This window comes from Legionella sp. 39-23 (genome assembly GCF_001897665.1).
Lineage (GTDB): Bacteria > Pseudomonadota > Gammaproteobacteria > Legionellales > Legionellaceae > Legionella > Legionella steelei.
The window spans coordinates 57,672-173,014 of the sequence record NZ_MKTO01000006.1; the positions used below are offsets into that span (position 1 = coordinate 57,672).

The following is a 115,343-nucleotide window of genomic DNA, read 5'->3' on the forward strand; positions in this document are numbered from 1 at the left end:
CCATAGACTATCCAAGAATGACCGTATAATTGCGCGACAATACCAATAGCGACCATTGTAAACACCGTGCCCGCATGTGTCAGTGATTCATTAACTGTCACTCGTATAGGAAAATACTCTCTCCCAACCAAACCAAGTGTCACCGCTGTGATTGCAGGAGGAATTAAGCTTGCAGCGATGCCAACCAACGATTGAGCCGCAATGATAGAATAAAATGAAGTTTGCTTTAAAATCACATAGCAACTCATAATAATACAAGCACATGCAAGCCCTATGAGTGTTCGTTTAAAGGGAATTGCATCGACTAAGATGCCACTAGGCATTTGAAAAATGGCACCAGCAAAACCTGCTGCTGCAAGCGCGATACCCACTTGACTTGTACTCCATCCCAAATGAGAACGTAAATAAATAGCAAGAATTGGCCCTATACCGCCTTGAATATCTGAGATAAAAAAAATCATGAAGCTTAACGCTAAGATACTTTGATAAGAGGGTTTATTTTTCATGATTCACCTGCAAAGAAAATAGATATAAATTAAAATATTCATTAAGGTTGGCAAGCAAGCGTAGATTGGGCTACAGCTGGAGCAGCTTGAGGAGTCGTAGCTCTAACTTCAGGAGTAAATACCGGCGATAGGGTATGCTTTAATAAATCACTCATTGAAGATACCGGTACAGCTCTTCGTTCTTTATCATGAACCTCAGACAAATACTTTTGCCGCTCTTCAAAAACGCGATTCCTTATTCGACGAGCTAGATTGATTTCCATCAAAATCGGTAAAAATAAAAAGTTTGGTTTTGGGCACAAAAATTTTCCTTAAAACTTAAAAAAAATCAATATCTTGCCACAGAACTCAATATAACTGAACGATCTTAATCTAATGAAATAACAGAAAAACCCCATCGAAAGATGAAATTATTGCTAAGGAGAGTAAGCGCAGTCTAGTTACTACAGAACCATTAACTCTTTAGGAACGCAGCGAAATTTTTAAGTTAACCCGGACGATTTTCTTGATCGGCAGAAGTGGAAGCCGCAGCACTTTTTGTGCCCTGGGGCTCAGCCTTAAACATACTCGATGCTCGAAGAGTTGAAACAGTCTTTGCACTATCAGCTGTTGCTGACTCTGCCTCATCTTTGCTTATCTTTGGTGGTGTTAACATTTCATCCTCAAATCGAGCTAATGCTTCAGGAAGTTTATTCTTATCAAACTCAGGGCTTAAAATTTCTTTTAAAAATAAATCTATTTTGGCTCTTATTTTGGAAGCTGCTGCCTTTTTCAGCTCCTCTGATATAGGGGGGCTAGGAAACTCTTTAGTCCACATTTTTTGTGTAATAGTTAACAATTTGACGATGGGTTGTAGTTTACTTTTTAATTCCTGAATCTCTTCATTGCCAACAATAACTGTTGCGCCTCGGCGATCCTCGACCACATAAGATTTATTTCTATCTCGTTCAGAATCTCGCTCCTTAGGTAAACCGCACATATTCATTATTTTTATTATTGTTGGCATTGGCATGAACGCTGAGGCAACAGAAAAAGCGGGGGGAACGGGGAGGCTATCGTAAATACATGAAACCGTAGTTTTACAAAATTGGCTTGGGTTGGTAAATTCCGGTGGAACTGCTTTGAGAATAGCATCTTTTGTTTCACGTTTTGCCATTATTGGATTTATTCTTTCTTCAGTGAATTTTTTTAGAAGTTCTGGAATTTCTTTTATTTTTTTATTTTTTGATGCTTCATCGCCACTGCTTGCGGTGAGAAAAATGGAACACACAGTGCTGTATAAATTAGTCTGTCCTGTAATATATAATTTTTCACAAATATCAAGAAAATCACAAATTATTTTATATTTAAACTGTATATTTTCACGTGACTCAGAACCGATACTAATACGTAAGAAATTTCCGATATTACAACACACGCTATTTGAGAAGCCATAACCATCTCTAAGAGGTATGCCTAAAGCAGGTAATACTATACTGAGCATATCTCTTTTAACAGTAGGCCCATAGGTCAAGCTGCCTCCTGGTTTAGGAGTAAAATCTATATAAAGAAATCCCCAAATGTCCTGAATATTATGGCTGGTCTCTCGAGTAAATGGAGAATAAATCCTACCAATATGAGATATATTGGGAACTAAATTTTTATGAATGTAATAAGAATTTTGATGTGCGCGGTCAAAGTGTAAATGCATACAGGGGTACGCCTTTTCTAATTGATGACACGTCATTGCGGGTGTTGGATCCGTAGGTTGGAAACTTACATGAGATGATGCGAATGTTGTTTTAAGGCCAGGAAAATGATCTTTATTATAAATTGCACTGGCAACGCCACATGATAGCCTGTCTAACCCCATTCCTGCATGTTTATTAAAACTATGCGCCGTTAAAATAGCGAGCTTTCCAGAATTAATTTCTTCTTGAAATTGATGAAGTAACAATGGCATATGAATATGTTTCAATGCGGTCATTGTGGTGTCAAGAACAACGGTGAGTGGCTCTTCTTTATATTCTCGTGGTTTGAAGCCTTCCTTTGTTGTGATTTCAAAAACTGCATCTTTTTGCTCTTGAGTAAGTATTGCGTCGCCACTAAGTGCTGCTTCTGCAAGCTGAGACCGAATGCTTGTATCAATACCTTTTTTCAAAGAGTCTAATGATATTGTTTTGAGTTCGCTCTCTTGCCTTACATAGCAAACCAATTTTCCTTCTTTTATCGCCAGATATAATTTTCTTTTATCCATTGTAAGAACATTCGGTTTTTCATCGGGCATCAGACCTGAGAAATCCAGAGTATATCCTTCCCTCTCTGCTTTGCCTTTCAGTTCTTTTCTGATTTCCATTTGTTTTTGAATGGATGCAATGATGTCTGTTCCGGCATAATGAGTAGGGGCTGTTTGGCTATCTGCTGACACATTCTGGCCAAAACCATCAATAATTACATTAACCTTTTCTTTAAAATCAGTAGCCTGTTTTGTTATCGCCGTAATGATTTCCATTTCATCGCGCGATAATGTTTTTGCAACCCCTTTGGGATCCATGAGACTATCAATTTTTGTCATGTCATCACAGCGAATTTCCTCACATTTTTTGTCAGTTTTATTAATATAAAAAAGTTTATCACCCGTACGTACGTATGCTTCATTAGAGTGAGTAGGTAATGCTTGGAGTGTCTCCACCGTAGGTGGTGTCTCCCTTCTCATGAGGTCACAACCCACTGGTGATACTTTCAGTGTTCCATTTTCTAATGTGAGAACAACACTTTCATAGTCTTTGATATTCAAACCTTCCGGACGAATAACAGGAAATAAGTTTCTAATAAAAATATCGAGCTCAAAATAAACTCTTCGATTTAAATAAATTTTTTCATGTTCTTTCATTTGTTTTATTGATGTCATTATCATCTGCGTTAGAGCCCCCATTCCTGAGGTTGATAAAAAAACATCTTCGAGAGGTACCTGAGCAGTTGGAAATGCAGGTCTTACCGCCCCCTCTTTTACTCGCTCAGCAATACAAAAAATATCTTTTAAATAGTCAGATAAATGATGCTTAATTGATGCTTCATCATAAGTTTTAGTTAAAGAAAGAATTAAATTAACTTCTTCATATGCAGATTCTATCGCTACATGAAAATCATCTCGAAATGGATCAGCAACATCTTTGCCTTTTATTCGGCTCACAGATGTATTCAATGCATAGGCCAATCGCATCCATGTTGTTCTTAATAACTCATTTTCAAGCGGTGATCTGCGGGCATCGTCCTCTAATCTCAGATCGCGTATACCTGTCATAGTAACCACAGTGTGCAATTCTTTTTGAGATAAAAGTTTTGGAATAGTTGACGGATGTAGATACGCATCAAACTGTTTTAATAGTTCGCCTTTTACCTCTAATTCCTGACATTTTTTTTCTAATTTATTTACATAATAAAGTTTGCCACCATATCTAATAAAACCGGCATTAGCTTTAATGGGTAATTCATTTAGATTTTCTCGGTTAGGTTCTAATAATGAAGCGCTTACTTCATATGAAGAATCGAATACGAGCAGGGAGTTAATAATTTTATATTGAAATGCTGCGCTTTCATCACCTTGTGCTGTAAGCTTTTTTTCCATTTTATCTAAAAGAGAATAGACATAATCTTTAACTTCACTCAACGTGCTCCGATCACGTTCATCTATTGCAGATACTTTTGGTGCGCCCGTTGATGGCCTAGCATCCGATAAAACAGAAAAACGCGCATCCTTTCCAGCATAGATTCCTCCCGTAAATAATAACTGATCTAACCTATATGAGATCAGCTCTTGGAGTAGACCAGTAGACTTTATTCTTTGATGGAGTTTGTCATCTAAACGCGCTCCTTCAATGCGGTTGATACGCTCAAATTGAATTGAACTTTTTTCGGGCCAATGAAGATCTTCGGTTAAACTACTATCAATTTCAGCATATGAAAATGATGTATTCAGAGGAGAACAAAGGTATATTTTATCATTTTTTTTAATTAAAAATGGCTCTGTTGCACGACCATTATTGAATGCAAAAACAGCCAATTTATTTTTGAAATTGGCATCATTGATGTCCACATCATTATCTATGGTTAACAAGTTGAACGTATGAAAATTATAATAATCATCCAAAACAATAAAGTTCCTGCCGTCTAAGCCTTCTACTATTTTTACTTTACTTGCTAAGACGTCTTTTTTTCCTGTTTCCCCTTCGAGCGATCTCAGTATTTCAAAAGGTATTTTGGCCATTTCTAGAGCCATAGTTAATACCTTAAGATTATCCGTCACCGGAAGCACTTTTTTTCCATACTTGCTACTTATGTGCAACCTCACCTCTTCAATGACAGAACCTGTTCTGCCTTCTCTTTCATAAACAAATCTTTTTGAGCGTGGGGAGTTGGAAAATCCTGTCAGTGACTTTGAAAGCTGATATTGTTTTAGTACATAGTGATTTCTTTCATTTTCTTCTTTTTGGGCTTTAAGTTTAGCTATGGTTTCTTCCATATTCTGGCTGCGTAATGCAAATAAAGAACTGATGGGGGCGTCTTCGGGTAAAAAACCAATGTCCAGAGACAAATCAGCAGATAACTCACTCGATTTTGCTGTAGATCCAGATGAAGGTACTGGGACTGATTCAGGTATTGGTGAAGGGGTAGACATATAATCATTCCAACATGTTCATATTGTTTTATATATTATAGGCCATAGCTGCCCTTCTATTGCTCATCAAGAACCTATAAACCACTTATTGACTCACCATTGCCCAATAATGCACTGGACTGCTAGTACTTCTCTTAATTTGGTGAAGGCAAAGCCGTAACCCGGGTTGTAGATCTTTGAGAATTGTATCCAAACGATGAAGACAGCCGTGCTATTGGTAATTTAAAACTCACGGCTCTGCTCATTTTCCTCTTTACACTATATTAAATATGAATAGCAACCGGGCTTAGGAAAAACGTTGATTGTTCGGAACTATAAAACAAGCGTAGCCAGGTTACTCGCAACCATGATTTCAACCATCAACTCTACTCACCAAAATTACAATCCACGAATAAATCCCCACTCCAATTTTGGGAGCACGAGTTTATTAATGAACATACTGAGCCCGCCAACCCTTACCTCCAACCCATTTTCAACGGCTAATAAACCCCAACCGCCATTTGCTGTCCGTTTATAGTTGATTTAATTATTTCTTAATACATGACAATAAGCAGGTAATAAATGATTATATTGGTACATTTTAACCATCTTCACTATCTTTTTCGAATGACTTAATTTTTTAAACAGTTCGTCTGCAATTTTAATAAAAATCAGTTGTTGTCTAGGCTTCACATTGTAGGCTAATGCCAGATAGATTCCATTACATGGGCTATAGGCATACAAGGATTCATAACCCAGTGTGCCGCCGGAATGAACCCAGGTCATCCCGTTACTTTTAAAATAGATAAGGCCAATACCAGCGCCTATACCTATTTCAGTGAATGGTTTAGACTCTTCAAAATATTTTGGTGTACCAATGGTTTCGATATTAACCGTTTTGGTATTCACTGTAGAAATAAGAGAGGTCATATTTTCTAATGACTTCTTAGACAAGATGTTATTTGTAAAAAGTTGATTCAGCCACAATAGTAAATCATGCGGGGTTGAAACCAATGCACCAGCAGATTGTGCAAAGGATGGGGTAATGTTTGTAACATCCGAATTAAACTTAAATGTTCCATCTCGATTATATCCATGAGCAAGCCTAGTCTTAATCGATTCTGAGTAAGGTGAAACTGAATAAAAAGTATTAGGTAAATTATAGCGCTTAAAATATTCATCAAATACTACGTGTATGGGTTTGTGAGTGACCTTTTCAATGATGAGCCCCAATAAAACATAGTCTGTATTGGTATAATGGTATTTTTTCCCAGGGATAGATACATCATGATGTTGATAAGCCATATCAGCCAGCTCTTTAAGGGACCAATATTTTTGGGGATTTTTCCTTAGTAACTTGTCGAACGAGCTTCCGCTGGTGTAATTATAAACACCACTGGTATGGCGTAACAAATCACCCAGGGTTATTTTTTTCCACCTAGGGTATTGGGTCAGCCATTTTCCTACCTTGTCATTAATATTTAGTTTATTTACTTCCACCAGCTTATAAATAATGGTTGCAGTAAATGTCTTTGTGATGCTTCCCATCTGAAACAAAGTATCGTTAGTCATTTCTTTATTTTTTAATAAAGTCTCATAACCACTAACATAATCACCTATTTTATTATTCGGAAACTGAATACTTAAAGATATGCCAGGTAAACCGTATTTTTTTCTGTTTTTATCCAGAATTTGTTGTATGTCATTTCTTAAAGAAGTATTACTGGCTGCGTCGAAGGCATAGACACAAGAAATACAACCCAAAAAGAGTATGAATAACCTATATAAACGCATTATTTCTACTTTAATGAAAAATTGCAGCATAAATTAATTTGCCCGCTAACTCTAGAGCACGGCAAACAATAAGCCGCGCTTGCTAATTTCTCCAATACCAAGCTCACTTTCAGTATCGAACTCACTGGCCACCAAGCTCTTGATTTTTTTTATGAGCCATCCCTAATTATTAATCTTTACTAAATGTTCTTATGGTTAAAAAAAGTTAATGAATTAAGTGCAACAGTCAATAATAAAACCAGGGGACGGACCCCTGCAGGAAGTGTACAGATTGTTTAAATTATTTTGACAATTTAATTATGATTTTTAATTTAAAGAGAGTTAACAGGGAGTCGGACCATCTCCAATTGTAGTTCAGTGTCCCAATAAACATGTCGTCGTACAGCAAAGTATGTTGGCCTCAACCCAGCGATAAAAAAAGTTGATGACCGCTAATTCATTTGTTTTCACTTTCATCTTCTGCTGCGAGTTGTAAGAGCATGTCTTTGCTTTTTGCATACCGTTCCAAATGGGTATCAACAAGAGTAACATGGCCTACCTTGCGAGCTATCCGAGGTTTTTTTCCATAGGCGTGATAATGAACCCCTGGAATAGACAAACACGACTCCAGTGGAAGCAGATTGCCAATGCAATTTAATAACAAACAAGAACCGGTTACTTCCGTACTTCCCAAAGGCAAATCAAAAAGTGCACGCAAATGATTTTCAAATTGGCTGGTATAAGCACCCTCAATAGTCCAGTGACCAGAATTGTGAACACGTGGCGCTATCTCGTTAGCAATTAATTGATTCCCTCGGTAAAAAAACTCAATTGTAAGTACTCCTACATAGTCTAGAGCTTCTAAAATTTTGAGTGCATAAGTTTGTGCCTCTTGTTGTAAATCGCTATGATGTACTGGCGCTTCAGAGAAATGTAATATGCCTTTTTTATGATGATTTTTAATCAGTGGGTAGAAGTTTGTTTCACATTTTTTATTTCGAACAGCAATTAATGAAAATTCGTTTTCAAAAGAGATTAACTCTTCAAGGATAAGGGGTTGATTGCCTAACATGTTCCAGCTTTTTGAAATATCGGATTGGCCTCGTAAGACATATTGGCCTTTGCCATCATAGCCAAATTGTCTTGTTTTTAACACGGCGGGCATTCCTATGTCTGAGAGCGACTGTACCAAATCATGTTCTGACTCAACCGGTAAAAATCTTGGGGTTGGAATGTTTAAAGATCTAAAAAAGTTTTTTTCATATAATCTGTCTTGAGTAATTTTCAATGCTTGAGTCGAGGGATAGAAAGGCCGCATTGTGGCAACCAATTCGGCACAAGAAAGCGGTATATTTTCTGTTTCAATCGTAACGCAATCCACTTCTGCCAAAAATTGTTTTAAAGCCAACTCATCATTAAACTCAGCGACTATCAGTTTAGTAAGATCACCAGCACAGGCATCAGGACTGGGATCCAAGCACACAGTGTCAATTCCTAATGGATAAGCCGCTAATGCCAACATTCTTGCAAGTTGTCCACCACCTAAAATACCAAGTTTCATGTTAACTCCTTTGGGGGGGTTGGATTATCGAGCACTTTTTGTGTTTGTTGTTCTCGATAGAGTTTTAGGGCAGTGCGAATGTCAGGATATTTATTTGCAAGCATTGCGGCAGCTAACAGAGCGGCGTTGATGGCACCTGCTTTGCCTATCGATAAAGTGCCTACAGGTATGCCGGCGGGCATTTGTACAATAGATAATAAGGAATCAATGCCATTTAAAGTTTGCGAGGTGACCGGAACCCCTAAAACAGGCAATGATGTTTTGGCTGCTACCATCCCAGGGAGATGGGCTGCTCCTCCTGCACCCGCAATAATTACTTCCAAACCTCGCATCTCGGCCTGTTCTGCATACTGGAAAAGTTTATCTGGCGTTCTATGAGCAGAGACAATTTCCGCCTCATAAGTAATGTTCAAAGTATCCAGTGTTTGAGCGGCGTGAGTCAATGTTTGCCAATCACTTTGAGAGCCCATAATAAGGCCTATTAATATGGTTTTCACAGAGCGACTCCTTTGTTTGTATGTTTGCAACGCTTCATTGAATTTGATTCTCTCAAACGGTTATATAAGTTATTTTCCATCCTTCAGCAGAAAGACTCACTCGAATCACAGCATTCTTGACACCATAGTCAAGTAGAGAACTCATCGAGCATGCCCAGGTATAAAGTTAAGTATGGGTTACAACACTATGTTTCAAATCAGGTCACTATTAAAACCAAATTTAGCATCTTGATAAAAGATCACTTCACCTGTTGAGATATCATGATGTCCCCCAATAATGCCACACTCACCTGTTTCAATAAGTTCTTTCAAAATGGGACTGCGCTCCATAACAGCATAGACTGTTTTTCGTACATTAATCGTTGTAACCTTTTCTACAAATTCCTCGTTACTTGAGGTTCGATTTTCAACTATGGTATTTTCGGCACGAACAGCAGATTGTATTTTACTTAATAAGGCAGTCAAACTGCCCATTTCTACATTATCACATGCACCTTTTATTGCACCACATTTTGAATGACCCAAAACCACTATTATCTTTGCTCCTGCTATTTTACAAGCAAATTCCATACTGCCTAAAATATCTTCATTAATAATGGTTCCGGCAATGCGCACGCTAAATACATCGCCTAAACCCTGGTCAAAAATCAACTCGACTGAGGTGCGTGAATCAATACAACTTAAGATAATTGCAAAAGGGTGTTGTCCATCAGAGGTTTCATTGGCTTGCTGTAACAGGTTACGATTAATTTTTAAGTTGTTTATAAATCGTTTGTTACCTTCTTGCAATAAGTGCAACGCTATTGTAGGCGTAATCGCCGCTTGCATTTCTTTAGTCAAAGTTTTCATTTTATGCTCCTATACAAGCTCTAAGCATCAGGTAGACTCGATAAGATCTACCATTTTAACAGTAATATTTTTCAGTTTGCATCTATATTACAATTACGAACACATTAGCAACCTTTTTCTCATTTTTATTTATCTTCATAATATGCCCCTGCCAATTTAAGAAAACTTCAGACTGAACTCAAATAAACAATTTATAAATCATTAAAAAACGGCAGAACCATGGCCTTGACGAAAAAAGCTCGGGCTGCCGGTTCATCCCGTTTTTCCGACAGCATGAAATCAACTGTAGTACCTTCCTTATCCACTGCCCTTTCAATTTGATATACGATACGCCATGAGACACCACAGTGTCGTTTGTGACGCTTTCGAAAGACTCCAGAAAAATCCGATAAATCGACCTGATCATGAAAATTTTTGCGACACAACCGAATTTATCCATTACTAAAACAGCCTATGCATGGATGTGAAAACAGCTCGTAGGCTGGGTGATTTTCACCCAACCATAGTTGATAAATTGAAAATCCAATGTTGGGTCAAAACGACTTAACCCATTCAGACTACTTCTTATTTAATATGACAGAAATAAAATTATTATTATCTTTCATTTTATTGTTTACCTCGCTAACAGCCTTATTACGATCCTTTTTATTAATCTGACTTGTATTTGCCAAGGTTATGTGAGGAGCAAAGTATTTTGGAAGTAGATCGGTATCCATTTTGTACTTTGTTCCATGCTCTTCATTATATCGATCCAGTGCTTCATTCAACTCCCAGTTAATCATTCTTAGTGTTTCCAGAGAGTCCTTTGCAGGAAATAGTACTACAGCATTACGGTTGCACTTTATATTTAGAGGATTTTTGGGATTGGAAGGTTCAGGGCAGTTAGGAGCGACATGCAGGAGACCTGCTGGATCGAAATAAAAAATGAATTGTTCCTTATTTTTTAACTCCTTTTTCATAAAATTTCTTAGTTCTTTCGCTTTGCCAACCTGTCTTATCCATCCTACAGTAACATGATAATTTCTGGGTTTATTATTTGTTTTTCGTGCAACAATAGTATTTTCTACAAACTTGGTATAAATTTGATTTTTATCCTTTTCTGAAACCCTGTAGATTAAAACCAGATCATTAGCATCTGATGCAAAAACTTGACAGGAAAATAAAACAAGAAAGCAAATACTTATAAGTTTTTTCATACTGAACCTCTATCTCAAAATTATTAGACTCTCCCATTTTAAAAGATTGAGAGCCCAATTTGTAAATAATTTGCTCTGGATGAGTAAAGATAGTGTTAATAAAGCATAATTTGAGGATAGCGATTGTACAAAACAGGAGCAACTCGTAGGTTGGGTCGTTTTGACCTGTAATGCTCTAATTAATAATCCAAACAATTTTACCCTTGAAAATAGAGAATAAATCATCAGATAGGCATAATGAAATCGATATTTATTTTAACATTTTATTTTTTACGATCGCTCACTCCGTTGATTAGATCTAATGGAGCAAAAAAGGCAGTAGCTGAAAATCTAATGTCATTTATATCATGAGATAGTTTTTTTATCAGAGATATGAATTTTTCATCGCCAGAAAATTTTCTAATATCTACATAAAAGGATTCTTTTTTTATGATCAAATCCATATTTATGCTCACTTCTAATGGGAATCTCAATAAACCATAAAAATAATTTTGAAATAATCCTTTAACGATAATCCACTTTTTTCCTCTATTGATTTTATTAGGACTGCTAGCTAACCTTGCTGCTCTTAAGAAGAGCAGGGGTTGTTTAAGATTTTTTTTAACTTCTCTTCCGAGAAACTACCAGGAAACATAGCATAATGATGTGGGTGGATATTATTCTTGAGATTAGAATATGCCGCCCCTTAAAGATTGGGCCCTTATCTATCTTAAACTAAAGCTCGTTGATTCCATATGAAGCTTATGGCTATTATGTGTATAAAAATCGGATCTTTTTATGTCTTCGAAAATGTTTCTTAGAACGCTTTTCTCTTCAAGTGCATTGATTTGGTTATGAGTCAGCATTATCTCACCACCCTTTATCCATTTGAGTAAGCTATTTGCCGCTTCTTTTCGCGTGCTATTGGTTGCAACACAGCTTTTGTCAGCTTCCCATTCAAATGCGAGATAATCATCTAGCGCATAAGTTAAATCTTTATGCGATTTTGGCGTTAAATTCTTGGATAGCACTTCCCAATTTTGAGGAGCATGGTTTTGCACGACTCTGTTCTCTGGTCTACAAAACAGGGTTTGCGATAAAAGCGGTGATTTGGCTGTTTTGGGTAATAAAGGAGGTTGGGTAGTAATGTCCTTTCTTTTAATTTTCAAAGCAAATGGCTCAATGTGGCTGCGCTGCTCTTCTAAAGCACTGTGTAATCTCTTAGCAGCGGACAAAGCACCAATTGGATTGTTATCGAAATCGGCGAAAAACTCTCGATCCTTAGTAGCTGCTGGAGGGTTACGTAATATTGATATTTCAGGGCAGTTACTTTTTATTGCGTGAAGCTCTTTTGCATACACAGCATCAAGATAATTTCGTAATACAAAGCTATCTTTTGTATTCCAATAACCGCCACCGACTGCATAGGAAAAGAGTAGTGATTCTATATTTCCAAAGCGACGCGCAAAAGCTTGTAATTTTTTCTCTATCATGTGCACTTCATTGGTGCATTCTATTTGATTTCTTTCGACTAATGGAAAGCTGACTTGTTTACTTAGAAACATATTACGAATGAATACTGAAAAATTCTCTGGGAATGATGTATGTGCAGGTTTTATGATCCAGCCTTCTTGGATTCCATAACAAGGAAACCATGTTCCTTTGCTTGCTGAGTTTGTACCTGAAGAGCAATAAAAATAGGGGGCTTTCTCTAAAGATACTGCAGAGAGATTTCTTTCGACTTTTTCGTTTCCTTCAATACTTACATATGAAAAAACGTTACCTTTTTCTACTGCTTTAGCTTGCATAATTGTTAACCTCTAACCTTGCTTACTTCAATTTAACCAAACATTAATCTGATAGTATTATATTTGAACCATTATTATTGTCTTGTTAATTCATCTACGTAAATTATGCAATAGTGATACGAGTTATTTGATTTCAAAAGAATTTGTTTCATCTTGATTTTCGCTATAAATAGACCAATAGCGTATTAATCATCTAGTATAAAAATTTCGGGTTTTGTCGCAAATCATAGAGGGTCAAGCCTTGCTTCGTGCTTACTCCCTACTTATCAAACTTGTGTTTATTTGATAATTTCTGCTTTAAGCACAAAGCAAGGCTTGACCCTCTATGCCGTGCCCCCTGCGAGAGCTCATGAACCTCCCCATCATTTAAAGGCGCCATTCCTGGCCATTTTTCTCAATACTGGAGTATTGCTAATGATCGGATTGAATTAATTTTTTTGGGCAGATATTGGGTATCTTTGAGGCATATTATACTTAATCAAGCCACATGGCTATTTCACTATAGGTGTTACCTATATTGCTCAATGTCTATGTATTGGTTATATGATTTTGTTTCACATTAAAGGGAGACTACATACTACGTTAGAAAAATTCGGGCTATCCCAATCAAGAATTAAACAAGCTTTATATCGACTTTGTTGGGGTCTGTCCAAATATCATTTAATCCCCAATAACATTCTTTATTCGGATGCAATTCTCCCCGATTTCTACCAAAATTAGAAAAAACAGTTTGTTCTGCTAATTTCAATCTAGCTTCTTCTTCAGTATTAGCCCAAGTATCCTGGCCATTTTCAAGAAGATTTTCATATCCCCCAATATCCTTAATTATTTTTATTGTTTCCTTATCTATTACTCTTAATCTGTAATGATTCATTTTTAGCTCCAGAAAATTAATTTATTCTCCTCTTGTTTTATATTAGCTTATTTTTAAATAGACCAACGATTAATGAACACTAGAGTCGAAACAAATTGACAAAGTTGAGCATATAAAATCTGCATAATTACTTGTACAGAACGTTTCCCAAATTAGGGAACCGACAATCAATCTATTTTCACACATTCATTTGATAAAGAATCTATGTGGAGACGCGACATAAGTAACCGAGAAATTAGATAATTAAAAATTTATTCAGAATAATTATGTAAAATAGATTTAGCAAAATATTTGTAAATTATAAATGCAAAAAGGCCAACTAAACCACAAAAAATACTTGCCAGTAGTATACCCAAACGTGCTGCGATAATAAGGTTTTGATTAAAGGATAAATTCGCAATAAAAATTGCCATTGTAAACCCAATTCCTGTCAAGATGCTGGCACACCCTAATAATCCCCAGGTAAGGTCTTTAGGCCGTTTCGCCAACCTTAAAAATTCAGCCATAAAACTAAAACAAAAAACACCTATAGGCTTGCCCAGAATAAATCCTAAAAATATAGAAATAGTTACTTCATGAGTTAAATCTAAGGAAAATAATGGTATTCCTGCGTTCGCTAAGGCAAATAATGGTAGGATTAAATAACCTATCCAAGGGTGTAAAAGAATTTCCAAACGCTCAACTGGCGAAATTGCTTCACGCGCCGCGATTCCACCCATGAGCAATGCTCTACGATCTTCCGTATCACCGCTCCAGTGCTCTCCCGGAGGATATGAAACCACATTTTCTAAAATTTTATGTAGTTGCTTATCATTTATCCAGGTCTTTGTAGGGGCCATTAAGCCAAGAATGACTCCTGTAATAGTAGGATGGATACCGGATTGATCTATTGCAAGCCACAGAAGTATTCCAATGAAAAAAAAGAAAGCGATACTGCGAACTCCCAACCATTGCATAACATACACCAACATAACCCCTAGTGCTGATATAATAAGTGCTATCCAATTAATACCCGGACTATATCCAATTGCAACCACTAGGATTGCTCCAATATCATCAATAATAGCCAACGACAACATGAATATACGCAAGCTGTGAGGAATGAAGTTACCAAAAATTGCCAAGCAACCGATAACAAAAGCGGTATCAGTAGCCATCACAGTACCCCAGCCATTCTGCCCTGGTTCTCCGGCTTGGAGTAAGAGGTACAATAGCGCCGGTACAAGCATCCCACCAAAAGCTGCAATAACAGGAAGCGCAGACATTTTAGGATTTCTTAACTCCCCAAACACCAATTCTCTTTTTAATTCTAAAGAGACAAAAAAGAAAAAGAAGGTCATTAACCCTTCATTAATCCAAGCATGTATTGGACGGGAGAATTCCAAATTGCCTGCATAAATGCCCAAGGGAACTTCCCAAATGGATAAAAAAGATTTTGACCAAGGAGAGTTGGCTAATATTAACGAAATAATAGCGAATAACAAAAGTATAAGAGCTGAACTAGTTTCAATATGAATAAATCGTGATAAAGGTTCAGATAGTGTATGTATCGGTTCTTTCGGTAGTCTTGGTTTTGATGTCATTATTTGACTCGTGTTCCAAAGAAGTTAGCTCCTATACCTACCACATAATGTAGCTAACAAAATTAATATAGTACCGCTGACAATACCCTAGTTCAACGTGAAACATCAGAATTGTGATCATAATCCAAAACAATAACCCAATAGGCATTGCGAAATTTAAATATTGTATTTAAGTTAATGGAGTGAATACCGCAAATTAATAATTCTTTAACTCATATATACATGTAGTTCAAGGAGAGCAATCATGATCTTGCCTTGAATTGATGGACACCTAGTTAAGAGAGTAAAATCTTAACCAGAGGTGAATAATGCACAATAATAATCCAGAACAAAAATCAAACAGAAAGAAATACAGTCCTCATTTCAAAGATCAGGCGCTAGAACGAGCAAAAAAGGATGGTATAGCTCAAGTAGCGAAAGATCTTGGCCTAACACCAGCATTATTATATTCGTGGCAAGCGAAGAAAAAGCAAGGTGGAGACAGTCTTGAAAATCAAAAGCTTCAGGAAGCAGAAATGGCCCGCTTAAAGCGCGAATGCGCCCGTCTTGCAGAAGAGAATGCATTTCTAAAAAAGGCGGCTGCGTACTTCGCCAAGGATTCGGAGTGAGGTACGCCATGATCAAGGAATGGTCGGAGCATTTTCCCATTCGGCTAATGTGTCGTCTCTTGGGATTATCCGTAAGTGGGTATTATGCATGGCTCACTCGCGGTCCCTCAAAACGCTCAGCACGAGATCATGATTTGGCTGTCCAAATAAAGCTTATCTTTGATGAAGAACGCTCGCGTGCAGGTGCTCCTCGAATTACCCGACGATTAAACCAAGAGGGAGAGCCTGTTGGCAAGCAGCGTGTTGCTCGGATCATGCGTGAGCAAGGTTGGCGAGCAAAAGCTGCGAAGAAATTCAAGGCAACAACCAATAGCAATCATCAGTTACCTGTTGCTCCAAACCTACTACAGCAAGATTTTAATGCATTAAAACCCAATGAAGAATGGGTTAGTGACATAACCTATTGTTGGACAGAGGAAGGCTGGCTTTACTTGGCTGTAGTTCTTGATTTGTATTCCCGAAAAGTGGTGGGATGGGCGCTGTCAGAACGTATGACCAAACAACTGGTGAGCGATGCATTACAAATGGCAATCTGGAGAAGAAAGCCTCCACGTGGATTGATTATTCATTCTGATCGGGGCAGCCAGTATTGCTCCTATGATTACCAAGAGCTTTTAACAACTCATGGCCTTATTTGCACGTGGTGATTGTTACGACAATGCTGCAATGGAGAGCTGGAATCATAGCTTTAAGGTTGAAGCCATTCATGGAGAGAAATTAATTTCGCGCGCTGAAGCGAAACGTCATATATTCGAGTACATTGAAATCTATTATAATAGGAAACGACTTCATTCTCGATTGGGGTACCAATCACCCGAGTTATATGAGGTCAAACAAGTTGCTTAGCTTGGCGTCCATTTTTTTCAGGCAAGATCAGTTACTATTTTGTTGTCTTTTGTTGTCCTTAATTGTAAGCAAATAAAACCCGCAATAAACCCTTTGATATTCTAATTCAATGTTGGGTTTTACCGCATATCCAGCCCATACTATTAGTTTGGGCTGGATATGCGGTAAAACCCATTATATTGAAAAAGCAATTCAAGAGGTTTTTAGTAAGAAACAAGAAGAATTATTTACACTATGATCTATAAAAATTTTTAAATTGTTAAAGTAACAAGATTTTTTTTAATTAACTTATTTTAAATAGGATAAATTGATGAAACTAAGATTTATTGACGAAAATGGAAGGAAAATCTTATTGGATATTGAGCCTTCAACTAATATTCTGGATATAAGGCTCTAACGATACGGCCACTTAAATGAGTAAGTACGGTTTTATGAGGAAATGCAAAACTCATCACAACCAGAAAATTTCGCAATGATTCAAATTCCTGCTCAATAGCCGTAGCTATATACAAAGGTTCATCAGTATCTTCCAATGTATAAACATTGGTTGCCACCCAATCCGCATGCAAAGAGAGAGAGCCAATACGTCCAATTTATCCAACGGTAGACATGTATTCCTAGTGTTCATTTTTGGAACGTGCTCGATCAAAATGCAAATGGATTAGTACGGCAATATTTCAATAACTAATAACACCCAGTTGTGATTATGAATAAATTTAATGAAAGACCCTAGAAAAACATTAGGCTGTAAAGCGCCTGGCATGTTATTTTTATCGCAAAAAATTAGTTAAAGTGTGATTGCATTAGATGGTTGAATCCACAACTCTATGGCTTACTTAGGTCTGTCTATCAAAGTAATCATCAGATCTAATGGATTTGAATTTTGAATAACGAATGGAAGTGTAAAAAGATGTTAGAAAAAAAAGAGATTAGTACCCCTGAGCAAGAAAATAGTATGATGGCTCCACTCCCCGTTGAACTCTTGGTTCATTTATTTAGTTTTTTCAATAATAATGAAAAAAGAGTAGCTAAAGGTGTTTCTCACTTATGTAAGGATGTAATTGATAAATTTTTTACCCATAAAAATATACCACTTACTTATAATGCACATAAGGATGGCTATGTTTCCTCCTTTATTTTACTACCTGGTCACCGTATTGTTTTTTCTGTTGTCCTAGAGAAAACGACATCCTTATCAAGGGCAGGCCTTATTTTTTTTAATTGCAAAGAAAATCAGATTAAAGAAGTTCTTTTGATTGAAGAGTACGAAAAGAATGGAAAACTTGATCATCTTCATGCTTTACCCAATGGTGATTTGGTTGCCTTGTTATATAACACAAACGATGCCCCTCCTTATATCCTGCTTTTAAATGGGAAAACAGGCGAAGAGAAAAATAGAATTCTATTAGCGAAGAAACATGGCAAAGAATCTCCCTGCCTAAAAGAGCTACAAGTATTATCTTCAAACCAATGTATTGCTGTATGTGATTCGGGAGACTTTTATTTGATAGATGTAGAAAATCCTGTTGCTAAAAAAATATCACTCGCCGATGCTAAAAAGCTGAGTAAAAAGAAATATAGCTTATTCGAAGGCCGACCTTCGCAGGCATTAAATATTTATAGCTTACCCGATGGCAATAAGTTATCAATTAACCACAGGTTACCTCATGATACATTAGGTAGTGGAGGGCATTTATCTATTCTCTACACTGAAAGTACAAAAAACCAATTTTCAAATGAAGAGGATTTTAAAGATGTTCTTTACAAAAAATAAACACATTGTTGCGATTATAAATAGAAACACATAGAGGGTCAAGCCTTGCTTCGTGCTTACTCCCTACTTATCAAACTTGTGTTTATTTGATAATTTCTGCTTTAAGCACAAAGCAAGGCTTGACCCTCTATGCCCCATTGCTTGTGATAGCAATGTTTTAATACTTAAGAATTGTAACGGCCTTTTAACTTTGGACACCTTGTTTTAATTATGCTCGTTTAGGATGGGATTTTCATCAAATAATTAAAAAAAATACACTATAATTTTAGCAAGTAGTGAGGTAACTTTGATGAAAACAATTACAATTGCTATGTGGGATCCCGGTTTTAGCATGGAGGATAAAAAACTGGAAGAAAGGATTGACGTGCTTGAAGAAAAATTTAAAGCGGCCTATGCACAGGCTATGTCATCAGATTCTGGGGACTCAGAGGTGACGTTTATTTTTATGTGTCCTGAATATACTCTGTTAAATAAGGATGACGCGATACTGGGGAAATTCAACTCCAAGACAGCGTTGTTAGACGCTGAGAAGCGTTTACAAAAGCTGGCTAAAGATTATCCTCAGGCTATTATTATTCCCGGTACTACGAATGATGAGTGACAAAACCAGCACTTTAACTTTTCGCATATCTCCAGAGCTCAAGGAAGCATTGAGGATTGCTGCTGAACGAGAACATCGCTCTGTAACAAACATGATTGAGGTATTAATTAGAAACTACTGTGTCCATCAAGGAATACCTCTTCTTTCTTTTGAACATTCAAGAGATAAGAAAGACTAATGAACAGAAACTTAAGGTAACTAATAGCATGGCAATAAAAAAATCAGAATTATACTCATCACTTTGGGCAAGTTGTGATGAGCTTAGAGGTGGGATGGATGCTAGCCAATATAAAGATTATGTATTGGTATTATTGTTTATTAAGTACATAAGCGATAAGTATGCTGGTAAGCCCTATGCTCCAATTATCATTCCCGAAGGGGCAAGCTTTCAGAATATGGTTGAGTTAAAGGGCAAGCCGACTATTGGGGATGATATCAATAAAAAAATCATTGCTCCCCTTGAGAATGCCAATAAATTAACGGGTATGCCTAATTTCAATGACCCTGAAAAATTAGGCAGTGGTAAGGAAATGGTAGAAAAGCTTACAAATCTGATAGCCATTTTTGAAAAGCCAGAGCTTAATTTCAGTAAAAACCGTGCTGATGGAGATGATATTCTTGGTGATGCTTATGAGTATCTCATGCGCCATTTTGCAACTGAAAGTGGAAAAAGTAAGGGACAATTCTATACACCTTCTGAAGTTAGTCGTGTAATGGCTAAAATCATAGGTATTGATAAAGATCAAACTTCTGCTGCAACTACTGTCTATGACCCAACTTGTGGTTCTGGCTCTTTGTTATTGAAAGTAGCTGATCATGCACCCACAAAAGTATCTCTTTATGGTCAGGAAAAAGATGCCACTACGGCAGGTTTGGCGCGCATGAACATGATACTTCATGATAACCCTACTGCAGAAATCAAGCGTGAAAATACTTTGGCTAATCCCTTATTTAAAGATGGCGATGGATTAAAAACCTTTGATTATGTGGTTGCCAATCCACCATTCAGTGATAAGCGTTGGAGCAGTGGGGTCGATACATATAACGATCCTTACAAGCGATTTGATGATGGGGTTCCACCAGCAAAAAATGGAGACTATGCTTATCTTTTACATATTATCCGCTCTTTAAAAAGTCGAGGTAAAGGCGCATGTATTTTACCTCACGGTGTTTTATTTCGTGGTAATGCTGAGGCTGATATAAGAGAGGCTTTGGTTCGTAAAGGTTTAATTAAAGGTATCGTAGGTCTTCCAGCTAACTTGTTCTATGGTACAGGTATTCCTGCATGCATCATTATTATTGATAAAGAGAGCTCGGTTGATCGTAAAAACATTTTTATGATAGATGCGGGCAAAGGATTTATTAAAGACGGAAATAAAAATCGCCTGAGAGAAATGGATATTCATAAAATTGTGGATGCATTTACCAAACAGTTAGAAATTGATGGTTACAGCCGATTGGTAGCAGTTGAAGAAATTGAAAAGAATGACTTTAATCTCAATATCCCCCGCTATATCGACAGTAGTGAGCCTGAAGACTTACAAGATATAGAAGCTCATTTATTAGGTGATATACCAAAAGCGGATATTGATGCTTTAGAAGACTATTGGCAAATCTTCCCTAACTTAAAAAACACTCTATTCAGGAAGGCTACGCGAAGCGATAAATACTATACGATCAATGTTGATAAGGCAGAGATTAAAGACACTATCTATCATCATAGTGAATTTACTCAATATATGGATGAGATGGATAATGTGTTTGATGGCTGGAAGAAAAAAACAACTGAGATTTTGAGTGCTCTAGAAAAAGATTTTCATCCAAAAGAGCTTATCTATCAAATCAGCGAATCATTGTTAAATACCTATATTGGTAAACCTCTTATCAACCAATACAACGTGTATCAACATTTGATGAACTACTGGTATGAAGTCATGCAAGATGATTGCTATCTAATAGCTGCTGATGGCTGGAAAGCGTCTACTTATCGAATTATAGAAAAAAACAATAAAGGGAAGAAAGTTGATAAAGGATGGACTTGTGATTTAGTGCCTAAAAATTTGGTTATTGAGCGCTATTTTCAAAAGCAGCAACAAGTGATTAATGAGCTAAATGCTAAATTAGAAAGAGTACAGGCCCAAAAAACAGAAATGGAAGAAGAGCATAATGTTGATGATGGAGTTTTTTCAGATTTAGACAAAATTAATAAAAGTACTGTTACAGCCAAACTGAAAGAATTGAAATCTGAAACTAATACTTTCGAAGAGCAAAATATCTTAAACCAATATCTGGAACTTTTAGCACAAGAATCAAGTTTAAAAAAATCCATTAAAGAAGCTGATGCAGAGTTGGATGCGTTGTTATCAGATTTTTATCCTAACTTGTCTGAAGCGCAAATTAAGGAATTGGTTATTGCAGATAAATGGTTATCAACTATCGAAAAAGATATCCATTCTGAAATGGATCGTATTAGCCAGTTACTAACACAAAGGATCAGAGAGTTAACCGAGCGTTATGAATTGACATTGCCAAACTTAAATAGGCAAATTAATGAATTAGAGCAAGCCGTGAATCAACATCTTGAAAAGATGGGGTTTGTATGGAATTGAAAGAAGATTACAAAATTACCGAGTTAGGTTTATTGCCTAAGGATTGGGACATTGATTATGTTAAAAATCACTGTTCCATAACTACTGGAGATAAAAATACTCAGAACCGAATAGATAATGGTAATTTCCCTTTTTTTGTTCGTTCCCAAACTATTGAGAGAATAAATAGTTACTCATTTGATGGTGAAGCAGTTCTAACGGCAGGTGATGGGGTTGGTACTGGTAAAATTTATCATTATATTAATGGTAAATTTGATTTTCATCAGCGCGTTTATAAAATGAGTAATTTTTCTAACTCATTAGATGGTTATTATTTTTTCCTTTATTTTAGTAATAATTTTTATAATAGAATTTCACAAATGACTGCTAAGTCTTCAGTCGATTCTGTACGTAGAGACATGATTGCAGATATGCAAATTCCAGTCCCTAAATCAATTAATGAACAAAAAGCCATAGCCAAAGCCTTAAGCGATGCGGATGCATGGATACAATCCCTTACCCAACTAATCGCCAAAAAGCGCCAAATCAAACAAGGTGCTATGCAGACTCTGCTTAATCCTTATGAAAATGGGAAGTTGAAAGATGGATGGAAAATTGAAAATTTAGGCAATTGTACGGAAATTGATCCTGAAAATCTGTCTTCAAATACTGATGCAAATTATGCATTTCATTATATTTCACTAGAAGATGTTAATAATGGTTTATTAAAGTCCTATTCAATGCAAATATTTTCAAGTGCTCCCTCTAGAGCTCGAAGGGTAGTAAAATCCGGTGATGTTTTAATTGGAACTGTACGTCCAAATTTGAAGTCTCATTGTATTATCTATGATCGAAACCAAAATTGGGTTTGTTCAACTGGATTTGCAGTTATTAGATGTGTGAAAAAATATATAAATGAGTATTTTTTGTTCTCATCTTTTTATTGTGAATTTATTGATAAGCAGATCAATACATTAATCTCAGGCTCTAATTACCCTGCAATAAGTAGCTCAGATGTTAAAGAGTTAAATTTTTCCTATCCTTCCATTGATGAGCAAAATAGAATTGCAGAAATTCTAAAAGATATGGATTCAAATATTAATTTTTTTGAATCAAAATTAAAAAAGGCTAAGCAAATCAAACAAGGCATGATGCAAAAACTATTAACCGGAAGGATACGATTGATATGAGTCAAACGGTAAACAAGCCAGAACGTGCAACTCAACAACGAGTCGTAAACTTATTCAGGGACAAACTAGGATATACCTATCTAGGCAATTTGATTGATAAAGCTGACAACAGCAATATCGAAGTGCCTTTACTAACTCGCTATTTAACACAAAAAGGCTATAGCACCGATCATATTAATAAAGCGCTTGATAAATTACAGTCAACTGCAAATAGCCATGCTCACAATTTATATCACAATAATAAAAATGTTTATGAGTTATTGCGTTATGGCGTACCTGTCAAAATTGAGGCTGGTTTACCAACAGATACCGTTCACCTAATCGACTGGTTGCATCCTGAAAACAATGATTTCTATGTTGCTGAAGAAGTCACGGTATTTGGTAATAAAGAAAAGCGCCCTGATGTTGTTTTATATGTTAACGGTATTGCGCTTGCAATACTTGAACTCAAAAATAGCCGAGTTTCGATTGGAGATGGTATTCGTCAATCTTTAGTGAATCAAAAATCTGAATTTATCGGCAATTTCTTCTCAACCGTTCAATTTATCTTTGCAGGTAATGATTCAGAGGGTTTGAAATATGGAACCATTGGGACTAGAGATAAATATTTTCTCGAGTGGAAAGAAGACGAAGCTGACAACAAGGGTTATAAGTTAGATAAGTATTTAAGTAAAATCTGCAATAAAAAGCGTTTTATAGAAATTATTTATGACTTTGTACTGTTTGATGGCGGGGTAAAAAAATTACCTAGAGTGCATCAATATTTTGGAATAAAAGCAGCTCAAGATCATATACGCCGAAAAGAGGGTGGAATCATCTGGCATACTCAAGGTAGTGGTAAGAGTATTGTTATGGTGTTTTTGGCTAAATGGATATTAGAAAATAATCCTCATGCTCGAGTTACTATCATCACTGATCGTGATGAATTAGATAAACAAATTGAAACTGTTTTTACTGATGCTAATGAAAAAATCTATCGCACCAGCAGTGGTCGAGATTTGATGGAGCATTTGGGACAAGCAACCCCTCGTTTGTTATGTTCATTAATTCATAAGTTTGGTAAGCGTGATGTTGATAATTTTGAAAAGTTTATTAAAGAATTAGAGACTCAACCTAGCCATGCTGTTGGTGAGTTATTTGTTTTTGTGGATGAATGTCATCGAACACAAAGCGGTAAACTACATCGCGTCATGAAAGCAATGATGCTTGATGCTGTATTTATCGGTTTTACCGGAACACCCTTATTGAAAAAAGATAAAGCCACTTCACTAGAGGTATTTGGAAAATATATTCATACTTATAAGTTTAATGAAGCGGTTGAAGATGGTGTTGTTCTAGATCTCATCTATGAAGCGCGAGATATCGATCAACATTTGAGTTCTCAACAACGGGTTGATGATTGGTTTAGAGTCAAAACAAAAGGATTAAATGAGTTTCAACAGGCCGCCCTTAAAAAGAAATGGAGCACGATGCAAAATGTATTAAGTAGTCGTCCTCGTATGGAAAAGGTTGTTGCTGATATCGTCTTTGATTTTAGTGTAAAGCGTCGTTTGAATTCTGAGCGAGGCAATGCCATTCTAGTTGCATCCAGTATCTATGAAGCCTGTCGATATTATGAAATGTTTCAAAACCCCAATACTGGATTGAGAGGAAAATGTGCTGTAGTGACCTCTTATAATCCCCAAAGCAAAGACATCACCACTGAAGAAACTGGTGCAAATACAGAAAGTGATAAACAGTACATTTTCAATACTTATGAAAAGTTGCTTGAAAGCGTTAAACCAAGAGCTGGTAAAAGTAAAACTGAAACTTATGAAGATGCTGTAAAGAAGTTATTTAAAGATGAACCTGCCAATATGAAATTATTGATTGTTGTCGATAAACTTTTGACAGGCTTTGATGCCCCAAGTTGTACTTATCTTTATATTGACAAATCGATGCAAGACCATGGTTTATTTCAAGCTATATGCCGAGTCAATCGATTAGATGGTAGTGATAAGGATTATGGTTACGTTGTTGATTACAAAGATTTATTTCCAAAAGTGGAAAATGCAATCTCAGTATATACTTCTGAACTGGAATACGATGGGTTTGAGTCAGAAGACTGTGATATTTTATTAAAAGAGCGATTAAAAGTTGGTAGAGAGAAACTTGATATCTCTTTAGAAACTTTAGAAATGCTTTGTGAAGATGTTAAACCACCCAAAAGTGATCTGGAATATATCCATTATTTTTGTGGGAATACAGAAATTCCTGAAGATTTAAAATCTCGTGAACCGCTCCGATCCGCTTTATATAAGGCAACGGTCTCATTTATTAGAGCTTATGCCAATATTGCTAATCAGTTAGAGGAAGCTGGTTATAGTGAAAATGAAATCCAACATATAAAACAGCGCATCGATTTTTATGTCAAGCTACGTGAGGTGATTCGTAGAGCAAGTAATGAAACATTAGATTTAAAATCTTATGAAGCTGATATGCGTCATCTTTTAGATTGTTATATCCAAGCTGAAGATTCAGTTGTGATCTCGCCTTTTGGCAATACACCATTAATTGATATAATTGTTAAAGCAGGTATTGATGAAGCGGTTGATTCTATTCCTGAAGGACTTAAGGGAAATAAAGAGGCTGTTGCAGAAGTCATCGAGAATAACGTACGTAGTATAATTACAAGGGAACATCTGCTCGATCCTGCCTATTTTGAACGGATGTCAAAACTACTTAATGAGTTAATAAGGCTAAGACGTGAAAAGGCCATTGCTTATAAAAAATATTTAGAAGAAATAGCAGAACTAGCAAGAAAAGTAGCAACAGGTCAGGCAGATAATACTCCTTCAAGCATGGATACACCCGCTAAAAGAGGTTTATACAACAACCTTAATAACGATGAATCACTTGCTCTGCAAATTGATGCTGCTGTTAGAATAAGTAAAAGTGATGGTTGGCGTGGTAATATTGCAAAAGAAAACGAAATAAAAAAAGCCATTTGGAAATTAATACAGGATGAAGATGAAGTTGAAAGAATATTCAATATCGTCACTCAACAGGAAGAGTACTAAATGCCGGATTTTAAGTTAGATGACATGGATGTTGCGGTAGTACAGAAGAATATTAAAAATGTTCATTTAAGTGTATATCCACCTGTTGGACATGTAAGAGTATCTGCCCCTGAACAGATGTCATTAGATGCCATACGAGCCTATGTGATTTCCAAATTAAATTGGATAAGAAAACAACAAAATAAATTTCAATCACAAGAACGTGAAACAACCAGAGAGTACATTGACAGAGAGAGCCATTATTTCAATGGCAAAAGCTATTTATTAAAATTAGTGGAATGTGATGCACCCCCAAAAGTTCAATTGAACCACTCTCAAATTTTATTGCAAATTCGTCCAGGAACTAATGTACATAAAAAAGCCGAGATTATGGATAACTGGTATCGCCACCAATTAAGAGAAAAAATTCACTCTCTCATCACTGCATGGGAGAGAAAAATAGGAGTATCGGTCTCAAAATTTACAATTCAAAAAATGAAAACCAAATGGGGCAGCTGCACTCATTCTTTACGCTCTATCCGAATTAATCTTGAACTTGCAAAAAAGCCCTCAGAGTTTCTTGAATATGTTGTTGTCCATGAATTAGTTCATCTAATCGAGCCATCTCATAATCATCGCTTTGTCGCTTTGATGGATCAATTTATACCTAAATGGCGTTTTTATAGGGATGAGTTAAATAGATTGCCAATCCCACTTGATCGCTAAATTGACCATTTAAATTTAATTAGCTGCTTCAGCCTCAAGCTCACTATAAAACGGAGCAAATGCCCCACGAAACTTTTCTTTTATATTGCTTGTTTTTTGATTAACGCTTTCTTCGTCAATTTTTAAACAGAGTTTCAGAAAAATCTCTGTAAAAGTTATTGCACAAAAAACAAAGGTCTCAACAGATATAGCAGCCATCCTTGTATGCTCAACGGCATTACCAAGATGTTTCTCTGAATTATACCCAACAAGATCATTCAATAATCTGGGATTCCAATGCATAATTTTGGATAAATAATCAAAGACAGTTAACTTTAACTCTTTGCTCTTATGCTGCGTTAAAGGAAGAATTATACACTCTCTATCTATCCCCAATTCCATTGCAGTTTCTCTGCTGGAGTATGTAGGGCAAAAAGCTTTCTGCCATTCATAAAAATCTTTTCCATTCCGACCAACATCAACTCCTTCAAAATTTAAAAAATATTCTATGGCTTTAAGCTGCTCATCCTCCTCCAAACTTAATATCCACAAAATTTGGATAATAATATCTAAAGATGAACGGCACAAAATGGCAAAACTAAAAAAATTTCTTTTGTCTACAATACACTGGGAACTAGGCAAAACATCTAACATGAAATTTTGATAAACATTCAGTACGATTTTAGAGAACTCTTCTGTTAATGTGATTTTTGCTGGTTGTTCATGATATAAATCCAATAACTCATTTGTGGCCTCTATAAAAGCATGGGAAGCAACATCAAGAAATTTTCTTTCATTCGTCATATTATTCTCATTAATTAGTTTTACAATGCATCAGGTTTTTTTAGAGATTTCTTTTTTTCAGATTCCAGCCTACGCTCAACCTTCTTTACATCCTCTGCTGGAGGTAGCGTTTCAGGAGTAATGCCTCGATCTATAAGTGTCTTACGAACTGCTTCATTATTTGTAACATGCTCCTTTGAAATAGCTTGCTCTGTTGTCATACCATGTTCTTTGGCATTAAAAATAGTAATTTCTGTAGCAAAGTCTTTTGCTTTTAGAATAATAGTAGGAGCAAAGTCAGCTAATGGGCGATTATCTGGTACATTCCATTGCTTTTTCATCGCCTGAGTAGATTTGCCGAAAAGAGCATGATCGCCTTTACTGCGAATCATAGCAAAATTTTCATTACCATTCGTTTGCTCATAAATAACTTGTGATAGCTCTTTCTCAGTGTCAGATAATTTTTTTCGTGCAGTTAACCTTTCGGTTTCTAACAAACGTTGCTCAATTAATTCAGCTTTGCGAGTTTGAACAGCAAAATACGTTTGAGCAAACGCAATTTCTTGCTTTTTGGGATCTCCATTTTGTGTAATCAAGTAACACGCATAACGAGTAAGCATAATATCGTCGATTGTTTTTTGTGCACCTTTAGGCATTTGGATCGTTTTACCGACGTCGGCAAAATGATTATTGACTGCGCGATCAGAGTTCTCACAAGCTATTTTCGCTTTGGAAATTACATTTTCAAAATTTGACCATTTTTCATAGCCCAATAGCTTTTGAAGATCGCGCGCAAGCCAGTATTCTATGCCCTCTTCAGTTTGATACGCATGGGATTCAAAATCGTTTATTAGTGCGTGAATAATCTCGGTCTTCATTTAAATTCCTTTCTAAATATAGTTATAAAATTTCTATTATTTCTCTATTGTGCTTAATTAATTTTCCAGTTTTCAGCTCATCCAAATAATCAGCCCAAGCCTGCATCATTTTCTTACGTTCAAGCAAATGAGCCGTTCTGTTATATGCACGTCCATTCGGATCGCGTACAGCATGGGCTAATTGATGTTCAATGATATCTGGCCGAAACTGTAAAACCTCATCTAAGATCGTTCTGGCCATTGCACGAAAACCATGGGTAGTCATTTCTTCTTTATCAATGCCCATACGACGCATAGCTGCCAAAATCGCATTGTCACTCATGGGGCGATTTTTATCTCAAGCACTTGGGAATACATACCTATCACGACCAGTCTGGGGATAAAGTTCTTTTAAGATGCCTAAGGCTTGTTGTGAAAGGGGTACAATATGAGCAGTGTTGGTTTTCGTAACATTATAACGCCATTCCGCAGTATCAAAATCGATATGCTCCCACTCTGCCTTACGAAGTTCTCCTGGGCGTACAAATACTAATGGCGCTAAGCGTAATGCACACTTTACTATTAACGTCCCTTCGTACTCATCTAAAGCTCTTATTAGCTTGGCTACATCTTTGGGTTCGGTAACAGCTGCAAAATGTGTTTCTTTAACTGGTGTTAATGCGCCCCGTAAATCTTGGGAAGGATCACGCATAGCCCGTCCTGTTGCTATAGCATAACGGAAGACTTGCCCACAATTGCTTAATGCACGGTGAGCCGTTTCTATTGCTCCTCGACTTTCTATTCGACGAACCACAGTTAAAAGCGTAGGTGCATTAATATCAGCAATTGGATTATTGCCGATCCATGGAAAAACATCTCGCTCCAACCTTCTAATAATTTTACTTCCGTGACTTTCTGTCCATTGAGATGAGTATTTTAAAAACCATTCTCTTGCTACCACTTCAAAACTATTTGCAGCACTTTCAATTCTAGCTGCCTTCTTGGCTTTGCGATGCTCGCTAGGATCAATATCATTTGCAACCATCTTACGGCATTCATCTCTTCGATCACGAGCTTGTTTTACGCTAACATCCGGATAAATCCCTAAGGAAATTCGTTTGTCTTTACCTTCGAAGCGATATCTAAAACGCCACCACTTACCTCCAGAAGGAGCAACTTCTAGATATAAACCTCGCTCATCAGGCATTTTATAAGGTTTTTCTTCAGCTTTGGCATTACGAACATCGGTATCCTTTAAGGGCCCCTTCTTTTTTCTTTCTTTCATTTTAGGGGCAACTCACTTTCACAACACATCTGTTGCCCGTGATCTTGCCCACAGTTGGCCATGGCTGTCAATAAATTTCTTAGGATGATATTGGATACTATTTAGAGGAAAGTCCTTTATTTACAAGGAACTTTAGGACTTTATTGGATGTTACTGAATCTTTAATTGGTGGAGGCGGCGGGAATCGAACCCGCGTCCGCAAATCCTCTGCCTTCAGCTCTACATGCGTAGCCGTGTCTTTTGATTTAACTGTGCATTCTCCGACGGGCAGGATACTACACAGCGATTCCCTGAATTTCGCGTCTTAATACGGGATGGATTAGGACACTAGCTTATTTCTTATGACCGTTGATTCGATACCAATAAGCGGGCTCGGTCGAACGGGATACTGGGTTTATTGGCCAGTACACAGTGATGGTTTAACTAAAGCGCTTATTAAGCAGCGATAGCTTCCCCATCAGCAAAGTTTTCATCGTTTGCATTTATATTTAGTTTGAGTCTGATTTACGAGAGTTCTCAATCTCGGCATGCACCTCTGGTTTTGCAACCCACGTCGAAGCCAGGTCGCCCCCAATCTGTACACTTTAAGTATAACATAAATTGTACACGGATGAGCAGCCCTTATTGTGAAAATTCATGAGGAAGGTCTGGATGACGGCTTTGCCATCATCCAGATTATACTTATCCTTGAATGCCATTATGGCGTAATAACGCATCCACTGTTGCTGGGCGACCTCTGAACTCTTTATAAGCCTCGGCCGCTTTCTTCGCACTCCCTACTTCCAAAATGTAGTGTAGGAAATCATGTCCGGTTTGGGGATTTAAAACCCCTTCCTCTTCAAAACGAGAAAAAGCATCACTGGATAAAACTTCGGCCCAACTGTAACTGTAGTAACCGGCAGAATAACCACCACCAAATATATGGCTAAAACTATGTGCAAAACGATTATAAGGTACAACAGGGACCACACAGGTTTTAGAGCGTACATCAGCCAAAATATCATCAACCAAAGAGGCTTGATTGGCTACATATTCTTGATGAATACGAAAATCAAATACCGCAAACTCCATCTGGCGTATCATCGCCATAGCAGATTGAAAGTTTTTTGCGGCAATCAGACGTTCAAAAAGTGAATTAGGAAGAGGCTCACCAGTATCTACATGCGCAGTTAAAACGGCTAAACCACTGTTTTCCCAACACCAGTTTTCAAAGAATTGGCTGGGTAATTCCACTGCATCCCATTCCACCCCATTAATACCTGAAGCACCTAAATAATCAACTTGCGTTAGAATGTGATGCAAGCAATGGCCAAATTCGTGGAACAAGGTCACCACCTCTTCGTGAGATAGCGTCGCAGGCTTATTGGCGGATGCCTTAGCAAAATTACATGTCAATGTCGCGATGGGTAACTGTACGCTGCCATCTTCCAATTTTCGACGGCTTTGTAAGGAATCCATCCATGCGCCACTGTGCTTGTTGGAGCGTGCAAATAAATCAGTAAACACATAACCGCGAACCGTGTTGTGCTCGTCAACCACACAATAACATTGTACGTCTTTATGCCAAATATCAACGCCTTTTATTTCTTCTATGGACATGCCATATAATTTCTTAACTAAATCGAATAATCCCTGCATCACCTTAGGTTGAGGAAAATAGGGGCGCAAATCTTCTTGTGATAGCGTAAATAATGCTTGTCTTCTTTTCTCAGACAAATACCCTACATCCCAAGGTTTAACTACTTTGAGCTGGAATTTTTCAGCAGCAAATTGTTCCAGCTGTTTAAACTCTGTTGTTGCTTGGGTGTGTATTCTTCCGATCAAGTCATCCAGAAAGTTTCTAACCTCAGCGGTTGATTCAGCCATTTTTGTGGCTATCGACAGTTCGGCATAGTTATTAAAGCCTAAAAGCTTAGCCTTTTCATCGCGTAATGCCAAAATTTCCTGAATCAAGGGCGTATTGTCATAAGTTCCAGCATTAGGACCTTGATCTGAGGCTCTGGTAATATAAGCCTGGTACATTTCTTCACGTAGTGCGCGATCTTCAGCATACGTCATCACCGCTTGATAACAAGGATATTCCAGAGTAAGGACATGCCCTTCAAGATGTTTTTCAGCAGCAAGTTCTTTCGCTGTATTTAAAGCATGTTCAGGCAGTCCTGCCAAACGTGCCGGATCTTTAATATGCAACGTAAATGCTTGGGTTGCGTCGAGAATATTGTGCTCAAATTGATTGGTCAAATCATCTAGGCGTGTCTGAATGGCTTCGAAGCGTTTTTTATGTTCTTTATTCAAAGCAACACCTGATAATTCAAAATCGCGCAAACTATCGTCAATTAACTTTTGTTGCACCGGATTCAAGCTGTGTTTGTCAATTGATTTGATGGCCTCATACAATTCATGATTATGGCCCATTGTGGACTCATAAGCAGAGAGCAGTGGCAAACAGGCATCATAGCATTTGCGTAATTCAGGCGAATCCATTACCCCATGCAAATGCGACAATGGTGACCAAAAGCGCTCCAGCTCATCGGCCATATCATCTAAGGGGTACATTAAATTGTCCCAGGTATAATGAGGATTTTCTTTGAGTAAACGGTCTACCTGCTCTAAATGCTTTTTTAATATGGCATCAAGATGCGATTGAAATTGCTTCACATCAATACGACTAAATTGGGGTAATCCTACTGGTGCTGACATGCTTTACCTTTGAAAATTGATAAGACCTAAAGCATAGCATTCAATTAATAAAGCCTCTATACCCAAATGATGTAATGTAATTCGTCATCCCTGTGTTATGACAAAAAAGCTAAATACCGTAGGCTGCGCTACACCCAGCCTATGTTTTATTGGACACAACAGAATGAATCATCGAGCGTCATATCCTCTTCTTCCTCAGACAACAACTCTAAACGTGCTGGCGTTGCTTGTTTTTTACTAAAAAAACCCAGTTTTGCTAGTGCAGGAGCACGCTCGATGGTATCTACAGGTCGACTTTCGGCAATTTCTTCTGTTAGAGCAAAATTGATAACACAAATCATGGCCAAACAAATTGCGCCAACTACTGGAATAATTGGATTTGCGGCAAATATGGGCAATGCGCAACATATGGCCAGAAAAATAGCGACGGTCGTTATTAAATGCGACACCAGTCGATATTGCTCAAAAGCAATTTGCTTATCTATTGTGTCAAGCTGCTCATTTATTTGTTTTTCTTCTTTTGCAGAATGCGGCTCATTGAGCATCGCTGCATATTGCGCACGCAGCTCATATAAACGACTTAATTCAATAAAAGTACGCGTAAGCGAGAGGATGATATCGATGGCAAAAGCGGCGAACGAAACATAAAAGGCAAATGGAGCCAATGCACCAACTAAATAAAAACAATTAAGAAATCCTGCACTAAACCAGACAATATCATTACCTAATTCAAACCAACGACGTTTTATTTGTGCATTGAAACGAGCGGTCCAGTCTAAAGAACCCTCTGTATCATCATCCATCCACCAGCCATGCACCGTATGTTTTATCACCACAAACAGGTTTACTAACAATCGAGGCAGGAAAAAAATCCACGCTAAATATGCGATAATAGGATCTAGAGCTTTATCCATGATGCGGACAAAATTAAGGTATCCATCTGATTGTGCAATAAGAGTAATAAAATCCAACGCGCGCTTGGAACGCGTGAATAACAATCGATACAAATTCGTCTCGACAGTCATATTGCGTACTTCTTGCGTCAAAGAAGGTACTTCTTCCACCTCTTTAGGATTCTTAGGAAAATTTTCTATCAATCCTGCGAGCAATTCACGATATAAATTCTGTTGCTGGCGTAAGCGCCTCACCTCTCTGGGTATAATTAAGTAGTGCTCGTAAATATGCTCCAAAAGTTCTGCCAGCATTAAGGCAGCAATAAGCTGTTCTTGCAGTTCTTCGCGATCGATCTGCTGCTGAGACAGAAATTTAGCTCTTAATTGTTGCCCCAAAAGACTGTATTCGAGATTCATTACTAAATGAAGTGGGACTACCTTATTATAGAAATCAGGACCTAACTTCTTGATGCTTTCTGTGAAGGTCCAATTCAAAGGATTCTGCACCATCTGCGAAACAGACAGTTCAGGAAATATGTTGTCTAAATGCCGAATAACTGGGGTCATGATGTCCTAAAATGAATTTTGGATATCAAATAAACAATGTTCTATTGATCATTTGTTTATGCCTATTAATCACTTCAAAAGTAAAAAAATAGGTCTGATTATATATAAATCTACATAAAAAGAAAATTTATGAACATTAATCCTACGGTTTGTTGTTTCCATGGATAGATTAAAAAAACAAATTTGATTTATTTTTTACCAGAAAAATCGATAATCAGGCTTATCGATCTATACTAAAGTGACACGAACTTATCGTTTTGACATGCTCATAAAATATGAAATTAGGGCAAAATTAGATCTTTTTGCAAAATAATGGTCAAAAATGCACTTATTTTCTTGCTGATTTATGTCTTCTGAGCGACAATATTGCACCGAATTAAGCATGAAGAGAACCCATGAATCTTTCCAAAGAATTAGCTAATGCCATTCGCATGCTAAGTATAGACGCCGTAGAACAAGCTCAATCAGGACATCCAGGAATGCCTTTAGGCATGGCAGACATAGCAACCGTTCTGTGGAAGAAGTTTTTAAAGCACAATCCCCAAAATCCTCATTGGTTTAATCGCGATCGCTTTGTACTGTCTAATGGGCATGGCTCCATGTTGCTTTATTCCTTACTTCATTTGAGTGGATATAAGCTCTCTTTGGAAGATCTCAAACAGTTTCGTCAACTCAATTCGAAAACACCTGGACACCCAGAGTTTGGACATACGCCCGGTGTAGAAACGACTACCGGCCCTTTAGGACAAGGCTTAGCAAATGCAGTAGGCATGGCGTTAGCAGAACGCGTACTCGCAACACACTTCAACCATGATGATTTTAATCTTGTGGATCACTATACCTATACTTTTACTGGTGATGGATGCCTCATGGAGGGCATTTCTCATGAAGCGTGTTCGCTAGCAGGTACTTTAGGCTTAGGGAAACTCATTGTTTTCTATGACGACAATGGAATTTCTATTGATGGTAAAGTTGAATCTTGGTTTACGGATGACACCGCACAACGGTTTAGAGCATATCATTGGCAAGTCATCGAAGCAGTAGATGGCCATGATATGGATGCAATCGAGCAAGCCATTCTTAAAGCCCAAGCAAATACCACACAACCCACCTTGATTATCTGCAAAACGATAATAGGACTAGGTTCCTCTGTCGCCGGAAGTGAAAAAGCACATGGCGCGGCATTAGGCAGCAAAGACATTGCCAATGTGCGTGAATTTTTTAAGTGGAACTACGGACCTTTTGAAATCCCTGACACCATCTATCAACAATGGAATCATGTAGAGCAAGGGGAAAGAGAAGAACAACAATGGCTCATGCTGCTGAATCAATACAAGGAAAAATATCCTCAAGAGCATTATGAGTTTTTACGTCGCATCAACGGCGATCTTCCCGATGATTGGCAAAGTAACAGTCATGCATTTTTTGAGCAATGCCGCTCCAATGACAAAGCCATCGCGACACGAAAAGCGTCACAACAATGTATTGAACATTTTGCCCGTTTTCTGCCTGAAATGCTCGGTGGTTCTGCGGACTTAACTGGTTCTAATAATACAGATTGGTCAGGTAGCAAAGCCATCACTGGCGAAGACTTTTCAGGTAATTATCTATATTATGGTGTACGCGAGTTTGGCATGGCTGCAATCATGAATGGCTTAGCCGTCCATGGAGGATTTATTCCTTATGGTGGAACATTCCTGGTTTTTGCAGACTATGCCCGTAATGCGGTACGTTTAAGTGCCTTAATGCAACAACGCGTTATTTATGTCTTTACTCATGATTCGATTGGCTTAGGTGAAGATGGTCCAACACATCAGCCCGTAGAGCATGCATCCATGCTGCGCATGACTCCAGGCATGAGCGTCTGGCGCCCTGCAGATTTAATGGAAACAGCCGTTGCATGGAAACGCTCTTTGGAGCATCATAATGGGCCAACATCCTTGCTGCTTTCAAGGCAAAACCTGCCTGCATTGCCTCATGGAGCAACAGCGGCTGAGTTAATTGACAAAGGAGGTTACATTATTCTGGATTGTGAGGGCACTCCTGATGCCATCTTAATCGCTACAGGCTCGGAAGTTCAGCTGGCACTTACGGCTGCAGAGCAAGTAAAAACACGAGGATTTAAAGTGAGAGTAGTCTCTATGCCTTGTGCAGAACGATTCTTGGAGCAAGACCAAAGTTATAAAAATCACGTTTTGCCCCAAAATATCCACACCCGTGTAGCAATTGAAGCAGCCAGTTCTGCTTATTGGTATCAATTTGTTGGCTTACAAGGTGCAGTCATTGGCCTGGATCGTTTTGGCGTATCGGCTCCAGCTACCCAAGCCTATCAATATCTGGGTATTACTGTAGAGCGAATAGTTGAAACTGTAGAAACATTAGTGCAAAAACATTAAATTTGTAGCCTGGGTGAAAGCAAAGCCGTAACCCAGGTTTCTGGATGTGAAAGAATTTCTTAATCCCGGGTTACGGCTTCGCCCTCACCCAGGTACGATTAGATACTTACTTAACTTGAAAGATAAAAGGATGTTTACAATTCGTTAGAATTGTAAACGACCCTACTAAAATTGGAGAGGTAATATGACAATACGTGTCGCGATTAACGGCTATGGTCGCATTGGCCGTTGTATCTTAAGAGCAATTTTTGAATCAAAAAAACAAAATGAATTTGAAATTGTTGCGATCAACGATTTATCAGCGATTGATACAACAGCACACCTGACCCGTTACGATACAACACATGGCCGTTTCGCATCGGATGTCAGTGTTGAAGGTGACATGCTGATAATCGACGGGCATGCAATTAAAATCATTGCCGAGCGTAATCCACTGAATTTACCCTGGAAAGAATTAAACATTGATTTAGTCTTAGAGTGTACTGGCTTCTTTACAGAACGTGACAAAGCAATGCAACACATTACCGCTGGCGCGAAAAAAGTATTGATTTCTGCCCCAGGAAAAAATGTGGATGCAACCATTGTTTATGGAGTAAACCACCACACACTCAAAGCGTCTGACCTGATTGTTTCCAATGCATCATGCACCACGAATTGCTTGGCTCCAGTTGTAAAACCATTAAATGATGCTCTAGGCATTGAAGCGGGTTTATTGAATACAGTTCATGCCTACACTAACGATCAAATGCTTTTAGATGGAAGTCATGAAGATTTACGTCGTGCTCGTGCAGCAGCACACTCTATTATTCCCACAAAAACAGGTGCCGCAGCAGCAGTAGGATTAGTATTACCTGAGTTAGCAGGAAAACTGGATGGTTTTGCAATGCGTGTTCCAGTGCTTAATGTGTCCGTTATTGACTTAACCTTTACAGCAAAACGTGAAACCACCGCCAAAGAAGTCAACGATATTGTCCGTCAAGCAAAAAGCCGTATCTTACAAATCAATGATGATCCTTTAGTTTCATGTGATTTTAATCATAACCCCGCATCAGCTATTTTTGATACCACACAAACCAAGGTATTTGGTAATCTCGTGAAAATTGTGGCTTGGTATGACAATGAATGGGGCTTTTCTAATCGTATGCTGGACACAGCGCAACAAATGATGAGTTGCTAAAAAACCCAGCTTGGAGATATCTGATGAATCTGATACAAATGCGCGATATAGACCTGTCGGGAAAACGGGTACTTATTCGTGAAGATCTGAATGTTCCAATCAAAGAGGGTTTTATTACCAGCGACCAACGATTACAGGCAGCACTACCTACTATTAAAGCTGCTTTGGATGCCGGTGCGGCAGTTATGGTCTTATCTCATTTAGGACGTCCTGAAGAAGGAAAATTCGAACGACGTTTTTCCATGGAGCCGATCGCAGAATATCTGCGCGAACATTTGGATTACCCTGTACGTTTCGTAAAGGAATATCTCAGTGGGGTAGAGGTTAACCCAGGTGAGTTAGTCGTTTGTGAAAACGTGCGTTTTAATGTGGGTGAAAAAAATAATGATGAGCAACTGGCAAAGAAACTTGCCAGTCTCTGTGATATTTTTGTCATGGATGCTTTTGGAACAGCACATCGAGCTCAAGCGTCTACTTATGGTGTCGCTCAGTATGCCCCGATTGCGGTCGCAGGCCCCTTATTAGTGAGCGAACTTGATGCCTTGGAAAAAGCCCTTGCTGCCCCTCAAAAACCCATTGTGGCGATTGTAGGTGGTGCCAAAGTTTCTACAAAGCTTAGTTTACTACGGCAGTTAGTCACGCTTGTTGATTATTTAATCCCTGGCGGCGGAATCGCAAATACCTTTCTTAAAGCTCAAGGATTTGAAATCGGTGTTTCCCTTTATGAACACGATTTACTGGATGAAGCACGTGAAATTCTCCAACTGGCTAAAGAAAAAGGCTGCCATATCCCCTTACCTACGGATGTTGTCGTTGGCAAATCATTTAGTGAACATTGCCCGGCCTATAATAAATCACTGCACAATGTTGCCTCTGACGACATGATTCTCGATATCGGTCCCATGACGGTTAGTGAATATGTTGACATTGTTAACCTTGCCAAAACCATCATTTGGAATGGCCCAGTTGGTGTTTTTGAATTTGCACAATTTGCTTATGGAACACGGGCTATAGCTATTGCTATAGCCGAAAGTGATGCTTTTTCAATTGCCGGAGGTGGTGACACACTTGCCGCGATCGATCTCTATGATCTGAATCAGCAAATCTCTTATGTTTCCACAGGAGGTGGGGCGTTTCTTGAGTGTTTAGAAGGAAAGACCTTGCCAGCTGTTGCCATTTTGCAGGAGCGAGCACAAGATGTTAAGACAAACTAAAATTGTTGCCACATTAGGTCCATCCAGTAGTAATCCAACGATACTTCGTGCCATGTTAACCGCAGGTGTTGACGTGGTACGTATCAATTTCTCCCATGCTGATGCTTCTGCGTTATCGCTTATTGCATTGGTTCGCGAAATTGCTGAAGAATTAAAGCATCCACTGGCAGTAATGGCCGATTTACAAGGCCCGAAAATCCGTATAGGCCGTTTCAAAAATAAATCAATCACTCTGGTTGAAGGCCAAGCTTTTTCTTTAGATTGTAACGCCGCAGAGATGTTAGGTGATCATGGCGAAGTTTCTGTAGCCTATCCCAATCTAGCTCGGGAACTGGTCGTAGGAGATCATCTATTGCTTAATGATGGTTTAGTGGAATTGGAAGTCAAAGACATCGTTGGCTCTAAAATTCACTGTATTGTCATTGAAGGAGGTGTTCTCAGTGATCTTAAAGGATTAAACAGAAAAGGTGGCGGCCTCGCAGCGAGAACTATGACAGAGAAAGACAAACGTGATTTGCATACAGCTATAGAAGCAGAAGTAGATTACATCAGTTTATCCTTTGTTAAAGATGCCGAAGACATTCGCCATACCCGTGCCCTCATGACCGAGTTTGGCAAAAAAATACCGATTATCGCAAAAATCGAGCGTACTGAGGCCTTGGAATACCTCACTGAAATTATTCAGGAAGCCGATGCCATCATGGTAGCGCGAGGCGATTTGGGCGTTGAAATAGGTGCCGCAGAAGTGCCTGCGATTCAAAAACACATCATTGGCGAAGCACGTCGATTGGATAAAGTAGTCATCACAGCAACCCAAATGATGGAATCAATGATAAACAATCCGCAACCTACGCGTGCAGAAGTTTCTGATGTTGCCAATGCCATCTTGGATGGAACAGATGCGGTGATGTTATCCGCAGAAACCGCCAGTGGCCAATTCCCAGTAAAAGTACTGGCGATGGTCAATAAGATCTGTCTCAGTGCAGAAAAGCATGCAAGCTTTTACTACCACAGTAATGATGAAACCTGTCATTACCAACGCGCAGACCAAGCCATTGCGATGGCCACAATGCATGCAGCCAATCATTTCCCCATCCAAGCAATTATTACCTTGACCGAATCAGGTGATACCGCATTATGGATCTCAAGACAACAAAGCACAGTTCCTATTATTGCTGTGTCTGCGAATAAGAGAACTATTGGCCGCTTGTGTCTTGCCCACAATGTGTTCCCGGTGTTTATGAATTACCACCAATTCACTTCTGAAACCTTGAATCAACAAGTGCTTGCAGAGTTAATAAAGTTAGGTCATCTGGAACAAAAAGGCTTTGTTTTATTAACCCGTGGTCGAGTAATTGGTACAGCAGGTGGTACAAACAGTATGGAAATTATTCGCGTTTAGCGCTTATAATAAGTTTGTGACAATGTAGCCTGGGTGCAGCATAGCGTAACCCAGGTTATGGGACAGGGCTTTAATTTGCGGGTGTAGTTCAATGGTAGAACCTCAGCTTCCCAAGCTGATGGCGTGGGTTCGATTCCCATCACCCGCTCATTCAATTTGCGTGCTCCAAGAATCAAAACAACTCAGACAAACTTTCTATCAATCAGTGATTTTGCGCAAAAGCCGGTAGCTCCCGGATTATGCTGGGCTAATCCGGGTACAAAACAGGCGACAACATTAACTATTCAACGACTTCTTTTTTTTCTTCAAGACTGCGTGACAACCCTAATTTCTCTTTCAAACGCGCGACAACATCTGGATCATATTGCCGGCTCGTTTTATTTTTCACCATCACAGCGGTAGCTCTAACAGGCTGTGCTGGTGCATTTAGGGAATTATAAGTTGACGAACGCACTGGATAAGTAGGAAAGTGATCTTCTGCAGATGGAGAGACTTGGCTTGTTTTTGCTTGGAAACTTGTATTTTGCTGATTTGAACTGGTTGGGTTTGAGGTTTTTTCGGTCATAACCTTACGTGCGTTTCTTGCACTTTTTTCAACACGCTTTTTAATCTTAGTGGTGGCGTGTTCCGCTTCTTCTGCACTGACCTCCCCCACTTCATTACCGTGCAAATCAATACGCATTTCACGTAGCTTCAGACAGGCTAAATAATCAAGACGACGTGTGAATAAAACCACGGCCTCTCGTAATTTACTTTTAGAAATACCTAATTCTGTAGCTTTATCTGCGTGAAGCAAAATATCGTCCATAATCCCTATTTTTAATGGACGAATTCGTAATGAATTATCAAATGCTTCCGGGAAATTTGCAGCGAGCCACAATAATGCGTCTGTTCGTGCTTGTTTAGACTTATTTTTTTGAGCTTTATTTATAACGGCGGTGCGTGGGTGCAGCTCCTGTTTTCTCATTAGAGTACCCTTGTTAGATATTAAAATGTCATATCCGGAAAATGAAATCATTTGCATTAACGAATGAGCGCACAATGTACAATGTTTAATGATTGTTTGCAAGCACTCTTAATCATGTTCAGTTACTGCGCACGAAAAAAGAACCAAAGTAGAAAAATCGATGATGATGACCCTATAATAAAACAAGTCTTTTTGTATTCGTCATCGTTTTTTGACTACGCATTGATGTGATACCATTCATTGATATTGACTGTTTCGATTAGGTTTTATGGGAGCAATATATGATAAGCTTCATGCAAAAAATGTTTATATTCTTTCTTGCTGTATTCTTTCCATGGATCATTTTTCTTATCAATGATAATCCTGGAGGTGCCTTTGTTTCTCTAGCCTTACAAGCTACAGTGATTGGATGGCCTTTTGCAACGATGTGGGCGTTGCGAACACACTACCCTCCCTCAAAAGATAAAAAATCATAACTCATTTCGTGAGGAGAATTATGTTAACACGTGTTATTGTTAATGGGGCTAATGGAAAAATGGGGTCTTTAGCTTGTGAAACCCTTAATCAGCACAAGGAATTTGAATTAGTTGCACAACTGGGCAAAAAAGATAATTTAGCGCAAGCGATTCAAGATACTAAAGCGCAAATTGTTGTTGATCTCACCCGAGCAGACAGTGTGTATCAAAATAGCCTTACGATTATACACCATGGCGCGCACCCAATAATTGGCACCTCAGGACTTCTTCCTGAGCACATTCAGGAATTAACTTCATTATGTGAAGGTCGTCGTCTGGGTGGAATCATTGTACCTAATTTTTCCATAAGTGCCGTCTTGATGATGCTCTTTGCAGCGAAAGCCGCAGAATACTTGCCTGAGGTGGAAATTATTGAAGCACATCATCAACAAAAACTTGATGCCCCCTCAGGGACCGCTTTAAAAACTGCGGAAATGATTGCCGCTGCAAGAAAAAATCCTAAAAATAAATTAAATCTCAAGGAATTAGTCCCTGGCGCTCGTGGTGGAACACATTGTGACATCAACATCCACTCTTTACGTCTGCCAGGTGTTATTGCACGCCAACAAGTCATTTTTGGGAGCGAGGGCGAAACCTTAACCATTACAGATGACTGTATTGACCGACGTTGTTTTATGCCTGGGATTATTCTGTCTTGCCAAAAAGTGTCGGGATTATCTACATTAATTTATGGACTTGAGCACTTACTGTAATTGTGAGAATTTAGGGCCCGGTAAACCCGGGCTCTATGTATGTTTAAACATGAATCATAGCTTCATGCCGATGTGATTCTTTGGATTTATTAAACAAGCCCGTCCATTCCTCCACTGTCTTCTCAACCGTCTCAGCAAAAGTGCTCACTTCTTTTGGTTTTAACAGTGAACGTAAACGTCCATAAACAGAATTTGTTGCAACAGAGCGGGTTTCATCTGCTTCGGGTCGCTCCAATACGATTTGCAATATTTTTTCGAGCCGCACTACATTATCCTTTCCGGAACTGGGGCTGACCATGAGATCGAAAATCTGCTGAATTCCATCAGGCGTTGTTGGCGACGCATCAGAAAAAAACATCGCAGACCACGAATTTGATTCTACAGGAGCAAATAAGCTTTTTTCATTGATAAAAGGATAGAGGGCATCGTAAAGTCGATTGCAATTTGTTTTACCTAATTGCCGAGCAGCCAAACGACATTGTAATGTGTCTTTTGGTAATAGATATTCTTTTGCTTTTTTATGGCCACCAATAAAAATATTCTTTACTTCGTTATCGGTAGCAGCTCGGTCATCGTCTTTAAGTGCATGTTCATTATTGAGGCGCTTTTTAATTTCAGTGGCAATATCCTCTGGTAAATACCACTCAGGGGTTTTGATGCCTTCAGACCCAGGCGCATTATGCCCCGCATGTTCTTGTTGATGACGACTCATATACAGATCTGCAACCAAAGAAACAAAACGAATACGGTCTTTAGCTTGGGACTCATCAAATATGGGCCAGTTGCCATACAGTTCTTTATAAAGAAGCATCGCATCCGTATGGATGAGCTCTATGGCTTTTCTATCCTTACCACTCACACAAGAACCATAAGGATGCCCACCAACGGCCAAAATAATTAACTGTTCCAAAGAACTCAAAAACAATTCTCTACCAGCATAATCAAAAACCGTTGCGGAACCTGCTTTTGACTCCAAAACACTTTTGTATTGATCAAGAAGAGTCTGTAATCCTGGTGTCGAGGAAACGTATTTTTTTGCGACAGCCAATAAATTCAAACTGTCTTTATCATTCGACTGAGTGTAATACAGCCGCTTTGCTAAATTATAAGGATGATTATTCTGCTGGATGGATTGAATCTTTGCCCGCCGCTCTACTGCAGCCCGCGCTAATTTGTACAACTCCAAATCAGGTGGTAATGTTGGTAAATAGTCTGTAATCCAGGTCGGCACATAGTCTACCGCATGAATTGGACTAATCAGCGTTTGTAATATTGCCAGTTGTCCTGGTTGTGCATGCTCCATCACTTTCGCCAGACACGCATCGCTATGCCGTCGTTGCACTGCTTCTGGCCACTCTAATCCATCTCGTGTTGCAATGTGGCTGGAACGATAGCGCTTTTTTGAGAGCTCACGAATTACTTTTCCATCATGACTTATTCCCAATAAGCTATGGGCTGCATAATTTGCAGGCAGAGGTAAAGTGCGATGGCGGCTGGATAAAAAAGGAACCGCATCTTCTACTTTATCAACACCTTTTAGTACATGCTCCAGAAAAAACTGTTGGTGATGCGGCAATACCCAATACCATTGTGGCAAGCTTGAGATATATGCCACCGAATCAGCACACTCATTCTTAAAACTATCGGAGATAAGCAGCTTTTTAAATTGCTTTAGATTTTCGTCCAGGTTAGCGGGATCAGCGGCCAAAATACGCATCATTTCTTGTAAATGAGGACTTAGATCATTAAACCATGAAGGAAGTGGCGAGGAATTATTAGCAATTTGTTGGAGATCTGTCTTTAAACTAAGTGCTTTCCTTTTTATTGATGACCAACTGATTAAAAAATTATTAAAATCGTGAACTACTTCAGTATGACTGCTAATTTTTCGATCTAGATTACAAAAATAGGCTTGTTGATATTCTTTAAGCCCGTATAGCCAGGGTGGGGTTTTAGGATATTTCTTGGCTTTTATCTGTTTTAATTCATCAATAAATTGGCCGTAGTGAGGAGGAAGCGACTCGTCGAGTTGGATAACATAGCTGATATCCTCTCCTACCTTCATAGGCATTAATGTTGCCAGATCAGGACGGCCATTCTTCATTAAGTCATATTGCTCTGCCTCATTGAGCAGCTCGATTGCTTCTTTAATCGAAGTGCCCCAAACCAAAGCAATGGCTTCAATTAATTTGGCAGTATATTTTTCTAACTCTTTATGCAAATCATCTGTTGAGTCTTTTGCATCACAAGCAGCTGTTTTACATTCATCGATATACTCGCGCAACGTTTCTTTGGTTAAAAAGCTGCTCTGAAGAGGTAACGCATCAAGAAGAAAATTGAACCCTTTTTGCAGGCTACTTACCCGACGCACAAAACTACGGCGATAATCAGGTTTTTCATGGTAAGTTTCTAGAGTATAGCCGGGAAAACGAGTCTCTAGCGCTTGAATCAATTCTCGTGATAATTCGGTACCATGGGGTACACGTAAAACAATTCCTTTGCCCATAGATTAATTTCCTTAACTACTTGCCTCGGTTCAAAATACTCCAATAGAGTGATTCAAAAAAAGGTCATTTTAGTCCTAATCTCTTCATCATTATTGTATAAATAATTCCATGAAACAATTACAATAATCACTTAATTTGATAAAAAATAATAAAAAGGAGTTTGCTAATGAGCTACATTGTTCAACATTATATTGGTGGTCAATTAACCAATGAAACGAATACAAAAAGCCATTCTATTTATAATCCAGCTTTAGGAGAGGTGATTGGACAAGTTCATTTTGCGTCCAAATCCCTTTGTGATAAAGCAATTGCTACTGCCAAAGAAGCAGGAATAGGATGGGCGCAAACTCCTGCAATCAAAAGAGCACGAATCCTTTTTAAATTCCGAGAATTATTAGAAAAAAACCAGCTGGATCTCGCACGCATTATTACACGTGAACATGGCAAAACTTTAGATGATGCCAAAGGTTCTGTAGCACGTGCTATAGAAGTAGTGGAATTGCATTGTGGCCTAGTTAATCAACTCAAAGGCGAATTTTCTCCCGATGTAACCAATGGGGTTGACTGTCATACCTTAAGACAACCAATAGGGGTGTGTACAGGAGTTTCTCCTTTTAATTTCCCAGTCATGGTGCCGGTGTGGATGATGATTCCTGCGATTGCTTGTGGCAATACGTTCATTATAAAACCCTCTGAACAAGATCCTTCTGCTCCAGTGCGTTTGTTGGAGTTATTAACTGATGCAGGATTGCCAGCAGGCGTTGCTAATTGTGTGCATGGTGATAAGGAAACCGTAGACTATTTACTGGCACATCCAGATATCGCAGCCTTTACTGCAGTCGCGTCAACACCGGTTGCCCAACATATTTATAGTACAGCAACCTCCCATGGAAAACGCGCCCATACTTTTGGCGGTGCGAAAAACCACTGTATTGTGATGCCGGATGCCGATCTGGATCAAGCTGCCTCTGCGATTGTTGGCGCGGCCTATGGTTCTGCAGGGGAACGCTGCATGGCTATCTCTGTTGCCGTCACTGTAGGTGAACATACCGCGGATGCTTTAATTGAAAAAATGACGCCGCAAATCAAAGCAACCCGCATCAACGCAGGGGATGCGCCTAATACAGATATGGGCCCCTTGGTTAGTGGACCACATCGGGAAAGAGTTCTAGCGGCTGTAGATAAAGGGGTAAGCGAGGGCGCTAAACTAATTATTGATGGCCGCGCATTTAAACATCCTGAACATCCACAAGGTTTCTTTATGGGCCCCTGCCTGTTTGATCAAGTCCATGAAAACATGTCCATCTATCAAAATGAAATTTTTGGCCCCGTTCTCATCATTATGCGTGCCAATAATTTTGAAGAAGCGCTCGCGTTGGTAAATCGAAATCAATATGGTAATGGTACTGCAATCTTCACCCGCGATGGATTTAGTGCGCGTGAGTACAGTCAACGTGTGCAAGCTGGGATGGTAGGAGTTAATATTCCTATACCTGTTCCTGTTGCCAACCATCCTTTTGGTGGCTGGAAACATTCTGCTTTTGGTGACACCAACATGCACGGGCAAGAAAGTATCAACTTCTATACTCGACGTAAAACCGTCACCAGCAAATGGCCTGTCACTGAAATTAAAGACAGTGCGTTTATTATGCCTACACATGATTAACATCAAATAATGTAGCCTGGGTGAAACGAAGCGTAACCCAGGGATGCAGTTCCCTGTGTTTCGGCTGTGCCTTCACCCAGGCTACATTGATATTACATGGATACAATACATGGAGAACTCAATGACAAAAATCGGATTTGTAGGACTTGGACATATGGGCTTACCCATGGCCATCAATCTCGTTAAAGCAGGACATCAAGTGACCGGCTATGACTTACAACAAACGGCCTTGCAGCATTTTTCTCAAGCTGGTGGCCTGCTTGCTGAAAACACACATGAAGTCGCCAAAGACCAGGATGTATTGATTACGATGCTACAAAATGGCGAACAAGTGCTGAATGTATGTCATGGTAATAATGGTTTGTTCCATGTAGCAAAAAAAGGAGCCTTATTTATTGATTGCTCCACCATAGATGTTAACAGTTCGCGCGAACTACATTATCTAGCCAAGCAACATCAGCTACATGTTGTCGATGCACCGGTATCAGGTGGAGTCGCCGGAGCAGGAGCAGCCACCTTAACCTTCATGGTTGGTGGTGAAGAAAAGGCATTCCATACCGCCCAGCCTATTTTGGCAACTATGGGACAAAAAATCATTCACACCGGTGGCGCAGGCAGCGGGCAAGCGGCAAAAATATGTAATAACATGATCCTGGGGATCTCCATGATTGCGATTTCAGAGGCATTTACTCTCGCAGAGCAACTGCAATTATCACCCCAAAAACTGTTTGAAGTAGTCACTAATGCATCAGGACAATGCTGGGCAATGAGCAAATATGCACCAGTTCCTGGCGTTTTAGAAAACGTACCGGCAAATAATGAGTACAAACCCGGATTTGCAGCAGCCATGATGCTCAAGGACTTACTACTCAGCCAAGATTCTGCGCACTCAGTTAATGTGCACACTCCTTTAGGTTCGCAAGCAACCATGATCTATCAGCATTTTATCGACCAAGGCCTTGGTGATTGTGATTTTTCTGCAATTATTAAACTGATTGCTGAAGGTGAGGGGGTATAACATGCATACTCATTTGCACCATCCAAAATTAACGCCTACAGAAGATTCAATCAGCGAGTTTTGGTCTGAGGTAGCCCAACAAACTGTAGATTGGCTAAAGCCATGGGATACAGTACTTACCGGCGGCTTAAAACATGGTGATGTCACCTGGTTCAAAGGGGGGAAATTAAATGTCAGTATGAATTGCTTAGACCGACATTTACCCCACAAAGCAAATCAGCCCGCGATTATTTGGGAAGGTGACGATCCAACTCATAATAGAACACTGACTTTTGCTGAGTTGCATACTGAGGTGTGTCGCATGAGTAATGTGCTCAAACACCTAAAAGTAAAAAAAGGCGACAAGGTAGCGATCTATTTGCCCATGATCCCTGAAGCAGCAATTGCCATGCTTGCGTGTACTCGAATTGGCGCAATACATACCACCATATTTGCCGGTTTTTCAGCCCACGCCTTAAAACAACGCATACTTGCTTCTGAATGCACCAGCCTAATCACTGCTGACCATTTTTATCGCGGCGGTAAATTAGTTGATCTAAAGAAACAGGTTGATGAAGCATGCCATGATCTACCCTTGCCAAGGCTAGTGATTAAAACAAATGATGCCGCCGTTCCTTTTGATAAAAATAAAGATCATTGGTGGCATGAGCTCAAAGAAAAAGTAAATGCCCACTGTGATCCAGAACCAATGGACGCAGAGGATCCACTATTCATACTCTATACCTCTGGAAGTACTGGCCAACCTAAAGGAGTAGTCCATACAACCGGCGGCTATTTAGTACAAGCTGCATACACACATCAATTAATCTTTAATTGCCAAAAAGAAGAAGTATTTTGGTGTACTGCAGATATAGGCTGGATTACAGGACATAGTTATGTAGTATATGGGCCGCTTTGTAATGGAATTACAACGCTCATGTATGAAGGGATCCCTACTTGGCCTGATTATTCTAGAAACTGGAATATTGTGGATAAGCATCAAGTCAATGTGTTTTATACAGCACCCACGGCCATACGTGCCTTAATGCGCGCCGGTGATGAATGGTTAAACTCTAGTTCTCGACACTCCTTGCGCTTACTTGGTTCCGTTGGTGAACCCATTAATCCCGAGGCATGGGAGTGGTATTATCAAAAAGTGGGTCAAAACAGATGCCCTATAGTGGATACTTGGTGGCAAACTGAAACTGGGGCGGTGATGATTAGCCCTAGAGCAGATGATCCCATCCGCAAGCCAGGCTCAGCGCGCCAACCCATTCCAGGTATCATTCCGGTATTACTCAATGAACATGGTCACGAAATCATGGATACCGGCGAAGGATTTTTAGCCATAAAATACCCCTGGCCTTCTATGGCAAGAACGATTGCCGGCGATCACCAACGTTACTGCATGACCTATTTGCATCATGGTTATTATATTACTGGAGATGGGGCAAAACGCGATGCGGATGGTGATTATTGGATTACAGGACGTGTGGATGATGTGATTAATGTTTCAGGGCATCGCTTAGGTACGGCAGAAATCGAAAGTGCCCTGGTGAGCCACCCCGCTGTTGCGGAAGCAGCTGTAGTTGGTATTCCTCATGATCTTAAAGGCCAAGGTATTTATGCCTATGTCATTTTAAAACAGGGTTACACCGCGAGTGACCAATTAAAAACGGAGTTAATCCAACAGGTCAATAAGGAAATAAGTCCTATAGCGAAACCAGATGTCATTCATATTGTTAATGATTTACCCAAAACCCGCTCCGGTAAAATTATGCGGCGTATCCTGCGCAAAATTGCGGGAAAGGAAATAGAACATATTGGTGAGTTGGGAGATATTTCTACTTTGGCAAATCCACAAGTCGTGGAAAAATTATGGAAGGAGTCGAACCAATCCTAATCATTTCATTTTTTTATTAAATGTAGCCTGGGGGAAGGCGCGGCCGTAACCCGGGAATAGAAACATAACTTTCCTGATTCGCTACATGGCACCCAGGCTAAAATTGCCACGCCCAAATGTGTGAATTTTTGACCAATTTGTCAAGTAAATGCAAAAAATGTGTTGCTTTATATGCAAAAAACGATTAAAATTAGGCACGTTTTAGCCATAGGTCAGATCCCCTAAAATGCAAGAAGTCCCGGATTGTTTTGATTTTTCTCAGCTGTCCTTGGAGGAAATAGCCAAATTACTCCAACGATTTAGCGTGCGCCTAACCCCCGATGAAGCCCTCACCATTCAGAATTCATTATTAAAAAGACCACCAACTTATGCTGAATGTGTCTTATGGTCAATTCAGGGCTCAGAACACTGTTCCTATAAAAGTAGTCGCAAACACCTTAACCAATTTAATACTAAAGCGCCGCACGTCATTCTAGGCCCTAAAGAGGATGCTGGAATTGTGGCGGTAGCTACGGATAAAGAGAACAGACGTTATGGGATTGTGATAAGCCATGAATCACACAATCATCCCTCACAACTCGTACCCTTCGAAGGTGCGGCAACCGGAGTGGGTGGCAATGTGCGAGACGTATGCTGTATGGGCGCGGAAGTCATTGCCGTTGCTGACAGTTTGCGCTTTGGGGATATTAATCGCCCAAAAACAAAGTGGATACATCAGGGCGTAGTGCAGGGAATTGCTGGCTATGCGAATCCGCTTGGCATTCCCAATCTAGCCGGGGATACGTATTATGACGAAGCGTATAATGAAAATTGTCTGGTCACTGTAGTCACCTTAGGTGTAGTCAGAGAAGATCATATTATCCATTCCTATGCCCCCGCTAACGCAGAGGGTTATCAATTTATATTAGTCGGCAAACCCACCGATAACAGTGGCTTTGGCGGTGCCGCTTTTGCCTCGGCAACTTTGAGTGAAGAGCAACAAGAGCAAAATAAAGGGGCAGTACAAGAGCCTAATGCCTTTTTGCAAAGACACATTCTTAAAGCCAATTATGCGATGTTTGAATTCCTCCGCGAAAAGAACCTCATTGAGCGCGTTGGCTTCAAAGATTTAGGCGCCGGCGGCATTGCATGTGCCAGTGTTGAATTGGCAGAAGCCAGTGGCTATGGAGCAGAAATCAATATTGATCTTGTGCCCACCAGCATGCACGATTTATTACCCGCGGTGGTTTTATGCTCTGAAACTCAGGAACGCTTTATGTGGGTTGTCCCTGAAGAATTAGTTGACACCTTCTTAAAGCATTACAATGAGCGTTTTGCGCTTCCAGAAATCTGTGATGGAGCACAAGCAACTGTTGTAGGCCAAATAAGAAACGATGGCTTATATGTCGTCAAATCCCAAGGGAAAGAAATTGTCTCTGCTCGCGCAGAAGACATTACCAAAGGGATTCTTTATGATCGCCCCTACAGTAGCAAACAACACACGCACACAGAACCAAAGCCTATCATTGTGCATGATTTCAATGAGCAATTACTCAGTTTACTTGCTCACGAAAACATTGCCTCGCGTGCGCCTATTTATGAAAGTTATGACAAGCAGGTTCAAGGTCGCTCCGTTGTGGAACCAGGATGGGCTGATGCTGGCGTGATTGCCCCATTTAATGAAGATAAATACCCAGAAGAAATTCAACGTACGGGTGTTGCTTTATCGGTCGATCATAATCCACGCTACAATAAAATTGACGCCTATTGGGGGGCTGTGAATGCAGTCACCGAATCCGTGCGTAATATCATTGCCGTGGGTGCCTGGCCTCTGGCGTTGACTGATTGTTTGTGTTTTGGTAATCCTGAAAATCCAGAGCAGATGGGCGAATTTGTGGATTCAGTTCGCGGCATAGTTGATGCATGTCATGCCGTAAAAATGTTTACCGATCGCAGTGTGAGTCTCCCGATTATTTCAGGAAATGTGTCGCTTTATAACGAATCGGCTCAAGGCGCCATTCCACCAAGCCCTATCATCAGCTGCCTTGGCGCCATGAACGATTTATCCAAAACCATCACTTATGATTTCAAGCAAGCTAATTCAGTGCTCTTGATGGTTGGTGCGCGTAAAGATGAATGTGGTGGCAGTGTGTATTACCAGTTGCACAACGAACTGGGCAGTCAACTTCCTAAACCGGACCTTGCTGCATTTGCTGATGAAATCAGCGCCGTACATGCCGCCATACAAACAGGTCTGGTGCTGGCCGCACATGATATTTCCGAAGGAGGTATCGCAGTTGCTTTGGCAGAAATGAGTTTTAAAAATGAACTTGGGGTAAATGTTTTTATTCCCGGTACCTTGGCGAATGATAAAAAACTGTTTACAGAAAGCGGCGGCTTTATCCTTGAAGTGTCCCCGGAACATGTAAGCATGCTAGAACAAATATTCCACAAGTATTCTGTATCGTTTCAAACTATAGGTGAAACAACAGCAACCCCAACCTTGATAATGAATTCAGTTATCAATCTGTCCGTCAGTGCAGCAAAAACTGCCTGGAAAAATGGTTTAGTTGAGAGGCTCATATAATGTCAATTATTGATTATAAAGCTGCAGGTGTAGACATTGAAGCAGGCAATGAAGCAGTTCGTAGCATTAAAAAATCGGTAGAAAGCACCTTTTCACCGCACGTACTTACGGGGATTGGCAGCTTTGGCGCCATGTATGATCTCAAAAGCCTGCTGCAGAATTATGAGCATCCGGTTCTTGTGCAAAGCATTGATGGTGTGGGGACGAAAATGATGGTCGCCAAAATGATGCAAAAATTCGACACCATCGGGATTGATTTAGTCAGCGCCACAACAAATGACATTATCGTTTTAGGTGCAAAACCACTGACGCTTCTTGATTACATTGCAAATGATAAATTAAAACCAGAAACCGTTGAACAGATCATTAAAGGCATGGTCAAAGCCTGTAAAGAAAACCACATCTCTTTAGTTGGTGGGGAAACCGCAGAAATGCCGGGCACTTATTTACCTGGTGAACTTGATTTAGTCGGAGTCGTTACCGGAATAGTTGAAAAAAATAAAGCCATTGAGGGAAAAGCAATCTGTGAAGGTGATCTTGTGCTTACCTTTCCTTCAAGTGGCTTGCATACCAATGGTTATTCATTAGCAAGAAAACTCCTCTTTGATGTAGCAGGCTACACCGTCGAATCACAATTTCAAGATTTTTCCCATAGCATAGGTGAAGAACTCTTAACTCCTCATATTAATTACACCAGACCTATATTGAGTATTTTGGAAAAAAACATACCCATTAAAGGCATGGCACACATCACTGGTGGTGGCCTACTGGAGAACATTCCCCGTATTTTACCAAAACATTGTGGTGTAGAAATTCATAAAAAACAAATCCCCGAACTTCCTATATTTAGCTTATTACGTAAATTAGGACATCTGGATGATGAGCACATGTATCGCACATTTAATATGGGTGCAGGTTTGGTTCTCTTTATAGCGCCAGAAACATTATCTGCTGTACGCGAAGTACTCCGCGATTTTCCATCGTTCCCTCTTTATGAAATTGGACATGTCGTACGAGGCGAGCAAAAGGTGACACTGTTATGATACGCATTGGTTTAATTCAATTTCCAGGTTCTAATTGTGAGCGAGAAACAGCGCTTGCAGTGAAACGAGTCGGCATGGAGCCCGTTGAGTTTTTATGGAATGAATCTTTAGAGAAACTGCGTCACTTAGATGGTTATATCCTTATTGGCGGCTTTTCCTATGAAGATCGTTCTCGCGCAGGAATTATTGCCGCACTTGATCCCGTAATTCAAGAAATCAAAGCGCAAAACGAGCAAGGCAAACCAATATTAGGGATTTGCAATGGCGCCCAAATACTCGTCGAATCAGGTTTAGTCCCCGGTTTTGAGCAAGATGATATCAGTATGGCACTTACTGAAAATAAGCGTATTGCCAATGGCAAAATAGTAGGAACCGGTTTTTATAATGCCTGGGCATACATGCGATTATCAGAAAATCACCAGCATAATGCCTTTACCCGTCATCTTAAAACTACAGATGTAATTCATCTTCCTATAGCCCATGCGCAAGGGCGCTTTTTAATGCCTGATTCTTTGTTACAAAGGATAGAACAGCATGGTTTAAATTTATTCCAATATTGTGATGCCCAAGGCAATATCATTGATAATTTCCCCATTAATCCCAATGGTTCCGCTGGCAATATTGCAGCAGTAACCAATCAAGCTGGGAATGTGATGGCCATGATGCCGCATCCTGAGCGCACAATAAATGGTGATCCTATTTTTGCTTCAATGCGCGATTATATAGAAGAACACTCTAATTCGCAGGTTACGGCAGTGCCCAAGCTACAAAGTATGGCTCACCAAGCACAAAACTTCAGTAAAATCCCAGCCAGCCACCTCTGTCTTGTTAAGCTGATTATCACGGATAACCAAGCCTTAACAGTACAAAAAACCTTAAGACGCTTAGGTTTTCCAGTAACTGTGCATCGTTTTGAACACTGGGAAATTGATTGTGACTCTGCAGAAGAGTTTGCTCAGCTCAAAAAAACGGGACTTTTATATTCCGATCGTAAAGAACGGGAAGTGTCCTTAAACGAACTGCATTCTAAAAATGCTTCAGCGTATCTCGTTCGCGCAAAAGAAGACTTAAAGGGACAGCAAACGCTACAAACCCTGAATGCCCACTATGAATTACCCAAAATAAATAAAATAAATCACGGTGTTTTATGGCAGTTTACTAGCGAGGAAACGAACGTTGCTACGTTAATAGACGACATTTTGTTAACTCATATTATTGGAAACCCCTATGCTCACGAATGCTACCGCTACGACCACTCGCTATGACAAGGAAATTCGCGAAGCTCTAGCTTTTTGTTTGGATAAAACAAATTTGCCTGTAGGCAAGAAATATCAAGGGAAAGTTAGAGATTCTTATGACCTGGGTGATGCCATCATGCTCGTTACTACGGATAGGCTAACCGCTTTTGATAGACACCTTGCCCTAATTCCTTATAAAGGTGCGGTACTTAATTTAACCAGTGCTTGGTGGTTTGAACAAACCAAAAACCTTGTTCCCAATCACATTATTGCCATTCCCGATCCGAATGTTGTTATTGCCAAAAAATGTACCGTTTTTCCAATTGAATTTGTCGTAAGAGGCTATATTAGTGGCACAACAGGCACTTCTTTGTGGACTCAATATCAAAATGGAGTGCGTACCTATTGTGGGATTACCTTTCCTGAAGGATTAACAAAAAATCAACAGCTTGAACAAGCTGTTTTGACGCCAACGACTAAAGAACAAATTCATGACCGCCCTATTGCACCGGCTGAAATCATTTCTGAGGGATGGATGACGGAAGCAGATTGGCTAGAAGCCAGTGCGTTGGCGCTGAAACTTTTTCAACGTGGTTCTGAAATCGCGAAAAATCACGGTTTGATTTTAGTGGATACCAAATATGAGTTTGGCCGTGATGCCAATGGAAAAATTATCGTCGTTGATGAAATCCATACTCCTGACTCTAGTCGTTATTGGCTTGCCGACAGTTATCAAGCACGTATTGCTGCAGGATTAGAGCCAGAAAATATTGATAAGGAGTTCTTGCGACTCTGGTTTGCAAAAAACTCAGATCCTTATCATGATGAGCAGCTTCCGCAAGCGCCGCAAGAATTAATTGTAGAGCTCTCATCACGCTATATTCAGTTGTATGAACGAATCACAGGTCAAAAGTTCAGTTTTGCAGAACATAAAGAACCTGCTGAGCAACGGATCATGCGTCATATTGCAAATTACTTGGGGTAACATAACCAATGTGTGGGATAGTAGGTATTTATAGTCATGAACCAGTAGCCTCTGAATTGTATGAGAGTCTCATCCATTTACAACACCGAGGGCAGGATGCGGCAGGCATCCTGACCTGTGATCAGCGGTTCTACACAAAACATGGCTTGGGTTTGGTGCGCGAAATTTTTACTCCTGATAATGTCTCGCCCCTACAAGGAAATATAGGTATTGGTCATGTTCGTTATCCGACCGCAGGTGGCTATACGGAAACCGATGTCCAACCTTTATGGATTGGTAGCCCACGAGGTATTGCTCTTGCGCATAATGGTAATCTGTCAAACTATCAGGAACTGGCCGATGAGATTCGTTTAAAACAACATCGACATCTTAATTCTTCACTGGATTCTGAAGCGCTATTACTGATGCTTGCAGATAATCTGGCCAGCAATGTCGCCAGTAATGAAGAAAACAATGAACACTTTTTCGAACTGCTGACGCAGGCGGTCTCACATATTTTTGAACGGATAGAAGGTGCTTATTCTATTGTTTCCGTAGTTATTGGGAAAGGGCTTGTTGCCTTTCGTGACCCACACGGTATTCGTCCACTGGTTTGGGGAACACGTGAAAATCCCGATGGAACAGTAGATACAATTTTTGCATCGGAAACCACGCCTTTTTATGCCCTAGGCTTCGAACCCAAAGGAGATATTCTTCCTGGTGAAGTCGCTTTCGTGGATTTAAACGGTACGCTGCACCGCCGCGTTTTGAAAACCGAAGAATTTAGGCCTTGCGTTTTTGAATACGTTTATTTTGCCCGTCCGGATGCAACACTCAATAACGTCAGCGTGTACCGTTCCCGTTTACGTATGGGACAAAATCTGGCAATTCAATGGAAGAAAAAGCATCCAGACCTCATCCCAGATGTTGTAATCCCTGCGCCGTTCACTGCAAATACAGCCGCGTTGTCTTTCGCCAGTGAATTAGGTATTCGCTATTCTGAGGGCCTGTATAAAAATCCTTTTATAGGTCGTACGTTTATTATGCCCAATCAAAAGGCAAGAAGTCGCAATATTCGTTACAAACTCACCCCCCAACAAACCGAAATTAAAAATAAAGTGGTGATGATTATCGATGACAGTATTGTTCGTGGAACCACCTCGCGTGAAATTGTCAAAATGGTACGCGAGTCTGGCGCGAAGAAAATTTATTTTGCGTCCACATCCCCAGCACTTAAAAACCCCTGCTTTAGCGGCATCGATATTCCATCGCGCAAAGAGTTGATCGCGGCGAATCAAAGCGAAGAGGAAATTGCCAAGTATCTTGGTGTAGATGCATTACTCTATCAATCACATGAAGATCTCGTCGAAGCAGTAACCCGTCGCGGAGATCATCACATCAAGAAACCCTGCATGGCGTGTATGGATGGCGATTACTTTTGTAAAAAACTAACTGCAGAAAAAATGAAGCAACTTGAACTCCAGCGTGAAACAAGTAGAGATACTCCCCCCCAAAAAGAGGACAGCATTGAATGAACATTCTTGTTATCGGTTCTGGTGCGCGTGAACATGCACTCATCAAAGCACTACACCGCTCCCCCCAACCAACATCATTATTTTGTTACGGTACGGCGATTAATCCAGGCATCCAGCAACTTACTACTCAATATTGCGCCGGGGATATCACAGAGTGTACAGCGGTAGTGTCTATGGCCAAACTCTGGGACATTGACTTCGCGATTATTGGCCCAGAAGCACCTCTTGAACAAGGAATGGCTGACGCGTTATGGCAAGCAGGTATTCCTGTTATTGGACCGAAAAAGAAATTAGCTCAAATAGAAACCTCTAAAGAGTTTGCCCGCGATTTAATGAAAAAACATCACATTGCAGGCCTGCCACGTTACCAAAAATTTGCGACACTACAGCACGTTGAGGCATTTCTTAATGAGCTTGGTGAAGGTAATTACGTCATAAAAGCCAATGGCTTAATGGGTGGCAAAGGGGTTAAAGTGGCGGGAGAACACTTGCACTCCATTGCGGAAGCCTTAAGTTTTTGTCAAGACATTCTTGATAAAAAACAGACGATACTCATCGAAGAAAAACTAATCGGCCAAGAGTTTTCTTTCATGTGTTTTGCTGATGGCAAAAAGCTCGTGCCTATGCCTTTGGTACAAGACCATAAACGCGCTTACAATGGCGATCGAGGCCCCAATACCGGGGGGATGGGTAGTTATTCAGACACCGATCATCGTTTACCCTTTTTAACAACACAAGACGTACACGAGGCGCTCGCGATTAACAATGCCGTCTTCCAAGCGCTGTCTTCTGAATTTGATGAGCCCTATATTGGCATTTTGTATGGCAGCTTTATCGCCACCAAAAACGGAATTTATGTCATCGAATTTAACGCTCGTTTTGGCGATCCTGAATCATTAAACGTATTATCTATTTTAGAGTCTGATTTTGTTGCACTATGCCAGGCAATGATTCAAGGCGATCTTAGCGCAGATAAAGTTATATTTTCGAAACAAGCTACGGTATGTAAGTACACAGTTCCCGAAGGCTATCCAGACGCCCCAAAGAAAAATTTTGTTGTTGATTTCTCAAAAGTTGTTTGCCAAGACCATTTATATCTTTCTTCGGTAAATCAGGTCGATCAGCACATCGTTGCTGAAGGTTCTCGCACGGCAGCCTATGTCGGCATTGCTGACTCCATTGTTGCAGCGGAAATAAAAGCTGAAGATGAAATTTCATTAATTGAAGGTCCTTTATTTCATCGTGAAGACATAGGGACAAAACAATTAATTCAGCAACGCATTGATCAGATGCAAAGGATACGCGCCTCATGATTCGCATCGCTATACTTGGCTCAACCCGAGGGACTAATTTGAACGCTGTTGTTGCTGCAATAAAACAACAGCGTTTACCTGCATCAATAGAATTGGTTTTAAGCAATAAAGCAGATGCGCCCATTCTGGAGAAAGCAAGCCAGTTCGGGCTTAAATCACTGTTTATTAATCCGCAAGGATTAAGTCGCAGCGATTTTGATCATTCATTATCCGAGATACTCAGCCAACATCGCATAGAGCTTATTGTCTTAATTGGTTATATGCGTATCTTATCTGCTGAATTTGTCTTGAATTGGGAAAATAAAATAATCAACATTCATCCTTCTTTATTGCCTGCTTATGCCGGGTTAATGAATCTGGACGTACACCAAGCCGTTCTAGATGGAGCTGAGCATGAAACAGGGTGCACGGTACACTTTGTTACCGAGCAGGTAGATGCCGGTCCGATTATTTTACAAAAGAAATGTCCTGTTTTAGCAGGCGATACTCCAGAGTTGTTGAAAACCAGAGTACAAGAGTTAGAGGGAGACGCTTTGATTGAAGCAATATACACCATTGCCACATCAGACAAAGCACCATATAAATAATAGACTTTTTTTCAAACGCTACTGAGAAATACTTATATCAATACTGATGGATTCAAAATCAGATTGGGCCATTATGGAAGAAGCCAGCTTAACTCTAGAAAAGTTTAAAGCACGCTGATCCATAGCACAAATGCCATCAATGCGGCTGTTTTGACAGTAACGCTCTTCGGTAATAAGTATCTTGAGTATCGCGAGCAATTAAAAAATGCAGAGAAGTCTTGGAAAATGAGCTAGAGAACGAATTATGGAAAACTCATTCCACCCCATAATCTTAGAGGATGATCATTGTGCTCTAGTGCCTTTAGCATATGAGCATCATGATGCGCTTGCAGAAGCAGTTCTTGATGGGAGCTTACATCAACTGTGGTATACCTTTGTCCCTGAGCCGCACAAAATGCGTGACAACATTAATCTACGATTAAGTATGCAAAAAGAAGGCTCCATGCTGCCATTTGCTGTAATTGACAAGACACAAGGGAAAGCAGTGGGCATGACGACTTATATGAATATTGATAGGGTAAATCGTCGCGTTGAAATAGGAGGCACATGGTATCGTAACCATGTTCAACGCACAGGCCTTAATACAGCATGTAAGTTGCTTCTACTCACCCATGCGTTCGAATCAATGAATTGCATTGCCGTTGAGTTTCGGACACATGCCTTCAATAATGAAAGCCGCAAAGCGATCGAACGCCTGGGGGCCAAACTTGATGGTGTATTGAGAAATCATATGATGATGCCCAATGGAACGTTACGGGACACATACGTATACAGCATTATTGCCAGCGAATGGCCAACAGTAAAAGCACATTTGCAATTTTTAAAAAGTAAATATCAGCTGTAGGTTGCGCCAACATCAAATTGACACTACGATAAATCAAGCCATTGATTGAGCAAAGCAATCAATTCCGCAACGCCTTCTTTTTTCAACGAAGAAAAAGATTGCACCGTAATTAAATGTTCTGCCAACTCATAATGTTTGCGCACTTTAGAAACGGCATTCTTTACATCGCTGCGACTTAATTTATCTGACTTTGTCAATAAAATATGGACTGGAAGCTCACGCTCTAAAGCCCAATCGATCATCATCAGATCTAAATCTTTTAAAGGATGGCGAATATCCATGAGTAAGATCAGCCCTTTTAAGCTTTGCCTTACTTCAAGATAATGGGCTAAATTTTTTTGCCATTCTAGTTTCACCTGTAAAGCAACTTTGGCATAACCATAGCCCGGTAAATCGACAAGACGACGCGCTTCATCGATCCCAAATAAATTAATTAATTGAGTACGTCCAGGGGTTTTACTGGTTCTGGCCAAATTTTTGATGCCAGTTAAACAATTTAACGCACTAGACTTCCCTGCGTTTGAGCGTCCGGCAAAAGCCACTTCATATCCTGAGTCTTCAGGTAAGTGGGATACACGTGCAGCACTTTTTAAGAATACTGCTTTAGAATAAGGATTTTCTGACATATGAATTATAATATTTTGGGATTTCAACCAAGGCAGTGTACCATTACTTCAAGAATTTATTATGAGAAATCGATGAAAAAATTTGTACTCACTCTTATTCTCTGTATACCTCTCACCCTTTTTGCCCAAGAAAACACGAACCCCGTAGCAAATAAAGCAGCAGTGTGTACCGCCTGTCATGGTCTACAAGGTAACAGTCCCAATCCCGACTGGCCTAATATTGCCGGACAACATCCCAAATACTTTATAAAACAACTTAAGGACATCAAAGCAAGCACCCTACGCGATGTACCTACCATGCGCGCTATTGTTAGCATGCTGAACGAGCAGGATATGGATGACTTGGCAGCATATTATGCTAAAATGCCTCTTGCTCAAGGCAGCACACCTGAAAAATTTCTTAAGCGCGGTGAACAAATTTATCGTGGAGGGGATTTTACAAAAAGGATTACGGCGTGCATTGCCTGCCATGGGCCTAAAGGAACGGGAAATGCTCAAGCGGGCTTTCCGGTGCTTTCAGGTCAACATGCTGCATATACCGTGTTGCAATTGAATGCATTTAAAGACGGTAAGAGAAGAAATGATTTAAACCATATCATGCAAGATATTAGTAGTAGAATGAGTCAGGATGATATGGAAGCAGTTGCACATTATATTGAAGGGTTACATTAGGAAACTAAATTATGTTAAAAAAATTAATCGCTGTACTCTTACTCTTACCCGCAATGGCTCTTGCCGCGTCATTTGTTGAAGGTAAGGACTATCAAGTTGTTACTAATCCCCAAGCAGCAAACAATAAAAATAAAACGCCCATCATCGAAGAGTTTTTTAGCTATGGCTGTCCTTGGTGTTACAAAATAGAAGCACCTCTGGATGTATGGGTGAGTAAAATGGGTAACAACATTCAGTTCGAACGCGTCCCAGTGGTCTTCAAACCTTCTTGGGAGCTTTATGCGAAAGCTTATTATACTGCAAAAACACTAGCACTTTCGGATAAGATGGATCTTTTACTCTTCAAGGCCATACAAGAAGATAGAAAAACTTTAGATTCAAAACAAGCCATGATCAATTTCTTCGTTACCCAAGGTGTTGATAAAGAAATTGCGAAAAGCGCTTTTGAAAATTCACCAACAATAGATATGCGTGTACAAAATGGTATGAGCCTCATGGGCACTTATCAAATTAATGCTGTTCCCGCTTTTGTAGTGAATAATAAATATAAAACAGATTTACAAATGGCTGGCAACCCAGAGCGTTTATTGGAAATATTGAATTACCTCACTCGCAAAGGGTAAATTTTTCGCTCTTTTACGTCAACGTAGCGTACCCGAAAAGTAAAGTAGGCTGGGCTGACAAGCCCAGCACTTGCTTACCCTTATGTTGTTTTACAGCTGGGCTTATCAGCTCAGCCATGTACTGTTCACACACATATGTTTACGTCGATGAGTACGCCATATTTAAACGACATTGGTTACGGTCGGTTTCTGGGATATCGGTTCTTTTGCCGTGGATAAGCCCTTCACACCTGCGAACACATTCGTTATCTCATCTAATGTCTGCTTTAACATTTTTGATAATGGACTTGAAGCAAATATACTCTTAAAAGGGTTTTCTTGCTCATGGAGTTCATCCGCTCTGTTCTTGATCCCTAAAACGCCACTATAAAATGCAACCAACTCTTCTACACTTTTGTAATAAAATAATTTTCTAAAATAAGTTTCATACTCTTTTCTTAACGCTTTCTCCTTATCAACAGGTAAAACGGCTTGTTCTGTAAAAAAATTTTTATGATCTAGAGGTGCCATTTCTTTTAAGTAATCTACGAAATACCTTTCTACGGCGGCTTTAATTTTATCCAGTTGCTTGCGAATATATATTTGCTTCACGAGCTGAGTAAACGGTTGCTCAACGTTCAATTTTTTAAACGCAGAAACATCTATATAATCGAGTCCCAATTCATCAGCAAGTTTAAGTGCTTGCTCCACAGATACTTCCCGACGTTGCTCCAAATCTGCTTTACAGCCAAGGAGTATCATGGGTACATTTTTTTTAGCCCGTAAACTATCTACATATTCGCGCGTATGTTGTAAAGAGTCTTTTCGGGTTAGATCAAAACAAATCAAAGCAGCATCTACATTAGAAAAATAGGAGCCAACTACTTTTTGTAATCTTGGAGCACCCGATGCATCCCAGATACGTAATTGTATTTTTTTATTAAAGTCATTAATCCATTTTATTCTTTGATCAACTCCCATTGTGTCCATATATTCACCAATAGGGTGGAGAGTACCGCCACAATAGACATGCATCAAACTGGATTTTCCAACCGCATTATCTCCTAAAAGAATGATCTTGAAGTGCTCATCGTATTCTCTTTTTTGTTCCATAGTAATCACCTTAGATCAGCTTGAACAAAAATAATAACGAATTATTGGTTTTAATTTAAGTGTTCTTTGAACTAATCGTCATTTATTTTGGAGGAAGACAATGAAAGCCGTTTTAAGGATATAAAGGCGCTTATTAGGCGCCTTTACCAGGGTTTTCCAAACTGAGGATACCGGTATTAAAATCATAAGCAAAAATCTCAGCATAACGCCCCCAGTCAATCATGGTGCGTAATACTCTGTCGGCTTCTTTTTCACTTAAATAATCTTCAAGTTTACTTAAAAACCGTTCTTCGGAAACTCTATGGCCTACTTTTTCATCGAGAATCCGTCGTATATGGCGTGCAAGAGGTACCTTTTCCAATAATCTTTGCGCAAATAATTGCTTACGCTCTTGAAGATCAGCCTCAGCAAATTGCTTCCCTAAGTCACTTAATTGAATATCCCCTGCAGAAACTTTAGCAAAACCTAATATTTCCAAAGTTTCGAGAATAGGGAACAGATCATCAATGTTCATCATTAACTCATCTGCAAGCTCTGGTAAATCAATCCGTTCTTCAAAAGAAGTCATCGTCTCAATCAGACCCGTCAATTCTGAAGGTTCTACATCAGGCAAGCGATATCCCAAGCCGATTTGTCGCTCTCTTTGTGCGCGTTTTGCCTTTTCTTTGGGGCCTGTTGTCATTAAGGTATAAATTTTATCAACCAAGGCCCGAAACTCAGGAGATTCAGGCTCACGTGGCTGTGGTAAAGTAACCGGTAATTCAGCACGAATGTATCCGGGATCATTACCAAAAATTACAATTCTATCGGCTAATGTGGCGGCTTCTTCGATATTATGAGTCACTAATAAAATACCATTGGTATTGGTTTTCTTTTCCTTCCATAGCTCCAATAAATCGGACTTTAGGTTTTCTGCAGTAAGGACATCAAGTGCAGAAAAAGGCTCATCCATTAATAAGACATCTGGGTTAATGACTAGCGCACGCGCAAAACCAACACGTTGCCGCATGCCTCCAGAAAGCTCTTTAGGAAACGCGGATTCAAAGCCGTCAAGGCCAATAATATCAATTGCTTCAATCGCACGATGTCTGCGCTCTTCGCGATTTACACCTTGTGCCTCAAGGCCCAGCTCCACATTTTCTAGTACGGTAAGCCAGGGCATCAGCGCAAAAGACTGAAAAACCATCGCAATCCCATCAACAGGGCGGGTAACCGGTTTGCCTCTATAAGTTACTGTGCCACTGGTAGGCGTTATAAGGCCCGCGATAATACGCAACAATGTAGACTTTCCCGAACCGGATTTACCTAATAATGCGACAATTTCACCTTCTTGCAGTTTAAAATTTACATCCTCAAGTACCAGCAGATCTTGTTCGGCTGCCTTTTTAAATGACTTGCGCAAGCTTTCTATAGCAATAATGGTTTCAGACATAGATATCTTTTAATTAAAGTTAAAACGTTCTTCCGCCAGTCGATAGAGCGGACGCCAAATCAAATGGTTAAAAGTAAGCACATACAAGCACATCATCCCAGTACCTAAAGCAATCTTGGGGAAATCCCCCGTTGCTGTACTGGCTTGAATGTACTCACCCAAGCCAGTGGCTCTCAGAGTTGTATCCCCCCAACTCACGAATTCTGCCACAATACTGGCGTTCCATGCACCACCAGCTGCGGTGATTGCGCCAGTAATATAAAAGGGGAAAATTCCTGGCAACGCCAACCTTTTCCACCAAAGCCATCCCTTCAAACCAAAATTATCTGCGGCAAGATAAAGCTCACGCGGAATACTCGATGCGCCTGCAATCACATTAAATAAAATATACCATTGGGTTCCAAGTATCATGAGAGGCGTCACCCATATTTCTACATTTAAATGAAACGCGACAATAGCAATGACAAATAAAGGATAGAATAAATTCGCGGGAAACGCTGCAACAAATTGGATGACAGGTTGTATTTTTTGTGCAATTCTTGGCCTTAAACCAATCCACACACCTATTGGAATCCAAATTAAAGAACTCAGGAAAATCAAACAAAGGACGCGTGTACCCGTTGCCGCACCAAGCAAAAACACATGCAAAATATCACTAACTTTCAATTCAGCGAGGATAAAGCGCAACAAAAACCACCCACCCGAACAAACGCTGAGTAAAACCAAAATGCTCAAAAAGCGATCTAAGAGCTTCTGTCTTTTAAAATCAACTTCTTTAATTGCTTTAGCCTCGTTGATCCTAAGCCAGCGCGCATTAACAAAATGATCGGTACAAATACCGATGATTTCAGCAAACTGCTTCATTAGCCGACTACCGCGTATCCAGTCCACTAACCAAGATTGATATTCAGCTTCATCGTGAGACTGCTCTGTTTTAAATTTTTCGGACCAGGCAATTAAAGGCCGGAAAAATATTTGATCGTATAAAAAAATAACAATCACCATCGCCAAAATGGCATAACCTACTGCATGTATATCGCGTTGCTGGATGGCTAAAGCAATGTAAGAGCCTACCCCCGGTAACCTGATGTCTTGATGCGCGACAGAAATTGCTTCTGATAAAACCACAAAAAACCAACTTGCAGACATAGAAACCATCATGTTCCACAATAAGCTCGACATAGAAAAAGGCACTTCCAATTTCCAGAAACGTTGCCATGCCGAAAGTCGGAACATAGAGGAAACTTCTTGTAAATCATGTGGCAAAGTTTTTAATGATTGATAAAAACCAAAAGTCATATTCCATACTTGCGCGCAAAAAATGGCAAAAATGGAGGCACATTCAGGTCCCAATAAACTGTTAGGAAATAGACGGATAAATCCAGTCACTGTAATGGATAAAAAACTAAGTACCGGAATGGATTGCAAAATATCGATAGCAGGAATAATGATTTGTTCTGCGCGTCGATTTTTAGCAGCCCAAAGCCCTATAATGAATGTAAAAATGATTGAAAAAAACAATGCAATAAACATACGCAACACCGTACGTAATGCATAAAACGGTAGGTTGGCAGGATCTAAAGAAATAGGTATCTGTTGTCCTAATCGATAAGGAGTGGCCATTTGTGAGCCTGCCCAACCCAAAAAGAACAAGATGGAAAAAACAAGAACAAGAAGCAACAAATCCCAACGATTTATATATCGGCCAAATCTATCAGGATTAGCAAAGTAGAACCGACTTTCTCGCACCATGCCTCCTTAATAACTTTGTCGACACCAGAATACACTCTGCAACTTATTAATCACGCAGTATAGGCCTGTGTACAATTCTACTGCCTTGGCAAAATGAAGAATTGTAAATAGGCCTTATTTTTATTGAAAAAGCAATGAAACGCACAATAACATCAACATAAACCCTGGTATGTCAAATGGTGACACAGGATTAGTTCTATTGGTGCGAGTTCAGCTGCTTATTTTAAGGATAGTAAAATACCATAAAGATGGCTTAATCGATAGCTTGAAGCAGCTGAATATAACGCTTTTCTATGCAATAATGGCATTTTAAATCTTATAAAAAATATAGTCCTCAAGATTCGCAGATAAAAAATTGTAAATAAAATAACGAGTAAATTATTAAAGTACATTAATATTCAATAAGTTACCCACTTTACTTTATTCAAGTCAGATTTAAATAAGAAAAATTTGATTAAAAACTGAACTTTTTGTTAATTTATGTGTCAAACATAGTGAGCATTTCCCCCGAATGCTTAGCTCCGCTTTACCCCCTCTTAAGCGGGGCAATGTTTGGATTATTATCTAAACATCCAATTTGCCCCGGCGCAGCCGGGGATTTTTTTGTGCATCGAATCTTGGTGGAAAGTCAGATTTGAGTTCTTTTTTCGTTTAAGATCAGCCAAATATAACTTTCCAATGTTACACTATGAGTTCATTCCAATAATTGATTAGATCTGAAAACAGGCCTACACTAAAAACCTATTTTTTAGGGTACAAGGGATCATGCGCATGAACAAAAAATTAGCTTTTATTCTATTATCATTTTTCTTCCAATTCAGTTATGCACAATCAGAACAGGCGGAACTATCTGTTTGGGTCAATGAAGCTATTGTTGCTACATATACCTACAGCTATCAAAATTATCTCGAAGATCAAAAGAAAATAGCCAAATATTTTACTGCTGATGGCTGGATTGCCTTCAATAAGGCTTTAAATGCTTCCAAATTGCCAGAAGCTGTGCAAAAAAATCAATATAGAGTGAGCTCGGTAGCAACTGAACCACCAGTAATCACAAACATTGATCCAACGCATTGGAAAGCAACCATGCGCTTATTGGTCGTATACCAGAATCCCCAGTATCAACAACGGCAACATCTGAAAATCAATATTAATTTTATAGCCGCACCGTCAGGCCAAGGGGTACGCGGATACAGCATGACTAATTTGCAGTCCGTAGCAACTAAACCCTCTTGTAAATGCATTATTGAAGAGGAAAGCGAACCAGCAACGCCAGTGCCAAATACTCCCGCTACGGATACACCCCCAACAAACTCGCCAGCTGCAAACCCACCTACGCCAAATAACGCCACACAATAAGACCTAGGTGCACGACAATTAACATACCAATCAAAATCAAAATAATATTTAATTTGCTTGGTATGGTTACGTCTAAAGCGGATTGCTCAGGCTGATTAGGATTATAATAAACATCAATTTCTGCATTTTCTTGAAAAGCTACGGCTGCTTTATAGGCTACACTACGGGAATATTTGCTATTTGGATTATTATGCGCTGTATCTAAAAACAGATATTCCCCGATCAAACTCTGCTCATTAACCTGATATGTGTATTCAATTTTAGGCCAAACACTATGGCCTACCTTTGTCCATTCACAGGCCGTAATTTGCCCTTTAACTTTTAGCCATGATTGCGCCTGCAGCAAAAGTTGACGATCACGCCAGAAATGTCTAAAGAGTATTAACAGAAAGAGCAACCATCCTAAATCTAGCATCCAACGCCAAACATTTAGCCCTGTCATTAAAGTAGTCCTAAGAAATATGCAGTATGCAATATACAGTATATATCGCAATAGGTATAATCACCCACATCAAAGTGATTGAAAAAGGACGTACTATGATTGCTAAAACCCCCCTTCACGCCACACATCAAGAATGTGGTGCTAAAATGGTTGATTTTCATGGCTGGGAAATGCCGTTGCATTATGGATCTCAGCTTAATGAACATCATTATGTTCGCCAAGATGCCGGCATGTTTGATGTCTCGCATATGACGATTGTTGACATACTTGGCGCTGGCGGTCGTCAATTTTTACGCAAGCTTTTAACAAACGACGTAGATCAACTCGCGCACAATGGGAAAGCGCTTTACAGTTGTATGTGCAACGAACACGGCGGCATTCTTGACGATCTCATCGTTTATCAACGGGCTTCAGATAACTATAGAGTCGTTCTAAATTCAGCAACGCGACAAAATGATTTAGCCTGGATTCGCAAAAAAAGTGAAGGCTTCGCTGTTGGTCTACAAGAACGAAGAGACTTGGCCATGATTGCCATCCAAGGACCTAATGCAATAGAAAAAACATTGAAAATTCTTAATCCCGCACAAATTGATGCGGTATCGACACTCACTCATTTTGAATGTGTCGATGTGGAACAATGGTTTTTTGCACGCACTGGATATACTGGGGAAGATGGATTTGAAATCATCGCGCCTCAAGAGTCCATAGTTCAATTATGGAATAGCTTAGTGCAGGTGGGTGTACATCCCTGTGGATTAGGTGCTCGCGATACACTGCGACTGGAAGCAGGTATGCTACTTTACGGCCAGGATATGGACATAACCACTAACCCCTTAGAATCAGGGCTTGCCTGGACCATTAAATGGGAGCCTACTGATCGTGATTTTATCGGCATGGGCGCCTTGTTCTCCCAAAAGCAAATAGGAATCAAGCGAAAAATGGTAGGACTTACCTTGTTGGATAAAGGAATTATGCGCCATGGACAAAAAGTGATAATTCCAGGTTGTGCAGATGGAATTATTACGAGTGGAAGCTATTCCCCCACTTTGGAAAAATCCATTGCTTTAGCACGTGTTCCACTTGAAACAGGTGATGAAGTCATGGTTGATATTCGTGGCAAATTAGTTCCGGCAAAAGTAGGTAAACCACGTTTTGTTAAATCAGGAAAAGCACTTTAAAATGAGAACTTGTAATCTGGATAAAACGATGTAGAACTAAAGTCGATGCGACTGACTCGAAGTTCCACTTTTGCTTCATCTAGGCTATATATTAATAAGGACAATACGAATGAATGAATTAAAATTCACAAACACCCATGAATGGCTAAAAGAAGAACAAAATGAAGTAACCGTAGGCATTACTGATCATGCACAACAATTATTGGGTGACATGGTTTTTGTAGAATTACCTGAAGTAGGTGATGAAGTGAGCGCAGGTGAAGAGTTAGGTGTTGTCGAGTCAGTAAAAGCTGCCTCTGACTTCTATTCCCCCATAAGTGGTATCGTTACTGCCGTTAATGAAGTAGTCGTTGAAAATCCGGCTCTTGTCAATTCTGATCCTTATGCTGCTGGTTGGCTTGTCAAGCTAAAGCCAAGCCATCCCAGTGAAATTGATAGTTTATTAACTGCCGAACAATATCAAAATGAGATAGCTGAGGAACATTAATATGCCCTATATCCCACACACTCCTGAAGACAGCAAAATGATGCTTGACGCTATTGGCGCGCAAGATACTCAAACTTTATTTGATGAAATTCCATTATCTCTGCAATATGCAGGATTTCAAAATATACCTGCCGGTGTCAATGAAATGGATATGCTAAAAGAAGCACAAGCACTGGCAAATAAAAATCGTAATGGAATTTGCTTTATGGGCGCAGGATGCTATGAGCATCATATACCTGCAGCGGTGTGGGATATTGCTTCACGTGGCGAATTCTTAACAGCATATACTCCTTACCAAGCCGAAGCCAGCCAAGGCACGTTACAATTGCTCTACGAATACCAAACCATGATCTGCGAATTAACCGGCATGGAAGTAGCGAATGCATCCATGTACGATGGGGCTACAGCACTTGCTGAAGCCATTTTGATGGCAGTGCGCCTCAATAAACACAGTAAAACAAATCGTGTATTAATTCCTGGGACGATTCATCCTTTCTACCGCGAAACCATTGAAACCATTCTGCAAACCCAACACATTGAAGTAATTACTTTGCCTTTTGATGAACAACAAGGTATTACTTCTCTTGCTGCATTGGCGCAATATACTGGAGAAGACATTACTGCACTGGTTATTGCACAACCTAATTTTTTTGGCTGCCTGGAAAAAGTAGATGAACTTAGTGATTGGGCGCATCAAAACAAAACAGTCAGCGTCGCCTGCGTCAACCCTGTATCGCTTGCCTTATTAAAACCACCAGGATCTTGGGGCAATCATGGGGTAGACATTGCCTGTGGCGAAGGTCAGCCTTTAGGTGCACCTATGGCATCAGGCGGTCCTTATTTTGGTTTTTTAAGTACGCGGATGACACATGTGCGCCAAATGCCTGGACGCATCATCGGTTGCACTGTGGACAAAGATGGGAAAAGAGGGTTTACCTTAACCTTACAGGCTCGTGAACAGCATATACGTCGTGCCAAAGCAACCTCAAATATTTGTACTAATCAGGGTTTATTGGTTACAGCGGCAACCATTCACATGAGCCTTTTAGGTGCAGAAGGTTTACAACAAGTTGCAAGCCAATGCCACCATAATACTCATGAACTAGTGGATGCCTTAATAAAAATTGATGGCGTAGAACAGGTTTTTAGCGCCCCTTATTTTCATGAAGCATTGCTGAAACTCAATCAACCTGTTGAACAGGTATTAAAGCAATTAGCGAATGCAGGAATCACCGGCGGTTATGCTCCAGAGGTTCATTACCCCCAATTGGCGAATACCCTATTAATTTGCGCGACAGAAATGCGTACTGCAGAGGAAATAGCGTTTTATGCCAAAACGTTGAAATCCATTTTGTCTCAGCGAGGTGTTCCATGTTTGTAATTCAGTTAACCTATTTAGTTCCTCTAAGTGAAGTAGATAAGTACCTGCAAGCACACAGAGAATTTCTTGATTACTATTATAAACAAGGTTTATTGCTGGCCTCAGGTCCTATGAAACCTCGTACTGGTGGAATCATTATTGCCGCATCAAATGATCGAGCTTATCTCGAATCCATATTCAAACAAGACCCCTATTATCTGACGGAGATTGCGGAGTATCAGTTTATTGAATTTACTCCAGTCCTTCATCGAGCTGAACTTAAAGAACTTATTCAAAAAATGGAAGGCAAATTATGTTGATTTTTGAATTATCTAAAAAAGATCGTCAGGCAACTGCCCAAGCACCCAAAACCTCAATCAGTAAATACACCATTCCTGCTGAATTGCAGCGAAAAACGCCCCCGAAAATGCCTGCCTGCTCCGAATTACAGGTGGTAAGACATTTTACGCGCTTATCCCATAAAAATTTCTCGATTGACAGTAATTTTTATCCGCTGGGTTCATGCACGATGAAATACAACCCTCGAGGAGTTCACAAAGCCGCGTCTATGGCGAATTTTCTTAACCGCCATCCCCTGGCAACAGAGGATAACAGCCAAGGTTTCCTGGAGTCATTATACCGCTTGCAAGAAAATATTGCTGAAATTACCGGGATGGCCGGTGTTTCCTTAACGCCTATGGCGGGATCACAAGGAGAGTTTGCTGGAGTTGCGATGATAAAAGCCTATCATCAATCTCGAGGTGACACTGCCCGTGATGAAATCCTGATTCCTGATGCAGCACATGGTACAAACCCAGCCTCTGCAGTCATGTGTGGTTTTAAAATCGTTGAAATAGCAACCGCTGCAGACGGGGATATCGATCTTGAAGAATTAAAAAGCAAACTTGGCCCCAAAACAGCAGGTATTATGCTGACCAATCCCTCTACTTTGGGCTTGTTCATGCGCCAAATTAAAGAGATAGCGGCACTGGTGCACCAGGCAGGTGGTTTACTGTATTACGATGGCGCCAATCTCAATGCTATTTTAGGAAAAGTAAGACCTGGAGACATGGGCTTTGATGTCATGCACTTAAACTTACATAAAACATTTGCTACACCGCATGGTGGAGGTGGTCCTGGTGCCGGCCCTGTGGCTGTCGGTAAGCGCTTGCTTCCCTTCATGCCTTTACCAATAGTGAAAAAAACTGACTCCGGATATCAATGGGCAACCCGGCAAGATTATCCACAAAGTATTGGCCGCCTATCCTGTTTCATGGGAAATGCAGGTATTTTACTGCGTGCCTATTTTTACATGCGTGTACTTGGTAAAGAAGGGTTACTCCGTGTTTCGGAATATGCAACCTTAAATGCAAATTATCTGCTCAAAGAACTCACTAAAGCAGGTTTTACTGCAGCCTATCCAAGCCGACGTGCTTCTCATGAGTTTATTCTTACTCTAAGTCCAGAAAAGAAAGTATACGGCGTTACTGCCATGGATTTTGCTAAACGCTTATTGGATTATGGTGTTCATGCGCCAACGACATATTTCCCGCTACTCATTCCAGAATGTCTGCTGATTGAGCCTACAGAAACTGAGAGCAAGGAAGAGTTAGACCAATTTGTGCATATCATGAAAACTATTAGAGAAGAAGCAGTCGCAAATCCTAATTTACTGAAAGAAGCACCACATACGCTACCTGTCAAACGACTGGATGATGTAAAGGCCGCTCGCGAGTTAGATTTAAATTATTTCGCACATAAAAAATCCCAAGAGAAGTAATAAATTTCCCCTTCTCCTGGGGGGAAAAACGCCCTCTCCCGCTCCCTATTCCACTTGTAGGAGTGGGGATTTTTCTGATTTAATAATCATTAATAAAACACATAGCGTGTGTCTTGTGCATCAATCTTATTAGGTCTATAACTATAAGATAGAATTAAAAATTTAGGTTCCATCTGCGTTCCAGATTGACGCGTCCAATGATGGTAAATGACAATGATATGTGACCTCTTCGGAAATCCGCTGAGGAGGATGAAGTGCAAGGAGAAACGGCGCGATGAGGATTCGACACCGGATCGCCAACGCAATTCGCCCCCGCAGTAGCGTTTCTGCAGAGACCATTTAAGGAACAGAATAAAGTGCCCCCAAAGAGCCTTACAGTTCTCCACTTTCTGTTACAAGACATACAAGTTTGTATGGACCTCAACTATATAGAGAAAGTGCTGCCTTTGCCTATGTTAGAGCTTGTTCCGTCTTGCCCAGACTATTTTGTTGGGTTAATGAATCTCAAAAATAAATGCATCCCTGTGCTTGATTTAGCAATTTGTACAGGCTTAGCACGCAATGAACAATACTCATTAAATATACCGATTCTCTTGTGTTCCGATGGAATACATCAAATTGGTCTAATTGTTGACAAAGTACTTGGCTTAAGCGATATCGATCAACAGCAAATCGAAGTGCATGAAGAATTTACAAATAATAACTCACCTTTTTTTGGTGCCATCACACTAGAAACCAGTGTTTCATTATTGCTCGACGTCAATTGGATTTTTGCGCTCAAATTAGCGCAAGAAATCAGCAAGTTGGGCGCTAATCATGAGTAATAGAACATGGGCAATAATACATTGAATGACGTAAAAATACTTGAACCTGCATTTATGGAATTAATCCATAATCGCTATGGGCTGGTAATCCATGTGAATCAAGCTCAAGAGTTAGCAAAAACCATTGCAACAGCATGCAATAAATTCAATTATCAACCTCAAGAATACTTGCAGCAATTAAAAAACTGCTCCAGTAACTCCTCTTTATTGGCTGATTTAGTCGCAGCAATTACCGTAGGAGAAAGCTATTTTTTCCGTGATAAAAGCCAAATGTATTTACTTGAGAGTAAACTTTTACCTGATTTGATAAAACACAAGGCACACGATTTTACTTTAAAAATTTGGAGTGCGGGTTGCTCTTCAGGCGAAGAAATATATACCCTCGCCATGTTGTTGGCAGAACTCATACCCAATATTGATATATGGGACCTCTATTTATTAGGCACCGATATCAATACCACAGCGCTGCAAAAAGCAACTAAAGCGACTTATGGACAGTGGTCCATGCGTTCTATTCCTGAGAAATATCTACAACGTTATTTCTTAAAAAATGGCCGTACCTATGATCTTTCACCAGAAATTCGCAATTTAGTGCAGTTTAAATACCTTAACTTATGCGATAACAGCTATCCATCCATAATTAATGGAATATTTGAGGTGGATTTAATTTTATGTCGCAATGTGCTTATTTATTTTGATAATGAGCTTGCCACAAAAATTATGCAAAAGCTCAGTGCATGTATGACTAAAAACGCTTATCTTATACTGGGTGCATCAGATCCTATTGTGACAACAGGGACAAATCTTGTCTTTCATCATGATGGTGCAATCTATTTCTCACTTGATAGCGAAACAAAGAAGGATTTTGAATGATGACTAAAGAACAAAAACAAGCCTCATCATTGATGCCCCAAAGTGAGGCCGCACTTCAGATCCTGCAAGCACGAGCCAAGCAACTTGCAAAACAGGAAATTGATACCAGCAAAAATCATGGCATTTCTTTTATTCGCTTCAGACTTGGCCAAAATGAAAGCTATGGAGTTGCTTATCAGTATGTACAAGAAATTTTGCATAATGCATCAATGGAGCGACCTCCTTTTGTGCCCCATTTTATCGCTGGAGTACTCAATTGGCGTGGCGCATTAATTACGGTGGTTGATCTCGCTAAATTTTTTCATCCTCGTCAGGCCGAGCATCGTGTGCAACAGGATAATAAATTTGTAATTGTTATCCAGGCAAACAATATAACTCTCGGCTTACTTGCAAATCAGGTTGAAGGCAGCGAAACTTATCGACCAGACCAATTAGCATCACCCTTATCCGCTGCCAATGTTGCGAATCCGGAATATATTCTAGGTTTGCATCATGCAGTGACTGCAATCATTAATATCGAAACGATAATACCCAGCTTAAACCAGGAAATTAAAATGCGTTTATACAAGACAGGAGAGTCTCATGGAAACTAATGGTAATGAAAGACGCTTTGTTATTACGGTACGCGCCCGATTACTTATTGGCTTTATGACTCTTAGCCTGCCTTTATTGATATTAATGTTATTTTTGATACCCAAAGTCGATACCGTCGTCTTTCTAAGTCAAAAAATCCGTAGTGAAAACTTACCCCAAATTCTTGATAGTCAAATTTTCCAAGCGCAAGACGTAGTTGAACACTGGGCAATGACTGGAGATGAGAACTCGAAAATACATTTTGCACGTCTATGGGATGATATCAATAATATTAGAAGCCAGTGGGATGAAGCAATGCATACACTCGGTAATAAAAAATTGCAAGAACAGTGGGATAAATTACAAGATTTATACCTCTCACTTTACGATGAGCAATCATCCATAATAAATGTGCCTAGAAACCCCAATGATCCTAATAATGTAGCAAACAGTAGGAATAAGACAAAAGAAGTTAAGCATAACATGCTTAACCTTATCTTAGGGAACTATTCTGCAGAATCGGGCAAACGAAGTGGTGGCATATATGTCCTTTTAGGGAATGAAGTTGAAAAAAATGCCAGCCTAATTAGTAGCTGCTTAAACACGTTAAAGACAACCGCTTATTGGCTATTAAGCCTTACTATTATTTTAACCATTTTAGTTCCCTATTTAACCCAGCAAGCGATTGCAGGTCCCGTTGACAAAGCAATTAATATTGCCGAGCGAATTGCTGCGGGTGAACGTGATGTAGTCATCCATATTCCCTCTGCAGATAAATTAGGAAAATTGCTTTTGTCGCTTAAAACCATGCAGGAAGCGATTAGGAAAAATGAAGAAATCTTGCGCACAAAAGAAGAAGAGTCACGCGAATTATTTGAAAAACTGGTTAATTCATCGAAAAAATTTAGGCTGCATAGCAGTAAAGTTGCGGCAGGAGATCTCAGAGAACGCCTGCAAATTGATAAAGAAGACATCCTGCAAGAGTTGGGAAAAGATTTAAATTCGATGACCGATGGTTTGGCCTCAATTACCAAAAAAATTACTACGGTCAGCAATGATATAGTTACTATGGTTGAGACCGTACTCACCTCCGCAAATGAACAAGCTGAAGGGATTACGTCACAAGCCTCTGCCATTAATGAAATCAGTGCTTCATTAGAGGAAATTGATAAAAGCTCAAAACAAACCATGACCAAAGCACAAACTCTGCGTGAAGTGGCTAAAAATACATATGAACAAGGGAAACTCGGTACCGAGTCCGTTGAGCAAAGTATTCAAGGCATTAAAGCGTCAGAAGAAAAAATGAAGCTTATCGCACAAACCATTCTTGATTTAAGTAATCACACACAACAAATTGGTGATATTACCTCCGTGGTCAATACCCTATCGCAACAATCAAAGATGTTGGCATTAAATGCATCGATTGAGGCATCAAAAGCCGGAGAGGCTGGAAAAGGTTTTGCGGCGGTAGCCACCGAAGTAAGAAATCTTGCTGAGCAATCAGAACAGTCAACGGTGCAAGTACAAAAAATTCTTGAAGACATTCGACGTACTACTGAAAAAGCAGTCACCGTGACTGAAGAAGGAACAAGGACCCTTGATTCCGGAACAAAGCTCATCGAAAAAGCCGGCCAAGTCATTCAGACACTGAGCAAAATGCTTAATGAAGCTGCTATTTCAAGCCAACACATTGAGGTGGCCATTCGCCAAGAGGCGGTCGGCATAGAACAAATTGTTGAGAGCATGAATGAAATAAATCGCACGACCTCAACTTTTTCAAGTGGCATAAAAGAGATGATGGCGTTTATTCAGAATTTGGATAATATTGCCAAACATCTAAAAGATGATGTGGATACTTATAAAGTTTAGGGGATCCAATGGCTCCAGACGAGCATTTATTAAAAGAGTTGCTTGAAACATTCAGCACAGAGCTTGAATCATTACTGACTATCATCACTGATAATTTAAAAGAATTTGACCGTGATGAATCAGCAGCTGATTTAAGTCCCATGCAGGAAGAAATTTCGCGAGCAGGGCGTAATATTAAGGTCTCAGCACTTTCTATTGGTATCAATGACCTGGGGAATATGGCTGCGTGCATTGAACAACTGTTTGCACCTTCCCAGAAGGTCGCCGCAGAAGTCATAAGTTTAACATTTCACGCCGTAGATGGAATGCGCGAGATCCTATATGATTTTATAGAAAAAAAACCTCACTCATCTGCGCTTGATGAATTATTACATCAATTACAAAATGCACTCATCGATAAAGAGCAAGTAGCAGCACCCACCACTGGAGGAAAATCTACGGTCCCCGAAAATCTAGCCGCTGAAACAACAACCGCCTCTAAAACAGTGGATAATGAATTCATTAAAAAAATTGTTGAGACATTCAAATCAGAACTCCAGGAAAATTTAATCACGATTACTGATGGTTTGCTACAGCTTGAAAAGGGAACAAAATCAGAACAAGATTTTCAGAATGTGCTCAAAGAAATTTTTCGGATTGCCCATAACATCAAAGGATCTGCACGTGGTATAGGAGCTCATGATGTCGGTGAGATTGCCCATCATATAGAAACATTATTTATAGCCATTCAGAAAAAAAATGTAAAAATTTCTTCAGAACTCATTAATCTTTGTCTGCAATCGATCGATTACATGAATGAAGCAATGCAATGCTACAGCGAGCAAAAACCACTGTCTTTTGATTTAAACAAACACTTACTGCAACTGCAACAATACACAAAGCTATCTGCTGAAGACATATTGCCTACATCAGAACTACATGAGCAATACATGTCAGCTCTTGCACATGCTCCAGGGGCTCAAGAACTACACGCTAAAGCCAGTGAATTTGAATCAATACGCGTCTCTTTACAAAATTTAGATAGCGTTTCATTTTATACAGAAGAAATTCAATCCATTAAACTTGCTATTGAAGAATATTATTCCAAACTGGCTAAAATGAATTTCAAAATCGATGACCTGCTCCTTTCGTGGAAAAAAAATAGAGCCTATTTTAAAACGCTTGCTGAAGATAAAAACGAACCAATAGATTATCTATTCTCGACAAATTTCGTTGAATTATCTGAAATCAATAATTCAATTCACTTAATGCAAAGAGAAATGTATTTGTCTATTAATGAATTATCTCTTCTGTTAACTTCACTACAAGATGAAATTCGCACCTTACGCCTTATCCCAGTCTCCGCACAATTACGTTATTTACCACGAACTGTCCGTGATTTGGCTCAAGAATTAAACAAGCAAGTCAATCTTGAAATAAACAGTAATGATGTAAAAATTGATAAGATAATCCTAGATGGTTTAAAAGATCCAATTATGCATCTTTTACGCAATGCAATTGATCACGGTATAGAAAAAGCAGAGATTCGTGAAGCAGCTGGGAAGTCGTCACAAGGCAATATTCAGATCAAGGTCAGTCAGGAAGACAACCAAATTGTGTTCAAAATAATTGATGATGGCGCCGGCATTAGGACAGATGATTTGAGTCGTATTGCACTGCAAAAAAATATGGTGACACAAGCTGAGCTAGGAAATATGAAGAAAGAAGATCTTTACGAGCTCATGTTTCGACCTGGTTTCTCTACCCGTGAAGTGGCAACCGATATTTCTGGTCGAGGCATAGGCCTGGATGCAGTCCGCTCCAATTTGCTGCGTTTAAAAGGTCAGGTTAGTGTTGAAAGCCAACTCGGTAAAGGTACGACCTTTTATCTGAAAGTTCCATTCACATTAGCCACTGAACGGGGGTTGATTATCTCCTGTTGCAATCAAGTATTTGTACTGCTTACCAACTCAGTGGAAGGTGTCATGTTGTTAAAAAAACATGAGATTATAAACGTGGAGGGTATCCCTTCCATTCTTGTCAAAGAACAACCCGTTTTGTTATGCTCTTTATCTAAGGCACTGCATCTTGATGAAAAGAAACAGAATTTTAAAGAATATATCTCGGTTATTGTAATCAAAAATAATGAAGACCGAATTGCCTTGTTTGTCGATGAAATTATTGGTGAAAGGGAAATTGTACTCAAACCCTTACAAGAACCACTAACCAATATACCTTGCATTATCGGAGCGACCTTAACAGGAAGCAATCAAATTAATTTCGTATTAAATTCTGCTGAAATAATTAAGCGAATGTTGCTATAGTGAGTACTACCTATGATAAAAATTTTAATTACCGATGACTCACCAACAGAAGCTGCATTAATTCAACACATCATAGAATCTGAAGAAGACATGCAAGTCATTGGTATTGCAAAAAATGGCCAAGAAGCAATTGAATTAGCTGAAAAATTAAAACCCGACCTCATTACGATGGACATTCAAATGCCAATCATGGATGGGCTTGAGGCAACACGCATTATTATGGCGCACAATCCAAGACCCATTGTTGTGATAAGCTCTATGGTGAATGATGAATCAATACATGCTACGTTCCATATTCTGGAAGCAGGAGCATTAACTGCTTTAACAAAACCGGTGAATGTATTTTCTCCTTCATTTGAAGAAAGCAGACAACACATCGTGGATATCCTACGCAGTCTTTCTGAGATTCGTGTTATTAAAATACCCTTGAAGAAACATTTGAATCTTGATGAAAGCAAAAAGCATAAGATAGAACATACTAAAGAGAATCATTACGAAATTATCGCGATGGGGGCCTCGGTTGGCGGACCTATGGCATTGAAGACGATTCTCTCGCAATTAACTCCGGACTTTCCTTTACCCATTATGGTTGTTCAACACATGAGTAGTGGTTTTATCCGCGGATTTGCCCAATGGCTAGGAGAACATATAAGCCTTAAAGTAAAAAATGCAGTCGATCATGAACCACTTGAAAAGGGAACTGTATATATAGCTCCTGAACACAAACATATGATAGTTGAACGTGTTCACGAACAATTGGTATGTAAGTTAGTTGATGGCGCACCTGTTTCTGGTTTTTGTCCTTCAATTACTCGACTACTGCAATCAATTGCTACGGTTTCTGGGAAAAAAGCGATTGGAATCCTGTTAACTGGGATGAGTAATGATGGCGCAGAAGGTTTATTGGAGTTAAAAGAGGCTCATGGACATACCTTGGTGCAAAATCAAGAAAGTTCCATAGTTTTTGGCATGGGGGCTGTTGCCCAGTCAATGAATGCAGTAGATCAAGTCATCGGCTTGGAACAGATTGCAAGTTACTTAACACGAATTTGTGCCACTGAAAATGAGTAACCCTTTTATGGAAAAAGAAAATCCAGTGATTTTGGTTGTGGATGATAGCGCCACCATGCGTTTAATTACCTGTAATGCATTAACCAAAGTGGGTTTTAACGTCCTGCAAGCAGAACATGGAGAGGCAGCTCTAGAATTGCTTAAAACATCAAAGCCTGATGCGATGCTACTGGATGTAGAAATGCCTGGCTTAAATGGGTTTGAAGTATGTGCCGAAATTCGCAAACTACCCGATTGGCGTTATCTGCCAATTATGATGGTTACTGGCTTAGAAGATTATGAATCAATTAATCAAGCGTTCCAAGCTGGCGCTACCGACTTTACCACCAAACCTATTAATCCGGCGCTCTTAGGATATCGGGTGCGTTATATGGTGCGTACTAATTCTTATTTTCAAGAACTACAAGTCGCGGAACAAAAAGTCCGGGTACTCAATAATGAACTCATCGATAAATTGGTCGAAATCCAGCAAAATGCAATTGCTGTAGCACGCTTTGTACCCCAAGATTTCCTGAGGGTGCTGAATCGTAAAAATATTGCAGACATAAAACTTGGCGACTGCGTTGAAAAAGAGATGTCTGTTCTTTTTTTTGATATAAAGTCCTTTACCGCAATGGCCGAACAATTATCTCCTGTTGAAATCTTCAATCTGTTTAATACGCTTATGAGTTATTTGGATCCTGCCATTCTTAAAAACTCAGGTCTTATTGATAAGTATATTGGCGATGCCATTATGGCATTGTTTAATACTGCTGACGATGCAGTTTCTGCTGCATTGGCTATGTTAGACGCATTAAATACGTTTAATACTGCTCGCGAGCGTGATGCTCTCCCCACTATTAATGCGGGAATTGGAGTAAACACCGGGAACTTGATCCTAGGTACTGTTGGTTTTGAGGCGCGCATGGATTGCAGTGTGATTAGCGATGCGGTCAATATTGCTTCTCGGCTTGAAACATTAACTCGAATTTTTAATATCGAACTTATAATTGGCGAAGAAACCTATGAACAATTACAACGAAAAGAAAAATACGATTTACGTTTCTTAGGTTTAACAACAGTAAAAGGCAAAAGCCAGCCCATCAAAATTTATGAGGTTTTTAATCATAATACCCCAGACAATGTGCAATTGAAAAAAGATTCCGCCCCTATTTTTGCTGCAGCGTTGAATCAGTATGAAGCAAAACAATTTGATGAAGCAGCAAAAATTTTTGCACAAATCGTATCGAGTAATCCCAATGACGCACCAGCGCGATATTTATTGCAACAATGTCAAGAGCGGTTTAGAAGTACACCATAGATTGGGCTTTGGCCCAACCGACAGGGTTCAACCTGCTTTGATTTGATCAACTACTTGCTGATTCAGATGAGTCACAATCAAACTGACTAATTTCACTGCTTGGTCATAATCCCGCTTATCAAATACCCCAGCTTGTTGATGTGCATAGCGAATGGGGACGCCGATATTAATACTAGGAACGCCTGAACCAGAGCCTTGTACTTTTGAGCCATCTTGTCCATAACCTATTTCCGATTCCAACTGCACCTGGATGTTATTTTTTTTGGCCAAATCCAAAATCCAATTAAGCAGCTCTTGATGAGGAATCATGGAACGATCATAGACAAAGAGAGTAGGCCCTTTACCTAAAGCGATGCGGCCTTTGCGTTTGGCAACTAACGCGGGATAATCATCAGCAATACCCACTTCAACATTAATTGTAATATCTGGATGCGTACTCTGATACACTGTACTCGCACCGCGCAAACCAACCTCTTCTTGTACCGTTGCAGCAGCATACAGTTGATTCGGTCGCTCCTGGTTTTTAATAGAGTCCAGAACATCGCCAATGAGTGCCAATCCTAGACGGTCATCAAGTGCTTTCGCTAAAAACCGATTGTCACTTAATGCACTGAATTGACTGGCAGGAGTCACTTGCAATCCGGGGCGTACATTAAACTTTGTTTCCGCTTGCTCTTTGTTTTCTGCACCGATGTCAAGAAATACTGCATGAGCCGCAGGCAGATTATTTTTTTTGGCCTCTTCGATAAGATGCGTTGAATCCATTCCAGAATAAGCCAAAATAGGCCCCTGCGGTGTAGAAACCATCCAACGTTGTGCAAAAATTACTGAAGCAGGAATACCACCCAGAGGGATAATCTTTAAAAAGCCATCAGGAGTAATGGATTCAATCATGTACCCAACTTCATCCATGTGCGCCATTAATAAAACATTGGGACCTTTTTGATTCAATTTATATTGACCAATTAAATTACCCATTCCATCGACGCTAAGGTTATTCATTGATTGCTGCCATTGCTGCTTGACTACATCGCGAACAGACTTCTCAAAACCGGATGCACCTGCCAAATCAGTTAACTTCGCTAAAGAATGCTCGTCAGCAACAGCGCTCGCAGTAGCACTAATTAGCATCAAGCCTAACATTAACTCTTTTGATTTTTTCATCACCAATATCCTTATATAAAATCCAATAGAAACAATAACCCATGCTAATAAGGTCCGTTTACAGCCCTACTGATTATTGTGAGCTTATTCTACTATAGTAACCGTCTAATATTTAGGCTATTATTGAGCTTTTTTAGCATTGGAACAATTTTTGTCATGTACACTGCCATCATAATCCCTGCTCGTTACGCTTCAACTCGTTTACCGGGGAAGCCTCTGGCAATGATTCGTGGCCAAACCATGCTGCAACGGGTGGTGCGCTTATCTCTGGCAGCAGCTGAAGGATTAAAAAATGTTTCAGTAGTCGTTGTAACGGATGACTCGCGGATTGTTCAACATTGCGATGAACTCGGTGTTATCTCGGTAATGACCTCTCCAGACGCGCCCAGTGGAACAGACAGAGTTGCTGAAGCAATACGCCATCTGCCGAGCAAACCAGATTTTGTTTTAAACATGCAAGGTGATGCTCCGTTAACCCCCCCTGATTTTTTACGCGCACTGATCGATGCGTTTGCTGCCTCTCCTTGTGATGCCGTAACGCCGGTGACTCAGTTAAGCTGGAAACAGCTCGATAGCCTGCGCCAAAATAAATTGCTTACCCCATTTAGTGGCACTACAGCGGTATTCAATGAAAAAACAGGCAATGCGTTTTGGTTTAGTAAAAATATTATTCCTGCCATACGTAAAGAAGAGGAATTACGCCAAAAAAACGATTTAAGCCCTGTATTCCGCCATATTGGCTTGTACGGCTATTCAGTAGATATGCTCGAACAATATATTACTTTGCCAGAAAGTTTTTTTGAAAAAATGGAAGGATTAGAACAATTACGTATTTTGGAAAACGGTTATACCCTCCGTTGCATTCCAGTTGATTACAAAGGCCGTGCCAACATGTCAGGCATTGATAGTCCAGAAGATGTAGCTCGTGCTGAGGCATTGATTGCGCAATATGGCGAATTATTAGAGAGTAGGTAACGATGACAACACGATTACTCATTGCACGCCATGGCAATACATTTGGACCAGGTGATCTTGTTCGCAGAGTGGGGACCACCGATTTACCTCTGGTTGATAGTGGTTTGCATCAAGGACGTCTGTTGGGTATGTACCTAAAAAATAACCAGCTTATTCCTGATGTTATTTTCTCTTCCAAGCTCAAAAGAGCGATCCAAACGGCAGAGCAAGCACAAACGACCATGGGCACCAATTTACCCATTGAAACATTGGCTATTTTCAATGAGATTGACTACGGACCAGATGAAAATCAGCCCGAAGAACAGGTTGTTGGTCGCATTGGCAAAGAAGCCATAAATGCCTGGGAATCACAAGCTATAGTACCTGAAGGTTGGAAAGTCGACCCTGCTGCACTAATTAAGAATTGGCTGGACTTTGCCACACGCATACGTCAAGAGTATGCAGGAAAGACATGCCTTGTAGTTACAAGTAATGGAATTGCCCGTTTTTCTCCCTATTTGACAGGTGATTTTGCAACATTCAGTGCACAATTCGGAATTAAAATCGCGACTGGAGCAGTATGTGTCTTTGAGCATAGCGAACCCGTTGCACAATGGCAGTGTCGGGCTTGGAATGTGAAGCCCGCATTGCAGATGTAGCTTTCCAGCTGTCTATTTGCTTTGTAGCCTGGGTTTCGCTGCGCTGCACCCAGGCTACAATTCAAAATTTTTAAATGACAATTCAGGAATGTAATTAATGAAATTATGGATGATACTTTATTCTCTGTTCATGAGCTCCCTTTGCCATGGAACTTCTACCTATTGTTCACCTAAGCAACCGTGTTGGCCAACGCAAGCGCAATGGGATACATTAAATAAAGCGGTAAACGGGCATTTGCAGCAAGGACATTCGCCCTTATCTCCCTGTATTAAAAACACAGACAACAGTGCATGCAAAGAGGTGCTCAATAAACTAAAAAATCCTTTTTTTATTGAATCACAACCAGGCGCAACCCAGTCCAATGGTTGGGTCGATGCATGGCAATCGGCAGTAAGCCCTTACGTAGTTGCTGCTGAAAATGCCCAAGAAATTGCTGCAGCAGTTAATTTTGCACGCACACATCGAATAAAACTTGTAGTGAAAGGAACTGGACATGATTACCTTGGGCGCTCCAATGCTGCCAATTCACTCTTAATCTGGACGCATAACATGCGTCAGGTAACTCTGCATGAGCACTTTGTCCCCCAGGGATGTCCTGCAACGCAAACACCTAAACCCGCAGTCACCGTAGCAGCAGGCACACGTTGGATAGAAGCATATAAAGAAGTCACTACAAATAATGGCCGCTACGTGCAAGGAGGAGGATGTGCTACGGTAGGTGCTGCTGGTGGCTTTATTCAAGGTGGCGGCTTTGGCAGTTTTTCCAAAAAATTTGGTACTGGCGCTGCGGGAGTTCTCGAAGCAGAAATCATTACTGCTGATGGAGCGATACGCACTGCTAACGCCTGCCAAAATCAAGATCTTTTCTGGGCATTAAAAGGAGGAGGCGGAGGCACCTACGGCGTCGTCAGCAAAATCACGTTACAAACTCATGAGCTTCCCAACACATTTGGCAAGGTTAAAGGAGCAATTACCGCGAAATCAGATGCGGCATACGAACAGCTGATTCATTACTTTATCAATTTTTATCGAGCCAATCTCAATAATGAACATTGGGGAGAACAAGTCAGTTTAACTCCAGAGAATAAGATGAATTTCTCCCTGGTTTTTGAAGGTTTAAGCAAAACAGAAGTAGACAAACTTTGGCAACCATTTCTTGATTGGCTAGCCAAAAAGCCTGAGCAATACCAATTTGCGCTTCACAGTACGACACGCCCTGCAAGACACTATTGGGATTTGGATTATTTGCTTGCAAATGCTCCTGATGCGATTGCGGTGAATAAAGAATCTCCCACTGAGTTTTGGTGGGCATCGAATCAAGCCGAAGTATCTATGTACATCAACTATTATTTATCTATGTATCTACCTTTCAATTTATTTGCTAAAGAAAATACCGTGCAGTTTGCCAAGACACTTTTTAAGGCATCGCGCATCACCGCAATCGCCCTGCATTTCAATAAAGGCTTGTCGGGTGCATCACCTGATGCTGTTACACGTCAAAAAAATACAGCCATGAGCTCCGAGGTACTTGATGCAGCCGCTTTAGTCATTATTTCTGGCGGCCAACAAGATGCCTATGCCCATATTGCAGGTCATAAACCTGATTTCATCAAAGCAAAAAAAGCCATACACCAAGCAAACGAAGCCATGAAGCTACTGCAAGCCTTAAGTCCTCATTCCGGCACGTATCCAAATGAAGCGGATTATTTTATTAAAAATTGGCAATCCGCTTTATGGGGAAATAATTACCCCAGACTACTGCAGATAAAACACCAATACGATCCACATAATGTATTTACCTGTCACCATTGTGTGGGGAGTGAATAAGATGTAGCCTGGGTGCAGCGTTGCGAAACCCGGGAAAAATTGATGATTAAAACCCGGGTTACAGCTTCGCCTGCACCCAGGCTACAACTACGTTTACGAATCTACAGCAATTACACGTCATCAAAATAATTTTTTAACGTGCGCTGCACATCTAAATTGAGTGCACCAGAGTTAGGATCAATAGCACTTACCGTATCCCCAAGATAACCGATTGCCCAAAAGAAGATGTTGTTGGTTTCCATATTCGCTTGTAAATAAGGCATTAGCGAATCAGTAAAAAAAGCTTTTCCTTTTGCAGTTTTCCAAGATGCCTCACCAAGTACAATAGGATAACCTGCTTTATATAAAAATCCCCATGACCAGTCAAAACGTAATTGGCTTGCCATCCCAGGAGCGGTTTCCCAACCAGCAACTTCAGCAGGATAAACATGTGGTGAAAAAACTATATGTCCATTCTGTGCGGCATCATCACCCAATAACCATGGTAATGCTGCCTGGTTTATGCCTTGATTGATTAACTCATTTCTGAATTTGGTCTTATCAAAAACAGCAACTCCATTTTTAGCTTGTGTTTCATCAAGTAACGGTTTGAAATCCTCGCCCCAATTTCCTTTAAAAAACATGCGCTCTAAATTGCCACATAAAGCAGGATCGGGAGAATGACTATAACCATTGTCATCTACTACTTGTGATTTAGGCACACAAATGGCTGGATTATTTGAATCATCATTTCCTGAATCAGGACCTTCCACAAACAACAGTAGCTCAGGATTATTTTTCTGTACCGCATTGGCAGCCGTAGCGATAACTTTGGTCCAAGGCACTTGAGAGTCATGCGTTTTAAACCAGTTTAATCGATAAGGTTCATTAAAAATATCAATTCCTATAACGTTATCTAAGTTGCGGTTTTTGATTTCTGTGGCTAACAGGGCAATATCTTGCTCATATTGTTTCATGTCATACACTGTCCCATCACGCATTGCATCGCCATAGCCATGGCGATGATGCATATCAATCATGACTCTAATGTTCTTCTTTTTTAGCTCCTGTAAAACAATCCAAAAAGCTTGTTTTGGAGTCACTGCTTTGTCACAAGCCGGGCCATTACTTTGCCATGTTTTACAAAAGACACCGTTGCCCGCATTTGGAAAAGACTTGTCTGAAAGCGATTTATTCAAATCGACTTCATGCTGCTCATCATAAAGAACCTCGGGTTGTATGGGTAAGCGCAGCGTTTTAAAACTCACGGCAGTATTTTTATCTACACCTGAACTTGGAAACTCCCATGGGCTGCTGATCAAATCCATCATGCCATAAGCTCTTGGGTTAGAACCTAATGATGGGATTGCATAAAAGGGATTGCTTTGTAAACCTTGAAAAACATTTGTGTCCTGATATCCAGACCATGATAGGCCATCAATGTGAATCAGTTGGCCGTTGTCACTGTAAATTTTACTTTCTCGCGTTTGGTAAGCGTGCGCATCCACTGCAAGCATTAATAATAACCAACATCCGAATACGCTTATTTTTTTCATTCACTATCCTCCAAACTAAATTACATGGGCACTTTAAAATGAGCACTATTTAACCATCGGTTGATGGCTTCAGGTGAATTTTTGAATGGACTTTACAAAAAATTAACAAATCGAGGTTTGTACATGATTGGTGCAAAAAACAAACAGCATGCCACCTGAGACAAGTGATGTAAAACCACGGGAACTGTAAGCGCTCCCATGGTTACAATCAGTAAAAGAAGAAAAATTGTTAGCCTACGTGAGAAAAGCGGCGATCACTTTCATAAATTGAGCGTTTCACCAACTCATCCATCTCCGCAGTAGGTTCACACGATTGGAAAACCATCTTTAACGGAGACACGTCCACAGTGGATTTGCTCACATCATTTTGCAAATAACCATGAAGATTTCTATATGTATGGTATTTATCTGTAGCAAACTCTTGGCATTGAGCCATAGTTTCATCTTGGCATATTGAGAACTTAATCAAATGTTCTGCATGGAATGGTTCTTGGCTTTTTGAAAACACATACTGCATATCGTAGAGAACGCTATCAGCGCCAGCACAAAAATAATATCCTGATTGAAATTTATTATTTGCGAATACATCACTACGAATATAGCGACCCTCTCCAGCTTGTAAGCCAGTAAGAGTGACTTTATGAACTGCAATCTCTTTAGGACTATCTGCAAAAGCGAAACCAGTTAAAACCAAACCCAATAATACTGAGGCTATTTTCATCATTCTGTTTTAACTCCTAGTATGAAAGAAATATTCCTTGTAATGGTTTATTTTCCCTAAACAACTACAAAGAATAATAAAAATATGAAGTTATCTAAAAAAGAGAGCAAACTCTCATCAATTTCAGTCCGACATTATACCCTATTTCATACGAATAGTGCAAAAATTTATAAATTAATTCTCATTTTGATCGAAAATACCTCAACAAAGACGATATCACCAGGTATTAAAAGTACCGTTAGCACTTTTCTCATTTTTGTTAAAAAGGTATTCACTTTTTGCTCTTTCTGAATTTTTTATTTACTGATTCAAAATTATTGATTACACTCAGCCTAATTAAAATCAAATGTCCGCTTTTTTAATGGCCAAAGCTTTAATCCAAAAATTCAGAACTGCATTAATCAATTATTTGCAGAGTCCGCATAAACAGCAGAATGAAAAAGAGCTCACCGCATCTGCTTTCGCACTAATTGATTGCGCTGCACAGACATGTAATAGTATTGAACCTGGTAAATATATGATCGTTCTCGATGACATGGTGCGCATCGCTGCGCGTGGCATTAAAATACATCCTTACCATGGGCTGGTACTGGATGCGTTTGCCCGGAAACTAAGCCTGTCAGGGCGTAAAGGAGAAGCACCTGCATTTCAGGTGCTCAATCTCACCTATCATCTATATTTGAAAAATAATCTAATTGATCCGGAAAAAACGGCTCGGGCAAAATTAGACCTAATTCAGCAGACAATGCAACAATTAAAGATGGCCAATAATCCTTATGCCGCAGAATTAGAAAGTGCGCTGGTAAAATTAACGCTTGCAACGGACGAGTATTTTAAATTATCGCCCACAGAACAGTTAAAAAAGCATGCTGAATTTAACCAAAAACTAAAGTTTGTTTGTGCTGAACATCGCGCCGCCATCGAAAGTGATGTACGTATTAAATCTGCATTTTATGGCTTCCTTGCCGTGATTTTTAGTATCTTCGATTTGTTTGGGCTACCTCTTGGCGAGGAATACCAAAGAAAAAACAGATTTTTCCAAGAAGGTTCATTAACCCCCAAGAATACATTAGCAGGCTTTAATATACCTGCTATTGAAATGGAAGAGACTCCAGAGGAGGGGCCAGGTAATTATCGAGCTCAGGGTGCTTTATAAGCCGGTGCATCGTCTGGAAGCTCTTCAATTTGCGTAGCTACAGTAGAATCGGGTGCGCGGTGGAAATGGTGTTGCCCCTGATTTTTAAAAATTTTAGCCTTAGGATTCTCCGCGCTTTGTGCAATTTCTTCAAAATTAGATTTGTTTACCAAACCATCTGATTCAGAGTAATGAACTTCCAGAGGAATTAGATTATCTTTTTTGTTTTTGAAAAATTCTGTTAAATTTTTAAAAGCATTCGCTACAAACTTAATAAAATCAGACAACGATGAGAGTGCCGAAGCACCACCTTCTCGTCTTATCCCTTGTTGTTCTATGAGTTGCGCATGCTCATCTTTGTTGCCGGGATTGCTAGATAAAATCGTTGGTAAATTACCGATGATTTGTAATCGTGGGTTTTTCATGACCGCTGGAGCCATTAACTGAATTTTCTTGATTTTATTTTTAGGAACACCTTCTGGTGGATCTTCATTCAGTTGATGTATCATATTTAATGCGTTGGCAATAACCGCACCACCTAAACTGTGCCCCAATAAAACGATTTCATCCACATCGGGATCGGCATAGGCTTTTTCTAACATGCTGTAAAAATCAAATTGCATTTGCCTAAGATTCAAGTCCTCTTTTCCGCGGGATTCATCAAAAGCTGCACCCGACTGATCATAGCTTAAGACTTTATAGCCCTTTCTGACATATTGATTCGCGACTGTATTAAAAGTGTTGACGCTGTCTTGTAATCCATGTACGGCTAATACTAATTTTTTGCTTGCTTCTTTTCCAGAATCAGACCATGTTTTTGTTTGTAGCGTTCTGATATCACTTTGGGTTTTATGGAGCCTTTCAAAGTACCCGTCGACGGCTTTCTTTATGCAATCCTCAAATCGGCTTGAAAACCCTCTGCTAAACGCTGAGGATGAAAAATACTCTTCTATTGCTTTAACCGCATTATCAACTTGTTCAGGTGGAATTTTTTTTGTTTCATGATCGGCAAATTTTTTTAATATATCTCGTATTGCCACAAGATCAGCTTTCCTTTTGTCACTAGGATTGAGATTTAAATCTTCATACTGCTTACAGGCGTATTCAATTACTTTGGCAAAATCATAGTCTATTGTTTCTGTACCGTAGTGCGCATAAGGTTCCAATGCAGTCAAAGCTTTTTGCATTGCTTTATTTATTTCACCTTGTGCTGCTGCCATTTTTTTCGGCTTTTTATGAGCAACAGTATAAGCAGCTAAGTCAGTATGCCAATCCTTAGTCGTTGCATAGTTTGCTGCGCCGACACGCTCTGCTTTTTCTACGAGAGCCCCGATTACCGCATCTATTTCTCCTTTATCAATTTTTATAATTTTCTTGGAAGTTAAGCTCGTTAATGCCAGCTTAACCGCCTGTTCTAAAGCATGTTTGTCTCTGGATTTGACCGCTACCGCATCTAACTTTTCGTGATACAAGAGAAGAGCTGCTTTATGGTAATTCATAAAATCTGGGTTTTGCTCGGCAAATTTTTTATAAGCTTTTGTAGTTACTGGCTCTGCTGGAACCTTTCCCTTTTTAGAGTCTTGATAAGCTAGAAATGCTTCATGAAGATATCCTAATTTTAGGGCGTTTAAATTGGATAAATCTTCCTGTGCCTTAAGCTCTTTAACTTTGTCTCGAGCCCCTAGTTTTGCATAAATGTTTTTATAGCTATTGCCCATATTACACCTCATTCCAAATACGGTTGTATTTTTTCTGATATGTTTTTCTACTTCATGGTAGATAGGATTATTTTCTTCATATCGTATTAATATTATACTATCAATTTATTATTTAAACATTAGCTGAGTTTCGGCACATTGCCTTCATTGCAGATACAGCCCCCACTCTTTCAGGGAAATACCCCTGATTTTGCATCATCCTTTGGTCAACTAGTTGTCATAATGGCAAGTTAAATAATAACTAATTGATTTCATGCTAAAAAACTCTTTGCTATTAAAAAAAAATGAGTTATAACTCTCTTACCTGAATCAAGGATTGACAGGTATTAGGATAGATCAGCATGATGCTGAATATTTTTTTTCATGGAGGAGAAAATGAACAGTAAAGTATTTTCGCAACGCTTCAATCGCGAGTTAGCCTCATTGGGCTTTCCTGAGGATTTAGCCGAAAAGATCAAAGCCGTAGCTAAAGTATTTGGTGTGTCGCGCCATTTAGCAAATTCTTTAATTTTTGGGCATATGCTTCCTGGGGGCGAACAGCTCAACAAGATTGCTGAAATTTTAGAAGTTTGTCCACAATGGTTAGGTGGAGCAACTGACAGGAAAAAAACTTATCCAAGTCGCGAAGTTGCAGATAGTGCATAAAGTCTATTGGCAGCGCACCTGAAAGTATCTACATCCCGCGCTAGAAGTGCGGGAGTCATACGCACTTGCCAATAAGTACTCATTTGCATAAACGTAAAATGTGATAGCAAACCCCAGTTAAACTTGAGATAATTATTATATATTGTAAAATACTGTATCTGTACCTCCTTGCAACGTATCAGGTTCAGTAGTTTATATATCCATTTTTCACCATAAAAAGCGTATTTCGCGGGTTATTAACATCATGGAATGCTTGAGTTTTTGTATAGCCAAATCGATTGATTTAACACGAGTGGACAATCACTTTAAACGCTCGTCGACTGAATTTACTTCATTGAAGACCCGGGATGTTCTTAAATTAAGTGCCAACAACAATAAAGAACATACGATATTTGTTTTTAAAAATGGCACCGTGGTTTCCTGGGGAATCAAACGTTATCAAATTAATGATTATTTAAATACGATCAAACTCTTGATTGATAAACCCGTTACTCTTTTGGTACATGATGAATTCCACTACCAGTTCAGTGATAAGACCACGATAGAGCCACATGATTTTTTCGATGTGGATTGTTTAAACATTGAAGATGAAAGTGATGAACTCAAACTCAGTCTGTCTTATGGGTTTTCTCAATCAGTAAAATTACAATATTTTGAAACCATCATTGATGCGCTCATTGAAAAATATAATCCGATGATCCAAACCCTTTCACTAAAAGGTAAAATGGAAATTAGCCGCACACAAATACAACAGATTATTGGAGAAATTCTTGGTGCCAAAAGTGAAATGAATTTAATTAGTAATTTCCTTTATCATCCAAAATATTTTTGGCAGCATCCGACATTAGAAGAGCACTTTTCTATGCTGGAGCGCTACTTGCATATCCAAAGACGTGTCAATGCAATAAATCATCGGTTGGACACCCTTAATGAAATCTTTGATATGTTTAATGGGTATCTAGACAATCGACATGGGCATAACTTAGAAATTATCATCATTGTATTGATTATTTTAGAAATTGTCGTCGCCGTTTTAAACTTACATTTTTAATGAATTTCAACGTTAATGAGAGCAAATTAAGACAAAACCAGCTATTCTTTAAAAAAATGAATAATACTTATTAGATCAATTATGCTTAGTAATACAAACCAACTCAATGAAGCTCAACTCAAAGATCTAGAGCAATTAAGAGCCGTCTGTAGAAAAAAGGATGGTAGTGCACCTAATTTATATACTCATTTGCTGACACAAAAACGAAATTTGCCTACGGTTTTGTTGTATTATGACAAACACCATTTGGTGGGCTTTTTAAGTGTTTTCTTCTTTTATGAAGATGCCGTTGAAATCTCATTGCTTGTGCATCCAGATTATCGACGTAAAGGCATTGCTAAAAAAATGCTGCACCATATTTTACCGCTTGTGAAAGAACAAGGCTTTTTTAAATTGATTTTTTCTAGTCCTTCTCATGTAAATGATCAATGGCTCGCTGAGCGTGGATTTCTTTATATGCATAGCGAATACTATATGGAACGACATGATTTAAATCCCTTATTGGATTATAAAAAAGAGCTGACCTATCGTACAGCAACAGAGCAAGATATTCCTTTACTCTGTGTTCTCGATGAAGCGTGTTTCTTTAAAACCCAATCTGAATTAATTCCTCGTTTTGAACACATACTGAGTGATAGGACCTATCAAATAATATTGGCATTTGAAGAAAATCATCTTATAGGTAAAGCACACATACGCTGGCAACAGCATGGTGCAACCCTTTCTGATATCGCGGTTTTGCCTGTCCGTCAAGGCAAAGGTTTAGGAACGGCATTGATTTCTCACTGTATTAATTATGCTTTAAGCGAAGGCAAGCCCGAGCTCAATCTCGATGTTGAAACTCACAATCAAAAAGCACTAGACCTCTATACTCGACTCGGTTTTCTCACACAAAATTCGTGTGAATACTGGGAAATCGATCTCTACAAATTACAACAAATAGTAAAACCAAAACACACCCACTAATTGCATCATAATCACCCAGATGGCGAAAGCTAATTGAATTATATGCTCGCTATCTGGGCAAACATTTTTCTGTAAAATAAAACCTCATCGTAGTGCTTGACAGAATTTAAATCTGGCCTTTAGTATTGTCCTAAAAAAGTGGAACTATCACTTCGATAGCCGCTCTTTCGGCTTACATGGAAGGCTCCACACATTAAAAATTAAAAGGATCATAATGAAAAAAAGGGTTGTAATAACCGGCATGGAAATAACCTCTTCCATAGGAACAGGCGTAAATAAATTCTGGGAAGCAGCAAAACAGGGACAATGCGGAATAAAACGCATCCAAAGTTATGATCCTTCTGTGTATCCAACACAAATAGCAGGTGAAATTACTGATTTCTCCCTAGAACATCTTCCCGAGCTGAATAAAAATAAGCGTTACCCACGAGCAGCTCAATTCGCTCTTTATTGCACGCATAATGCAATAGAACAGTCAGGGCTTACTGCCCATGAACTCAGCAAAGCGGGAACCTTTATGGGAACTGGAATGGGAGGATATCCCGAATCAGAAACCAGTTATCAATTTTTCTTCGCTGACAATTGGCGAAAAATGCAACCGCTGACTGTGATCCGAGGAATGGCCAATTCCATTGCAAATTTTATTGCCATAGCATTTGGTCTGGGGGGCCCTAACTCAACGATTTCTAATGCCTGTATTTCATCAGCTGATGCCATAGGCACCGCCTATCATCAAATCGCTCATGGTAACATTTCCACTGCGATTTGTGGCGGTACTGAAGCACCAATTTGGGAATCAATGATGTCTGCCTGGTGTAAATTAAAAGTACTGTCTACGAACAATGAACAACCAACAAAAGCCTGCCGTCCATTTGATCTAAATCGTGCAGGGATGGTAATGGCTGAAGGTGCTGGGGTTTTAATTCTTGAAGAGTTAAATCAGGCTAAAGCACGCGGCGCTACTATTTTTGCCGAAATAATTGGTTTTGGCGCCAGCTGTGATGCATTTCATATTACGGTACCCTCTTCAGAAGGACAACAACGCGCCATTCAAGGTGCATTAGATGATGCAAAACTATCCCCGCGAGATATTCAGTATCTCAAAGCACATGGCACTGGAACGCCATTAAATGATAGGGTTGAAACACAAACCATTAAAGCAAAATTTGGTGAAAGAGCCTATGAGCTCCCCATCACCGCCCAAAAATCAATGATCGGACACGCAATTGGCGCTTCTGGTGTCATGGAAGTTATTTCCACCTCTCTTAGTCTGCAGCATGATTTGTTATTACCTACAATCAACTTAGAAACCGCTGATCCTGATTGTGATTTGGATTATGTGCCAAATGAAGCACGTAAAAAGGCTATTGATATCGTTCTATCCAATCATTTTGCCTTTGGTGGGGCTAATGTGGCCTTGATCTTACGCAGATATATAAGATAAAGCAGGTATCCCGTATTAACTCAGCGTAATACGGGGCTTAAAGTAAGAGATCTTCTCAATTCATTAATACATATAGCCTATGCTAAACATCAATGCCGTAGTGTATAAATGAGGCATACCTGGACCTTGGTTCAAAGTCGCGCCATCACCGCCTAAATAATTTTTACCCCAATCTGCAAACTCAGCGCCTACACCTAGTTGCCAGTTAGGAGTTAGCATTTTTTGCACACCAGCCCCAAGCGTATACGAAAAAGCCATCGTACTGGCCGTAGTAAACCAATATGTGGGATAAAGAACTGGATCGATTGTCGTAGGAGTCCAGTCATGGGCATGGTTCCAACCCACACCAAAACTACCACTCAGATAAGGCTGTAGGGTTTGAAAGCCACAAGCAACCAACTTACCTTTAAATTCGGCGCGAACGTGGCTTACTTTATACTGATAGGTATAAACATCGGGAACACCATTCACACCCACCGTACCCGAAAGCGAGGCATCACTAGCTGCTGCAACACCAAGACCAAATTGACCAATAACATCGCTCGCACCAATAAAATGCTGTAACCCAAAAAAGATTCCGCCTGTACCTAACCAATCGGATTTCGAATCGGCGATATAATAATTGTTCTGTGGTGGTGGAAAAGGATAAAGATACTGATCTTTCCCTGGATTAGACCAAGCTGGCCCTCCACTAACGATAATAATTGATGACCATACCTGGGGCAAAGCGGGAGCATAGGGATCTTCAGTAGCAAATACATTGATTGAAAAAAATGCACCAGCTCCTAAAGCGATTATTTTTTTTAACATACATATCCTTTTGATTTTTAATCATGAAATCCACAGCGTTCAGGCTAATTTTATACAGGATTTGGGTCTATTTTTCTATACTTCGCATATCAGAATTGAGCGTGCACGAAAGCATCTCTGCCATTCAGTTAGAAAATCGGGCTTATTGATTGCCTCCGTGTAAGCCCAATCTGGCCTTTCTTGTTTAATTCATTAAAAGGCTTGATTGTATGCTGAATTTTTATCAATATTGATCACATTCATATCGTCACTTTGGATTGTTATAATTATTTTTAGGGATAAAAAATGAGAACGAAACTTCGTCTTTTCGACACTGAAATTGAACTGAAAGAGTTCAGGCTACAGCCCCCGTCACTCAAGGTAATTTTTGTCGGAGATGGTTGCGGTAAAAGCTCTTTATTAAAAACACTTACTTCAGGAAAATATCCCTCCAATGTTAAAGCGACTATAGGCACAGATTTTTATCACCAATTGATTGAGCTCAATGACAGTAAAATAAATCTTCACATATGGGATATCCCCGGAGTAGCACGTTATGGAAATTTCTGCAGGGTGTATTTTAAAGAGACTGACATTGCAATTATCGGTTTTGATTTGACCAGAAAAGCAACGTTTGATAGTGCCATACAATGGCTAGAAGAAATTAATCAGCATTTAGATAGAAACAACCTGGGGAAAATTATTTTAGTTGGGCTAAAAAGCGATGCAGCACCTGATCCAGAATTAGATGTTGAAGAGCTAAATCATTTTGTTCAGGATCATAATTTATGTTACATGACCGCAAGTGCAAAAACAGGAAAAAATGTAGAAGAGTTATTCCAGCAAGCCGTGACATTAAAAATGGAATCATTAAGTCTGAAAGAAGAAACTTCAGCTGATGATTATCAAGCTGACGTGGATGCCCTATTTTATAGGGTGGTGCACTATTAGAACCTTGAGATACTCCAGCAAAAACCACTACCTTAGCCTATCCTTTGTAAGAAAATGAAGCCTCCTAAAGCATAGCAATGGAGGTTTCTTGGGTATATAATCGGCTATTTTACAAAAAAAGGCCAACAAATGAGTTATTCACTAGCTGATATAGCAAACAAGGTACAAGGGGCAGTCATAGGTGATGACTCAATAAAGGTTTCTGTCTTATCATCGATTGACGACATTGCCCCCGGAAGTATAGTGTTTGCTGATAGTAACGACAAAGTGAAATTAGCCGAAGCATCAGAAGCAGCTGCCATATTAGTCAGCGAACAAGTTTCTGTTTCAAAAAAAACATTAATTCAGGTAAAGCATCCATTTAAAGCCTTTATTACGTTGATGCACCATTTCAATCCCCCACAAAAAACGCTTCCTGGCATTCATCCCACTGCGGTCATTGGTGAAGGAGTGCAATTGGGAAATGAAGTCTTTATAGGTCCTTATGTAGTGATTGAAGCAGGCAGTATTATCGGAGATCACAGTATTTTAAAGAGCCATATTCATATTGGTTGTGAAGTGACTATAGGTGCTAACACCACCATTCATCCCCATGTTACCGTATACGATAAATGCCAAATTGGCTCCAGAGTCATCATTCATGCCTCTACGGTTGTAGGCTCTGATGGATTTGGTTATACCTTTGTTGATGGCAAACATCTTAAAGTGCCTCATGTCGGACATGTCCAGATTGAAGATGATGTAGAAATAGGCGCAAATACCGCAATTGATCGCGCCACAATGGGAGCAACTGTTATTGGCGAAGGAACTAAAATTGATAACCTAGTCCAGGTAGCCCATTCTGTTAAATTAGGTAAGCATAATATTCTATGTGGTTTTACTGGTATCGCAGGCAGCACCACTTCAGGAAACCATGTGATTTTTGCTGCCAATGTTGGGGTGAGTGATCATGTACGCATTGATGATGGAGTAATATTAGGTGCTCGTACTGGAGTACCACCTAACAAACATCTGAAAGAAGGAAATGTTTATTTAGGAAACCCAGCGCGTCCCAAAGATCTTGCTATCCAACATGAGCTCGGAGTGAATCGAATTCCTTTAATGCGCAAAAATATTAAAGCACTTTCAGAGCAAATTGATTTATTGAAGAAACAACTTGCCAAAGAAGAGGCAGAGTAACTATGACATCTCCCTTGATTCTCATTGATGGTTCATCCTATTTTTTTCGCGCATTTCATGCACTACCGCCTTTAACTAACTCTAAAGGCCAACCCACCGGAGCCATCTATGGGGTAGCCAACATGATTAAAAAGCTCATCAAGGACTATCAGCCCGAAGAATTAGCTGTGGTCTTTGATGCCAAGGGGAAAACATTCAGAGATGATTGGTATCCAGAATATAAAGCTCATAGGCCACCCATGCCTCATGACTTAAGCATCCAATTTGCCCCTTTAATCCAGCTTTTACAAGCCATGGGACTGCCCATATTGATTATTGAAGGGGTTGAAGCAGATGATGTGATAGGGACCTTAGCAAAACAAGCCACAGAACAAGGAGTTTCAGTGGTCGTTTCTACGGGCGATAAAGACATGGCCCAGCTGGTTAACGAACATATTACGCTCATCAATACCATGAGCAATACCAGCATGGACATTGCAGGAGTCCAAGAAAAATTTGGCGTTACGCCAGCACAGGTCATTGATTATCTGACACTTATTGGTGATACCGTAGATAATGTTCCTGGTGTCAACAAATGTGGACCGAAAACAGCGGTCAAATGGCTTAGCGAATATCAAACATTGGATAACCTCATCCAACATGCAGACGCCATTGGTGGTAAAATCGGAGAGAACTTACGTGCAAGTATCCCCCAACTGCCCCTATCCAAAAAATTAGTAACCATCAAAACGGATGTTGATTTGCCTCTCAAATGGGGTGAGTTAAAACCTCAGCCAATGGATAAAGAACAACTCATTGATTTAACACGTGAATTTGAATTCAAAAACTGGCTTAAAGAACTCTTAGGAGCAGAAGGAAACTCCTCCGCGAACAAACCAAGTGTATCCAGTATACCTTTTGAAATAATTACGACAAACCACCAATTAAATCATTTGCTCAATCAATTGGAGCAATGCCAAGTATTTTGTATCGATACAGAAACAACCAGCATAGATATTATGTTAGCGGAGCTTGTTGGCATTTCCTTGGCAATTGAAGAAGGAAAAGCCGTGTATATTCCGTTCACCCATACGGATGGCACAGTACAATTAATTCGCGAAGAAGTGTTAACTGCATTAAAACCCATTTTAGAAAATCCCCAGATAAAAAAAATTGGTCAAAATCTCAAATACGATTATTCTGTTTTGAAAAATCATGGCATCACGCTAAACGGCATCAGTTATGACACGATGTTAGAGTCTTACGTACTCAACAGCGCTGCTGGTCGTCACGATATGGACTCATTGGCTTTAAAATATCTGGGACACAAAGCAATTAGTTATGAGGAAGTTGCTGGCAAAGGGGCAAAGCAGTTGCGTTTTGATCAGGTTCCTGTTGATAAAGCAGCAGCTTATGCCGCAGAAGATGCAGAAATAACCTTGCAACTTCATAATAAACTCTTCCCGTCGATCCCAGAACCCGTACTCAGTGTATTCAATGAAATAGAAATGCCGTTGGTTACCATACTTGCCGATATGGAACGTTTAGGGGTACTCATAGATTGCGTGACTTTGGAACAACATGGAACTCGCTTGAAAGAACGTATCCATGCATTGGAGCAAGAAGCCTTACAACTAGCGGGCAAACCATTTAATCTGAACTCCCCAAAACAATTACAAGAAATTCTCTTCGATTCACATAAGCTGCCCGTAATTGCAAAAACCCCAACGGGACAACCTTCCACAGCAGAATCGGTATTACAAGAGCTGGCTTATGATTATCGCCTTGCCGCAGTGATTCTTGAATACCGCAGCCTAACAAAACTGGTCTCGACCTACATCGACGCATTGCCTAAAAAAATGAATCCACAAACGCATAGAGTCCACACCTCCTATAACCAGGCCGTTGCGGCCACAGGCAGATTGTCCTCGAGTGAACCCAATTTGCAAAACATTCCTATCCGCAGTGAAGAAGGACGCCTGATTCGTACTGCATTTATAGCACCCGAGAACTACCTTATCCTTGCAGCCGACTATTCGCAAATCGAATTACGAATTATGGCGCATTTATCACAAGATGAAAATTTGTTAAAAGCCTTTGCTCAGGGTTGGGATATTCACGCAGCAACTGCCAGCGAAATCTTTCAAACACCGCTAGAAGCAGTCAGCAGCGAACATCGTCGTCGCGCTAAAGCAGTCAACTTTGGTCTGATTTATGGCATGTCTGCTTTTGGCCTGGCAAAACAAATTGGTGTCGAACGTCAGGACGCACAATATTACATTGATACTTATTTCCAACGTTACCCTAAAGTTTTGGAATACATGAACCGCACCCGCCAACAAGCTCACCAGCTCGGTTACGTCGAAACCTTATTCGGTAGACGTTTGTATTTACCAGAAATTAATACGCGCAATATGATACGACAAAAAGCAGCCGAACGAACGGCAATTAATGCGCCGATGCAAGGAACTGCGGCAGACATTATTAAAAAAGCCATGATCTCCATCGCGAAATGGCAAAAGGAACAAAAAAATCCTCCAGCAAAAATGATCATGCAAGTCCATGATGAGTTGGTTTTTGAAGTACATCATACTCAAGTAGAAGTCAGTAAAAAAATAATTCGTGACTTGATGGAACATGCGGTTATGCTCTCCGTGCCCCTGGTAGTTTCTATTGGCACAGGCGCGAATTGGGATGCGGCTCATTAACGTATTGCTCGTACTTCTTTTGTAGCCTGGGTGAAACGAAGTGAAACCCGGGTTACGCTCCTGCAAACCGTCACCCAGTCTACTACTGTTAGGAAAATATAAAATCTTAAAAAGGGATTGAACTTAACTATGGAATACAAAGCGATGGGACTATCTCAATTTATGTATGGTGTGTTGCCCAGTAAATGTTCAATGCATCACCATATTCCAGAGGTTTAATAATTTGTCCTCTTACATTTAAATCTTTAATGGCCAACTTATTTTCTTTCGTATAAGCATTTGTCAGAATAAATACTTCGGTAAAAGCTAATGAAGGATCCTTGCGAATAATTTTTAACAAATCAATTCCATTGACTTTGGGTACATTAATATCGAGAAGGATCACCTTCGGATGGATTTTTTCTTGTCCGTCACGCCCAAATAGCTTATTTAATGCTTCTTCCCCATTTGAGGCAATTTCAATAGCACAAGATTCTTTAACTTTTTTAAATATTCGCTTTACACCCTCGACGTCAACGATATCATCCTCGATATACAAAATATCTACGGTGTTTTTGTGGGTTTCCATAACCATTCTCCTTCCGCATTCCCATACTTTAAATGAATAATAAAAGTCTGCGGAACTCAGGAAATATTCTCGCTAAAAAACTTAGCCAGTATCGATGTCAAATCTTAAATTAATTATAGTACTAAAAATTAATCAATTTTGAAAAAAATTAAATTTATTGCCTATAATTTATAGTACATAAAGATTAGGAAGAAATTATGTATGAGTTAGATAAATCAATTCATTTCATGCTCATAGATGACGATGCGATTGATATTAAAGACATGCAAAGAACCTTTAAAAAAAATAATATCGATAATCCTCTTCATGTTGCAACTAATGGATTAGAAGCATTAAACAAATTATTAGGGCAAAATGGCGAGAAAAAAATTCACCCCACACCGAAAATAATCATCCTGGATATTAATATGCCTAAGATGAATGGCATCGAATTTATAAAAAATGTCCGCGCCAATAAAAATTTAAGATCCATGCTAATTTTTATTCTTACGACATCAAATAGCGAAAAGGACAAAATAGATGCATACAACTTGAATGTTGCCGGCTACATTGTAAAACCTTTTCAAATTTCACGATTTATGGAAATAATTTCATCGTTACATCACTATTGGAATCTGCTTGAGTTTCCTAGCAAAAATGCAAGTTAGAACTGGTCAATATTTTTTTTACCGAGCTGTTTAGGCCAAGTAAATGACATTGTAGTTCCTTTTCCGAGTTCCGATTGCACCATAATTTTTCCACCTTGAAATTCGACAATTTTTTTCACAATACTCAAGCCAACACCAGTAGACTCCAATTCATCTCTTGATTTAAGCGTTTGAAACACAACAAAAATTTTATCAAAAAACTCAGATGCAATTCCCGGACCATCATCTTTAATAGTAAACAGATAAAATGCTCCCAACGGTTTAACCTCTACAGTAATAAGCCCTTTTTTCCTATGGTGATGTTTTATGCTGTTATTGAGCAAATTGGATAACACCTGCACTAACGGGATCTTCGCTGTTTTAAAAATAGGTAATCGTTTAGGATAGAGAATCGTAAACTGACCTTCAGGATTAATGTTTTCAATGATCTCTTTTAAAACTGTTTTAACATTCACAAGTTCAATATTCAAATCAACACGCCCTGCGCGCGAATATTGTAATATTCCATCAATTAAGTTGGACAGACGTAACGTGCGTTGACGTAATAATGCCAAATGTTCCTTTGACTTATCATCTAATTTGTCAGCACTATCTTCTTCAATCCAGGTAGCTAATCGTTCGATTGCGCGTAAAGGCGCCTTTAAATCATGTGAAGTAATATAGGCAAACTGTTCCAATTCTTCATTAGTCTTAATGAGTTGATCTTCAATTTGTTTCGCTTCTGTAATATCTTTGGAAATGGTGAGAAAGCCAATAGGATTACCTATATCGTCTCGACGTAAGGTTAAAGTGATCGAAGCAAAAAAATGGGACCCATCTTTACGAACTCGCTCAAACACCTCTTCGGCTTTACCCTCCGCCAACGCTTTTTGCATAAACGCCTGTGCGGCCCCAGATTTCAGGTCTTCGGATAGATGCAAAATAAGAATATTTTTTTTATTCACCATTTCAGATGCCTGGTACCCATAATTGCGATAAGCGCCTTCATTCCATACGATTATTTTTCCATTTAAATCAGTAGCAACGATAGAGTATTCAATGGAGCTTTCCAGTATGTTTTGCAAAATACTTTTTGCATAAAATGTTTCTTCCGTTTTAATGGTTTGTACCTCCAAATTAAGCATGCTTTTTTCTGCGGGTACGCTCTCTTCTCTCGAATCTTTTTGAGTCACTTTTAATTGTTCACTTAAAGAACCAGAAGTATTCTTTCTACTTGTCTTTTTATCTCCACGTATTCTGTGTGTTTTTTGATCGGTAGAGTTTTGCATCCGTCCATAATCCATAGCACGTTCCTTAAGAAATAGATCTTACTCATATGTCCACAACAGTAGAATAACTATAATTATAGCGTGTCTTTGGCGCACTTGCCGATTTCGCAACGCGTACGCCCGGATAAAAATGGATGCAAAACCAAACAAAATTCAGCGTGCTGAGCCGCTACTTAGATATAATCAAGGTGATAACTGGCTTGTCTTTTAGCACGAGTTACATGTGAAAATGTTTGTTGCTGTTCATTGGCCGCTTCATCAAAATAATAAGCCCAAGTTTTTTGAATGCATTCTGGCCTTACTGTTTTTGCCCAAGTATTGTACTCGTTTACTAAACGATTATATTGCACAAAAACCTTAGCAAAAGCCCCACGCATAAATTCGGAGTCTGACCAAGCGATTAAAGGAAGATGAGGATATTTTTGCAGAATAGCTGCTGCAAGCTGGGGACCGTGAGTAGATGATTCATCGATCAAATTCAACTCACCATCAATGATAACGAGATCGGGCAGCTGAGTTTCAATACACGACAAAGCATCTTGACTGTTATTCACAACATCTATTGATACCGATGCAACTACTGACTCTATGAGTCGAGACAAGCAAAATGCATTAACAGCATTGTCTTCAATAATTAATACACGCATCGCATCCGGGCTCCCTGTTAGTTCAGGATCAAGTATAAAGATCAAACCTTAAGGAAGAATTAAGAAATTATTTTTAGGAAGATTTATTTTTTATTTTTATAATATTTAGGTTTTATTCACACTAAAAAGAGGATGAAGTTATGTTGGATATTAAAACTGAGGTACTTAAAGCCGAAAGTAGAATTCGCACCCACATTCGTGAAACCCCTTTAGATTTTTCAGTTCCGCTCAGTCAGTTAACGCATGCAAATCTTTATTTAAAATGTGAAAATTTGCAATATACAGGTTCATTCAAAGTCCGTGGAGCATTGAATGCCCTATTGTCTTTAAGTAAAAAGCAACAAAATGGCATTGTAGCCGCATCAACAGGAAATCATGGTGCTGCTGTTGCCTATGGCTTACACCAACTCAATCTCCCTGGGGTTATTTTTGTGCCTGAAAATGTATCCTTCGTCAAAAAGGAAAACATCAGTTTTTATACTGATTCGCTTCAACTCTATGGAAAAGACTGCGTTGAAACGGAGTTACATGCGATAGATTATGCAAAACAACATAATATGGTCTACGTATCACCCTATAACAATACTGAGGTGATTGCAGGCCAAGGAACTCTTGGTGTAGAACTCACGCGGCAACTTGAATCCATTGATGTTCTCTTTGTACCTGTGGGCGGAGGTGGTTTAATTGCGGGCATTGCGGGATACATTAAAGCGGTCTCCCCTAAAACGAAAATTATAGGATGTTTGCCAGAAAACTCTCCAGTGATGTCAGAGTCAGTCAAAGCAGGGAAAATTATTTCGATGAACACGTTGCCAACTCTTTCTGATGCGACCGCAGGAGGAATAGAACCTAATTCGATCACACTTGATTTGTGTCGTGATTACGTTGATGAGTTTGTTTTAGTCTCGGAAAATGAAATTCAAGCGGCATTATTAACCATCTTAAGTATGCATCATTTATTAATTGAAGGTGCTGCCGCCGTAGCTCTGGCCTCATTCTTAAAATGTGCAGAACACTTTCAAGGTAAAAACGCAGTGGTTATTTTAAGTGGTGCCAATATTAGCTTAGAAACATTAAAGAAAGTGATCATGTAACTGACTTGTGGCCGCGAACGTATATCTCGAGTAGGCTGGGCTGATAAGCCCAGCGCTTGTGAATTATAAAACACTAACGTCCGCCGCCACCGACTCCGCCCATGCCACCATGTCCACCACCACCTGCTCCTGAGCCTTCTCCACCATAACCCTTTTCACTATTTGATGAAACAGTGTGATTGGTGGCACAGGAGGTAACAAACAAGGGAAGCCCAATGAAGCAAAAAACAAGCATCGCTCTTTTCAATAAGTTCATTGTTGACATAGTTTTTCCTTATGAATATTTATTTCCTTATAGCGCTTTTACCGATTTTGTTCATAATAAACTATAGCTCCTTTTTTAGGGTCTGTAGATAATTCGCTAGTCTGCCATTAATGCATCAATTACCTTCCATGACTTTTCAATATCCAACGGGTTGGTGCCAGATAATCCAGCACACACAATCAGCGCTTTCCATAATGCCCATCCACGGGCACGCGCCCATGTTGCCTTATCAAGTTGCAGTGTTTTACGAAACACCTCTCGACTCTCCGCATTCAAAAAAGTCCACGCAATCACTAAATCGCAAGCAGGATCACCGATTGCTAATTGGCCAAAATCAATCACCGCACAAAGACGCCCCTCTTTAACTAACAAATTACCTGGAGCAATATCTCCATGTACCCAAACGGGGGCAGATGACCAGGTCTCACTAAGTGCCTCAGACCACATCGAAGAAACAGCCACTGTATCTATTTGTTGGCGCAAAATTTTAATTGCTTCTTGTGTCTCTGCATCATAAGTGGTCAGTGCACCTCCACGGTAGAAACTGTGCTCACCAGCTACTGGGCCACCTTTGCTGTCAATCCTTTGTAATTGCTGCAAAAATTGAGCTAAATCAGCAGCAAATAAATTCAGATCCTCAATACGCGCCATTGACGCGGTTTGTCCCTCTATCCAACGATAAATTGACCACGGCCAAGGATAGTCCGCTGTGGGTGCACCTTTTGCGATGGGTGTAGGAATTGGCAAAGACAAATGTGGTGCCAGATAAGGCAACCAATACTGTTCTTTTTCTACTTGCTGTGTATAAGATGCATCGCTTGGAAGGCGAACTGTCATTTCCGTACCCAAATGAAAAGTTCTATTGTCCCAACCACTGAACGCAACCGGTTTAATGGATAAAGCAGACCATTGTGGAAATTGTAAATGAATCAGTTGGCGAACCAGTGAAACATCAATATGTACTGTCATAGTCATCCCCGCAAAATGCGGTATTGGGTCAATTGTTAGCTAAAAATAGATTCACCTATATCTCAGCATCATGGGCCAATAGACGTCGATTCGCACGAAAATACGTTGCAGGCGAGTATTCCAATAAATCAGATAGTTTTTCCATATAAATACATGCAAAGCGATCGACTTGATAGGCAAAATAACTTTCTTCCGCTCCAGCGCGAAAAATACGTTCCCATTTTGGATTAAAATGAGTTTGTTGTTCTTTTAATAATTTTGTAACTTCTGCATCGATCTTACTGATTTGCGCCTGCAGCTCTTGAATTTGATGGCTGTATTGTTTTGATCCTTCATCGATCATTTTGGTATATAGATTAACGTATTGCTGTTCTAAATCCTTTTTTACATCCATGGCTTCGCTGATTTTTTTCTCGATAGGCATTGCCCGTGCTTGGGCCGCTATTTCTTCCCCAAGCTCTTCAACAACCAAAGCAGTACGCCAATTACAATCTTTCTTTAATCGTAAAATATCACCATAAATATGATCGCCAATATAAAGAATTTCATCGCCACGGACATGCAAATCTTCCGTAAATTTTTTAGCATTACCCCCTTGATACACTCCAGGAACTATAGGCCCTATCATGTTAGTCATTGTTCCATTCACCGGATTAATCGATAAAAAGCGGAGATTATCGTAAAAAAATCGGGGTTTATTCGCTAAGGTAATGACAAATTCAAATAAATTAATCCAGCTCTCACCCTTCTTTAGAAAAGGGTTAATCGCATACTCTAGCAACAGCTTTGTATACGCATAATCTGAATTAGTCAGAACAAATATTTTTTTCCCATGATGGATAAAATGTCTCAAACCCTCAACTAATGCGCGTTCTTTTATCACATATGTAGGCAAATTTTTGCTAATGATGGTTTTCAAGCTACCATCGGAGTGTACTTTATCCACACAAAACTGCACGTCTTGGGCGATGGCTTGATAGCTAGGAATTTGCTCCGGATACAGGCTGTCCTTTAATTCGACCAACTGGCCATATAGAACACAAAAGGCAATTGAAAAAGCCGTGTCGATTGCCATATAATTGGGATCACTTAAATCAACATAGATACTTCGATAAATTTTCTGTTGCTCGGCAAAATCAATTTGTTTGGTGCCATGATAGCTTTGTCGAATTGCCCCATAGCGACTCAACTTTAAAATATTGCCGTTCTTACTATCAATCACCAAACCACGAATTGCATCATGATAATTAAAATTCAGCTTTTTAATTTGTTCAGGATAATGCTTGACCTCGACTAATTGTTCTTTGACGAGCTGATAAACCAAAGATTCAAAATTCTCAGAATTATAACGAATCAAGGTATGGTCCATATCCAAACCAATTAACTTGATTTTTTTCATGTTCAGAATTCGATTTACATAAACTTTATGTTCATTCATTAGCCTAAAACCTATTTGTTATTGTAGCCTGGCTACAAGCAGCCAAGCTACATGCTGAATACCGCGCTATTTCACACGCTTCACGCCATCCTGAGAAGCCAACAAAACAACATCCGCACTACGGTGTGCAAATATGCCGTTTTCAACAACGCCGGTTATGCGATTAATGCGCTCCTCTAAATCTAGAGGTTCATTGATTGTTAAATTAAACACATCGAGAATAATATTACCATTATCAGTAATAAATCCTTCTCTATATTCTGGGTCACCGCCTAATTTTACTAATTCTCGAGCGACCATACTTCTGGCTAAAGGAATTACTTCAACAGCAACTGGAAAACGCCCTAAGTGCTTTACCAGCTTTGAATCATCCACAATACAAATAAATTGTTCCGCCAGCTGAGCTACAATTTTTTCACGAGTATGCGCACCGCCACCGCCTTTGATCATTGCGCCATGTTCAGTCACTTCATCAGCACCATCAATATAAATGGGTAGTTCCTGTATCGAGTTTAAATCAATAACGGGGATACCTTCCTTTTTTAATAAAGCCTCTGTCGCTTTAGAGCTTGATACACACGCATCAATTCTGTGTTTTATAGTAGCCAATTCTTTAATAAAGAAATTCACTGTGGATCCGGTACCGACACCGACCACCATGTCATCTTCGATAAATTGCAATGCGGCTTTTGCCGCTTTTATTTTTAATTCACTCATGAAGAACTGCTCCCTTTTCGTTGCCTTACAATTTCATATAAAGACACACCGGTAGCTACCGAAACATTCAAACTGGATACACTACCTGCCATAGGTAAAGAGAATAAACCATCGCAGTGCTCCCGTGTCAGTCGACGTAGCCCTTCACCCTCAGCGCCCATTGCAATTGCGATGGAGCCAGTGCAGTCTGTTTGATACAGTGAGCTGGTTGCCTCACCAGCGGCCCCATAAATCCATACCCCATGTTCCTTTAAAAGATCCATGCTACGTACCAAATTAGTGACTCTGACTAAAGGTATCGCCTCTGCTGCACCACATGCAACTTTACTGACCACAGGAGTAATGCTGGCACTTTTGTCTTTGGGAATCACTACAAAATCAACCCCTGTTGCATCTGCCGTGCGCAAACACGCGCCCAAATTATGAGGATCAGTAACGCCATCAAGAATAAGAATTAAAGCAGGCTGTTTGCTGGATTCCAATAAGGCAAGCAAATGGGACTCATTGTAATCAGGTAACGAAGAGGCTGTTGCAACGACACCTTGGTGGGCAAAATCAGCAAAGCGCTGATTCATTTTTTGCATACTCAAATGCTCCATACTAACACCTGCTTGTATGGCTTTTTCAATAATATCCTGTAATCGTTTGTCTGTTCTGTCTTCACTGATATAGAGTTTTTTAGTCACTCGATGTGGGTTGGCTAACAAAGCAGAAACCGCATGCACCCCATAAACATACTGCTCACTCATGACTCGGTGTTTCCTCTACTGGCTCAAAATCAATTTTACGTTCATCTAAATCAACACGGGCAACTAATACCGTCATTCTGTCTCCCAAATGATACACCTGACCACCACGTGTTCCAATTAAACGATGTTTTACGGAGTCAAAAGTATAATAATCATTTTTTAACGAGGTCACATGAACCAGGCCTTCAACATAAATGTCATCCAGCTCTACAAAAATTCCAAAACCAGTCACTGCAGAAATTCGGCCTTTGAATACTTGCCCTAACTTATCTTGCATGTATTCACATTTTAACCAAGCAACCACTTCTCGTGTCGCTTCATCGGCACGCCGTTCAGTCATCGATGCATGTTTGCCTAAGCGGTTCATATCGTCATGAGTATATTCAAATTCATGAATTGGTTTTTTATCCAATAAATAACCTATTGCACGATGAATTAATAAATCAGGATAACGGCGAATAGGGGAAGTAAAATGCGTATAGGCGGAATAGGCCAGACCAAAATGTCCTTCATTCGCTTCGACATACTGTGCTTGTTTCAGGGAGCGGAGCATTACCGTTTCAATGAGATGTTTATCGGGTCGGCCTTCGATGGCATTCATCGTACGCTGGAAATCTTTAGGTCCTGGTTTTTTCCCACCTCCTAATTGTAATCCCAACTCACCTAAAAACTGTCTTAATGCAGTCATTTTATCTTGTTCGGGAGCAGCATGTACTCGATATAGTGTAGGGATCTTAGCTTTTTCTAAAAATCGTGCCGTCGCAACATTCGCAGCCAACATACATTCTTCAATCAATTTGTGTGCATCATTGCGAATCACAGGGACAATGCATTGAATTTTTTTATTTTCATCAAATTCGATGCGTGTTTCCGTTGTCTCGAACTCCATAGCCCCGCGAAGTTTACGAGTAACTAAGAGCACCTGATACAAATCATAAAGCGACTGCAATGTAGGCCATAAGGAGGAATGTTGTTCATCCGTAGCCCCCTGCGCAAGCCAAGAGCCAACTTGGGTATAGGTTAATCGGGCATGTGAATGAATAACTGCTCGATAAAAACGGGAACGAGATATTTTACCATCATCGCTGATCGCCATCTCTGCAACCATACACAGACGGTCGACGTGGGGATTTAGCGAACATAAACCATTGGATAACGCTTCTGGCAACATAGGAATGACTTTACCAGGAAAATAAACTGAGTTACCTCGACGCGCGGCTTCTTTATCCAATGCTGAATCTTGCATCACATAATTACTGACATCAGCAATTGCAACATACAATTGGAAACCGCCTTTAGGTTTTTTATAACAATAAACTGCATCATCAAAATCTTTAGCATCTTCGCCATCTATCGTCACAAAAGGCAATCCACGCAAATCGGTGCGCCCCTGGATTTGTTCTTCGGTGACATGCTGTGGAATTTTTGCTACTTGGATGCTCACATCCTCAGGCCATTCAAATGGGATTCCATGGGCATAAAGTGCAACTTGAATTTCCATGCCTGGAGCCATATGCTCACCTAAGACATGAATTATTTTACCTATAGCCTGAGCTCGTTTACTGGGAAAGGCAATTAATTCGACCAAAACAATTTGTCCATTTTTTGCACCGTCCACCATTTCTGGTGGAATAGAAATATCCTGGGTCAAATGTTTGCTATCTGGCAACACAAAACTGACGCCATGGTCTGTAAAAAACCGGCCAACAATAGTCGCATTAGCATGCTCAATCACTTCGTGAATTTTCGCATCAGGTCTTCCTCGACGATCCACGCCAACTTGATAGGCAAGGACAACGTCTCCATGCATCACTGCCCGCATTTCTTTAGCAGACAAAAACATGTCTTCTGCACCGTCGTCAGGAATAAAAAAGCCAAAACCATCGGGATGTCCCTGGACTGTGCCACGTGATAGGTTAATTCGTTGCATCAAACAAAAGCGCCCGCGTCTGTCTTGCATGATTTGCCCATCGCGCAGCATGGCCTTGAGCCTAAATCCCATAGACTCTTGTTTGCGTTCGTCTCGTATTTGTAATTTATCGAATAGCTGATTGCGCGACATGGGCTTACCGTATTCATTAAGAACGTCCATGATGAATTCGCGGCTAGGAACAGGATCGGTGTATTTTTCACTTTCCCGTTTATAAAAGGGATCTTTTGATTTCTTGCTCACGTATATCCTGTTTATATTTTGTTGTCATGGTATTTAATTACCCATCATCCGCTCAGTTCTACCACTTATCTCTGAAAGTAGCAAGATAAGTGGCAAACAGCATACTTAGTGCTTAGCTGCAGGAATTACAAATCCGCGCGCGCCTACTGCTGCAGTTAATGCAGATAAAGACATATCTTCTGCAGCCCAGAACGTAGAGCCTTTGTCACTATCGGGAATTTTCACCCCTTTCCATTTACACACCGCAATCAGACCTTTACAAGGTGCTTGTTGTTCATGTCCGGGTTTGGATTCAATGCAATTTAAAGCAAATGGACCTTTATTCAAGGCTAATGCAGACCAATTACCACCTTGTAACCTCGTTGTCCAACCAGCACTAGCACCAGGATTAGTCACGGGATGGGTGATCCATAAATCTGAGGAAGTGAGATTATGAATAAACACCAAACTGCTATTTTTAGCTTGTAGCGTTACGGATTCCCCCTGAACCGCAACTGCTTGGCATCCAGCAGGTAAAGTTGATTCAGCGGCAGCACAAAAAGATAATAATACAAAACTCAAAAAAGCGACAATCCTCATGACTTTCTCCCTAATAAAATAGAAAACCGTTTATGCAACATCAAAAAAACAGCTATCAAAATAAAATTATATAATTAGCCTATGTTGCTTGCCAGTCTTACTTGTTAAAATCACTCTAACTTTTCTTTGACCAATGTAACAAATATGCATATCTGGATAGATGCCGATGCGTGCCCCAAAGTAATTAAAGAAATTTTGTTTCGTGCCGCAGTACGTACAAAAACACCACTCACTTTAGTGGCTAACTCTTTTCTTACTTATCCTAAGTCACCCTTCATCCGCTCAGTGCAAGTCACTAAAGGGTTTGACAGTGCGGACCATTATATTGTGGCGCACATAGAACCTTATGACTTAGTGATTACCGCTGACATCCCTTTGGCGGCAGACGTTCTTGCCAAAAAAGGGCTCGCGATTAATCCACGCGGAGAAGAATATACCGAAAACACCATCAAGCAACGCCTAAATTTAAGAGATATGCACGAACAATTACGTGCAACAGGACAGTTTTCAGGAGGCCCTGCGGCATTAAGTATCAAAGAAAAAACCGCTTTTGCCAATGCTCTGGATCGATGCTTAGCAAAGAAAATACAAAAATAACCACACGTTTGTACTCTTTCGTAAACGTATGCCTGCCCAGAAAAACCTCTGTCATTGAACAGACGTAGCTCGCACCTTCGCGTTTACATGAGCCTCATTAAAATTTGACAAATAATTCGCAACAACCTAGATTTTAGATATGCTCAAGGAAGATGGTGCACTGGCATGAAACTGCTTCGGCATATCCTGTTTCTTATCATATTAACGAGTTACACTTTCGCTTACAGCACTCCTATTGTCGTCGGTGTTTCTAAATCTGCGCCGCCTTTTTCTGCCGTAGATGGCAGCAATCATTATTTTGGTTTTTGTGTCGATCTCATGAATGAATTATGCAAACGGCTGCATGAAACGTGTCAATATAAACCGGTTACCCTAAACAACCAAATGGATGCATTGGCTTCAGGAGACATAGACATTACCTTTACACCAGCCCCCATACCGCAAACCATATCACAAAATTACATTTACAGTTTGCCCTATATGACCAGCAACGGACAATTTTTAACCTCATCTCCCAACATAAAAACAATTGCAGATCTGAAAAACAAAAGAATAGGGACCGTACAAGAAAGCCGCCTTCACGACACGCTTTTACTGTATACAAGTAAAGAGAATATCAAAGAATATCCAAAAATTTCGCTTATGATTATGGCCTTACTCAATAATGATGTAGATGCAATTATAATGAACATTAATATCTTTAAATACCTTACCATTAATAAAGTAATTAATTTTCAAACAGTAGGACGTCCTATTGTTCTGGGAAATGGATATGGAATAGTGACGCTCCCCAAAAATGCCACACTAATTCAGAGAATCAATAAAGCGTTATTAGAAATGGAAAATGATGGAACCTATGAAGCCATTTATAATAAATACTTCGGTTCCAATTTGTAGCTCTATGCAGTATGGGGTAAACTGGCACCCATTTTTCAAAAATACAGGATAAAACATGCCAGATAGTATTCATGTCGCAGAAATCACCGACCTACACAAAAATTCCATCATCACCTGGAAAGCATCGGGCATAGTACATCAACACCAAGAGTTTTATCGCTTAGTTGAAGATAATCATGCATTTAACTACCAACTCTGGCATGCAGAGGATAGAGCACGCCGCGATGATCAAGGATATGAGTTTGTATATCAAGCAAAGCGAGAAATTGACCGTTTTAATCAATTGCGTAATAACCGCATGGAGGCAATGGATGAATGGCTTTTTAACCAACTGCAACCAGCACACTTTAAAATATGCCCAGTGCACTCTGAGTCGCCTGGAATGATCATTGACCGCCTGTCTATTTTATCCCTAAAATCGTACCATATGGAGCTCCAAACCAAGCGCGAAGATGCCACAGAAGAACATCGTACGAGTTGTGCCCATAAATTAATGACCATTAATCAACAATTGGAACAATTAGCCCAGTGTTTTAAAGAGTTGCTTGAAGAAGTCAAAGCGAAAAAACGTACGTTCAGAATCTATCAGCAATTTAAAATGTATAACGATCCTAATCTAAACCCCGAATTGTACTGCCGCCAGTAGTTGCAACGTGATGAGTTAGAGCATTGTCGCTTTTTGAATGTGTCATTTTTCCAGATGGTGAATTAGATGCTGTATCTTTATGAAAGAAGAAATTGTAAAGTGAAAAAGATGAACCGGATCGTGGCAGGGAATCAGGGGCTCTTCTTTTAGCAGGCTCACTTGATTCCCTTGGGGACTCTGTTTTTATTTTGTCCTTATCCACCGACACATTTGGACCAGGTTCTTTATCTTTGGAAGGACTAACCTGGCCTAGAGGCGGACGCCCCAGTCCACGCGCCAAAGCTCTAAGACCTAGAATTAATGAAAATAAGACCGCATTAGCTATCGCCAATATACCCATTATTGGAACATCATGGTAATGCCCTTCGGGATCCTCTTCCTGGAGAGCAGATGTTGCAAAATTAGAGAAATTATTTCCCTTAGATAGACCAGAGGCAAAACAACGAAACACTTCAAACCATTCTTGAAAAAAACTCTGCGGCGAAGAACTGGGATTACTGCCGTTTTTTAATGAGGACTTAAAGCTCTCTGCGGTTAAATACTCAGCATCATTTTGTGCCTCGATATTCGCCTTCATCTTCTTTATTTGATCATAAGGACACTCTTTTTCATTCTCTGCTTTTTGCTTTTGAACATGCTGATGATGACTGTGCAGCATAAAAGCAGTCATTCCAATCATTAACACCAAACCAGAAACAATAAATGCAGCCAGTAACGCAGGTGGAAAGGCACTGGCGGTAACTAAGAATACCGAGGAAACTGTAAATAAAATACTGGTCAATACGCCATAGCCAAACAAACCATACTTCATTCCCAATAAACCTGCAGTTAAATAACTATGTGTTGTTTGTTCTTGTAATAATTGGCGTTCTTCATCAAACTGCTGAATTAATTGACACACTCGTAGCTTCAATTGTTTGACATCGGCGGGATTTATAAGTTTTTTCTTGGCAGTTTCTTGTAACTCAAGCAATTTGGCATAAGTCAGTTCTAATTCTTTGCTTGTTAATTCCAATTTACATCGGGTTTGCGTCACTTCCAAGCGTAATTGAAAATCATATTCTTCGTAAATTCGTGTAACAACACAAGCTAGTGTGTAAAAAACACTAAGAACGGTCATGGCAAGAAAAAGATGTGGCGCCAGAATAGCAAGACTCATCACACCCATATAAAGGTATAAACCATCAAGTAAGCCACCAGTCGTTACCGCTAAAAAAGCATGAATACGATCTTCATCGCTCTGTTGTTCTATTCGTGATAAATAAGCTTTACGATCTAACTTTGTTAATGAAGTCAACTGTCGAATTTCTACTAAAAGCTCTTTATTGGCATTCATTTGCTTTTTACGTCGTTCCTGCATACTGCGTATCCAGAAGCGGTTGGCAGCAGCAAACACACCTAATACTAAGCCAACAGGGATGAGCATATCTTTAAGATCCAATCCAAGCGCACCTAAAACTTGTACTGTACTTCGCCATCCTTTATAAGCGTTTTTTAAGCCCTTCATGACGTCACGAAAATAGGGCCATGCAGCCGCGATGAATTTTTTTACAGAATCATTTTCCTCTCCATCAAATACACTGGCTAGAAAAGAAAAAGAGACTAAAAAAATGGCTTCTGCGGAAATTGCAGCGATTCCTTCTGGAGAAGTCGCTATTTTATGCAGGTAATCAGCATCCGTATTACGCATAAATACTTCCATGAAGTATTTAAACATACTATAAGAAGAGCTTAGAGAATCTACTACGGCATATGCATGATAGATATAACGATCATTATCGAGTTTTTGAGCGAGGAGTCTAC

97 protein-coding genes, 1 tRNA gene, 1 other RNA gene and 2 pseudogenes (2 of these 101 cut by a window edge) are annotated in these 115,343 nt (G+C 39.7%); 57 read left to right on the top strand and 44 right to left on the bottom strand.

The genetic code is table 11. The features are described from left to right. The 13 genes and pseudogenes from BGO44_RS02915 to nhaA form a co-directional block, all read right to left on the bottom strand. Positions 1-506 carry the 5' portion of an MFS transporter gene (locus BGO44_RS02915; RefSeq protein ID WP_273198135.1) on the bottom strand. Its footprint begins 721 nt before the window's first position, so only the first 506 of its 1,227 coding nucleotides appear in the window; it begins with the start codon at positions 504-506; its stop codon lies off the left edge, out of view. A gap of 41 nt (positions 507-547) precedes the next feature. Then, the gene (locus BGO44_RS02920; RefSeq protein WP_273198133.1) at positions 548-808 is read right to left on the bottom strand and encodes a hypothetical protein; all 261 of its coding nucleotides are present in this window, start codon (positions 806-808) and stop codon (positions 548-550) included. Positions 809-993: 185 nt separating this feature from the next. After that, a complete protein-coding gene (locus BGO44_RS02925; protein ID WP_273198131.1) occupies positions 994-5,163 on the bottom strand; it encodes a hypothetical protein in 4,170 nt (1,389 codons plus the stop codon). 522 nt (positions 5,164-5,685) lie between these two features. Continuing rightward, the gene (locus BGO44_RS02930; protein WP_273198129.1) at positions 5,686-6,936 is read right to left on the bottom strand and encodes a serine hydrolase domain-containing protein; all 1,251 of its coding nucleotides are present in this window, start codon (positions 6,934-6,936) and stop codon (positions 5,686-5,688) included. Positions 6,937-7,372: 436 nt separating this feature from the next. Further along, the gene (locus tag BGO44_RS02935; protein ID WP_273198128.1) at positions 7,373-8,476 is read right to left on the bottom strand and encodes a 5-(carboxyamino)imidazole ribonucleotide synthase; all 1,104 of its coding nucleotides are present in this window, start codon (positions 8,474-8,476) and stop codon (positions 7,373-7,375) included. After that, positions 8,473-8,973 carry a 5-(carboxyamino)imidazole ribonucleotide mutase gene (purE, locus tag BGO44_RS02940; RefSeq protein ID WP_058511228.1) on the bottom strand — a complete coding sequence of 167 codons (501 nt, stop codon included), beginning with the start codon at positions 8,971-8,973 and terminating at the stop codon, positions 8,473-8,475. Before purE ends, BGO44_RS02935 begins: the two co-directional genes overlap by 4 nt. A 192-nt stretch (positions 8,974-9,165) precedes the next feature. After that, entirely contained in the window at positions 9,166-9,822 is a 657-nt protein-coding gene (locus tag BGO44_RS02945) for a carbonic anhydrase family protein (RefSeq protein WP_058511229.1), read from the bottom strand. A 218-nt stretch (positions 9,823-10,040) separates the two neighbouring features. After that, positions 10,041-10,196 (bottom strand): annotated as a pseudogene (locus BGO44_RS02950) (DDE-type integrase/transposase/recombinase); the annotation flags it as partial. 183 nt (positions 10,197-10,379) lie between these two features. Further along, positions 10,380-11,018: a hypothetical protein gene (locus BGO44_RS02955; protein WP_273198126.1), complete on the bottom strand. Its 639-nt coding sequence runs from the start codon at positions 11,016-11,018 to the stop codon at positions 10,380-10,382. Between the two features lie 263 nt (positions 11,019-11,281). Next, the gene (locus tag BGO44_RS02960) at positions 11,282-11,461 is read right to left on the bottom strand and encodes a hypothetical protein (protein WP_273198123.1); all 180 of its coding nucleotides are present in this window, start codon (positions 11,459-11,461) and stop codon (positions 11,282-11,284) included. A 261-nt stretch (positions 11,462-11,722) separates the two neighbouring features. After that, positions 11,723-12,805 carry a hypothetical protein gene (locus tag BGO44_RS02965; RefSeq protein ID WP_273198121.1) on the bottom strand — a complete coding sequence of 361 codons (1,083 nt, stop codon included), beginning with the start codon at positions 12,803-12,805 and terminating at the stop codon, positions 11,723-11,725. Between the two features lie 613 nt (positions 12,806-13,418). Further along, the gene (locus BGO44_RS02970) at positions 13,419-13,679 is read right to left on the bottom strand and encodes a hypothetical protein (RefSeq protein WP_058511232.1); all 261 of its coding nucleotides are present in this window, start codon (positions 13,677-13,679) and stop codon (positions 13,419-13,421) included. Between the two features lie 251 nt (positions 13,680-13,930). Continuing rightward, positions 13,931-15,262 carry a Na+/H+ antiporter NhaA gene (nhaA, locus tag BGO44_RS02975; protein ID WP_273198118.1) on the bottom strand — a complete coding sequence of 444 codons (1,332 nt, stop codon included), beginning with the start codon at positions 15,260-15,262 and terminating at the stop codon, positions 13,931-13,933. A gap of 308 nt (positions 15,263-15,570) precedes the next feature. Here nhaA and BGO44_RS02980 point away from each other — a divergent pair. Beyond that, a pseudogene (locus BGO44_RS02980) lies at positions 15,571-16,716 on the top strand (IS3 family transposase). A gap of 371 nt (positions 16,717-17,087) precedes the next feature. Here the strand turns inward: BGO44_RS02980 and BGO44_RS02985 are convergent. After that, positions 17,088-17,270: a hypothetical protein gene (locus BGO44_RS02985; protein WP_131795046.1), complete on the bottom strand. Its 183-nt coding sequence runs from the start codon at positions 17,268-17,270 to the stop codon at positions 17,088-17,090. A gap of 356 nt (positions 17,271-17,626) precedes the next feature. Here BGO44_RS02985 and BGO44_RS02990 point away from each other — a divergent pair, with 356 nt between their 5' ends. The 7 genes from BGO44_RS02990 (at position 17,627) to BGO44_RS03020 (ending at position 26,633) form a co-directional block, all read left to right on the top strand. Then, complete coding sequence (locus BGO44_RS02990; RefSeq protein ID WP_273198115.1) at positions 17,627-18,490, top strand: hypothetical protein; 864 nt, start codon at positions 17,627-17,629, stop codon at positions 18,488-18,490. A gap of 289 nt (positions 18,491-18,779) precedes the next feature. Continuing rightward, positions 18,780-19,091, top strand: a complete 312-nt coding sequence (locus tag BGO44_RS02995; protein ID WP_273198113.1) for a hypothetical protein — start codon at positions 18,780-18,782, stop codon at positions 19,089-19,091. Continuing rightward, positions 19,081-19,269: a type II toxin-antitoxin system antitoxin gene (locus BGO44_RS03000; protein ID WP_273198111.1), complete on the top strand. Its 189-nt coding sequence runs from the start codon at positions 19,081-19,083 to the stop codon at positions 19,267-19,269. Before BGO44_RS02995 ends, BGO44_RS03000 begins: the two co-directional genes overlap by 11 nt. Before the next feature lie 28 nt (positions 19,270-19,297). Continuing rightward, positions 19,298-21,700: a type I restriction-modification system subunit M gene (locus BGO44_RS03005; protein ID WP_273198108.1), complete on the top strand. Its 2,403-nt coding sequence runs from the start codon at positions 19,298-19,300 to the stop codon at positions 21,698-21,700. Then, complete coding sequence (locus BGO44_RS03010; protein ID WP_273198107.1) at positions 21,691-22,869, top strand: restriction endonuclease subunit S; 1,179 nt, start codon at positions 21,691-21,693, stop codon at positions 22,867-22,869. Before BGO44_RS03005 ends, BGO44_RS03010 begins: the two co-directional genes overlap by 10 nt. Next, the gene (locus tag BGO44_RS03015) at positions 22,866-25,928 is read left to right on the top strand and encodes a type I restriction endonuclease subunit R (RefSeq protein WP_273198105.1); all 3,063 of its coding nucleotides are present in this window, start codon (positions 22,866-22,868) and stop codon (positions 25,926-25,928) included. The genes BGO44_RS03010 and BGO44_RS03015 overlap by 4 nt, the downstream gene beginning before the upstream one ends. After that, entirely contained in the window at positions 25,929-26,633 is a 705-nt protein-coding gene (locus tag BGO44_RS03020) for a M48 family metallopeptidase (protein ID WP_273198104.1), read from the top strand. 15 nt (positions 26,634-26,648) lie between these two features. Here BGO44_RS03020 and BGO44_RS03025 read toward each other — a convergent pair whose 3' ends face one another. The 7 genes from BGO44_RS03025 to BGO44_RS03055 form a co-directional block, all read right to left on the bottom strand. Continuing rightward, the gene (locus BGO44_RS03025; RefSeq protein WP_273198102.1) at positions 26,649-27,416 is read right to left on the bottom strand and encodes a hypothetical protein; all 768 of its coding nucleotides are present in this window, start codon (positions 27,414-27,416) and stop codon (positions 26,649-26,651) included. 20 nt (positions 27,417-27,436) lie between these two features. Further along, entirely contained in the window at positions 27,437-28,273 is an 837-nt protein-coding gene (dinD, locus tag BGO44_RS03030) for a DNA damage-inducible protein D (protein WP_273198100.1), read from the bottom strand. A 22-nt stretch (positions 28,274-28,295) separates the two neighbouring features. Then, positions 28,296-28,595, bottom strand: a complete 300-nt coding sequence (locus BGO44_RS03035) for a tyrosine-type recombinase/integrase (RefSeq protein ID WP_273198099.1) — start codon at positions 28,593-28,595, stop codon at positions 28,296-28,298. Positions 28,596-28,610: 15 nt separating this feature from the next. Next, positions 28,611-29,537 (bottom strand): tyrosine-type recombinase/integrase, encoded by a 927-nt coding sequence (locus BGO44_RS03040; RefSeq protein WP_273198097.1) that lies wholly within the window; start codon positions 29,535-29,537, stop codon positions 28,611-28,613. Between the two features lie 166 nt (positions 29,538-29,703). Beyond that, positions 29,704-30,109: a transfer-messenger RNA gene (gene ssrA / locus BGO44_RS03045) on the bottom strand. Positions 30,110-30,218: 109 nt separating this feature from the next. Next, entirely contained in the window at positions 30,219-32,237 is a 2,019-nt protein-coding gene (locus tag BGO44_RS03050; RefSeq protein ID WP_058511252.1) for a M3 family metallopeptidase, read from the bottom strand. Between the two features lie 146 nt (positions 32,238-32,383). After that, complete coding sequence (locus tag BGO44_RS03055) at positions 32,384-33,697, bottom strand: hypothetical protein (protein ID WP_273198096.1); 1,314 nt, start codon at positions 33,695-33,697, stop codon at positions 32,384-32,386. 395 nt (positions 33,698-34,092) lie between these two features. Between BGO44_RS03055 and tkt the strand changes: the two genes are divergently transcribed. The 5 genes from tkt (at position 34,093) to BGO44_RS03080 (ending at position 40,034) form a co-directional block, all read left to right on the top strand. Continuing rightward, entirely contained in the window at positions 34,093-36,093 is a 2,001-nt protein-coding gene (gene tkt, locus BGO44_RS03060) for a transketolase (RefSeq protein ID WP_273198095.1), read from the top strand. Between the two features lie 184 nt (positions 36,094-36,277). After that, the gene (gap, locus tag BGO44_RS03065) at positions 36,278-37,270 is read left to right on the top strand and encodes a type I glyceraldehyde-3-phosphate dehydrogenase (protein WP_058511255.1); all 993 of its coding nucleotides are present in this window, start codon (positions 36,278-36,280) and stop codon (positions 37,268-37,270) included. Positions 37,271-37,293: 23 nt separating this feature from the next. Further along, a complete protein-coding gene (locus BGO44_RS03070; protein ID WP_058511256.1) occupies positions 37,294-38,484 on the top strand; it encodes a phosphoglycerate kinase in 1,191 nt (396 codons plus the stop codon). Then, positions 38,468-39,886: a pyruvate kinase gene (gene pyk, locus BGO44_RS03075; protein ID WP_058511257.1), complete on the top strand. Its 1,419-nt coding sequence runs from the start codon at positions 38,468-38,470 to the stop codon at positions 39,884-39,886. Before BGO44_RS03070 ends, pyk begins: the two co-directional genes overlap by 17 nt. 77 nt (positions 39,887-39,963) lie before the next feature. Next, positions 39,964-40,034 (top strand) — tRNA-Gly (locus BGO44_RS03080). A 132-nt stretch (positions 40,035-40,166) separates the two neighbouring features. Here the strand turns inward: BGO44_RS03080 and BGO44_RS03085 are convergent. Beyond that, positions 40,167-40,853 carry a ProQ/FinO family protein gene (locus tag BGO44_RS03085; RefSeq protein WP_058511258.1) on the bottom strand — a complete coding sequence of 229 codons (687 nt, stop codon included), beginning with the start codon at positions 40,851-40,853 and terminating at the stop codon, positions 40,167-40,169. A 281-nt stretch (positions 40,854-41,134) separates the two neighbouring features. On the opposite strand from BGO44_RS03085, the gene BGO44_RS03090 reads away from it, so the two are divergent. Next, positions 41,135-41,329 (top strand): hypothetical protein, encoded by a 195-nt coding sequence (locus tag BGO44_RS03090; protein ID WP_058511259.1) that lies wholly within the window; start codon positions 41,135-41,137, stop codon positions 41,327-41,329. A 20-nt stretch (positions 41,330-41,349) separates the two neighbouring features. Continuing rightward, positions 41,350-42,081, top strand: coding sequence for a 4-hydroxy-tetrahydrodipicolinate reductase (gene dapB / locus BGO44_RS03095; protein WP_058511260.1), 732 nt, complete (start codon positions 41,350-41,352; stop codon positions 42,079-42,081). 43 nt (positions 42,082-42,124) lie between these two features. On the opposite strand, the gene BGO44_RS03100 is transcribed toward dapB, so the two are convergent. Beyond that, positions 42,125-44,587 carry a hypothetical protein gene (locus tag BGO44_RS03100; protein ID WP_058511261.1) on the bottom strand — a complete coding sequence of 821 codons (2,463 nt, stop codon included), beginning with the start codon at positions 44,585-44,587 and terminating at the stop codon, positions 42,125-42,127. Positions 44,588-44,754: 167 nt separating this feature from the next. Between BGO44_RS03100 and BGO44_RS03105 the strand changes: the two genes are divergently transcribed. From BGO44_RS03105 to BGO44_RS03155, 11 genes are all read left to right on the top strand, one after another. Further along, the gene (locus BGO44_RS03105; RefSeq protein WP_273198094.1) at positions 44,755-46,254 is read left to right on the top strand and encodes a CoA-acylating methylmalonate-semialdehyde dehydrogenase; all 1,500 of its coding nucleotides are present in this window, start codon (positions 44,755-44,757) and stop codon (positions 46,252-46,254) included. A 121-nt stretch (positions 46,255-46,375) separates the two neighbouring features. Then, positions 46,376-47,272, top strand: a complete 897-nt coding sequence (gene mmsB / locus BGO44_RS03110) for a 3-hydroxyisobutyrate dehydrogenase (RefSeq protein ID WP_273198093.1) — start codon at positions 46,376-46,378, stop codon at positions 47,270-47,272. A 1-nt stretch (position 47,273) separates the two neighbouring features. Continuing rightward, entirely contained in the window at positions 47,274-49,154 is a 1,881-nt protein-coding gene (gene acs, locus BGO44_RS03115; protein WP_058511264.1) for an acetate--CoA ligase, read from the top strand. A 226-nt stretch (positions 49,155-49,380) separates the two neighbouring features. Further along, positions 49,381-51,720 carry a phosphoribosylformylglycinamidine synthase subunit PurL gene (purL, locus tag BGO44_RS03120; RefSeq protein WP_058511265.1) on the top strand — a complete coding sequence of 780 codons (2,340 nt, stop codon included), beginning with the start codon at positions 49,381-49,383 and terminating at the stop codon, positions 51,718-51,720. Beyond that, positions 51,720-52,763: a phosphoribosylformylglycinamidine cyclo-ligase gene (gene purM / locus BGO44_RS03125; protein WP_273198092.1), complete on the top strand. Its 1,044-nt coding sequence runs from the start codon at positions 51,720-51,722 to the stop codon at positions 52,761-52,763. The genes purL and purM overlap by 1 nt, the downstream gene beginning before the upstream one ends. Further along, entirely contained in the window at positions 52,760-54,028 is a 1,269-nt protein-coding gene (purQ, locus tag BGO44_RS03130; RefSeq protein WP_273198091.1) for a phosphoribosylformylglycinamidine synthase I, read from the top strand. The genes purM and purQ overlap by 4 nt, the downstream gene beginning before the upstream one ends. After that, positions 53,991-54,986, top strand: a complete 996-nt coding sequence (locus tag BGO44_RS03135) for a phosphoribosylaminoimidazolesuccinocarboxamide synthase (RefSeq protein ID WP_273198090.1) — start codon at positions 53,991-53,993, stop codon at positions 54,984-54,986. Before purQ ends, BGO44_RS03135 begins: the two co-directional genes overlap by 38 nt. Before the next feature lie 8 nt (positions 54,987-54,994). After that, complete coding sequence (gene purF, locus BGO44_RS03140; protein WP_058511269.1) at positions 54,995-56,500, top strand: amidophosphoribosyltransferase; 1,506 nt, start codon at positions 54,995-54,997, stop codon at positions 56,498-56,500. Then, entirely contained in the window at positions 56,497-57,813 is a 1,317-nt protein-coding gene (purD, locus tag BGO44_RS03145) for a phosphoribosylamine--glycine ligase (protein WP_058511270.1), read from the top strand. Before purF ends, purD begins: the two co-directional genes overlap by 4 nt. Next, positions 57,810-58,400 (top strand): phosphoribosylglycinamide formyltransferase, encoded by a 591-nt coding sequence (gene purN / locus BGO44_RS03150; RefSeq protein WP_058511271.1) that lies wholly within the window; start codon positions 57,810-57,812, stop codon positions 58,398-58,400. Before purD ends, purN begins: the two co-directional genes overlap by 4 nt. 244 nt (positions 58,401-58,644) lie before the next feature. After that, complete coding sequence (locus BGO44_RS03155) at positions 58,645-59,244, top strand: GNAT family N-acetyltransferase (protein WP_058511272.1); 600 nt, start codon at positions 58,645-58,647, stop codon at positions 59,242-59,244. A gap of 23 nt (positions 59,245-59,267) precedes the next feature. Here BGO44_RS03155 and yihA read toward each other — a convergent pair whose 3' ends face one another. Continuing rightward, complete coding sequence (gene yihA / locus BGO44_RS03160) at positions 59,268-59,870, bottom strand: ribosome biogenesis GTP-binding protein YihA/YsxC (protein WP_058511273.1); 603 nt, start codon at positions 59,868-59,870, stop codon at positions 59,268-59,270. 72 nt (positions 59,871-59,942) lie between these two features. On the opposite strand from yihA, the gene BGO44_RS03165 reads away from it, so the two are divergent. Both BGO44_RS03165 and BGO44_RS03170 read left to right on the top strand, forming a co-directional pair. After that, positions 59,943-60,542: a c-type cytochrome gene (locus tag BGO44_RS03165; protein ID WP_273198181.1), complete on the top strand. Its 600-nt coding sequence runs from the start codon at positions 59,943-59,945 to the stop codon at positions 60,540-60,542. A gap of 11 nt (positions 60,543-60,553) precedes the next feature. Continuing rightward, a complete protein-coding gene (locus BGO44_RS03170) occupies positions 60,554-61,165 on the top strand; it encodes a thiol:disulfide interchange protein DsbA/DsbL (RefSeq protein WP_058511274.1) in 612 nt (203 codons plus the stop codon). 162 nt (positions 61,166-61,327) lie between these two features. On the opposite strand, the gene BGO44_RS03175 is transcribed toward BGO44_RS03170, so the two are convergent. The 3 genes from BGO44_RS03175 to BGO44_RS03185 form a co-directional block, all read right to left on the bottom strand. Then, positions 61,328-62,257 carry a Rab family GTPase gene (locus tag BGO44_RS03175; RefSeq protein ID WP_273198089.1) on the bottom strand — a complete coding sequence of 310 codons (930 nt, stop codon included), beginning with the start codon at positions 62,255-62,257 and terminating at the stop codon, positions 61,328-61,330. A gap of 133 nt (positions 62,258-62,390) precedes the next feature. After that, complete coding sequence (locus tag BGO44_RS03180; protein WP_058511276.1) at positions 62,391-63,689, bottom strand: ABC transporter ATP-binding protein; 1,299 nt, start codon at positions 63,687-63,689, stop codon at positions 62,391-62,393. Between the two features lie 9 nt (positions 63,690-63,698). Continuing rightward, entirely contained in the window at positions 63,699-65,438 is a 1,740-nt protein-coding gene (locus tag BGO44_RS03185; RefSeq protein WP_157070767.1) for an ABC transporter permease, read from the bottom strand. Between the two features lie 774 nt (positions 65,439-66,212). Here BGO44_RS03185 and BGO44_RS03190 point away from each other — a divergent pair. Next, the gene (locus BGO44_RS03190; RefSeq protein WP_058511278.1) at positions 66,213-66,800 is read left to right on the top strand and encodes a DotI/IcmL family type IV secretion protein; all 588 of its coding nucleotides are present in this window, start codon (positions 66,213-66,215) and stop codon (positions 66,798-66,800) included. On the opposite strand, the gene BGO44_RS03195 is transcribed toward BGO44_RS03190, so the two are convergent. Continuing rightward, complete coding sequence (locus tag BGO44_RS03195) at positions 66,775-67,242, bottom strand: DUF3592 domain-containing protein (protein WP_058511279.1); 468 nt, start codon at positions 67,240-67,242, stop codon at positions 66,775-66,777. The two genes, BGO44_RS03190 and BGO44_RS03195, sit on opposite strands and share 26 nt — an antisense overlap. 95 nt (positions 67,243-67,337) lie before the next feature. Here BGO44_RS03195 and gcvT point away from each other — a divergent pair, with 95 nt between their 5' ends. The 12 genes from gcvT to BGO44_RS03255 all read left to right on the top strand — a co-directional run bounded on the left by gcvT (position 67,338) and on the right by BGO44_RS03255 (position 80,860). Continuing rightward, the gene (gene gcvT / locus BGO44_RS03200; protein WP_273198180.1) at positions 67,338-68,420 is read left to right on the top strand and encodes a glycine cleavage system aminomethyltransferase GcvT; all 1,083 of its coding nucleotides are present in this window, start codon (positions 67,338-67,340) and stop codon (positions 68,418-68,420) included. Positions 68,421-68,529: 109 nt separating this feature from the next. Continuing rightward, positions 68,530-68,907, top strand: a complete 378-nt coding sequence (gene gcvH / locus BGO44_RS03205) for a glycine cleavage system protein GcvH (RefSeq protein ID WP_058511280.1) — start codon at positions 68,530-68,532, stop codon at positions 68,905-68,907. A 1-nt stretch (position 68,908) separates the two neighbouring features. After that, positions 68,909-70,288: an aminomethyl-transferring glycine dehydrogenase subunit GcvPA gene (gene gcvPA, locus BGO44_RS03210; protein WP_273198088.1), complete on the top strand. Its 1,380-nt coding sequence runs from the start codon at positions 68,909-68,911 to the stop codon at positions 70,286-70,288. Beyond that, positions 70,279-70,587 (top strand): YciI family protein, encoded by a 309-nt coding sequence (locus tag BGO44_RS03215; RefSeq protein WP_273198087.1) that lies wholly within the window; start codon positions 70,279-70,281, stop codon positions 70,585-70,587. Before gcvPA ends, BGO44_RS03215 begins: the two co-directional genes overlap by 10 nt. Further along, positions 70,581-72,047, top strand: a complete 1,467-nt coding sequence (gene gcvPB, locus BGO44_RS03220; protein WP_273198086.1) for an aminomethyl-transferring glycine dehydrogenase subunit GcvPB — start codon at positions 70,581-70,583, stop codon at positions 72,045-72,047. Before BGO44_RS03215 ends, gcvPB begins: the two co-directional genes overlap by 7 nt. A 356-nt stretch (positions 72,048-72,403) precedes the next feature. After that, the gene (locus BGO44_RS03225; protein WP_273198085.1) at positions 72,404-72,871 is read left to right on the top strand and encodes a chemotaxis protein CheW; all 468 of its coding nucleotides are present in this window, start codon (positions 72,404-72,406) and stop codon (positions 72,869-72,871) included. A gap of 6 nt (positions 72,872-72,877) precedes the next feature. Beyond that, positions 72,878-73,744: a CheR family methyltransferase gene (locus tag BGO44_RS03230; protein ID WP_273198084.1), complete on the top strand. Its 867-nt coding sequence runs from the start codon at positions 72,878-72,880 to the stop codon at positions 73,742-73,744. Then, positions 73,741-74,337: a chemotaxis protein CheW gene (locus tag BGO44_RS03235; protein ID WP_058511286.1), complete on the top strand. Its 597-nt coding sequence runs from the start codon at positions 73,741-73,743 to the stop codon at positions 74,335-74,337. Before BGO44_RS03230 ends, BGO44_RS03235 begins: the two co-directional genes overlap by 4 nt. Beyond that, positions 74,327-76,186, top strand: coding sequence for a methyl-accepting chemotaxis protein (locus tag BGO44_RS03240; protein WP_058511287.1), 1,860 nt, complete (start codon positions 74,327-74,329; stop codon positions 76,184-76,186). Before BGO44_RS03235 ends, BGO44_RS03240 begins: the two co-directional genes overlap by 11 nt. A gap of 8 nt (positions 76,187-76,194) precedes the next feature. Continuing rightward, positions 76,195-78,489 carry a chemotaxis protein CheA gene (locus BGO44_RS03245; protein WP_273198083.1) on the top strand — a complete coding sequence of 765 codons (2,295 nt, stop codon included), beginning with the start codon at positions 76,195-76,197 and terminating at the stop codon, positions 78,487-78,489. Between the two features lie 12 nt (positions 78,490-78,501). Beyond that, positions 78,502-79,560, top strand: coding sequence for a chemotaxis-specific protein-glutamate methyltransferase CheB (cheB, locus tag BGO44_RS03250; protein WP_058511289.1), 1,059 nt, complete (start codon positions 78,502-78,504; stop codon positions 79,558-79,560). 7 nt (positions 79,561-79,567) lie between these two features. After that, positions 79,568-80,860: a response regulator gene (locus BGO44_RS03255; protein WP_273198081.1), complete on the top strand. Its 1,293-nt coding sequence runs from the start codon at positions 79,568-79,570 to the stop codon at positions 80,858-80,860. A gap of 27 nt (positions 80,861-80,887) precedes the next feature. Here the strand turns inward: BGO44_RS03255 and BGO44_RS03260 are convergent, their stop codons facing one another. Further along, a complete protein-coding gene (locus tag BGO44_RS03260) occupies positions 80,888-82,024 on the bottom strand; it encodes a M42 family metallopeptidase (RefSeq protein WP_273198080.1) in 1,137 nt (378 codons plus the stop codon). A gap of 156 nt (positions 82,025-82,180) precedes the next feature. Here BGO44_RS03260 and BGO44_RS03265 point away from each other — a divergent pair, with 156 nt between their 5' ends. The 3 genes from BGO44_RS03265 (at position 82,181) to BGO44_RS03275 (ending at position 85,465) form a co-directional block, all read left to right on the top strand. After that, positions 82,181-82,999: a 3-deoxy-manno-octulosonate cytidylyltransferase gene (locus BGO44_RS03265; protein WP_273198079.1), complete on the top strand. Its 819-nt coding sequence runs from the start codon at positions 82,181-82,183 to the stop codon at positions 82,997-82,999. Positions 83,000-83,001: 2 nt separating this feature from the next. After that, entirely contained in the window at positions 83,002-83,637 is a 636-nt protein-coding gene (locus BGO44_RS03270) for a histidine phosphatase family protein (protein ID WP_273198078.1), read from the top strand. Between the two features lie 97 nt (positions 83,638-83,734). Then, positions 83,735-85,465 carry an FAD-dependent oxidoreductase gene (locus BGO44_RS03275; protein ID WP_058511294.1) on the top strand — a complete coding sequence of 577 codons (1,731 nt, stop codon included), beginning with the start codon at positions 83,735-83,737 and terminating at the stop codon, positions 85,463-85,465. Between the two features lie 110 nt (positions 85,466-85,575). Here the strand turns inward: BGO44_RS03275 and BGO44_RS03280 are convergent, their stop codons facing one another. Then, on the bottom strand, positions 85,576-87,000 hold the full coding sequence (locus BGO44_RS03280) for a cellulase family glycosylhydrolase (RefSeq protein WP_273198077.1): 1,425 nt from the start codon (positions 86,998-87,000) through the stop codon (positions 85,576-85,578). Between the two features lie 229 nt (positions 87,001-87,229). Further along, positions 87,230-87,724, bottom strand: a complete 495-nt coding sequence (locus BGO44_RS03285; protein ID WP_058511296.1) for a hypothetical protein — start codon at positions 87,722-87,724, stop codon at positions 87,230-87,232. A 343-nt stretch (positions 87,725-88,067) separates the two neighbouring features. Between BGO44_RS03285 and BGO44_RS03290 the strand changes: the two genes are divergently transcribed. Then, positions 88,068-88,877, top strand: a complete 810-nt coding sequence (locus BGO44_RS03290) for a hypothetical protein (protein WP_273198075.1) — start codon at positions 88,068-88,070, stop codon at positions 88,875-88,877. Here the strand turns inward: BGO44_RS03290 and BGO44_RS03295 are convergent. Continuing rightward, positions 88,862-90,574 carry an alpha/beta fold hydrolase gene (locus BGO44_RS03295; protein ID WP_273198073.1) on the bottom strand — a complete coding sequence of 571 codons (1,713 nt, stop codon included), beginning with the start codon at positions 90,572-90,574 and terminating at the stop codon, positions 88,862-88,864. The genes BGO44_RS03290 and BGO44_RS03295 overlap by 16 nt on opposite strands. Positions 90,575-90,949: 375 nt before the next feature. Between BGO44_RS03295 and BGO44_RS03300 the strand changes: the two genes are divergently transcribed. The 4 genes from BGO44_RS03300 to BGO44_RS03315 all read left to right on the top strand — a co-directional run bounded on the left by BGO44_RS03300 (position 90,950) and on the right by BGO44_RS03315 (position 94,680). Next, on the top strand, positions 90,950-91,219 hold the full coding sequence (locus BGO44_RS03300) for a hypothetical protein (RefSeq protein WP_058511299.1): 270 nt from the start codon (positions 90,950-90,952) through the stop codon (positions 91,217-91,219). 244 nt (positions 91,220-91,463) lie between these two features. Next, positions 91,464-92,270, top strand: a complete 807-nt coding sequence (locus BGO44_RS03305; protein WP_058511300.1) for an RMD1 family protein — start codon at positions 91,464-91,466, stop codon at positions 92,268-92,270. 81 nt (positions 92,271-92,351) lie between these two features. Beyond that, positions 92,352-93,236, top strand: coding sequence for a GNAT family N-acetyltransferase (locus tag BGO44_RS03310; RefSeq protein ID WP_058511301.1), 885 nt, complete (start codon positions 92,352-92,354; stop codon positions 93,234-93,236). 214 nt (positions 93,237-93,450) lie between these two features. After that, positions 93,451-94,680 (top strand): beta-ketoacyl-[acyl-carrier-protein] synthase family protein, encoded by a 1,230-nt coding sequence (locus BGO44_RS03315; RefSeq protein ID WP_058511302.1) that lies wholly within the window; start codon positions 93,451-93,453, stop codon positions 94,678-94,680. Between the two features lie 63 nt (positions 94,681-94,743). On the opposite strand, the gene BGO44_RS03320 is transcribed toward BGO44_RS03315, so the two are convergent. Further along, on the bottom strand, positions 94,744-95,490 hold the full coding sequence (locus tag BGO44_RS03320; RefSeq protein ID WP_058511303.1) for an outer membrane protein: 747 nt from the start codon (positions 95,488-95,490) through the stop codon (positions 94,744-94,746). Positions 95,491-95,775: 285 nt separating this feature from the next. On the opposite strand from BGO44_RS03320, the gene BGO44_RS03325 reads away from it, so the two are divergent. The 3 genes from BGO44_RS03325 to polA all read left to right on the top strand — a co-directional run bounded on the left by BGO44_RS03325 (position 95,776) and on the right by polA (position 100,286). Next, positions 95,776-96,420 carry a Rab family GTPase gene (locus tag BGO44_RS03325; RefSeq protein WP_058511304.1) on the top strand — a complete coding sequence of 215 codons (645 nt, stop codon included), beginning with the start codon at positions 95,776-95,778 and terminating at the stop codon, positions 96,418-96,420. A gap of 129 nt (positions 96,421-96,549) precedes the next feature. Continuing rightward, positions 96,550-97,599 carry a UDP-3-O-(3-hydroxymyristoyl)glucosamine N-acyltransferase gene (lpxD, locus tag BGO44_RS03330; protein ID WP_058511305.1) on the top strand — a complete coding sequence of 350 codons (1,050 nt, stop codon included), beginning with the start codon at positions 96,550-96,552 and terminating at the stop codon, positions 97,597-97,599. Between the two features lie 2 nt (positions 97,600-97,601). After that, positions 97,602-100,286: a DNA polymerase I gene (gene polA, locus BGO44_RS03335; protein ID WP_273198072.1), complete on the top strand. Its 2,685-nt coding sequence runs from the start codon at positions 97,602-97,604 to the stop codon at positions 100,284-100,286. A gap of 160 nt (positions 100,287-100,446) precedes the next feature. Here polA and BGO44_RS03340 read toward each other — a convergent pair whose 3' ends face one another. Continuing rightward, positions 100,447-100,854: a response regulator gene (locus BGO44_RS03340; protein WP_058511307.1), complete on the bottom strand. Its 408-nt coding sequence runs from the start codon at positions 100,852-100,854 to the stop codon at positions 100,447-100,449. A gap of 197 nt (positions 100,855-101,051) precedes the next feature. On the opposite strand from BGO44_RS03340, the gene BGO44_RS03345 reads away from it, so the two are divergent. Next, the gene (locus tag BGO44_RS03345) at positions 101,052-101,501 is read left to right on the top strand and encodes a response regulator (protein ID WP_273198071.1); all 450 of its coding nucleotides are present in this window, start codon (positions 101,052-101,054) and stop codon (positions 101,499-101,501) included. Here the strand turns inward: BGO44_RS03345 and BGO44_RS03350 are convergent. Next, the gene (locus tag BGO44_RS03350) at positions 101,498-102,784 is read right to left on the bottom strand and encodes a sensor histidine kinase (protein WP_273198070.1); all 1,287 of its coding nucleotides are present in this window, start codon (positions 102,782-102,784) and stop codon (positions 101,498-101,500) included. The genes BGO44_RS03345 and BGO44_RS03350 overlap by 4 nt on opposite strands. A 158-nt stretch (positions 102,785-102,942) precedes the next feature. Then, a complete protein-coding gene (locus BGO44_RS03355) occupies positions 102,943-103,416 on the bottom strand; it encodes a response regulator (RefSeq protein WP_058511310.1) in 474 nt (157 codons plus the stop codon). A gap of 140 nt (positions 103,417-103,556) precedes the next feature. On the opposite strand from BGO44_RS03355, the gene BGO44_RS03360 reads away from it, so the two are divergent. Then, positions 103,557-104,510 carry a threonine/serine dehydratase gene (locus BGO44_RS03360; protein WP_273198068.1) on the top strand — a complete coding sequence of 318 codons (954 nt, stop codon included), beginning with the start codon at positions 103,557-103,559 and terminating at the stop codon, positions 104,508-104,510. 73 nt (positions 104,511-104,583) lie between these two features. Here the strand turns inward: BGO44_RS03360 and BGO44_RS03365 are convergent, their stop codons facing one another. The 7 genes from BGO44_RS03365 to BGO44_RS03395 all read right to left on the bottom strand — a co-directional run bounded on the left by BGO44_RS03365 (position 104,584) and on the right by BGO44_RS03395 (position 111,400). Then, positions 104,584-104,775, bottom strand: a complete 192-nt coding sequence (locus tag BGO44_RS03365) for a hypothetical protein (RefSeq protein ID WP_058511312.1) — start codon at positions 104,773-104,775, stop codon at positions 104,584-104,586. Positions 104,776-104,871: 96 nt separating this feature from the next. Then, positions 104,872-105,744: an aminoglycoside phosphotransferase family protein gene (locus BGO44_RS03370; RefSeq protein ID WP_273198067.1), complete on the bottom strand. Its 873-nt coding sequence runs from the start codon at positions 105,742-105,744 to the stop codon at positions 104,872-104,874. 55 nt (positions 105,745-105,799) lie between these two features. Next, positions 105,800-107,182, bottom strand: a complete 1,383-nt coding sequence (locus tag BGO44_RS03375; protein WP_273198065.1) for an HAD-IG family 5'-nucleotidase — start codon at positions 107,180-107,182, stop codon at positions 105,800-105,802. Between the two features lie 66 nt (positions 107,183-107,248). Beyond that, a complete protein-coding gene (rpiA, locus tag BGO44_RS03380; RefSeq protein WP_058511315.1) occupies positions 107,249-107,899 on the bottom strand; it encodes a ribose-5-phosphate isomerase RpiA in 651 nt (216 codons plus the stop codon). After that, positions 107,896-108,648, bottom strand: a complete 753-nt coding sequence (rlmB, locus tag BGO44_RS03385) for a 23S rRNA (guanosine(2251)-2'-O)-methyltransferase RlmB (protein ID WP_058511316.1) — start codon at positions 108,646-108,648, stop codon at positions 107,896-107,898. Before rlmB ends, rpiA begins: the two co-directional genes overlap by 4 nt. After that, entirely contained in the window at positions 108,641-110,821 is a 2,181-nt protein-coding gene (rnr, locus tag BGO44_RS03390) for a ribonuclease R (RefSeq protein WP_273198064.1), read from the bottom strand. Before rnr ends, rlmB begins: the two co-directional genes overlap by 8 nt. 105 nt (positions 110,822-110,926) lie before the next feature. Beyond that, positions 110,927-111,400 (bottom strand): hypothetical protein, encoded by a 474-nt coding sequence (locus BGO44_RS03395; RefSeq protein ID WP_058511318.1) that lies wholly within the window; start codon positions 111,398-111,400, stop codon positions 110,927-110,929. A gap of 144 nt (positions 111,401-111,544) precedes the next feature. Between BGO44_RS03395 and BGO44_RS03400 the strand changes: the two genes are divergently transcribed. From BGO44_RS03400 to BGO44_RS03410, 3 genes are all read left to right on the top strand, one after another. Then, positions 111,545-111,997, top strand: coding sequence for a YaiI/YqxD family protein (locus tag BGO44_RS03400; protein ID WP_058511319.1), 453 nt, complete (start codon positions 111,545-111,547; stop codon positions 111,995-111,997). A 165-nt stretch (positions 111,998-112,162) separates the two neighbouring features. Further along, the gene (locus tag BGO44_RS03405; protein ID WP_058511320.1) at positions 112,163-112,894 is read left to right on the top strand and encodes a transporter substrate-binding domain-containing protein; all 732 of its coding nucleotides are present in this window, start codon (positions 112,163-112,165) and stop codon (positions 112,892-112,894) included. A gap of 55 nt (positions 112,895-112,949) precedes the next feature. Beyond that, positions 112,950-113,540 carry a DUF4254 domain-containing protein gene (locus BGO44_RS03410; protein WP_273198062.1) on the top strand — a complete coding sequence of 197 codons (591 nt, stop codon included), beginning with the start codon at positions 112,950-112,952 and terminating at the stop codon, positions 113,538-113,540. On the opposite strand, the gene BGO44_RS03415 is transcribed toward BGO44_RS03410, so the two are convergent. After that, on the bottom strand, positions 113,506-115,343 hold the 3' portion of the coding sequence (locus BGO44_RS03415) for a hypothetical protein (RefSeq protein WP_273198061.1). Its footprint extends 88 nt past the window's final position; the window shows 1,838 of its 1,926 coding nt (coding positions 89-1,926); the start codon falls outside the window, past its right edge; it ends in the stop codon at positions 113,506-113,508. The genes BGO44_RS03410 and BGO44_RS03415 overlap by 35 nt on opposite strands.

Bases quoted from the DNA above. Each gene is read 5' to 3' on its own strand.
- BGO44_RS03180 (WP_058511276.1), bottom strand. From the start codon at position 63,689: ATGTCTGAAACCATTATTGCTATAGAAAGCTTGCGCAAGTCATTTAAA.
- BGO44_RS03190 (WP_058511278.1), top strand. From the start codon at position 66,213: ATGAACAAAAAATTAGCTTTTATTCTATTATCATTTTTCTTCCAATTC.
- BGO44_RS03370 (WP_273198067.1), bottom strand. From the start codon at position 105,744: ATGACAGTACATATTGATGTTTCACTGGTTCGCCAACTGATTCATTTA.
- lpxD (WP_058511305.1), top strand. From the start codon at position 96,550: ATGAGTTATTCACTAGCTGATATAGCAAACAAGGTACAAGGGGCAGTC.
- nhaA (WP_273198118.1), bottom strand. From the start codon at position 15,262: ATGACATCAAAACCAAGACTACCGAAAGAACCGATACATACACTATCT.
- BGO44_RS03175 (WP_273198089.1), bottom strand. From the start codon at position 62,257: ATGGAACAAAAAAGAGAATACGATGAGCACTTCAAGATCATTCTTTTA.
- BGO44_RS03100 (WP_058511261.1), bottom strand. From the start codon at position 44,587: ATGGGCAAAGGAATTGTTTTACGTGTACCCCATGGTACCGAATTATCA.
- BGO44_RS02995 (WP_273198113.1), top strand. From the start codon at position 18,780: ATGAAAACAATTACAATTGCTATGTGGGATCCCGGTTTTAGCATGGAG.
- BGO44_RS03165 (WP_273198181.1), top strand. From the start codon at position 59,943: ATGAAAAAATTTGTACTCACTCTTATTCTCTGTATACCTCTCACCCTT.
- BGO44_RS03275 (WP_058511294.1), top strand. From the start codon at position 83,735: ATGAAATTATGGATGATACTTTATTCTCTGTTCATGAGCTCCCTTTGC.
- BGO44_RS02960 (WP_273198123.1), bottom strand. From the start codon at position 11,461: ATGGATTTGATCATAAAAAAAGAATCCTTTTATGTAGATATTAGAAAA.
- BGO44_RS02965 (WP_273198121.1), bottom strand. From the start codon at position 12,805: ATGCAAGCTAAAGCAGTAGAAAAAGGTAACGTTTTTTCATATGTAAGT.
- BGO44_RS03280 (WP_273198077.1), bottom strand. From the start codon at position 87,000: ATGAAAAAAATAAGCGTATTCGGATGTTGGTTATTATTAATGCTTGCA.
- BGO44_RS03350 (WP_273198070.1), bottom strand. From the start codon at position 102,784: ATGGATTATGGACGGATGCAAAACTCTACCGATCAAAAAACACACAGA.
- tkt (WP_273198095.1), top strand. From the start codon at position 34,093: ATGAATCTTTCCAAAGAATTAGCTAATGCCATTCGCATGCTAAGTATA.
- BGO44_RS03265 (WP_273198079.1), top strand. From the start codon at position 82,181: ATGTACACTGCCATCATAATCCCTGCTCGTTACGCTTCAACTCGTTTA.
- BGO44_RS03410 (WP_273198062.1), top strand. From the start codon at position 112,950: ATGCCAGATAGTATTCATGTCGCAGAAATCACCGACCTACACAAAAAT.
- BGO44_RS03310 (WP_058511301.1), top strand. From the start codon at position 92,352: ATGCTTAGTAATACAAACCAACTCAATGAAGCTCAACTCAAAGATCTA.
- BGO44_RS03170 (WP_058511274.1), top strand. From the start codon at position 60,554: ATGTTAAAAAAATTAATCGCTGTACTCTTACTCTTACCCGCAATGGCT.
- BGO44_RS03340 (WP_058511307.1), bottom strand. From the start codon at position 100,854: ATGGAAACCCACAAAAACACCGTAGATATTTTGTATATCGAGGATGAT.
- BGO44_RS03005 (WP_273198108.1), top strand. From the start codon at position 19,298: ATGGCAATAAAAAAATCAGAATTATACTCATCACTTTGGGCAAGTTGT.
- yihA (WP_058511273.1), bottom strand. From the start codon at position 59,870: ATGTCAGAAAATCCTTATTCTAAAGCAGTATTCTTAAAAAGTGCTGCA.
- BGO44_RS02925 (WP_273198131.1), bottom strand. From the start codon at position 5,163: ATGTCTACCCCTTCACCAATACCTGAATCAGTCCCAGTACCTTCATCT.
- pyk (WP_058511257.1), top strand. From the start codon at position 38,468: ATGTTAAGACAAACTAAAATTGTTGCCACATTAGGTCCATCCAGTAGT.
- BGO44_RS03395 (WP_058511318.1), bottom strand. From the start codon at position 111,400: ATGAGGATTGTCGCTTTTTTGAGTTTTGTATTATTATCTTTTTGTGCT.
- purF (WP_058511269.1), top strand. From the start codon at position 54,995: ATGTGTGGGATAGTAGGTATTTATAGTCATGAACCAGTAGCCTCTGAA.
- polA (WP_273198072.1), top strand. From the start codon at position 97,602: ATGACATCTCCCTTGATTCTCATTGATGGTTCATCCTATTTTTTTCGC.
- dinD (WP_273198100.1), bottom strand. From the start codon at position 28,273: ATGAAGACCGAGATTATTCACGCACTAATAAACGATTTTGAATCCCAT.
- BGO44_RS03010 (WP_273198107.1), top strand. From the start codon at position 21,691: ATGGAATTGAAAGAAGATTACAAAATTACCGAGTTAGGTTTATTGCCT.
- BGO44_RS03260 (WP_273198080.1), bottom strand. From the start codon at position 82,024: ATGAAAAAATCAAAAGAGTTAATGTTAGGCTTGATGCTAATTAGTGCT.
- BGO44_RS03085 (WP_058511258.1), bottom strand. From the start codon at position 40,853: ATGAGAAAACAGGAGCTGCACCCACGCACCGCCGTTATAAATAAAGCT.
- gcvPA (WP_273198088.1), top strand. From the start codon at position 68,909: ATGCCCTATATCCCACACACTCCTGAAGACAGCAAAATGATGCTTGAC.
- gcvPB (WP_273198086.1), top strand. From the start codon at position 70,581: ATGTTGATTTTTGAATTATCTAAAAAAGATCGTCAGGCAACTGCCCAA.
- BGO44_RS03400 (WP_058511319.1), top strand. From the start codon at position 111,545: ATGCATATCTGGATAGATGCCGATGCGTGCCCCAAAGTAATTAAAGAA.
- BGO44_RS02930 (WP_273198129.1), bottom strand. From the start codon at position 6,936: ATGCGTTTATATAGGTTATTCATACTCTTTTTGGGTTGTATTTCTTGT.
- rlmB (WP_058511316.1), bottom strand. From the start codon at position 108,648: ATGAGTGAGCAGTATGTTTATGGGGTGCATGCGGTTTCTGCTTTGTTA.
- BGO44_RS03230 (WP_273198084.1), top strand. From the start codon at position 72,878: ATGGGCAATAATACATTGAATGACGTAAAAATACTTGAACCTGCATTT.
- gap (WP_058511255.1), top strand. From the start codon at position 36,278: ATGACAATACGTGTCGCGATTAACGGCTATGGTCGCATTGGCCGTTGT.
- BGO44_RS03295 (WP_273198073.1), bottom strand. From the start codon at position 90,574: ATGGGCAATAGCTATAAAAACATTTATGCAAAACTAGGGGCTCGAGAC.
- BGO44_RS03155 (WP_058511272.1), top strand. From the start codon at position 58,645: ATGGAAAACTCATTCCACCCCATAATCTTAGAGGATGATCATTGTGCT.
- BGO44_RS03300 (WP_058511299.1), top strand. From the start codon at position 90,950: ATGAACAGTAAAGTATTTTCGCAACGCTTCAATCGCGAGTTAGCCTCA.
- BGO44_RS02955 (WP_273198126.1), bottom strand. From the start codon at position 11,018: ATGAAAAAACTTATAAGTATTTGCTTTCTTGTTTTATTTTCCTGTCAA.
- BGO44_RS03305 (WP_058511300.1), top strand. From the start codon at position 91,464: ATGGAATGCTTGAGTTTTTGTATAGCCAAATCGATTGATTTAACACGA.
- BGO44_RS03315 (WP_058511302.1), top strand. From the start codon at position 93,451: ATGAAAAAAAGGGTTGTAATAACCGGCATGGAAATAACCTCTTCCATA.
- BGO44_RS03000 (WP_273198111.1), top strand. From the start codon at position 19,081: ATGATGAGTGACAAAACCAGCACTTTAACTTTTCGCATATCTCCAGAG.
- BGO44_RS03405 (WP_058511320.1), top strand. From the start codon at position 112,163: ATGAAACTGCTTCGGCATATCCTGTTTCTTATCATATTAACGAGTTAC.
- gcvT (WP_273198180.1), top strand. From the start codon at position 67,338: ATGATTGCTAAAACCCCCCTTCACGCCACACATCAAGAATGTGGTGCT.
- BGO44_RS03255 (WP_273198081.1), top strand. From the start codon at position 79,568: ATGGAAAAAGAAAATCCAGTGATTTTGGTTGTGGATGATAGCGCCACC.
- BGO44_RS03285 (WP_058511296.1), bottom strand. From the start codon at position 87,724: ATGATGAAAATAGCCTCAGTATTATTGGGTTTGGTTTTAACTGGTTTC.
- purQ (WP_273198091.1), top strand. From the start codon at position 52,760: ATGATACGCATTGGTTTAATTCAATTTCCAGGTTCTAATTGTGAGCGA.
- BGO44_RS03040 (WP_273198097.1), bottom strand. From the start codon at position 29,537: ATGAAAGAAAGAAAAAAGAAGGGGCCCTTAAAGGATACCGATGTTCGT.
- BGO44_RS03270 (WP_273198078.1), top strand. From the start codon at position 83,002: ATGACAACACGATTACTCATTGCACGCCATGGCAATACATTTGGACCA.
- BGO44_RS02935 (WP_273198128.1), bottom strand. From the start codon at position 8,476: ATGAAACTTGGTATTTTAGGTGGTGGACAACTTGCAAGAATGTTGGCA.
- mmsB (WP_273198093.1), top strand. From the start codon at position 46,376: ATGACAAAAATCGGATTTGTAGGACTTGGACATATGGGCTTACCCATG.
- BGO44_RS03245 (WP_273198083.1), top strand. From the start codon at position 76,195: ATGGCTCCAGACGAGCATTTATTAAAAGAGTTGCTTGAAACATTCAGC.
- cheB (WP_058511289.1), top strand. From the start codon at position 78,502: ATGATAAAAATTTTAATTACCGATGACTCACCAACAGAAGCTGCATTA.
- BGO44_RS03320 (WP_058511303.1), bottom strand. From the start codon at position 95,490: ATGTTAAAAAAAATAATCGCTTTAGGAGCTGGTGCATTTTTTTCAATC.
- BGO44_RS03020 (WP_273198104.1), top strand. From the start codon at position 25,929: ATGCCGGATTTTAAGTTAGATGACATGGATGTTGCGGTAGTACAGAAG.
- BGO44_RS03055 (WP_273198096.1), bottom strand. From the start codon at position 33,697: ATGACCCCAGTTATTCGGCATTTAGACAACATATTTCCTGAACTGTCT.
- BGO44_RS03025 (WP_273198102.1), bottom strand. From the start codon at position 27,416: ATGACGAATGAAAGAAAATTTCTTGATGTTGCTTCCCATGCTTTTATA.
- BGO44_RS03290 (WP_273198075.1), top strand. From the start codon at position 88,068: ATGTCCGCTTTTTTAATGGCCAAAGCTTTAATCCAAAAATTCAGAACT.
- BGO44_RS03235 (WP_058511286.1), top strand. From the start codon at position 73,741: ATGATGACTAAAGAACAAAAACAAGCCTCATCATTGATGCCCCAAAGT.
- acs (WP_058511264.1), top strand. From the start codon at position 47,274: ATGCATACTCATTTGCACCATCCAAAATTAACGCCTACAGAAGATTCA.
- BGO44_RS03105 (WP_273198094.1), top strand. From the start codon at position 44,755: ATGAGCTACATTGTTCAACATTATATTGGTGGTCAATTAACCAATGAA.
- BGO44_RS03360 (WP_273198068.1), top strand. From the start codon at position 103,557: ATGTTGGATATTAAAACTGAGGTACTTAAAGCCGAAAGTAGAATTCGC.
- BGO44_RS03135 (WP_273198090.1), top strand. From the start codon at position 53,991: ATGCTCACGAATGCTACCGCTACGACCACTCGCTATGACAAGGAAATT.
- BGO44_RS03050 (WP_058511252.1), bottom strand. From the start codon at position 32,237: ATGTCAGCACCAGTAGGATTACCCCAATTTAGTCGTATTGATGTGAAG.
- BGO44_RS02945 (WP_058511229.1), bottom strand. From the start codon at position 9,822: ATGAAAACTTTGACTAAAGAAATGCAAGCGGCGATTACGCCTACAATA.
- gcvH (WP_058511280.1), top strand. From the start codon at position 68,530: ATGAATGAATTAAAATTCACAAACACCCATGAATGGCTAAAAGAAGAA.
- BGO44_RS02990 (WP_273198115.1), top strand. From the start codon at position 17,627: ATGTTAGAAAAAAAAGAGATTAGTACCCCTGAGCAAGAAAATAGTATG.
- BGO44_RS02970 (WP_058511232.1), bottom strand. From the start codon at position 13,679: ATGAATCATTACAGATTAAGAGTAATAGATAAGGAAACAATAAAAATA.
- BGO44_RS03195 (WP_058511279.1), bottom strand. From the start codon at position 67,242: ATGACAGGGCTAAATGTTTGGCGTTGGATGCTAGATTTAGGATGGTTG.
- BGO44_RS03240 (WP_058511287.1), top strand. From the start codon at position 74,327: ATGGAAACTAATGGTAATGAAAGACGCTTTGTTATTACGGTACGCGCC.
- purM (WP_273198092.1), top strand. From the start codon at position 51,720: ATGTCAATTATTGATTATAAAGCTGCAGGTGTAGACATTGAAGCAGGC.
- purL (WP_058511265.1), top strand. From the start codon at position 49,381: ATGCAAGAAGTCCCGGATTGTTTTGATTTTTCTCAGCTGTCCTTGGAG.
- rpiA (WP_058511315.1), bottom strand. From the start codon at position 107,899: ATGAGTGAATTAAAAATAAAAGCGGCAAAAGCCGCATTGCAATTTATC.
- BGO44_RS03365 (WP_058511312.1), bottom strand. From the start codon at position 104,775: ATGTCAACAATGAACTTATTGAAAAGAGCGATGCTTGTTTTTTGCTTC.
- dapB (WP_058511260.1), top strand. From the start codon at position 41,350: ATGTTAACACGTGTTATTGTTAATGGGGCTAATGGAAAAATGGGGTCT.
- BGO44_RS03035 (WP_273198099.1), bottom strand. From the start codon at position 28,595: ATGAGTGACAATGCGATTTTGGCAGCTATGCGTCGTATGGGCATTGAT.
- BGO44_RS03215 (WP_273198087.1), top strand. From the start codon at position 70,279: ATGTTTGTAATTCAGTTAACCTATTTAGTTCCTCTAAGTGAAGTAGAT.
- BGO44_RS03070 (WP_058511256.1), top strand. From the start codon at position 37,294: ATGAATCTGATACAAATGCGCGATATAGACCTGTCGGGAAAACGGGTA.
- BGO44_RS03015 (WP_273198105.1), top strand. From the start codon at position 22,866: ATGAGTCAAACGGTAAACAAGCCAGAACGTGCAACTCAACAACGAGTC.
- purD (WP_058511270.1), top strand. From the start codon at position 56,497: ATGAACATTCTTGTTATCGGTTCTGGTGCGCGTGAACATGCACTCATC.
- BGO44_RS03355 (WP_058511310.1), bottom strand. From the start codon at position 103,416: ATGCGTGTATTAATTATTGAAGACAATGCTGTTAATGCATTTTGCTTG.
- purN (WP_058511271.1), top strand. From the start codon at position 57,810: ATGATTCGCATCGCTATACTTGGCTCAACCCGAGGGACTAATTTGAAC.
- BGO44_RS03325 (WP_058511304.1), top strand. From the start codon at position 95,776: ATGAGAACGAAACTTCGTCTTTTCGACACTGAAATTGAACTGAAAGAG.
- BGO44_RS03090 (WP_058511259.1), top strand. From the start codon at position 41,135: ATGATAAGCTTCATGCAAAAAATGTTTATATTCTTTCTTGCTGTATTC.
- BGO44_RS03345 (WP_273198071.1), top strand. From the start codon at position 101,052: ATGTATGAGTTAGATAAATCAATTCATTTCATGCTCATAGATGACGAT.
- BGO44_RS03375 (WP_273198065.1), bottom strand. From the start codon at position 107,182: ATGAATGAACATAAAGTTTATGTAAATCGAATTCTGAACATGAAAAAA.